This is a genomic window from Mesoterricola sp. JemC181, assembly GCF_055384585.1.
Genome location: NZ_AP045076.1, coordinates 823,978 through 935,903, shown reverse-complemented (window position 1 = coordinate 935,903; position 111,926 = coordinate 823,978). Strand labels below are relative to the sequence as shown.

At 68.7% G+C, this 111,926-nt stretch carries 102 protein-coding genes, 1 other RNA gene and 1 pseudogene (2 of these 104 only partly in view); 68 read left to right on the top strand and 36 right to left on the bottom strand.

All coding sequences use genetic code 11. The features are described from left to right. Positions 1–62 carry the 3' end of a DinB family protein gene (locus tag ACZ5MC_RS04230; RefSeq protein ID WP_464517097.1) on the top strand. 454 nt of this gene lie to the left of the window's left edge, so only the last 62 of its 516 coding nucleotides appear in the window; its start codon lies off the left edge, out of view; its stop codon occupies positions 60–62. Between the two features lie 79 nt (positions 63–141). Here the strand turns inward: ACZ5MC_RS04230 and ACZ5MC_RS04225 are convergent, their stop codons facing one another. From ACZ5MC_RS04225 to ACZ5MC_RS04210, 4 genes and pseudogenes are all read right to left on the bottom strand, one after another. Next, on the bottom strand, positions 142–1,962 hold the full coding sequence (locus ACZ5MC_RS04225; protein ID WP_464517096.1) for a hypothetical protein: 1,821 nt from the start codon (positions 1,960–1,962) through the stop codon (positions 142–144). A 270-nt stretch (positions 1,963–2,232) separates the two neighbouring features. Further along, a pseudogene (locus ACZ5MC_RS04220) lies at positions 2,233–2,906 on the bottom strand (MmyB family transcriptional regulator); the annotation flags it as partial. A gap of 207 nt (positions 2,907–3,113) precedes the next feature. Next, the gene (locus ACZ5MC_RS04215; protein WP_464517095.1) at positions 3,114–4,205 is read right to left on the bottom strand and encodes an L-serine ammonia-lyase, iron-sulfur-dependent, subunit alpha; all 1,092 of its coding nucleotides are present in this window, start codon (positions 4,203–4,205) and stop codon (positions 3,114–3,116) included. A 267-nt stretch (positions 4,206–4,472) separates the two neighbouring features. Further along, the gene (locus tag ACZ5MC_RS04210; protein ID WP_464517094.1) at positions 4,473–5,324 is read right to left on the bottom strand and encodes a TetR/AcrR family transcriptional regulator; all 852 of its coding nucleotides are present in this window, start codon (positions 5,322–5,324) and stop codon (positions 4,473–4,475) included. Between the two features lie 310 nt (positions 5,325–5,634). Here ACZ5MC_RS04210 and ACZ5MC_RS04205 point away from each other — a divergent pair, with 310 nt between their 5' ends. The 3 genes from ACZ5MC_RS04205 to ACZ5MC_RS04195 all read left to right on the top strand — a co-directional run bounded on the left by ACZ5MC_RS04205 (position 5,635) and on the right by ACZ5MC_RS04195 (position 9,286). Further along, positions 5,635–6,222, top strand: a complete 588-nt coding sequence (locus ACZ5MC_RS04205) for a hypothetical protein (protein WP_464517093.1) — start codon at positions 5,635–5,637, stop codon at positions 6,220–6,222. A 131-nt stretch (positions 6,223–6,353) separates the two neighbouring features. Beyond that, the gene (locus ACZ5MC_RS04200) at positions 6,354–7,367 is read left to right on the top strand and encodes an alpha/beta hydrolase family protein (RefSeq protein ID WP_464517092.1); all 1,014 of its coding nucleotides are present in this window, start codon (positions 6,354–6,356) and stop codon (positions 7,365–7,367) included. A 794-nt stretch (positions 7,368–8,161) separates the two neighbouring features. Next, positions 8,162–9,286, top strand: a complete 1,125-nt coding sequence (locus ACZ5MC_RS04195; protein ID WP_306599045.1) for a Fic family protein — start codon at positions 8,162–8,164, stop codon at positions 9,284–9,286. Positions 9,287–9,417: 131 nt separating this feature from the next. Here the strand turns inward: ACZ5MC_RS04195 and ssrA are convergent. Next, positions 9,418–9,803: a transfer-messenger RNA gene (gene ssrA / locus ACZ5MC_RS04190) on the bottom strand. Positions 9,804–9,896: 93 nt separating this feature from the next. Between ssrA and gmk the strand changes: the two genes are divergently transcribed. The 7 genes from gmk (at position 9,897) to ACZ5MC_RS04155 (ending at position 15,875) form a co-directional block, all read left to right on the top strand. After that, entirely contained in the window at positions 9,897–10,532 is a 636-nt protein-coding gene (gene gmk / locus ACZ5MC_RS04185; RefSeq protein WP_306599044.1) for a guanylate kinase, read from the top strand. A 12-nt stretch (positions 10,533–10,544) separates the two neighbouring features. Beyond that, complete coding sequence (locus tag ACZ5MC_RS04180; RefSeq protein ID WP_464517091.1) at positions 10,545–12,137, top strand: S41 family peptidase; 1,593 nt, start codon at positions 10,545–10,547, stop codon at positions 12,135–12,137. Then, on the top strand, positions 12,137–12,436 hold the full coding sequence (locus tag ACZ5MC_RS04175) for a hypothetical protein (protein WP_306599042.1): 300 nt from the start codon (positions 12,137–12,139) through the stop codon (positions 12,434–12,436). Before ACZ5MC_RS04180 ends, ACZ5MC_RS04175 begins: the two co-directional genes overlap by 1 nt. Continuing rightward, positions 12,433–13,668 carry an ABC transporter permease gene (locus tag ACZ5MC_RS04170; protein ID WP_464517090.1) on the top strand — a complete coding sequence of 412 codons (1,236 nt, stop codon included), beginning with the start codon at positions 12,433–12,435 and terminating at the stop codon, positions 13,666–13,668. Before ACZ5MC_RS04175 ends, ACZ5MC_RS04170 begins: the two co-directional genes overlap by 4 nt. 6 nt (positions 13,669–13,674) lie before the next feature. Continuing rightward, positions 13,675–14,241, top strand: a complete 567-nt coding sequence (locus ACZ5MC_RS04165) for a 3'-5' exonuclease (RefSeq protein WP_306599040.1) — start codon at positions 13,675–13,677, stop codon at positions 14,239–14,241. After that, complete coding sequence (locus ACZ5MC_RS04160; RefSeq protein WP_464517089.1) at positions 14,238–14,915, top strand: ABC transporter ATP-binding protein; 678 nt, start codon at positions 14,238–14,240, stop codon at positions 14,913–14,915. Before ACZ5MC_RS04165 ends, ACZ5MC_RS04160 begins: the two co-directional genes overlap by 4 nt. Before the next feature lie 78 nt (positions 14,916–14,993). Continuing rightward, positions 14,994–15,875, top strand: a complete 882-nt coding sequence (locus ACZ5MC_RS04155; protein ID WP_464517088.1) for a hypothetical protein — start codon at positions 14,994–14,996, stop codon at positions 15,873–15,875. Positions 15,876–15,951: 76 nt separating this feature from the next. Here ACZ5MC_RS04155 and ruvX read toward each other — a convergent pair whose 3' ends face one another. Further along, positions 15,952–16,392 carry a Holliday junction resolvase RuvX gene (gene ruvX / locus ACZ5MC_RS04150; protein ID WP_306599037.1) on the bottom strand — a complete coding sequence of 147 codons (441 nt, stop codon included), beginning with the start codon at positions 16,390–16,392 and terminating at the stop codon, positions 15,952–15,954. Between the two features lie 18 nt (positions 16,393–16,410). Here ruvX and ACZ5MC_RS04145 point away from each other — a divergent pair, with 18 nt between their 5' ends. The 6 genes from ACZ5MC_RS04145 to ACZ5MC_RS04120 all read left to right on the top strand — a co-directional run bounded on the left by ACZ5MC_RS04145 (position 16,411) and on the right by ACZ5MC_RS04120 (position 21,789). After that, positions 16,411–16,887, top strand: coding sequence for a methylated-DNA--[protein]-cysteine S-methyltransferase (locus ACZ5MC_RS04145; protein ID WP_306599036.1), 477 nt, complete (start codon positions 16,411–16,413; stop codon positions 16,885–16,887). A 3-nt stretch (positions 16,888–16,890) separates the two neighbouring features. Continuing rightward, positions 16,891–17,775 carry a UDP-N-acetylmuramate dehydrogenase gene (gene murB / locus ACZ5MC_RS04140; RefSeq protein WP_306599035.1) on the top strand — a complete coding sequence of 295 codons (885 nt, stop codon included), beginning with the start codon at positions 16,891–16,893 and terminating at the stop codon, positions 17,773–17,775. A gap of 5 nt (positions 17,776–17,780) precedes the next feature. Then, entirely contained in the window at positions 17,781–18,575 is a 795-nt protein-coding gene (locus ACZ5MC_RS04135) for a cell division protein FtsQ/DivIB (protein ID WP_306599034.1), read from the top strand. Between the two features lie 65 nt (positions 18,576–18,640). Continuing rightward, complete coding sequence (gene ftsA / locus ACZ5MC_RS04130; RefSeq protein ID WP_306599033.1) at positions 18,641–19,855, top strand: cell division protein FtsA; 1,215 nt, start codon at positions 18,641–18,643, stop codon at positions 19,853–19,855. Continuing rightward, on the top strand, positions 19,846–21,090 hold the full coding sequence (ftsZ, locus tag ACZ5MC_RS04125; protein WP_306599032.1) for a cell division protein FtsZ: 1,245 nt from the start codon (positions 19,846–19,848) through the stop codon (positions 21,088–21,090). Before ftsA ends, ftsZ begins: the two co-directional genes overlap by 10 nt. 156 nt (positions 21,091–21,246) lie before the next feature. Then, positions 21,247–21,789: an outer membrane beta-barrel protein gene (locus ACZ5MC_RS04120; protein WP_464517087.1), complete on the top strand. Its 543-nt coding sequence runs from the start codon at positions 21,247–21,249 to the stop codon at positions 21,787–21,789. Here the strand turns inward: ACZ5MC_RS04120 and ACZ5MC_RS04115 are convergent. From ACZ5MC_RS04115 to ACZ5MC_RS04090, 6 genes are all read right to left on the bottom strand, one after another. Then, entirely contained in the window at positions 21,786–22,547 is a 762-nt protein-coding gene (locus tag ACZ5MC_RS04115; RefSeq protein WP_464517086.1) for a diguanylate cyclase, read from the bottom strand. The two genes, ACZ5MC_RS04120 and ACZ5MC_RS04115, sit on opposite strands and share 4 nt — an antisense overlap. A 5-nt stretch (positions 22,548–22,552) precedes the next feature. Beyond that, positions 22,553–22,945 (bottom strand): biofilm regulation phosphoprotein SiaC, encoded by a 393-nt coding sequence (siaC, locus tag ACZ5MC_RS04110; RefSeq protein WP_306599029.1) that lies wholly within the window; start codon positions 22,943–22,945, stop codon positions 22,553–22,555. Further along, a complete protein-coding gene (locus tag ACZ5MC_RS04105) occupies positions 22,942–23,484 on the bottom strand; it encodes a SiaB family protein kinase (protein WP_464517085.1) in 543 nt (180 codons plus the stop codon). The genes siaC and ACZ5MC_RS04105 overlap by 4 nt, the downstream gene beginning before the upstream one ends. A 3-nt stretch (positions 23,485–23,487) precedes the next feature. Further along, positions 23,488–25,482 carry a SpoIIE family protein phosphatase gene (locus tag ACZ5MC_RS04100; RefSeq protein ID WP_464517084.1) on the bottom strand — a complete coding sequence of 665 codons (1,995 nt, stop codon included), beginning with the start codon at positions 25,480–25,482 and terminating at the stop codon, positions 23,488–23,490. A gap of 7 nt (positions 25,483–25,489) precedes the next feature. Then, positions 25,490–25,816: a PqqD family protein gene (locus tag ACZ5MC_RS04095; RefSeq protein ID WP_306599026.1), complete on the bottom strand. Its 327-nt coding sequence runs from the start codon at positions 25,814–25,816 to the stop codon at positions 25,490–25,492. A 72-nt stretch (positions 25,817–25,888) separates the two neighbouring features. Continuing rightward, positions 25,889–27,979: an OPT family oligopeptide transporter gene (locus ACZ5MC_RS04090; protein WP_464517083.1), complete on the bottom strand. Its 2,091-nt coding sequence runs from the start codon at positions 27,977–27,979 to the stop codon at positions 25,889–25,891. 157 nt (positions 27,980–28,136) lie between these two features. Between ACZ5MC_RS04090 and ACZ5MC_RS04085 the strand changes: the two genes are divergently transcribed. From ACZ5MC_RS04085 to ACZ5MC_RS04070, 4 genes are all read left to right on the top strand, one after another. Next, positions 28,137–28,907, top strand: coding sequence for a TrmH family RNA methyltransferase (locus ACZ5MC_RS04085; RefSeq protein WP_306599024.1), 771 nt, complete (start codon positions 28,137–28,139; stop codon positions 28,905–28,907). Further along, positions 28,904–30,391 (top strand): nitrilase-related carbon-nitrogen hydrolase, encoded by a 1,488-nt coding sequence (locus ACZ5MC_RS04080; protein WP_306599023.1) that lies wholly within the window; start codon positions 28,904–28,906, stop codon positions 30,389–30,391. The genes ACZ5MC_RS04085 and ACZ5MC_RS04080 overlap by 4 nt, the downstream gene beginning before the upstream one ends. A 22-nt stretch (positions 30,392–30,413) precedes the next feature. Next, positions 30,414–31,040: a Crp/Fnr family transcriptional regulator gene (locus tag ACZ5MC_RS04075; RefSeq protein WP_306599021.1), complete on the top strand. Its 627-nt coding sequence runs from the start codon at positions 30,414–30,416 to the stop codon at positions 31,038–31,040. Between the two features lie 72 nt (positions 31,041–31,112). Next, positions 31,113–31,550 carry an RrF2 family transcriptional regulator gene (locus tag ACZ5MC_RS04070; RefSeq protein WP_306599020.1) on the top strand — a complete coding sequence of 146 codons (438 nt, stop codon included), beginning with the start codon at positions 31,113–31,115 and terminating at the stop codon, positions 31,548–31,550. Positions 31,551–31,586: 36 nt separating this feature from the next. Here ACZ5MC_RS04070 and ACZ5MC_RS04065 read toward each other — a convergent pair whose 3' ends face one another. The 6 genes from ACZ5MC_RS04065 to ACZ5MC_RS04040 form a co-directional block, all read right to left on the bottom strand. Next, on the bottom strand, positions 31,587–31,952 hold the full coding sequence (locus ACZ5MC_RS04065; RefSeq protein WP_306599019.1) for a ComEA family DNA-binding protein: 366 nt from the start codon (positions 31,950–31,952) through the stop codon (positions 31,587–31,589). Positions 31,953–32,061: 109 nt separating this feature from the next. Next, the gene (locus ACZ5MC_RS04060; RefSeq protein WP_306599018.1) at positions 32,062–34,923 is read right to left on the bottom strand and encodes an OmcA/MtrC family decaheme c-type cytochrome; all 2,862 of its coding nucleotides are present in this window, start codon (positions 34,921–34,923) and stop codon (positions 32,062–32,064) included. A gap of 152 nt (positions 34,924–35,075) precedes the next feature. Then, entirely contained in the window at positions 35,076–35,723 is a 648-nt protein-coding gene (locus tag ACZ5MC_RS04055) for a hypothetical protein (protein ID WP_306599017.1), read from the bottom strand. 10 nt (positions 35,724–35,733) lie between these two features. Beyond that, complete coding sequence (locus ACZ5MC_RS04050; RefSeq protein WP_306599016.1) at positions 35,734–36,201, bottom strand: hypothetical protein; 468 nt, start codon at positions 36,199–36,201, stop codon at positions 35,734–35,736. Further along, the gene (locus ACZ5MC_RS04045; protein ID WP_306599015.1) at positions 36,201–37,583 is read right to left on the bottom strand and encodes a hypothetical protein; all 1,383 of its coding nucleotides are present in this window, start codon (positions 37,581–37,583) and stop codon (positions 36,201–36,203) included. The genes ACZ5MC_RS04050 and ACZ5MC_RS04045 overlap by 1 nt, the downstream gene beginning before the upstream one ends. 546 nt (positions 37,584–38,129) lie before the next feature. Further along, complete coding sequence (locus ACZ5MC_RS04040) at positions 38,130–38,654, bottom strand: 23S rRNA (pseudouridine(1915)-N(3))-methyltransferase RlmH (protein ID WP_306602312.1); 525 nt, start codon at positions 38,652–38,654, stop codon at positions 38,130–38,132. Between ACZ5MC_RS04040 and ACZ5MC_RS04035 the strand changes: the two genes are divergently transcribed. The 17 genes from ACZ5MC_RS04035 (at position 38,653) to serS (ending at position 59,383) form a co-directional block, all read left to right on the top strand. Then, the gene (locus ACZ5MC_RS04035; protein ID WP_306602325.1) at positions 38,653–39,396 is read left to right on the top strand and encodes a hypothetical protein; all 744 of its coding nucleotides are present in this window, start codon (positions 38,653–38,655) and stop codon (positions 39,394–39,396) included. The genes ACZ5MC_RS04040 and ACZ5MC_RS04035 overlap by 2 nt on opposite strands. A gap of 220 nt (positions 39,397–39,616) precedes the next feature. Further along, the gene (locus ACZ5MC_RS04030; RefSeq protein WP_306599014.1) at positions 39,617–40,903 is read left to right on the top strand and encodes a Glu/Leu/Phe/Val family dehydrogenase; all 1,287 of its coding nucleotides are present in this window, start codon (positions 39,617–39,619) and stop codon (positions 40,901–40,903) included. A 112-nt stretch (positions 40,904–41,015) separates the two neighbouring features. Beyond that, complete coding sequence (locus tag ACZ5MC_RS04025) at positions 41,016–43,757, top strand: PEP/pyruvate-binding domain-containing protein (protein WP_306599013.1); 2,742 nt, start codon at positions 41,016–41,018, stop codon at positions 43,755–43,757. 113 nt (positions 43,758–43,870) lie between these two features. Further along, the gene (guaD, locus tag ACZ5MC_RS04020; protein ID WP_306599012.1) at positions 43,871–45,241 is read left to right on the top strand and encodes a guanine deaminase; all 1,371 of its coding nucleotides are present in this window, start codon (positions 43,871–43,873) and stop codon (positions 45,239–45,241) included. Continuing rightward, complete coding sequence (locus ACZ5MC_RS04015) at positions 45,220–45,819, top strand: DNA-3-methyladenine glycosylase (protein WP_306599011.1); 600 nt, start codon at positions 45,220–45,222, stop codon at positions 45,817–45,819. Before guaD ends, ACZ5MC_RS04015 begins: the two co-directional genes overlap by 22 nt. A gap of 113 nt (positions 45,820–45,932) precedes the next feature. Continuing rightward, complete coding sequence (locus tag ACZ5MC_RS04010) at positions 45,933–47,021, top strand: efflux RND transporter periplasmic adaptor subunit (protein WP_306599009.1); 1,089 nt, start codon at positions 45,933–45,935, stop codon at positions 47,019–47,021. Position 47,022: 1 nt separating this feature from the next. Continuing rightward, positions 47,023–47,745 (top strand): ABC transporter ATP-binding protein, encoded by a 723-nt coding sequence (locus ACZ5MC_RS04005; RefSeq protein WP_306599008.1) that lies wholly within the window; start codon positions 47,023–47,025, stop codon positions 47,743–47,745. Next, positions 47,742–48,905, top strand: a complete 1,164-nt coding sequence (locus ACZ5MC_RS04000) for an ABC transporter permease (protein ID WP_306599007.1) — start codon at positions 47,742–47,744, stop codon at positions 48,903–48,905. The genes ACZ5MC_RS04005 and ACZ5MC_RS04000 overlap by 4 nt, the downstream gene beginning before the upstream one ends. Then, positions 48,902–50,128, top strand: coding sequence for an ABC transporter permease (locus ACZ5MC_RS03995; protein WP_464517082.1), 1,227 nt, complete (start codon positions 48,902–48,904; stop codon positions 50,126–50,128). The genes ACZ5MC_RS04000 and ACZ5MC_RS03995 overlap by 4 nt, the downstream gene beginning before the upstream one ends. An 89-nt stretch (positions 50,129–50,217) precedes the next feature. Next, positions 50,218–50,544, top strand: coding sequence for a PadR family transcriptional regulator (locus tag ACZ5MC_RS03990; RefSeq protein WP_306599005.1), 327 nt, complete (start codon positions 50,218–50,220; stop codon positions 50,542–50,544). Beyond that, the gene (locus ACZ5MC_RS03985; protein WP_306599004.1) at positions 50,541–51,287 is read left to right on the top strand and encodes a hypothetical protein; all 747 of its coding nucleotides are present in this window, start codon (positions 50,541–50,543) and stop codon (positions 51,285–51,287) included. Before ACZ5MC_RS03990 ends, ACZ5MC_RS03985 begins: the two co-directional genes overlap by 4 nt. A gap of 100 nt (positions 51,288–51,387) precedes the next feature. After that, the gene (gene rpmE / locus ACZ5MC_RS03980) at positions 51,388–51,651 is read left to right on the top strand and encodes a 50S ribosomal protein L31 (protein WP_373432532.1); all 264 of its coding nucleotides are present in this window, start codon (positions 51,388–51,390) and stop codon (positions 51,649–51,651) included. Positions 51,652–51,715: 64 nt separating this feature from the next. Continuing rightward, the gene (gene prfA / locus ACZ5MC_RS03975; RefSeq protein ID WP_306599003.1) at positions 51,716–52,789 is read left to right on the top strand and encodes a peptide chain release factor 1; all 1,074 of its coding nucleotides are present in this window, start codon (positions 51,716–51,718) and stop codon (positions 52,787–52,789) included. A 93-nt stretch (positions 52,790–52,882) separates the two neighbouring features. Continuing rightward, entirely contained in the window at positions 52,883–53,839 is a 957-nt protein-coding gene (locus ACZ5MC_RS03970; protein WP_464517081.1) for an AAA family ATPase, read from the top strand. Positions 53,840–54,114: 275 nt separating this feature from the next. Further along, on the top strand, positions 54,115–57,027 hold the full coding sequence (locus ACZ5MC_RS03965) for a TonB-dependent receptor (protein ID WP_306599000.1): 2,913 nt from the start codon (positions 54,115–54,117) through the stop codon (positions 57,025–57,027). A 71-nt stretch (positions 57,028–57,098) separates the two neighbouring features. Then, positions 57,099–58,085, top strand: a complete 987-nt coding sequence (locus ACZ5MC_RS03960; protein ID WP_306598999.1) for an asparaginase — start codon at positions 57,099–57,101, stop codon at positions 58,083–58,085. Between the two features lie 32 nt (positions 58,086–58,117). Further along, positions 58,118–59,383: a serine--tRNA ligase gene (gene serS, locus ACZ5MC_RS03955; protein WP_306598998.1), complete on the top strand. Its 1,266-nt coding sequence runs from the start codon at positions 58,118–58,120 to the stop codon at positions 59,381–59,383. 124 nt (positions 59,384–59,507) lie between these two features. Here serS and ACZ5MC_RS03950 read toward each other — a convergent pair whose 3' ends face one another. Continuing rightward, positions 59,508–60,374, bottom strand: a complete 867-nt coding sequence (locus ACZ5MC_RS03950; protein WP_306598997.1) for an SDR family oxidoreductase — start codon at positions 60,372–60,374, stop codon at positions 59,508–59,510. 52 nt (positions 60,375–60,426) lie between these two features. Next, on the bottom strand, positions 60,427–62,352 hold the full coding sequence (locus ACZ5MC_RS03945; protein ID WP_306598996.1) for a peptidylprolyl isomerase: 1,926 nt from the start codon (positions 62,350–62,352) through the stop codon (positions 60,427–60,429). Between the two features lie 87 nt (positions 62,353–62,439). Between ACZ5MC_RS03945 and def the strand changes: the two genes are divergently transcribed. After that, entirely contained in the window at positions 62,440–62,940 is a 501-nt protein-coding gene (def, locus tag ACZ5MC_RS03940; RefSeq protein ID WP_306598995.1) for a peptide deformylase, read from the top strand. Positions 62,941–62,943: 3 nt separating this feature from the next. Continuing rightward, a complete protein-coding gene (locus ACZ5MC_RS03935) occupies positions 62,944–63,876 on the top strand; it encodes a methionyl-tRNA formyltransferase (protein ID WP_306598994.1) in 933 nt (310 codons plus the stop codon). On the opposite strand, the gene ACZ5MC_RS03930 is transcribed toward ACZ5MC_RS03935, so the two are convergent. From ACZ5MC_RS03930 to ACZ5MC_RS03910, 5 genes are read right to left on the bottom strand one after another with little or no spacing between them, the layout of a single operon-like run. Further along, positions 63,857–64,102, bottom strand: coding sequence for a 4a-hydroxytetrahydrobiopterin dehydratase (locus tag ACZ5MC_RS03930; protein WP_306598993.1), 246 nt, complete (start codon positions 64,100–64,102; stop codon positions 63,857–63,859). The genes ACZ5MC_RS03935 and ACZ5MC_RS03930 overlap by 20 nt on opposite strands. Next, positions 64,099–65,649, bottom strand: coding sequence for an aromatic amino acid hydroxylase (locus ACZ5MC_RS03925; RefSeq protein WP_464517080.1), 1,551 nt, complete (start codon positions 65,647–65,649; stop codon positions 64,099–64,101). Before ACZ5MC_RS03925 ends, ACZ5MC_RS03930 begins: the two co-directional genes overlap by 4 nt. Before the next feature lie 56 nt (positions 65,650–65,705). Continuing rightward, the gene (locus tag ACZ5MC_RS03920; RefSeq protein WP_306598991.1) at positions 65,706–68,369 is read right to left on the bottom strand and encodes a tetratricopeptide repeat protein; all 2,664 of its coding nucleotides are present in this window, start codon (positions 68,367–68,369) and stop codon (positions 65,706–65,708) included. A gap of 53 nt (positions 68,370–68,422) precedes the next feature. Continuing rightward, a complete protein-coding gene (locus ACZ5MC_RS03915; RefSeq protein ID WP_306598990.1) occupies positions 68,423–68,869 on the bottom strand; it encodes a cytidine deaminase in 447 nt (148 codons plus the stop codon). 6 nt (positions 68,870–68,875) lie between these two features. Continuing rightward, positions 68,876–69,802: a DUF58 domain-containing protein gene (locus tag ACZ5MC_RS03910; protein ID WP_464517079.1), complete on the bottom strand. Its 927-nt coding sequence runs from the start codon at positions 69,800–69,802 to the stop codon at positions 68,876–68,878. Positions 69,803–69,887: 85 nt separating this feature from the next. Here ACZ5MC_RS03910 and ACZ5MC_RS03905 point away from each other — a divergent pair, with 85 nt between their 5' ends. From ACZ5MC_RS03905 to ACZ5MC_RS03890, 4 genes are read left to right on the top strand one after another with little or no spacing between them, the layout of a single operon-like run. Continuing rightward, complete coding sequence (locus ACZ5MC_RS03905) at positions 69,888–71,465, top strand: amino acid permease (protein WP_306598988.1); 1,578 nt, start codon at positions 69,888–69,890, stop codon at positions 71,463–71,465. A gap of 2 nt (positions 71,466–71,467) precedes the next feature. After that, positions 71,468–72,100, top strand: coding sequence for a riboflavin synthase (locus ACZ5MC_RS03900; RefSeq protein ID WP_306598987.1), 633 nt, complete (start codon positions 71,468–71,470; stop codon positions 72,098–72,100). 7 nt (positions 72,101–72,107) lie between these two features. Continuing rightward, positions 72,108–73,112, top strand: a complete 1,005-nt coding sequence (locus ACZ5MC_RS03895) for a potassium channel family protein (RefSeq protein ID WP_306598986.1) — start codon at positions 72,108–72,110, stop codon at positions 73,110–73,112. Between the two features lie 32 nt (positions 73,113–73,144). Then, the gene (locus tag ACZ5MC_RS03890) at positions 73,145–75,022 is read left to right on the top strand and encodes a cation:proton antiporter domain-containing protein (protein WP_464517078.1); all 1,878 of its coding nucleotides are present in this window, start codon (positions 73,145–73,147) and stop codon (positions 75,020–75,022) included. 45 nt (positions 75,023–75,067) lie between these two features. Here ACZ5MC_RS03890 and ACZ5MC_RS03885 read toward each other — a convergent pair whose 3' ends face one another. Genes ACZ5MC_RS03885 through ACZ5MC_RS03875 form a run of 3 tightly spaced genes read right to left on the bottom strand, consistent with a single transcriptional unit; the run spans position 75,068 to position 78,162 of the window. Beyond that, on the bottom strand, positions 75,068–75,997 hold the full coding sequence (locus ACZ5MC_RS03885; protein WP_464517077.1) for a cell division protein FtsX: 930 nt from the start codon (positions 75,995–75,997) through the stop codon (positions 75,068–75,070). A gap of 1 nt (position 75,998) precedes the next feature. Continuing rightward, positions 75,999–77,141: a hypothetical protein gene (locus ACZ5MC_RS03880; protein WP_306598982.1), complete on the bottom strand. Its 1,143-nt coding sequence runs from the start codon at positions 77,139–77,141 to the stop codon at positions 75,999–76,001. Between the two features lie 16 nt (positions 77,142–77,157). Beyond that, a complete protein-coding gene (locus tag ACZ5MC_RS03875) occupies positions 77,158–78,162 on the bottom strand; it encodes a DUF4388 domain-containing protein (protein ID WP_306598981.1) in 1,005 nt (334 codons plus the stop codon). 180 nt (positions 78,163–78,342) lie between these two features. Between ACZ5MC_RS03875 and ribB the strand changes: the two genes are divergently transcribed. From ribB to trxA, 3 genes are read left to right on the top strand one after another with little or no spacing between them, the layout of a single operon-like run. Then, positions 78,343–79,416 (top strand): 3,4-dihydroxy-2-butanone-4-phosphate synthase, encoded by a 1,074-nt coding sequence (gene ribB / locus ACZ5MC_RS03870; protein ID WP_306598979.1) that lies wholly within the window; start codon positions 78,343–78,345, stop codon positions 79,414–79,416. Between the two features lie 29 nt (positions 79,417–79,445). Then, positions 79,446–79,910 (top strand): Crp/Fnr family transcriptional regulator, encoded by a 465-nt coding sequence (locus ACZ5MC_RS03865; protein ID WP_306598978.1) that lies wholly within the window; start codon positions 79,446–79,448, stop codon positions 79,908–79,910. Between the two features lie 42 nt (positions 79,911–79,952). Continuing rightward, a complete protein-coding gene (gene trxA, locus ACZ5MC_RS03860) occupies positions 79,953–80,273 on the top strand; it encodes a thioredoxin (RefSeq protein WP_306598977.1) in 321 nt (106 codons plus the stop codon). A gap of 29 nt (positions 80,274–80,302) precedes the next feature. Here the strand turns inward: trxA and ACZ5MC_RS03855 are convergent, their stop codons facing one another. Continuing rightward, positions 80,303–81,220: an ATP-binding response regulator gene (locus tag ACZ5MC_RS03855; protein WP_306598976.1), complete on the bottom strand. Its 918-nt coding sequence runs from the start codon at positions 81,218–81,220 to the stop codon at positions 80,303–80,305. A gap of 30 nt (positions 81,221–81,250) precedes the next feature. Next, positions 81,251–82,507, bottom strand: a complete 1,257-nt coding sequence (locus tag ACZ5MC_RS03850) for a 3-deoxy-D-manno-octulosonic acid transferase (protein WP_464517076.1) — start codon at positions 82,505–82,507, stop codon at positions 81,251–81,253. Positions 82,508–82,552: 45 nt separating this feature from the next. Here ACZ5MC_RS03850 and ACZ5MC_RS03845 point away from each other — a divergent pair, with 45 nt between their 5' ends. The 5 genes from ACZ5MC_RS03845 (at position 82,553) to ACZ5MC_RS03825 (ending at position 88,797) form a co-directional block, all read left to right on the top strand. Then, entirely contained in the window at positions 82,553–83,536 is a 984-nt protein-coding gene (locus ACZ5MC_RS03845) for a CobW family GTP-binding protein (protein WP_306598974.1), read from the top strand. 119 nt (positions 83,537–83,655) lie between these two features. Next, positions 83,656–84,249, top strand: coding sequence for a rhodanese-like domain-containing protein (locus ACZ5MC_RS03840; protein ID WP_306598973.1), 594 nt, complete (start codon positions 83,656–83,658; stop codon positions 84,247–84,249). After that, the gene (locus ACZ5MC_RS03835) at positions 84,246–84,704 is read left to right on the top strand and encodes a MauE/DoxX family redox-associated membrane protein (RefSeq protein ID WP_306598972.1); all 459 of its coding nucleotides are present in this window, start codon (positions 84,246–84,248) and stop codon (positions 84,702–84,704) included. Before ACZ5MC_RS03840 ends, ACZ5MC_RS03835 begins: the two co-directional genes overlap by 4 nt. Before the next feature lie 42 nt (positions 84,705–84,746). Then, positions 84,747–86,357, top strand: coding sequence for an ABC-F family ATP-binding cassette domain-containing protein (locus ACZ5MC_RS03830; RefSeq protein WP_306598971.1), 1,611 nt, complete (start codon positions 84,747–84,749; stop codon positions 86,355–86,357). A 19-nt stretch (positions 86,358–86,376) separates the two neighbouring features. Then, on the top strand, positions 86,377–88,797 hold the full coding sequence (locus ACZ5MC_RS03825; protein WP_464517075.1) for an SIS domain-containing protein: 2,421 nt from the start codon (positions 86,377–86,379) through the stop codon (positions 88,795–88,797). Positions 88,798–88,970: 173 nt separating this feature from the next. Here the strand turns inward: ACZ5MC_RS03825 and ACZ5MC_RS03820 are convergent, their stop codons facing one another. Continuing rightward, positions 88,971–89,174 carry a hypothetical protein gene (locus ACZ5MC_RS03820; protein WP_306598969.1) on the bottom strand — a complete coding sequence of 68 codons (204 nt, stop codon included), beginning with the start codon at positions 89,172–89,174 and terminating at the stop codon, positions 88,971–88,973. Positions 89,175–89,384: 210 nt separating this feature from the next. On the opposite strand from ACZ5MC_RS03820, the gene gatE reads away from it, so the two are divergent. After that, positions 89,385–91,307 (top strand): Glu-tRNA(Gln) amidotransferase subunit GatE, encoded by a 1,923-nt coding sequence (gene gatE, locus ACZ5MC_RS03815; RefSeq protein WP_306598968.1) that lies wholly within the window; start codon positions 89,385–89,387, stop codon positions 91,305–91,307. Next, a complete protein-coding gene (gene gatD / locus ACZ5MC_RS03810) occupies positions 91,304–92,722 on the top strand; it encodes a Glu-tRNA(Gln) amidotransferase subunit GatD (RefSeq protein WP_306598967.1) in 1,419 nt (472 codons plus the stop codon). The genes gatE and gatD overlap by 4 nt, the downstream gene beginning before the upstream one ends. A gap of 3 nt (positions 92,723–92,725) precedes the next feature. Here gatD and ACZ5MC_RS03805 read toward each other — a convergent pair whose 3' ends face one another. Next, a complete protein-coding gene (locus ACZ5MC_RS03805; RefSeq protein WP_306598966.1) occupies positions 92,726–93,139 on the bottom strand; it encodes a hypothetical protein in 414 nt (137 codons plus the stop codon). A gap of 132 nt (positions 93,140–93,271) precedes the next feature. After that, a complete protein-coding gene (locus tag ACZ5MC_RS03800; RefSeq protein ID WP_464517074.1) occupies positions 93,272–93,874 on the bottom strand; it encodes a peptidylprolyl isomerase in 603 nt (200 codons plus the stop codon). A gap of 95 nt (positions 93,875–93,969) precedes the next feature. Between ACZ5MC_RS03800 and ACZ5MC_RS03795 the strand changes: the two genes are divergently transcribed. Genes ACZ5MC_RS03795 through ACZ5MC_RS03760 form a run of 8 tightly spaced genes read left to right on the top strand, consistent with a single transcriptional unit; the run spans position 93,970 to position 103,176 of the window. Further along, entirely contained in the window at positions 93,970–94,239 is a 270-nt protein-coding gene (locus ACZ5MC_RS03795) for a glutaredoxin family protein (RefSeq protein WP_464517073.1), read from the top strand. 38 nt (positions 94,240–94,277) lie between these two features. Continuing rightward, positions 94,278–95,321, top strand: a complete 1,044-nt coding sequence (gene mreB / locus ACZ5MC_RS03790) for a rod shape-determining protein (protein WP_306598963.1) — start codon at positions 94,278–94,280, stop codon at positions 95,319–95,321. 1 nt (position 95,322) lies between these two features. Further along, on the top strand, positions 95,323–96,210 hold the full coding sequence (gene mreC / locus ACZ5MC_RS03785; protein WP_464517072.1) for a rod shape-determining protein MreC: 888 nt from the start codon (positions 95,323–95,325) through the stop codon (positions 96,208–96,210). After that, complete coding sequence (locus ACZ5MC_RS03780; protein WP_464517071.1) at positions 96,207–96,686, top strand: hypothetical protein; 480 nt, start codon at positions 96,207–96,209, stop codon at positions 96,684–96,686. Before mreC ends, ACZ5MC_RS03780 begins: the two co-directional genes overlap by 4 nt. A gap of 3 nt (positions 96,687–96,689) precedes the next feature. Next, entirely contained in the window at positions 96,690–98,561 is a 1,872-nt protein-coding gene (gene mrdA / locus ACZ5MC_RS03775) for a penicillin-binding protein 2 (protein WP_306598960.1), read from the top strand. Continuing rightward, entirely contained in the window at positions 98,558–99,643 is a 1,086-nt protein-coding gene (gene rodA, locus ACZ5MC_RS03770; protein WP_464517070.1) for a rod shape-determining protein RodA, read from the top strand. Before mrdA ends, rodA begins: the two co-directional genes overlap by 4 nt. A 14-nt stretch (positions 99,644–99,657) precedes the next feature. Beyond that, positions 99,658–101,655 (top strand): NAD-dependent DNA ligase LigA, encoded by a 1,998-nt coding sequence (ligA, locus tag ACZ5MC_RS03765; protein ID WP_464517069.1) that lies wholly within the window; start codon positions 99,658–99,660, stop codon positions 101,653–101,655. Between the two features lie 9 nt (positions 101,656–101,664). Continuing rightward, positions 101,665–103,176 (top strand): serine/threonine-protein kinase, encoded by a 1,512-nt coding sequence (locus ACZ5MC_RS03760; RefSeq protein WP_464517068.1) that lies wholly within the window; start codon positions 101,665–101,667, stop codon positions 103,174–103,176. On the opposite strand, the gene ACZ5MC_RS03755 is transcribed toward ACZ5MC_RS03760, so the two are convergent. Both ACZ5MC_RS03755 and ACZ5MC_RS03750 read right to left on the bottom strand, forming a co-directional pair. Continuing rightward, the gene (locus ACZ5MC_RS03755) at positions 103,170–103,583 is read right to left on the bottom strand and encodes a hypothetical protein (protein ID WP_464517067.1); all 414 of its coding nucleotides are present in this window, start codon (positions 103,581–103,583) and stop codon (positions 103,170–103,172) included. The genes ACZ5MC_RS03760 and ACZ5MC_RS03755 overlap by 7 nt on opposite strands. Next, entirely contained in the window at positions 103,580–104,098 is a 519-nt protein-coding gene (locus tag ACZ5MC_RS03750) for a class IV adenylate cyclase (RefSeq protein ID WP_464517066.1), read from the bottom strand. Before ACZ5MC_RS03750 ends, ACZ5MC_RS03755 begins: the two co-directional genes overlap by 4 nt. 52 nt (positions 104,099–104,150) lie before the next feature. On the opposite strand from ACZ5MC_RS03750, the gene ACZ5MC_RS03745 reads away from it, so the two are divergent. The 3 genes from ACZ5MC_RS03745 (at position 104,151) to ACZ5MC_RS03735 (ending at position 107,670) form a co-directional block, all read left to right on the top strand. After that, complete coding sequence (locus ACZ5MC_RS03745; protein WP_464517065.1) at positions 104,151–105,461, top strand: DEAD/DEAH box helicase; 1,311 nt, start codon at positions 104,151–104,153, stop codon at positions 105,459–105,461. 72 nt (positions 105,462–105,533) lie between these two features. Then, positions 105,534–107,018, top strand: a complete 1,485-nt coding sequence (locus ACZ5MC_RS03740; RefSeq protein ID WP_464517064.1) for a response regulator — start codon at positions 105,534–105,536, stop codon at positions 107,016–107,018. A 4-nt stretch (positions 107,019–107,022) separates the two neighbouring features. Beyond that, positions 107,023–107,670, top strand: a complete 648-nt coding sequence (locus ACZ5MC_RS03735) for a hypothetical protein (protein ID WP_306598952.1) — start codon at positions 107,023–107,025, stop codon at positions 107,668–107,670. Between the two features lie 46 nt (positions 107,671–107,716). Here ACZ5MC_RS03735 and ACZ5MC_RS03730 read toward each other — a convergent pair whose 3' ends face one another. Next, positions 107,717–109,195, bottom strand: a complete 1,479-nt coding sequence (locus tag ACZ5MC_RS03730) for an aminoacyl-histidine dipeptidase (protein ID WP_464517063.1) — start codon at positions 109,193–109,195, stop codon at positions 107,717–107,719. 183 nt (positions 109,196–109,378) lie between these two features. Here ACZ5MC_RS03730 and pyrR point away from each other — a divergent pair, with 183 nt between their 5' ends. The 3 genes in view from pyrR to gpmI are tightly spaced (at most 12 nt apart) and all read left to right on the top strand, a layout consistent with a single transcriptional unit that may run on beyond the window. Next, complete coding sequence (pyrR, locus tag ACZ5MC_RS03725) at positions 109,379–109,924, top strand: bifunctional pyr operon transcriptional regulator/uracil phosphoribosyltransferase PyrR (protein ID WP_306598950.1); 546 nt, start codon at positions 109,379–109,381, stop codon at positions 109,922–109,924. A 2-nt stretch (positions 109,925–109,926) separates the two neighbouring features. Continuing rightward, positions 109,927–110,883 carry an aspartate carbamoyltransferase catalytic subunit gene (locus ACZ5MC_RS03720; RefSeq protein ID WP_306598949.1) on the top strand — a complete coding sequence of 319 codons (957 nt, stop codon included), beginning with the start codon at positions 109,927–109,929 and terminating at the stop codon, positions 110,881–110,883. Between the two features lie 12 nt (positions 110,884–110,895). Next, on the top strand, positions 110,896–111,926 hold the 5' portion of the coding sequence (gene gpmI, locus ACZ5MC_RS03715; protein WP_306598948.1) for a 2,3-bisphosphoglycerate-independent phosphoglycerate mutase. It continues 493 nt past the right edge of the window; the window shows 1,031 of its 1,524 coding nt (coding positions 1–1,031); its start codon is at positions 110,896–110,898; its stop codon lies off the right edge, out of view.

Here is a 111,926-nt window from a genome sequence, read left to right as displayed (position 1 = left end):
GAATCTACGGCCCGGCCAAGGAGGAATGGGAGGCCTACCACATGCCCGCTCCGGCCATCTGAGCAGGCTGGTCGGACCTCCGGAGCCTGGCTCCGGCCGCCGCGCCGCGGGATCCAGACCCGGGAAAGCAGACGCGCCTGATCAGGGCTCCGCGTAGAGGACGTAGGTCTGATCCTCGACGCTCCCATCGGACCCCGCCTTCCAAAGGACCCGGAGCCTACCCTGGGCCGTGAAGCGAAGGCTTCTGGGGCCAGTCCCGGCACGGACGGGTGCGAACGCGGCCGAAGTCCATGCCCCGGCGGCGTCCCGCATGAGCAGCGTGCCGTCCCAGAGCGCCGCGACTCGCGTCCCGTCTGTGGTCCCGGCAAGGCCCACCCAAGCATGTGAATTGCCGAGGTTGTCCAGGACGATGGAACCGGGGCTCCAGCCCCCGGCCGCTTCCCGCTCGAACCACCAGAAGGCGCCCTGGTAAGTGTCCCCCATGAACGAGGCCACCAGCATTCCGAACCGGCCCCCGCCAAGGGACGCCAGCCCGAGCCAATAGGGGCCTGTGGGCACCCACGGGGTCGCGGGCCTGACCGTCTCGCCGGTCCAGGATCCGGCAGGGTCGCGGACCGCCACGGTGATCGGCTGCCCGAAAGACAGGGCCGAGGTGCCGGCCATCGCGAACGTTCCGGCGGAGTCCCGGCAGGCTGCCAAGTTGTCGATGATCCCCACCCCTAGGCCGGGGTCCTCCAGTTTCCAGATGCCGCCGTTCTGGATCAGCAAGGCAGCGGAAGTGGCATAGGCAGGGCCGGAGACCACGATGCAGGAGGCATTGCCCTGTCCGTCCACCAGGGGGGCGCCGATTCTCAGGCCCGGGCCGGGCGCCGTGCCCGCGGATTCCGTGGCCCACTTTCCGCCCTGCAGGACCAGATGCTGGAGAAGGGGGTGGTCGGGCTCGGACCCATTGGGCAGCGCCAGGAACAGATGCGGCTGGCTGGAGGCGTCCAGACCCAGGGGAGCGTCGGCGATCTGGCCTCCTGGAAGCGCGAGAATCGTGGCATACCCGGTGGGCGTCGCCTGCACGTACGTGTTGTTCAACCCGGCCGAGGCTCCGCCGAACACCACGCCCGCATCGCTCACGACAGGTCCCGGGAACATATCGGGAAGGCGGTAGAACGTCGCCGTGAAGGGGATGCCCCCGAAGGCGGCCTGCGAAACATAGGATGCCGGCAGGGACTTCCCGTACGCCCCGTCCTTCCGGGCGCAGACCCGGTACGTCATGAAGGACGACGAATGGTCCAGGTCGCTCCAGGAAGAGGTGCTGGCGGGCACCGACGCCAGGAGGCTGTAGTCGAGGTCCCGCCCGGGTCCCAGGCCGTTCCAGGCCAGGATGTCGAAAGCATCGGGCTGGTGGCTCTGGCTGGTCCAGGTCAGGGTGCAGCCGCCCGGAATGGAGGCCACGGGGGCAACAACGGGCGACAGCACCGGGATGAGCGTCTGGTAGGGGTAAGGGAGGCTGCTTCGGCCGTTCTTGAGGTTGGTGAGCGTGTAGGTCACCCGTTCGCCGTCGGGCGCCGAGGGATCCCTCCAGGTGGTGGCGTCCCCGGGGAGCAGGGCGACCTGCCTTGTGGTCCCCGAAGCATCGGTCCGTTCGATCCGCACCTGGTCCAGCGTCCGGCATTCGGTGGCCCAATCCAGGCGGATGGAGCCCGTGAAAGTGCCGTCGGCGCTCTTGTCCGGAATCGTGGAGAACGAGGTCGGCATTCGGATCGGCACCCGGTAGGCGGCCTCGTTCCCGTAGGCGCTCCTGCGGTCCCCTTGGGTGGAGCAGACCCTGAAGGTCAGCAGCGTATCATCGGCATCGGACGTCGTGACGTACCAAAACCAGGAATCCATGGAGAGCGGGTCGTCGGGAACCACCATGATTTGTTCGTAGGAACCCTGCTCCACCCGCCGTTCGACACGGAAGGAATCCACCGCAGGCACCGGGTTGCGCCAGACGACCTGTACGTGGCGTTCAGTGGCATCCCCAAAGCCCAGCAGCCCTGGTGGCGGGACCGCGGGGCTGGACTTGCCTCCCCCTTGGCACCCGGCCAGGAGGACCAGGAGCGAGCCGAGGCCAACATGCAGGATGGGCCTCATTGAGGTCGCATGCAGCGAAAACGTGGGAAGCATGGGAAGAGTATAGATCTCTTCGCCTGGCTTTCCGCACCTTTGCCGGGCTTTCCCGTGAATTCCTGACCGCCTTTAGGGCCTGGAGGACTGGCCCAGCAGGGCCCCGATCCGCGCGGCGTCCTCCTTAGCCGGGTTGTAGACCACCAGGTTGAGGTCCGTGCGCCCATCGACCGCGAAGACCGAGTATTCGAAAGCGATCGGGCCAAGGACCGGGTGCCGGATGTGCTTGACGACCTCACCATGGGCACCACGAACCTCGTTGTCCCGCCAATTCGCACGGAACTCCGGGCTCAGGCGGCAGAGGTCCCCCACGAGCGACTCCACCTCCGCGGCAGCCCCGGCGCGCGCGGCGTCCACACGAGAGGCCCCCAGGACGAAGCGGGCCGCGCTCTCCCAGTCGTACTGCGCGGCCTGGGCGTGGGGATCCAGGAAGATCCGCCGCAGGATGTTGCGCTGCTCCGGCGGCAGGGCCGCGTAGTCCATGAGCACCCCGGTCGCCTCGCGGTTCCAGGCCACCACGTCCCAGGTGGCGGTCCGGATGACGGCCGGACTCGGGTCCAGGATGTCGAGGACGCGCTGGAGCCGGGGCGTAACGCCCTCCTTCTTGCGGTAGCGCACGTTGGGAGGGCGGCCAAGGCCAAGGAGGAACAGTTGCTCGCGCTCGACCTCGTGAGCATGAGGTCGCCGGCGACCCGGTCGAGCCCATCGGCCGAGGGGGCCCCCCCGCGCCCCTGCTTGAGCCTGGTCTGCTCGCCGATCTGGAACGGCTGGATCTTCGCGGAGTCGTTCCCTCGCCCGTCAACCACCGAGGTTCGGTGATTGCCTGGGCCACCGGCGTGTCGCCACAACCGATCCTGGTGGCCAGCTCCGAGCGTGAAACCGAAGTGGCAAAGCATTCCTGGGCCTCGCCGATCCGTGCCCTGGCCTTCCTTGAAGGGTTCGGGTCACCGGCATTACGGTCTCAATTTGTCCTGCATGATCCGCAGGATCTCCGTATCCACGCCGGCCATACCCACTTGGGCCAGCCGTCCCAGATTGGAGAGGGAAGCCCTTCCGTCTTTCCCGACAATGCCATCCGTAGGAGGAATGCCCATGCCCGCCATGGCCATGCTGGCCGCCCGGAAGGCGGCTTCCACCCCGGTCAGGGTCTTCATGTCGCAACCGATCTTGGCCCCACTGCAAATCATCCCCACCAGGTTGCCGACCATGGTGTTGACGGCAAGGCTCACCTGCTCGTGGCTGCCACCCTCCAGGAAGACGAAGGCTGACGCGATTCCTATGCCCGCGGCGTTCGCCGCCCCGTCGATGGCGGAGAGGGTCCCGAGGTGCCAGGTGGCCGCGGAGGTCATGAGGCAGCCGAAAGCCAGGGCTTCCTCGACCCGCTCTTCCGCATGGCCAGCCCGCCTGCCGCCTTCGAAAACCGGGATCGACAAGGTGATCCCCTTGTTGCCGGATCCGGCCAGGGTCATCACCGGGTTGGATTCCCCGGACATGCGCGCAAACACCCCGGCACTGACCAGGTGGGACAGGGCCACCGGAGCTTCCGGACGGCCGGGCCCAGCGAATCCGCCCGGAAGAATCCCCAATCCGTGCCTGGCGATCTCCATGTTCATGGCAAAGCCACGCTGAAGCTTTGCCCGGTCTTCCCGGGAGAGGGTCCTCGCCAGATCCATGAGACTCTCGATGGGTAGCTCGGCCAACAGCTGCCGGATGGGAACACCCTTCGCCCCTTCCGGCAGGGCGTCCTCCCCGCGCACCAGGACGCCATCCTTTTCCAGCCGCGCAAGATTGCCGTGGTCATGGAGGAGCAGCGCACGGCCGGTGCCCTGTTCCCGGACGACCGTCACCTCGATCATCAGGCCGGTCCGGGAGGAATCATTGTCCACACTGAGGCTTCCGCTCCCCAGGAGGACGCCGGAGGCCTCGATGGCCGCGTCGGTGATGCCTTCGAAACTGCTCACCCCGAGGCTGCCATCCGGCAGGTTGGCGCCGAGCGCCTCCGCCCACAGAATCCCGGTAGCCCGGTTTGAGTTGGGAATCCCCACCGCGTAGCAATTCTTGTAGGTTCGCGCATCACACCTGAGGCGGACACTGCGGATCGCTCAGGAACCCTGGGAGGCGGCCAGAGAAGCAGCCCAGGCAACGGCGAAGGGCTCAGTGCACCCCAAAGCCGGTTTCCATTCCGAATCCAGTTACCGAGTGATATTCATGGCGATCCCTTGACGGAATTTTGTACGCATTCAACCGTCAATTGTATGCAGCACAAGGCCTATGAAAGGGGAACAAGGCCATCCTGCCCTGGCTGGAATGGCTCAGGAGCCTGCGTTCAGGTTCAGGTAGCATTCGATTCCGTCCAGCACCCGTTCAAGGCCGAAGTCGAAGCCCTCCTCCATCGTGCGCGGCCTTCCCGCGCGCACCGGCAGCGGCGACGAATCCGTGATCCCTCCCGATTGCGAGGTGAGGATGGCGGACAGATTCGGGTAGCGCGGGTCGTTGATCGCCCGGCGGAGGTCCGCGCCCACGGCCTTCGCCCACGCTTCGGCTGGAATGCCGCGGGACAGGGCCCTGGCGAGCGAGATGGCCGTGTCCGAGGCTCCGCTCACATATCCATGGACCACGCTGAGCATGTCCATCCGGTCCTCGGGGCTCAGGGGCGTGTCGGCGATGGCCTGAAGGAACGCTTCGTGCCAGCTCAGCCAGTTGGGGCCATGGGGAGCCGCCACGAACGGCAATTCCGCCAGCCAGGGCCGCGAACACAGCATCGCCCGCTTCGCATGGGCCCAGTGCGTCACTTCCTGGCGCCAGCCCTCCCGCGGACCGCTCCGTTCCGGCGGCCTTCCCATGGCGGCGTCGACAGCCGCGTCCATCAACGCCTCCTTGTTCGGGAAGTAGCGGTAAAGCGCCATCGTCGTGAACCCGAGCCTTTCGGCGACCGCGTGCATCGTAAGCGCTGAAAGGCCATCTCCGTCGGCCAGGGCGATCGCGGCCTGCACGATGTCCTCGCGGCTCTTCGTGGGCTTGAAGCCCCGGCCTGGCCGGGGCTGCGCCTCCCAGAGCCGTTCGCTCCGCTTTTCAAGCTCCCGGCCCGCGCCCTCGGGATCACCGGAGGCCTTGGGGGTGTCCCCGGGGCTCGGCCGGTGCCCTTGGCCAGTCCTACCTGCCATGTCGCTCCCTTTCCATGGGCCATTGACTAAACCCCTACAGTGTATACCGTATACAGAACAGTGTATGCCGTATACACTTCCGATCGTCCCGGCGCCGAAGTCAGCCCAATTATTAATAGATGGTCTCAGTCTCATTTTCGGTCACAGTTGCCGCACGGCGGCATGGACACGGAGAACGCCCGCAAGACGCCCACCGGTGCGCCCACTGGCTCCATCCACCTGAAGGGAATCCCGAATGCCCGCCCGTCGTGCAAACCCCACCACTCACCCCCGAACAGCCCCTTCCCGCCCTCCAGGTTTCACGCGCACCGTGTTCGCGGCCCTTGGGGCGGCCGTTCTGGGCCTCGCCACCATGCGCCCGGCCGAAGCCCACACACCCCCCCGACAGGCGGACGCATGGGAACTCTACCTCACCGGCGGCTGGCTCATTCCCACCGGCGCCCAGCGGGCCGGCATCAAGGGCGCCGATCTGACGGCGTTGGTCGTGTCCTATGTCCCCCGCCCGTCGTTCGCCGTCACGGGCACCTTCCAATGGGCGCGGAGCCACGCCCTCGCCATCGCCGGCGAGCCCAAGCTCGACATCTTCACCTGGGATGTCGGGGCCGAAACGCGCGGCACCCCCAGGTCCCTGGGCGGCGCCTGGACAGTCGCGCCTTTCGCCGGCATCGGCGGCGGCGCCCGGACCTACAACATCCCCAAGCTCCCCGCCGATCCAACCTGGAACCTCGCCGCCTATGGCAGCGCGGGAGGCGAGTTCGCCATCCGCCGCGTTCACCTGCGCCTCGAGGTCCGGGACTATGTCTCCAGGTTCAAGCCGCTCACGGGAGGCGGCAAGGCTGCCACCCGCAACGATGTCGCCGTCATTCTTGGCCTGCGCTTCGTCAAGAAGACTGCCTGATGACCTCTTTAACCCAGACAAAGCAGACGAGGAGGCATACCATGGCCCGGCAAGACGACATGGCGGCACCCAGCCGCCGCGAAGGAACGATTTCGATCAACAGCAGCGTCATCCATTCCTGGAGGATTGCCATGAAAGCAGCTGCTCGGTTCTGCCTGGTCTCCCTTTCCTTCCTGATTTGCGCGGCCCTGCCCCTGGCCGCCCAGGTGGGCTGGTCCAACTACGAGGTTCCCGGCAAGGACGAAAGCGCTCCCGCCATCACGGTGGCGCTCTACTACCCCAGCCCGTCGCCAGGCCGGGACATCCCCATGGGTCCCTTCAGGATCCACGCCGCCATCAAGGGTGAGCCGGAACCCACGGTCAAGGGCCTGATCGTGGTGAGCCATGGACTGGCCGGGTCGGAACTCGCCCATGGCCGATTGGCCGAGGCCCTGGCCGCCCGTGGCTACCTGGTGGCCGCCCTCCGCCATCCGGGCGACAACTGGATGGACAGTTCCTTGCTGAACAAGACCCCGGAGCGGTACTTCTCCGAACGGCCGCGTCAGGTCGGCCGGGTCATCGATGCCTTGATGGCCGACCCCGCCTGGAAGGACCGCATCGCCCGCGACGCCAAGGGCCCGCGGATCGGCGCCCTGGGTCATTCGGCCGGGGGCTACACCGTCCTGGCCCTGGCCGGGGGTGTCGCCGACCCCACCCAGTCGGCCCGGCACTGCCGGGAGGAAGGCAAGGACGACCCTCTGTACTGCCGGACCGTCGGGTCCGGGCGGCCCGCCGCCCCACCCCAGGCCGGCCCGCCCCTCAAGGACGCCCGGGTCCGCGCCGTGGTGGCCCTGGCCCCCCTGGGCGTCCTGTTCACGGCCGAGTCCCTGGCCAAGGTCCAGGTCCCGGTGGCGATCCATGCCGGAGCGGAGGACCGCTGGCTGGTCCCGCGCTTCCACGCCATGTGGATCGCAAAGAACCTGCCCGGCGCGGAACTGCACCTGGTGCCCAACGCCTGGCACTTCGCCTTCATGGATACCCCCAGCATCCCCATCCAGACCCCGGACGGCGACATCGCCGCCGATCCACCCGGGTTCGACCGGGCCGCCTATCTGAAAAAGCTGGGCCCGGAACTTGCGGACTTCTTCGACAAGGCGCTCAAATAGCACAGAGGGCCCGCCTTTCGCCGGGCCCTCTGAAGTCTGAACACTTCATCGCGTTATTGGAGTCTGGGGCCCCATCCCTTTTCATCCCAAATAGTCGGGTAGGCCGGGGAGCTTGCGCCCCCGGCCCCCCTCAGATCCGGACGTGCGGGACTACCGCATCCGGCTCCTCGTATCACGGTCGCTGAGGGCGTAGTTTCGAGGCATAACTGATGACAGGTGCCAGCGGAAAACGAGCCAGCAGCTTGTTCATCCGCTCCCAGGTCATGCGCGCCCGTTGGGACCTACGATTGAGCCATCCGCGCCACCTTCGCCCAACTTCGTAGCGGAAGTGCGCCAGGGCCCTAGCTTGCCGGCGTCGCGGCGATCAGGATCTTTTCGAGCGTGCATTTTGCCGGCTAGGATGCCCAGTGAGCGCGGGGACTCATCCCTCCCCCAGGTGATTCTCCAACGCATTCCCAGGGAGGTTGCGCAGGATGTGAACGGCCTCATCCAACATGACACCTCCTGTCCGGGACAACGCCACGGTCATGGTTCTCACCTATCTTTCACAGGGCTGTTAAAAGCCAATCAAGAACTAGGGATCACAAGCCCTGTGCCGTGAAGGAAATGATGTCAGGGCTGGAGTATGGCCGTTCGTTGGATGCCAATCAGACGGCTGGAATGCCCTTCCCCGACCTCCACTAACCGGGAAGCCAACTTGACGGGCTGAATGTGCGGCGAACGCCGCCTGTATTCACCGCAATAATTGCATCGATAATCTTGTCAAAGCGGTGAAAGCACCCCATATTTACCGCATGAAGAGCGGAGATTATCCCTTCCTTTGGCAATCAAACGATTGGCCAGAATGGCGTTTCGACCTGGCGGCCCTAGCCGACCCAATGGCGAAAGCCAGCCATGCCCAGGGACTGCTGCTCGGGCGCCTCGCCGATGTGGGCCTGGACACACGAGCCCGGGCCAACCTCGCGGCCCTCACCGAGGATGCCCTCAAGACCAGCGAAATCGAGGGAGAGATCCTGGATGCGCATTCGGTCCGCTCATCCGTCGCCCGCCGCCTGGGCATCGACATCGGAACCCTTGCCCCTGTGGACCGACATGCCGACGGTGTCGTGGACATCACGATCGACGCCACCATCAACAGCCAGGCTCGAATGACCCGGGATCGGCTGTTCGGTTGGCATGCCGCCCTGTTTCCCACGGGGTACTCCGGCCTGTCCAGGCTACGGGTCGGCGCCTGGCGTGACGATGCCAAGGGTCCCATGCAGGTCGTGTCCGGCCCCACGGGCCGTGAACACGTGCACTTCGAGGCACCGCCCGCGGCCCGCCTGGAAGCCGAGATGGACCGGTTTCTCCGTTGGACCGACGATAAGCCCGTCGAACCGCCACTGATCAGGGCCGGGCTGGGCCACCTGTGGTTCGTCACCTTGCATCCCTTTGACGACGGCAATGGCCGCCTCGGACGCGCCATCGGCGACCTGCTCCTTGCGCGCGCGGACGGAAGTTCCCAGAGGTTCTACAGCCTGTCGGCCCAGATCCAGAGGGAAAGAAAGGCCTACTACGCGATCCTGGAGCAGACCCAAAGGGGGTCTCTGGATGTCACGCTTTGGCTCGCCTGGTTCCTGGATGTCCTGCACCGGGCGGTCCTTCGGGCCCAGATCGCGCTTGACGAAGTCCTGGCCAAGGGCCGTTTTTGGCAGCGCTGGGCTGGACTCGCGTTGAACGAACGCCAAGTCAAGCTGCTCATCAAGCTGCTGGACGGATTCAAAGGCAACCTGACCACCAGCAAATGGGCAGCCATCGCCAAATGTTCCCAGGACACGGCCTTGCGGGACATCAACGACCTGGTGATGCACGGCGTACTCAGGAAAAGAGACGCCGGAGGCCGCAGCACCAGCTACGAATTGAATCGAACCCAACCCTGATTTCGACAAAACGCCTGCTGGCCCGGAAATTCACCCCGACGCGTCGCTGCGAACCTTGAACCCCATCCTGTCGTTCTCGACAGGTTTGGGTTCCGCGACACAACAGCCCGGCTTTCGCCGGGCCCTTTGATTGGTGGAGGTGGCGGGAGTTGAACCCGCGTCCAAGAAGCGAGACATGGAGGGTCGTTACAGGCTTGGTCCGGATCGCGTGACCTCTGCGGGGAACCGGACAACCCCGATCGAGGACGTGCCCCCCAATCTCGGCTGCCGTCAGGGGGCGTCGCGGCAACCTATCCTGTCCTGTCGTCCGGCAGACCGAAGTCACCCTTTCAACAGTTTAACGAGCCCGCTACCAGGAGATTACGGGGACTCGCTCGTCCGCCGGTTAGGCGGCGAGGGCCAATTCAAAGTTGTCGTTGGCGTTTTTGTTTTTTATCGGCTTGATAAGGGGGCCAACCGATAAACCCCCGCCTGCGCCTCTCACACCTGCGGCAACCTGTCGAAACCAGTCACCCCCGGGTGGTGCGTCCCCTGTCGCCTCGCCCCGCGAGGTGCGGCTGACCGGGGTCCTGAGTATGAGACCTCCGCCGGGGGACCACAAGCGGCTAAGATGTTCCTTTGGAGCCACCCATTGATCGGTCATTCCGGGAACGTATTCGTCCTTTCCGCCCCGTCGGGCACCGGGAAATCCACCTTGGCCAAGCGGCTGGTAAAGGACCTTCCTGATCTTGATTTTTCCATATCCTTCACCACCCGGGCCCCCAGGGCCGGGGAGACGGACGGCAAGGACTACTTCTTCGTGTCCCCAGCCACCTTCGACGAGATGATCCGCACGGGCGGCCTCGTGGAATGGGTGGAGGTCTACGGGCATAAGTATGGCACTGGCAAGGAATGGATCACGACCCACCTGGCGGCCGGCAAGGACATCCTCCTGGACATCGAGACCCAGGGGGCCCGCAACGTCCACGAGGCCATTCCCGACGCGGTGATGATCTTCCTCATCCCCCCTTCGGCCGCGGAACTTTCCAACCGGCTGAGGAGCCGGGGGCGGGATCCCGAAGCGGAGATCCAGGTGCGCCTGGATTATGCCAAGCACGAACTGTGCGAGTACCCCGCATATGACTATCTTGTAGTGAACGACACGCTGGACCGGGCCTACCGGGACCTCGAATCCATCGTGCTCGCCACCCGCCTCCGGCGGGAGCGGATGGGTGACACGGCGCAACGGATACTCGAAGGATTCTGAAGGGGCGCGAACATGGCGCGTTGGTTCAAGAGCAGCTGGATCTGGATGGTCATCGCGATCACGGTGGCGGTCTACGCCCCGCTCGCGGGGCGCACCGGGGACGAGAAGGCCCGGCAGAGGTCCCTCGACACCCTCACGGAGATCATGGGCCTGGTGCAGAAGCAGGCCGTGGACCCCCCTGCCCCCAAGCAGGTCTCCCACGCCTCCATCTCGGGCATGCTCCACACCCTGGACCCCCACTCCTACTACATGGACGAGTCCGAGTTCCGCACCATGCGCGAGGACCAGCGCGGCTCCTTCTTCGGCATCGGCTCCATCATCCAGCAGCAGCCCGACGGCGTGGTGGTGGTGAGCACGGTGCGCGGCGGCCCCTCCGAGAAGGTGGGCATCCGCGCCGGGGACTTCATCCGCGAGGTGGACGGCAAGAGCACCGAGGGCTTCACCAGCACCGCCGTGGTCCAGAAGCTGCGAGGCGACAAGGGCACCGTGGTGGAGGTGGCCGTGCAGAGGGCGGGTTTCCCCGGCCTCATCCGCTTCTCCATCACCCGCAGCGAGATTCCCTCCAACAGCGTCCAGTACGCCTTCATGCTCACGCCCACCACGGGCCTCATCGCCATCAAGGACTTCGGGGAGACCACCTCCGAGGAGTTCGAGAAGGCCGTGCGGAACCTCAAGGCCCAGGGCATGACCGACCTCCTCCTGGACCTGCGCAACAACGGCGGCGGCATGCTGGACGCGGCCACGGGCATCTGCCGGCAGCTCCTGGGCGCGGGCGAGCTCATCGTCACCCAGAAGGGCCGCGACGGCCGGGACATGCAGGAGACCCGCACCCCCAAGGGCTCCGTGCTGGACAGCTTCCCCATGGTCATCCTCATCAACCGCGGCACCGCCTCCGCCTCGGAGATCGTCACCGGCGCCGTGCAGGACCACGACCGCGGCGTGGTGGTGGGCCAGACCAGCTGGGGCAAGGGGCTCGTGCAGGCCGTCATGGCCATCAACCGCACCCGGGGCCTGGCGCTGACCACGGCCCGCTACTACACCCCCTCGGGCCGGTGCATCCAGCGCGACTACCAGCACGGCATCGACGACTACCTGCTGCCCGAGGACACCAAGGAGCCCCTGGGCGACAAGGGCCCCGTATACAAGACCGACCTGGGACGCACGGTCTACGGCGGCGGGGGCATCACCCCCGACTACACCGTCGAACAGGCCAAGCTCACCACCTTCGTGGGCAACCTCCGGTTCCGCACCAGCGCCTTCTTCAAGTTCGCGGTGATCGAGAAGGAGAAGCACGGCATCAAGCCCCAGCAGGTGCCCGACGAGGCACTCATGAAGGCCTTCCACGCCTGGATGAAGGAGCAGAAGATCGAGTGCACCGACGCCGAGTGGAACGACCCCGCCAACCAGGCCGAGATGCGCGACCAGCTGGCCATGGAGATGCAGAACGTGGCCTACGGGATGGAAGCCGGGTTCAAGTACATCTCCGGCCGGGACCCCCAGGTCAAGAAGGCCCTGGAGGTCATGCCCGAGGCGGCGGCCATGCTCAAGAAGAAGGTGCTTTCCATGAAGGACGGCAAGGACTCCCCGCTGATCGCCCGCAACTGATGCCCAAGCCCCGGGCCTACTCCCCGCTGCTGGACTCCCTCGGCCGGAGCCTGCGCTTCTTCTACCTGCTCTGGGGCGGCATGCTCCTGGGGACCCTGGCGGCCTACAACCGGGTGCGCCTGCCGGCCTTCATCTGGGGGTGGCCGCGGGTGGCCAAGTTCTGGTTCACGCCCCTGGGCCGGGGGCTGATGCTGGGCATCGGCCTGGCCATGGCCATCGCCGCCCTCGTCGAGGTGTGGGAACTGGTGGACCGGATCCTGGTGCGCTTCCTGCACGACCATGAGAGGGAACGCCCGTGACCTCCTTCGAGGCCTTCGTCGCCAACCGCTACCTCCATACCCGCAAGAAGGGCGCCTTCGTGCGCGTCATGGTGCGGTTCGCGCGCTGGGGCATCGCCCTGGGGGTGTTCGCCATGGTGGTGGCCCTGGCCATCGCCAACGGGCTCCTGGAGGAGATCCAGGCCAACCTCTTCTCGGCCACCGGGCACTTCACCGTGGCCCACCTGGAGGGGGAGATCCCGGACACCCAGGCCGCCCTGGCCCGCATCCGCCGGACCCCCGGCGTCGTGGCGGCCAGCCCCATGCGCATGGACCACGGCCTCATCCGGCCCACCAACTCCACCGCCCCCCCTTCCCCGCTGCTGCTCAAGGGCGTGGACCCGGCCTCGGCCCACGGCACCTCGCGGATCTTCGACTCCCTGGAGCCCGCGCCAGTGGAGAGCCTCAAGGAAGGGGAGATCCTCCTGGGCGCCACCCTCGCCAAGGACCTGGGCATCCACGTGGGCGACCCGGTGGCTGTCGTCTTCATGCGGCTGGACCTGGGCCTCTCGGGCCTCCAGCCCAAGCTGGCCGCCTACAAGGTGGCGGGCATCTTCACCAGCCACATCGGCGAGTACGACAAGGCCTGGGGCTTCATCCACATCAACGACTCCATGCGCCTTGCCGGGAGCGAACAGGCCGAGTTCATCGAGGTGCGCGCCCCCAGCATCGACGCCATCGAGCGCACCAAGCCCGCGGTCATGGGGGCCCTCAACGGCGGCGGCAAGGGCCCCTGGCTCGCCCAGGACCTGCGCGACACCAACCGGGCCCTCTTCGCCGCGCTGAAGGTGGAGAAGTGGATGATGGCGGCGATCTTCTCGCTCATCGTGCTCATCGCCGTCTTCAACATCGTGGCCAGCCTGGTGCTGCTGGTGACGGAAAAGCGCCGGGACCTGGGCGTGCTGCTGGCCCTGGGGGCGACGCCCCGCCAGGTGCAGCGGCTCTTCGAGCTGCAGGGCATCCGCATCGGGGCCGTGGGCACCTTCTGGGGCCTGGCGGTGTCGGTGCCCCTGTGCCTGGTGGCGGACCGCTGGAAGCTGATCCCGCTGCCCACGGCGGTGTACGACTTCATCACCTACGTCCCCCTGCGCTTAAGCTTCCTGGACATCGCGGTGGTGGCGGTCTTCCCGCTGCTGGTGGCCTGGATCGCCTCGAGGTTCCCCGCGCGGCGGGCCTCGGGCGTGGACCCCGTGGACGCCCTGCGGGCCGAGTGAGGAACCATGAGCCAATCGCTGCTTTTCATCGACACCGAGACCGGCGGCCTGGATCCCCGGAAGCACAGCCTGCTGAGCGTGGCGCTGGTGGTGGGTGACGCCGGCGGGGTCGCCAACAGCCTGGAGATCCTCATCCGCCACGAACCCTACGTGGTCTCCGCGGGAGGGATGAAGGTCAACCGCATCGACCTGGTGCAGCACACCGCGGGGGCCCTGGAGCCGGACATCGCCCTGGGGGTGATGAACGTCTTCCTGGACCAGCACTTCCCCCACATCTGCAAGCCCATCATCCTGGCAGGGCACAACGTCGGCTTCGACCAGGCTTTCCTGGGCGCCTTCCTGGACAGCCTGGGGCACAGCCTGGAGCCCCGCTTCAGCCACCGCGTGGTGGACACCCACAGCCTGGCCGCGGCCCTGCGGGACGCCGGCAGGCTGCCCCTGGACAACCTCAGCTCCACGGCGCTCTTCGCCCACTTCGGCATCGAGGTTCCCGAGGAGAAGCGCCACACCGCCCTGGGCGACGCCCTGGCCACCTTCGAACTCTACTGGAAGCTCGTGGGGCTCATGCGATGACGGGAATGGCCCTCTCCATCCGGGACCTGCACAAGACCTACCTGGGCGCCGAGCACCCCGTGTTCGACGGCTTCTCCCTGGAGGTCGAACCCGGCGAGCTCTGCGCCGTGGTGGGCGTCTCGGGCGTGGGCAAGACCACCCTGCTCAACTGCGTGGCCGGACTCGACCACTGGGAGGGCGGCTCCATCGAGGCCGGCGGCCACCAGGTCCCCACGGGCCGGCCCGAGGCCTCGGCCCTCTTCCGGCGCGCCCACGTGGGCCTGGCCTTCCAGCAGCCCCACCTCCTGCCCGAGTTCACGGTGGAGGAGAACCTCCTCATGCCCATCCGCATCGCCGGCGACATCACCCCCGCCCACGAGGCCTGGGTGCGCGAACTCCTGGCCACCGTGGGCCTGGCGGACCTGGGCGGGCGCCTGCCCAGCACCCTCTCCGGGGGCCAGGCCGCCCGCGTGGGACTGGCGCGGGCCCTGGCGCGGCGCCCCGGCCTGTGGCTCCTGGACGAGCCCACCGGGAACCTGGATCCGGCCACGGCGCTGGAGGTGTTCGAATTCCTGCTTCAGCTCCACCAGGAGCTCAGGCCCACGACCCTGCTGGTCACCCACAACATGGCGCTGGCCGAAAGGTGCGGGCGGATCGTGCGGCTGGGGCCGAAGGTGGTGGAGGAAGTGCGGTAGCCTGAACGGCCGGAATGAGCCGTTCCGTGGTCCGTCGACGCGCGGGATCGCTACACTTCGCCCGGGAGGACCCGGACCATGCACATCGCCAACCCCATCTATGATGTCGTCTTCAAGTACATGCTCGATGACGAGAAAGTGGCCCGCCTGCTGCTTTCCGCCCTGCTGGGCAAGGAAGTGCTCGAGTTGCAGTTCCGCCCCACGGAAGTGCATTTCGAGGCGCCCAAGCCGGATGGCACCCAGCTCCTGGTCCTGCGGATGGATTTCGCCGCCAAGGTGCGACAGGAGGACGGCGGGCACAAGCTGGTCCTGATCGAGATCCAGAAGGCCCGCACTGCCGGGGACGTGCAGCGTTTCCGGCGTTACCTGGGCGCCAATTACATGAGCCCGGAGAACGTCTACCTGGACCCGGACGGGGAGCAGCAGGCGCTGCCGATCGTGACCATCTACTTCCTGGGAGAAGGCCTGGAGTCCGTCGATGTGCCGGTGCTCAAGGTCAACAGGCATTATCTGGACGTAGCCACCGGGGACGAGGTGCGGATCACCGACCCATTCGTGGAAGCGCTCACCCATGATGCCATCGTGGTTCAGATCAACCGCCTGAAGAATCGCAGGCGAACCGATCTGGAACGCCTGCTGGAAGTGTTCGACCAGGGTCTGGCATCCCGTTCGGATCCGCATTTGCTTGATATCCTGGAGGAGAACTTCCCGGAGCGGCACCGGGAGGTGCTGCGCCGGCTGATGCGGGCCGGGGCGGAACAGGATGTCCGCGGAAAAATGGACGTGGAGGACGACCTGCTTGCCACCTTCCAGAGCCATGCACGGGAGTCCTCGGACTATCGTCAAGTCATCAAGGACCAGGGCCAAGTCATCGAGCAGAAGGACCAGGTGATCGAGGAGAAGGACCGCCTGATCACCGACCTGCAGAAGCGTTTATCAGCACTTGAGCGGGAGCGGTAGGGATGTCGGCCCAGAGGTTCTGAACCGTGGCACGCAGATGCGAAGAAAAGAAGCCTGACCCGCGCTCCCAGTGAACTCAGATCTCAGGGCTCCCCACAGCCCGCCCCCTGGATCTCCTCGTCTCGATGAGATCCGCCAGCATCACCGCCGCCGCCGCCGCGTCGAGCCGGGCCTTGCGGTCCCTGGCCTTCACGCCCCGCGCCGCCAGGAGCCGGTCGGCCTCGACGCTGGTGAGGCGCTCGTCCCAGAACACCAGGGGCAGGCCGGTGCGATCCCGCAGGGCCTCCCCGAAGGACCGGGCCAGGGGGGCGGTGGCGCTCTCGGAGCCGTCCTTGTGCAGGGGCAGGCCCACAAGAAGGGCGTGGACGCCCTCCTCCTTCGCGAGCCTGGCGAGCCGCGCCAGGGAGGCTTCGCCCTGGTTGGGCCACACCTCGAAGGGCGAGGCGAGGATCTCCAGGTCGTCCGTGAAGGCGATCCCGATGTTCTTCGTTCCGTGGTCGAGGCCCATCCAGCGCATATGTGCCATCCTACATGCATGGAGCGGTTCCTGGACTTCCCGACGGCCCTGGGTGTCTGCCGGCTGCGGTGGACGGACCGGGGCGTGCGCTCCCTGACCTTCGGCGTGGAGCCGGAACCGGGGGATCCGCCTCCCGCCTGGGTGGCCGACGCGGTGCGGGCCCTCACGGCGCACCTGGCCGGGGAGGGGGGCTCCCTGGACGGGATCCGGCTCGACCTGGAGGGGCTGCCACCCTTCCGGCGCCGCGTGATGGAGGTGCTCCTGGCCACGCGGCCGGGGCAGACCCTCACGTACGGGGACGTGGCCCTCCTGGCGGGGTCGCCGGGGGCCTCCCGGGCCGTGGGGCAGGCCGTGGCGCGCAACCCGCTGCCCATCCTCGTGCCCTGCCACCGGGTGCTGGCCGCCGACGGCCCCGGCGGGTTCTCCCTCTTCGGGAGCCTGGAGGCCAAGGCTCGGCTTCTGGCGCTCGAAGGGGTGCGGCTCCGGCATAATTGACCCATGAAGCCCTGGCCCGACGACCTCCTGGCGATCCCCCACAAGCGGGACGTGCCCTTCTCCAAGCTGACGACCCTGGGCGTGGGAGGGATCTGCCGGTGGCTCTTCGAGCCGGTGGACGAGCCCCAGGCCCAGGCCTTCGTGCGGGCCTGCCGCCGGGAGGGCCTCCCCTGGCGGGTCCTGGGCGGCGGCAGCAACCTGGTCGTCCTGGGGGACATCGAGACCCCGGTGGTGCGCCTCCGGTTCCCCGGCGAGGTGCGCCGCGAAGGCCTGGAGGTGCACGCCCCGGCGTCCTACGGCCACATCCGCCTCAGCGGCGACACGGCGGCCATGGGGCTCACGGGGATGGAATACGCCTCGGGCATCCCGGGGTCCGTGGGGGGCGCCCTGCACATGAACGCCGGGGCCTACGGCCGGGAGACGGTGGACGTCCTGGCCCGGTTCCGGTTCCTCACGCCCGACGGCGACCTGGTGGAGAAGGCCCCGGAACCGGGGGAGTTCCGCTACCGGTGGAGCTTCCTGGAGGGGGGCCACCTGGCCCTGGGCCTGGTGGTGCGGCTCGCCGAGGGGGATCCCGCCGCCATCCGCGCCCGGGTGGAGGAATGCAGGGCCAGGCGCGGCACCAGCCAGCCCCTGCACAAGCGCAACGCGGGGTGCGTGTTCAAGAACCCCCCGGGCCAGAGCGCGGGACGGCTCATCGACCTGGCCGGGCTCAAGGGCTTCCGGGTGGGCGACGCGGAGGTGAGCCCGGAGCACGGGAACTTCCTGGTGAACCTGGGGGGGGCCACGGCGGCGGAATTCGGCGAGCTCATGGCGAGGGTCCGGGAGAAAGTCCTGGACGTCCACGGCATTGAACTCGAACCTGAGGTCGAGATCTGGTACACCTGACACCCATGCCCATGATTCCCCGCACCCGCCCGAAGCGACCCTGGATGCCCTGGGCCCGGGTGGGCCTCGTGGGGCTGCTGGTGGCGGGGGCGGGCTACGCGGCCCTGGAACTGGGGCACAAGTATCTGGGCCTGCAGAAGCTCACCATCGAGCAGATCACCATTTCCGGCTGCCGGGGGGAGCGCCTGGAGCAGGCCCAGGCCATCGCCGACAAGGTCTGCCTGGGCAAGCCGCTGTTCTGGTTCGACGCGGAAAAACTGCGGGAATCCCTGGAATCCAAGCGCTGGGTGAAGGGGCTCCTCATCCGCCGGGACCCGCCGGACCGGCTCAGCCTGGTGCTGGAGGAGCGCAAGCCGATCCTCTGGCTCGTCCGCCCGGAAGGCGTCTTCCTGGTGTCCGACGACGGCATTGTGCTGGATCGGCTCAATCAAGTTGATTTATCACCCATTCCCGTGGTGGCGGATCCCAAAAGCCAGCAGGACGGGCCGATGGTCCAGCTGATCCGCACCGCCACGAGCCTCCGCAACAAACAGAAGGAGTTTTACGACCGCCTCACGGAGCTTCGGTGGAGCGACCGGGGCCCGGTGGCCTTCCTGGAGGGCCTGGACGCCCCCATCTATCTTTCGCGCCTGGAACCCACGAAAAACATCCCCAATTTCCAGATGCTGTTCCTGAACGAGCTGTCCAAGAGGGCGGATGCGGGCTCCCTGCGGTACATCGATCTGAGGTGGGACGACGAGATCGCGGTGGGCGAACCTGCCGATTCCGCACCGCCCAAGGCCGTGGCCCAGCCCCGCTGAATTTTCAACCCTGTAAATCCAGTTCCCGTGCGGTTATGCTTGGGGTCAAGGAAACAGGAATACTCATGGTGCAACCTGCCGTTCTGCTAGGACTGGATCTCGGAGCCAGCAAAGTTGTCGCAGTTGTTGCAGTTCAGGAGGAGAACGGGCTCCTGAACGTCACCGGCGCGAGCCAGGCGAACCCCGAGGGGGGCATCCGCCAGGGCGAGATCACCGACATCAACCTCACGGTCACGGCCATCACCCGCGCCGTGGAGGAGGCCATGCGCACCTCGGGCCAGACGCGGCTCGACGGCATCCGCGTCACCGTGGACGGCATCCAGTTCAAGGGCGAGAACCTGCGGGACTCCATCACCATCGCGTCCGCGGACCGGGTCATCACGCCCAGCGACAAGGACCGCGTCATGGAGCAGGCCACCAACGGCTGCAAGCTCGCCAAGGAGGAGACGGTCCTGCACCGCATCCCCCAGATGTTCCACATCAAGGGCCAGCGCGACATCAAGAACCCCGTGAACATGATCGGCGACACCCTGGAAGCCGAGGTGCGCATCATCGTGGCGCCGGGCTCCGTGCTGGAGAACATCAACCGCGCCCTGCACCTCTCGGGCCTCCAGGACGCCGCCCTGATGTACTCCCCCCTGGCCTCGGCCGAGGCCGTGCTGAGCCGCGAGGACGCGGAGAACGGCGCGGTGGTCGTGGACGTCGGCGAGCAGCTCACGCACATGGGCGTCTTCCTGCGCGGCACGCTCTTCCATTCCGCGGTGATCCCCATCGGGGGCATGCACTTCACCAAGGACCTGGAGATCACCAAGCACCTGGGCGGCATCGGCATGGCCGAGCGCATCAAGCGCATCTACGGCACCGCCCTGCCCAGCACGGTCCCCGCCGAGGAGCACATCGAGCTCGAGGAGGAGGGACGCCAGGTGTCGCGCCGCGAGCTGGCCGACGTGCTCCACGCCCGGGCCATCGAGCTCCTGAACATGGTGCTGGCGGAGATCGGGCGCTCGGGGCTCATCCATGAGATCCACGGCGGCGTGCACCTGGTGGGCGGCGGTTCGCTCCTGCCGGGCATGCCCATCCTCGCGCAGAACATCCTGGGCCGCCCGCGGGTCGTCCTGGGCCGCGTGATCGGCGTCCAGGGACTCTCCCACGCCATCGCCAACCCGCTCTACACCAACGCCCTGGGGGCCGTGAAGGCCCTTCACCGCAGCATGAACGAATCCACCGGACGCCCCCGCGGGGGCAGCGGTCTGTTCGAGAGGATCAAGCGATGGATTTGACCGGCGACCCCATGAGCGGCATCCCCTTCCTCCCCAACCCCGTCCACCTGCCCGGCGCCAACATCAAGGTGGTGGGCGTGGGAGGCGCGGGCTGCAACGCCATCGACCGCATGATCCAGAGCGGCGTCGGCGGCGTGCAGTTCATCGCCATGAACACCGACCAGCAGAGCCTCGCCCAGAGCAAGGCCCACGTGAAGATCCCCCTGGGCCCGCAGAGCATGCGCGGGCTCGGCGCCGGCGGCAACGCCGAGCGCGGCGCCGTGGCCGCCGAGGAGAGCCGCGAGGAGATCCTCGCCCAGCTCCAGGGCGCGGACATGGTCTTCATCACGGGCGGCATGGGCGGCGGCACGGGCACCGGCGCGGCGCCCATCGTGGCCAGCTGCGCCCGGGAGTTCGGCGCGCTCACCGTGGCCGTGGTGCTCACGCCCTTCCGCTGGGAAGGCGTGAACAAGTCCGACAAGGCCAGCCAGGGCCTGGAGAACCTGCGCAACACCGCCGACACGGTCATCGTGGTGTCCAACGAGAAGCTGCTGACGCTGTGCGAGAAGGGCGTGAAGATCAAGGAGGCCTACCGGGTCGCCGACGGCGTGCTCATCCAGGGCGTTCGCGGCATCACCGACCTCATCCTGCGCCCTGGCACCCTCAACGGCGACTTCGCCGACGTGGAGGCCGTGCTGCGCAACGGCCGCGAGGCCCTCATCGGCACCGGCATCGGCCGCGGCGAGGAGGCCCTGCTGGACGCCCTGCAGCGCGCCCTGGACTGCCCCCTGCTGGAGCGCGACACCCGGGGCTCGGCCTCCCAGGTCATCGTCTCCGTCATGGCCGACTGGGACCGCGTGGAACTCTCCGCGGTGGAGACGGCCATGGGCTTCCTGAGCCGCCACTACCACGGCCTGGCCGACATCAAGCTCTGCCAGGTGGAGGCCCCCGAGCTGGAGGACCGCGCCCTGGTCACCGTGCTGGCCTCGGGCTTCGTGGAGTCGAGCCAGGACCTGGACCAGGAGGCCGCCCCCCAGGAACTGCGCACCTTCGCCGAGGCTCCGCGCACCGCCAACGGCGACTCCGGCCGCGTCTACGGCGAGGTGCCCCAGAGCCCCCTGGATCCGCCGGTGCTGACCCCCACGCGGCTGCTGCCCCAGGCGCCCACGCCCAGCGGCGAGATGGCCAACCTCACCGAGGACCTGCACGTGCCGGCCATCATCCGCATGACCCAGGGTCGCCTCGGAATCGAATAAATTTTACATCAGCCCTTGGATCGCGATTCGGCGGCCCAGGGGCCGAACTTTGCGTGTAACCAAGCTGAAATTTGCGTCACATGAGCGGAAGGGTCCCACGGGGATCCTGGATGAATAAAGAAATCATCCATTTCCCACCCACCTTCCGGAGTGACCATGACCACCTCGACTTCCCGCCTGGCGCGCCTGGGCCTGCTCTGCGCGGCCGCCACCGTCCTCGGCGCCGAGGCGCCCCGCCTGGGCCTCACGGCCGGCGCCGCCTGGCCCACCGGCGGCACCCGGGACCACATCACCGAGAGCGCGGGCTGCACCGTGGGCGCCTTCGCCGACTGGGAGCAGCGTCCCGGCCACGCCATCCGCCTCGCCCTGGACGGGAACTTCCACCCCCGGTCCTCCAGCCGCCTCGCGCCGGGTTACGGCGGCCGGGGCCAGGCCCAGAGCCAGTCGCTCACCCTCAATTACGTATTCAAGCCCCGGGCCGACTTCCAGGGCTTCTTCATCGTGCTGGGCGCCGGCGGCATGAACGTCCAGCGCCGCCAGGGGAACTTCCTCTACGAGACCGGCGTGAAGCTGTCCTGGAACGCGGGCTTCGGCGTCGACATGAACGAGAGGTGGGGCCTGCTGGCCCGGTACCACTCCATCTCGACCGAGGGCCGGAACCTGGGTACCGTCACCGCGGGCCTGGCCTATCGGTTCTAGCCCTCCACCCGGTTCCCGCCCAGGCGCTTGGCGAGGTACATCGCGCCGTCCGCCCTCCGGATGAGGGAATCCATGGACTCCCCCTGCTCCAGCACCGCCAGGCCGACGCTGAGGCCCACGGAGACGAGGGCTTCGGCGGTGGAGACCGACAGCGCGGCGGCGGCCCTGCGCAGCTTCTCGCCCACCTCCAGGGCGCCTTCGCGGCCGGTGGCGGGCAGGAGCACCAGGAACTCCTCGCCGCCCCACCGGGCGCAGACGTCGTAGGCCCGCAGGGCGTCGCGCAGCGCGTGGGCCAGGGCGACCAGCACCCGGTCGCCGGTCTCGTGCCCGTGGGTGTCGTTCACGCTCTTGAACCGGTCCACGTCGGCCATGAGCACGGCCATGGTGCCGCCTTCGCGCACGGTGCGCGCCAGTTCGGAGCGGAGGTCCTCCATCATGGCCCGGCGGTTGGGGATGCCCGTGAGGGAATCGGTGCGGGAGGCCTGCTGGAGCACCTCGTTCAGGGCCTTGAGCTGGCTCTGGAAGCCGTCGGAGATGCGGGTGATCTTCCCCAGGCGCCGCAGCAGGCGGAGGTGGGCGTCGCCCAGCCTCTCCAGTTCCGCCAGGAGCGGGTGGTCCCGGTTGGCCGGGTCCGACCGCAGGGCCTCCAGGCGGCTGCGCACGTCGGCGGCGGCGGGGTCCCGGTACAGGAGGGATCTAACCGCGGCGTCCCCGGCCCGGGTGAAGCGGAATCTGGGGTTCCCTTCCGTGGTGGCCATGGCGATCATCCTTCCGAAGGCGAGGGGACGATGTGGAACGGCAGGCCCAGATCCTCCCGGAATTCCTCGGCGAGGTCCAGGGCCCTGTCGTTCTCGGGATCGTAGAACCAGGTGAGGGAGACGGCCCGGCCGGAAAGGTGGGCCTCCTCCATGGCGTCCAGCAGGTCCATCATGCACTTGATGCTGCTGGTGTTGAGGTAGGTGAGGCGGAGTTCCACGTGCAGGGGGCGGTCGTCCCGGGCCAGGAAGTCCGCGACCCATCCGAGGATCGGCTGGAAGAACTCGAAGGAGTTCTCGGGGTAGGATTCCCCGGTGAGCTCGAGGAGCCCGGCCTCGGCGTCGCTCCGCACCCGGGGGCTGGAGGCGGTGGCGGCGAACGACAGGTTCTCGAGGGTCATAGCGTCACCGTGAGGGAGAAGAAGTCCAGGCCGGCATCCGCGGCCACCACCGAGTAGGACAGGGGCGCCGAGGCGGTGCGGGCCATGCGGATGAGGCCCAGGCCCGCGCCCGCGGCGCCGGGCGGGAGCTCGGCGCGCAGGCGCGCCTTGTAGAGGGCCTTGAGGTCCGCCGGGGCCAGGCTTCCCAGGGCGTCCAGCCTCGCAAGGAGCGCAGGCGCGTCCTGGCGCCGGATGAAGTTGCCGCACCGCACCAGGTACCGGTCGCCGGTGCGGCCGATCACCAGCACCCCGGCCTCGGCCTGGGCCCGTTCCGGGCCGGTCCAGGGACCCTGGGAGGCATAGCCGGCCACGTTCTGGGCGGCCTCGATGAAGACGGTGAAGACGTCGGCCATGGCAGCCTTCCGCACGGCCTCGGCCTCCAGGTGCCTGCGCACCGCCCTGCCCAGCTCCTCGATGATGCTGTGCCGGAAGGGGCCGTTGAAGCACATGAGGATGCCCTCGGAGGCCAGGAAATGCCGTATCTGGTCCAGGTCGCCCATGGTCTACTCCTCGGCGGGGCCGCTGCGGAACCCCAGGATGGTGATGTCGTCCCGCTGGGGGTTGCCCCCCTGGTAGTCGGCCAAGGCCTGGGCCAGGGCCTCGCCCTGGGCGGCCATGGGAAGCCCGCGCAGGTCCTGGAGGAGCCTGCCCAGCCGGCGCCGGCCGAAGCCGAAGCTGAACTTGCCCCCGTGCTGGTCGAGGATGCCGTCCGTGAAGAGGTAGAGCACCGTGCCCGGCGCCAGGGGCAGCTCCTGGTTCCGGAAGGGGAAGTCCTCCCGGGAGCGGCGGTACCCGAGGCTGTGCGAGTCCCCGGCGTGCACGGTCAGCTCCTCCTCCCCGGGCCCCAGCGTCCACAGCGGCAGGCGGGCCCCGGCGAACACCACCCGGTCCGGCAGCACCTTCAGGAGCGCCAGGTCCAGGCCGTTGTCCATGATCCCGCCGCGGGGCGCGGCTTCACCGTTGCCCTGGTGCAGCAGGCGCTTGAGGGCCCCGTTCATCTCCCTGAGGATGAGGGCGGGGTCCGCCGAGCCGAGCTTGGCCACAAGCTGGCTGAGGATGGCGCCCGCGCTCATGCTCATGAAGGCCCCGGGCACCCCGTGGCCCGTGCAGTCCCCCACGGCCAGCAGGAAGCCGCGCTCGTCGGGGAGGCACGCGTAGAAGTCCCCGCCCACGATGTCCCGGGGGCGGAACAGCACGAAGTGGTCCGGGATGTGGCGGGAGAGGTCCGCGGGCTTGGGCAGCATGCTCTCCTGGATCAGGTGGGCGTAGGCCAGGCTGTCCAGGATCTTCCTGTTGGACTGGGTCAGGGCCAGGGTGCGCTCCTCCACGAGGCCTTCCAGGTTGGAGGTGTAGTCCTGGATCGTGGCGGCCATGTGGTTGAAGGTCCGGGTGAGCCGGCCGATCTCGTCGTCCCGGTCCACGGGCAGGGTGATCCCGTAGTTGCCCGCGGCGATCTCCCGGCTGGACCGGGTCAGGCGCGCCAGGGGCTCGAGCACCATGCGGTTCAGGAGCCAGGACACCAGGGCGATGGTCACCAGGAGGCTCAGGGCCAGGAGGGCCAGGATGGGGAGGAAGCTGCGCAGGCCCATCACCTGGGAGGGGTCCACGAGGGTGATCGTCACCCAGTCGATCTCCCTGATGAACAGGGCCGCGGCCAGGTAGCGACGGCCCTCGACGCTGATCTGGAAGGACTCCAGGGCGGAGTCCCCCTTCACCAGGCGATCCAGGCGCTCCCGCAGCAGGCTCCTGCCGGCCTCGGAATCCACCAGCTGGTAGAGCGTCATGCGGCGCGACTCGTCCTTCATGCGGGCGTTGAAGTCCATGTACCGGATGCTCGGGTGGGCCTGGAGGACGCCTTTCGGGTCGACCATGATCGTCTGGGCGCTGCGGTCCGAGCCCTGGACCAGGGCCTTGAGGAAGGCCGAGAGGTCCACGCCCGTGCCGGCCAGGCCCACCTTCCGGCCGCCGTCCTTCACCGCGACGTTGACCCAGACCTTGAGCACGCCCAGGGGCACGCTGGAATCCACGTGGAGGGCGAAATCGTCCACCTTGTCCAGGGCCTCGAAGTACCACCGGTCGTTCACCGCCCCCGCCTCGAGCGTGTACCGGGGGGCCCTGGCCGGAGCGGCGGGATCGCCGAAGTAGTAGTGCCGGCTCCGGGCCACCACGAAGAAGCAGCTCTGGTCGGCGAAGGCCCGGCGGAAGCTCTCCAGCTCCGCCAGCCCCGCGGCCCGGGCCCCGGGATCCCCCTCGGCCCGGCAGAAGCCGCGCAGGGCCGCCGAGTCCGCCAGCTTGCGGGCCAGGGCCACCTCCCGGCGCACCGGGCCCATGAGGCGCTCCTTCTCCAGCTGCGCGTTCTTCTCCGCGAACCGCTGGCCGAAGGCCCCGGAAATTCCCTGGGCGGCCCAAAGGAAGGCGAGAACGGTGACGACCCCTACCGCCAGGTAGATCGAGAGGATCGTCAGGATGGAGCGGACCTTGAGGCTGCCGAGGTTCATGAAGACACTATAGCAACCTGATGAACCCCCCCGAGGCCATCTGGAAGACCAGGGCCACCGTCCGCTCCTCCACCGGCTCGGCCCCGGCTCCAAAGCGCTCCCGCACCGCCTCGCACACGTCCCGCACCGTGCGGGTGCCATCCAGGGTCTCCCAGATGAAGGACCCCGTGGCGTCCAGCTTCACCCGGAAGACGGGCCGGGGCAGGAGCTTCTGGAACCAGCCCAGGCGGGGGCTGAGGAACTTGGGACGGAGGAGGACCACGCGGCCCTCCTCGTTCGTTTCATGCTCCACGGCCCGTTCCGGAACCCTGGTCATCATCTCGGCGGTGCTCATGCCTCCCAATGGAGACCTCCTCAACGGCCGCGGGTCCCGGAAACCGGGACCCGCGGGGGAAGAACGGAACGGCTAGAAGTTCGCGCTGGGGGGCGCGGGCTCGTCCGCGGCGCCGGCGTTGTTCATGGGCAGCTTCACCAGGTAGACGGCGATGCCGGCCAGGATGGCCAGGCTCACCAGGAAGGTGATCGCCGGGGGATTGGCGAAGATGATGTACTTCACCTCGAAGAACGTCATGCCCGCGAAGAGCAGGCCCACCAGGGCCTCGCCGGCGATGAGGCCCGCGGCGACCAGCACGCCGGAGTTCTCCACGCGCACCTTCTGGGCCGCGTTGAGGCCCTTGCGCTCGGCCACCATGTCCACGACGCCCTTCACGCACCCGCCCAGGAAGATGGCGAAGGTGGTGCCCAGGGGCAGATACATGCCGACGCTGACCAGCATGGGGCTGCGCACCTGCATGAGGATGAAGGCGAAGCCCATGAGCATGCCCACGATGATCAGCGGCCACGCCATCTTGCCCTCCACGATGCCCCGGCTGAGCATGGCCATCAGGCCGGCCTGGGGGGCCGGGATGTTGGGGCTGCCGAAGCCGGCGTCGAGCTGCATGACGACCTTCTTCTGGTCGGCGGGGAGCTGGCGGAGCTCATTGATGCTGTAGGTCTTGTCCAGGTAGGTCACGGAGGAGACGTGGTTGGCCTCCAGCTGGACGATCTGGGTCTCGGCGGCCTTCTTGATGTCGCCTTCGTGCAGGATCATCAGGGGGAGGAAGAGGACGGCGGCGGCCAGGCCCACGCCCAGGATGTCGCCCATCTGCATGCGCCAGGGAGTCCCGCCCAGGATGTAGCCGACCTTGAGGTCCTGCAGCATCTCGCCGGCCACGGCCGTGGCCACGCAGGCGATGGCGGCCACGCCGAGCACCGCGGCGACGCCGGCGTTGCCCTTGACGCCCAGGGCCACCATCACCAGCGCGGTCACCACCAGGGCCGACAGCGTCAGCCCGGAGATGGGGTTGTTGCTCGAACCCATGATGCCCACCAGGTAGCCGCTGATGGCCGAGAAGAAGAAGCCCACGATGATCATCACCAGGGCGGCGACGATCGAGACCATGAAGCCGACGTGGAAGATCTGCCAGGTGATCAGGAAGGTGGCCACGGCGGCGAAGAGGATGCCCATCATGACCCAGAAGAAGGGCAAGTCCTGGTTGACGCGGTCGACGGTATGGCCACCCGCGGCGGCCTTCTTGACGTCCGAGACCGAGCGCGCCAGGCCGGTGGTGAGGCTCTTGCGCATCTTGAAGAGGGTGAAGCTGGCGCCCATGAGCATGCCGCCGATGGCGATGGGCCGCACGATGAACTTCCAGACGGCCGCCGACAGCGCGAACCAGTCCGCCATGGTCGCGTCGGCGGGCATGGAGTAGGGGGCGATGAAATAGATGATCAGGGGGACCATGAGGCCCCAGGCCATCACGCCGCCCGCGAAGTTCAGGGCGCCCAGCTTGGGCCCGATGATGTAGCCCACGCCCATGTAGGCCGGGCTGATGCCGGGGGCCGTGAGGTAGAGGCCGCCCTGGGCCAGCGCCGCCTTGCCCTTGGCGATCAGCGCGAAGCTGTTCTGCTTGAAGTACACGAACCACTGCCAGGTGCTGGCGAACAGCTGCACCTGGACCAGGGCCTGGATGACCGCGCCCACGCCCATGGCGGTGAACAGGATCTTCGTGCCGCCCCCGCCCTGCGCGCCGGCCTTGTGGATCTCGGCGGCGGCCACGCTCTCGGGGTAGGGCAGCTCGGCGTCCTCGACCATGACCCGCCGGAGCAGGGCCACGAACATGATGCCCAGCGTGCCGCCCACGAACATGATGGCGCTGGAGGTGAAGTAGTTGGTCAGCGAGAAGAACTTCGGCCAGATGCCGGAGATCACGAAGGCCGGGATGGTGAAGATGGCGCCCGCGGCCACGGATTCCCCGATGCTGCCCACGGTCCGGCCCATGTTCTCTTCGAGGATGGTGCCCTTCATGAGCTTGATCAGGGCCATGGAGATGACCGCGGCCGGATAGGTGGCCGCGATGGTCATGCCGGCCTTCAGGCCCAGGTACGCGTTGGCCGCGCCCAGGACGACGGCCAGGACCAGGCCGATGAGCACCGCCCGGAGGGAGAATTCCCTCAAGTTCTGCTCGGATGAGACATAGGGTTGCATTAGTTCCCCCTCCACTTAGGCTTGCGACAGGCCGCTGGTACTCGGCGCGACAAATTGGACGATGGGTAAGATTCTGCCTTGTTCCTTTGAAGTGTCCTATGGAATCCTTCCGGCTAGGCTTGAAGGCATGGAAAAAGAGAACCTGATCACAAGCCGGGCCAACCCCAGGTTCAAGACGCTCCGGACCCTCCCCGCGGCGGGAGGGGCGAAGCGCACCCACACCCTCCTGCTGGGCGCCAAGCTCATCGAGGCCTGGGCCGCGGGGCCCGAATCCGGCCGGCTCCGGCCGGTCACCTGGCTCCGCCTGGAGGGCGCCCGGCCGCACCCCCTGGAGCGGGCCCTGAAGGTGGAGGTCTGCGTCCTGGGCGAGCAGCTCATGCGGGACCTGGCCGACGCCGGCAGCCCCCCCGAGCACGCCCTCCTGGCCGCCCTGGAACCCGCCCCGGAAGGCCCCCTGCCCGCCCGGGTCATCGTGCCCTGGGGCATCCAGGATCCCGGCAACCTGGGCGCCATCCTCCGCAGCGCCGCGGCCTTCGGCTTCCAGGAGGCCATCCTCGGCCCCGGCTGCGCCGATCCCTTCGCCCCCCGGGCCCTGCGGGGCGGCATGGGCGCCGCCTTCCTGATGCCCCTGCGCCGGCGCGAGACCCTGGACCTGGACGAGGGCGCCTGGCTCGCCCTGGACGGCGCCCCCGGGGCCCTGCCCCTGGACCGGGCCCCCCTGGCGGGGCGGGTGCGCATCCTCGTGGGCAACGAGGGCCACGGGTTCACCGGAGCGGAGCTGCCCGACGGCATCACCCGCGTGGCCATCCCCATCCTCGGGGTGGAAAGCCTGAACGCCGCCGTGGCCGCCGGCATCGCCTGCTTTGAAACCGCCCGCCGGGCGGGCCTGGGCCGATGAAGGACGCCCTCCTCATCGCCCTGGCCTACCTGGCCGCCAACCGCTTCCCCATGGCCTCCGGCCGGGGCTACCTGGAGGCCTGCGCCGCCTTCCTCCTGCCCGCGCTCGTATTTGCCGCCGTGGGCCGCGGGCGGCGCCTGGGCTGGGTGTACCTGGGCCTCCTGGCCGGCACCATCGGCGGCTTCCACTGGGTGCCCGAGGTCATGCACTCCAAGGCCCCCATGCCCATGGCCGCGGCCCTGGGCGTGGCGGGCCTCTTCTATGCCTACGAAGCCGCGGGCCTCCTGGCCGTGGCCGCCCTGGCCCGCTGGGCCCGGCGGCGCAGCCCCCTGGCGGGGGCCCTGGCCGCGGGCCTGGGCATCGCCGTGTGGCAGACCTACGCCTTCCACATCTATGACCTGAGCTTCGCCTCCCCCCTGGGCGCCGTGCCCTGGATGGCCCGCAGCGCCGCCTTCCTGGGCGCCCAGGGCCTGGTGGCCCTCCTGTGGGGACTGGGGGCCTGGACGGGGTTCCAGTCCGCCAAGGGCGCCGGTCCCCGCAGGGTCCTTGCGGCCCCCGCCGCCCTGCTGCTCCTCCTGGGCGCCTTGAACGCCGCCTGGCACTACCTGCCCCGGGGCCCCCAGCTGGCCCTGGACGTGGTGATGATCCAGCCCAACTACCCCCCCGGCGAACGCATGCCGGGCATGGAAGCGGACATGTGGCGGCGCACCGACGCCGAGCTGCGCCGGGCCGGCCTGCCCCGCCCCGCCTTCGCCACCCTGGTCCTCTGGCCCGAGAGTTCCGTCCTGGGCCGCGACGACCGGGCCCCCGGAGGCCGCCTCCCCCAGGAGGCCCGGAGCCGCGGCGTGGCCTGGCTCTACGGCACCGAGGGCGGGCGCTTCAACCTGGTGCGCGGCGAGGCCGCGGGCCAGCCCAGCTTCATCCAGGCCAAGGTGCTGCCCATGCCCTTCGGGGAGCGCATGCCCGGGCCCCCCGCGGTGCGGGACTTCCTGGACCGCCAGCTGGGCTTCTACTCCGCCGAGGCCGGCACCCTGGGACCCGACTCCAGCTTCCGCTTCCCCACCCCCCAGGGCCCCCTGGCGGTCCATCCCCTCATCTGCAGCGAGGCCCTGCTGGAGCAGCGCGTGGCCAAGGGCGTCGCGCTGGCCGGGGGCCAGCTGCTCACCAACCACACCAACGACGGCTGGTTCGACCGCAGCGTCGCCACCGACCTCCACGCCGTGCAGATCCGGCTGCGGGCCGTGGAGGCGGGCCTGCCGCTCCTGCGCGCCACCCTCACGGGCAAGTCCGGCCTCTTCCGGGCGGACGGCTCCTGGGAGCTCTGGGGCCAGCCCATGACCGAGGCCTCCCGGAGCCTCCACCTCGCCTGGCGGCCCATCGCCACCCCCGCCCGCAGCCCCTGGCTGGCCCCCGGCATCCTCGGCGTGCTGACCGTGGCCTTCGCCCTGGCCGCCCGGAATAAAAGAGAAACGAGACTGAATTGATCCCACTGACTATCCTGGTCCCATGATCCCGCCCTGGTCCGCCGCCCCCCTCTTCCGCACTCTGCAACCCGCCCAGCGCGAACGGGTAGGACGCCTCGCCACCTCCCGCATCCTGGACCCCGAGACCATGCTCTTCCTGGAGAACGAACCCTGCACGGGCTTCTACGTCCTGGTGGAGGGCGCCATCCAGCTCACCCGCAGCGGCGACACCCCCGGCTCCCACCCCACCCTGGCGGTGGTGACCCCGGTGAACAGCTTCGCCGAGGCCGCGATGTTCGGAGGCGAGGTCTTCCCCGCCACCGCCACGGCCGTCAAGCCCTCCCGGGTCTACCACTTTCCCAAGGCTCCGTTCATGGCGGCCATGCGCGAGGACCCGGACCTGGCCCTGGCCATCATCCACGCCCAGTCCGTCTGGCTGCGCAAGCTCACCCGCAAGGTGGAGCAGCTCACGGGCTCGGACAGCTCGGACCGCCTGCGCACGTGGATCCGGGAGCACGTGCCCGCCGGCGGCTCCATGGTGCTTCCGGTCACAAAAAAGACCCTGGCGGCTCAATTGGGCATGACCCCGGAAACCCTGTCCAGGAGCCTCAGAACCTTGCAGGACCAGGGTGTTCTCCAGGTGAAGGGAACGACCCTGTCCAGGAAATAAGATGTGTAACGTTCATTAATTCATTTGTTTTTTAAGAAGACAAGCCTATCCTTAATTAAACAGGGATTCGCCATGCTCTTCTCGACGGCAACCGGCTACGCACTCAGGGCTCTGGCAGCGATGCCCGAGGATGGAACGTATAGCTTGGCCAAGGACCTGGCCTCGCTCCTGGACCTTCCCGGCCCCTACCTGGCCAAGATCCTCCAGTCCCTGGCCCAGGAGGGCATCCTGCACTCCGTGCGGGGTCCCCGCGGCGGGTTCCGGCTGGCCCGTCCCGCCCACCACATCACCGTGGGCGAGGTGGTGGCTGCCCTGGAGGGCATCGAGACCATGTCGGGCTGCGTCATGGGCTTCGCCCACTGCGACAACGTGGACAACCCCTGCCCCCTCCACAAGGCGTGGAACGAGGTCAAGGCCCACATGGACGCGTCGATGACCAACGTGACCATCCGCGACCTGCAGATCCTCGACATGCAGCAGCACCGGGAACTCACGGCCGCGAAGAAGTAGAGGGCCCCGCGCCTCGCGGTGCGGAGCCCTATCCTGCTACTTGCCCTTGGGCGCAACCTTCATGTTCTGCTTCACAAAGACCCGGTCCTTGATGGCGAGGTAGACCCCCATGGGCACGGCATTCTTCTCGACCAGATGGGACTTCGTGACGTAGGGCCTTCCGGCGATGATCCTGGAGGCCAGGTCGGGCGTGATGCCGGGGACCTTCTGCAGTTCGTCCTTGCTGGCGCTGTTGATGTCCACCTGCTTGCCGATGGGCTTCGCGGGCTTCTTCCTGGGATGGGGTTTGGCGGCCCGGGGTTTGGGCGCCCGCGGCTGGTCATCGTCCTGGGCCAGCACGGCGGTGCCGGACCCGAGGATCAGAAGGGCGGCGAGGGCGGTCTTCAGGGTGCTGCGGTTCATTCGGTTCCTCCGGATGAGCAAGATGACCCGGGAGCCTTGGGGCGCCCGGGCCATCTTAGCATTCAGATCGAAGCACCGGGGAAGGGTGGGCCCTGCCCCGGCATGGACGTTACTTGAAGTTCATGTGGACGGCCCTGACGTCGGCGGTCTTGCCGGCGGCGTGGCAGAGCGTGCACTGCTCGGACTTCAGCATGGCCGTCGCGCGGGGTTCGTTGATCGAACCACCGTTGGCGAGCATGTGAGCCGTGGCGGTCTTGCTGTCGTGGCAGGACCAGCAGGCGGCAGTGACGGGCGAGTGGACCAGGTTCCGAGTATCCGCGGGGGTGGAGTAGGTATTCGCGGTAACGTCGGCGGCCTTGAAGCTCGTCTGGAACACGAGGCCGTAGCTGGTGTTGGGGGCGATGCCGGGGGCCCAGTAGTTGTTCTGCCAGGACAGGGGCTCGGCGACGCCGTCACCCACAACGATGGTGGGGGTGGCGGCAGGCGTGGTGGGCGCGGTGGTGGTGCCCGCCATGGCCGTGGAGTAGAGCAGGTTGGGAATGGCGGCGGCGTTGGCCGTGCCACCGAAGTCGTACGAGCCGGGCACGTGGCAGGCTTCGCAGTTGTTCAGGATCGCGGGGTACGTCACGTTCCAGTAGTAGTCACCGGAGGCGACTTCCCAGCTGAACTTGTTGACCCGCTTGTCGGCGGCGTGGATGGCGTGGACGGCGTCCTTGATGTTCACGGCCCAACCATAGGCATTGGCCTTGTTCGGGTTGTGGCAGAAGTTGCAGGTCGGGGCGTCGTTGCGCTGGCCGGCGTGGTACACCTTCTCGGTGAAGATGCCGAGGGCGGCGTGACAGGCGTTGCACTTGGCATTGGTGACGATCGCGCGCCGGGGCTGAACCTGGGCGTAGAGCGCGGTGCTGCCGTTGGCCGGAGTCACGGCCTTGCCGGAGGCATCAAAGCCGTTGGCTACCATCTTCCAGACGTTGGGAGCGGGAACGGACAGGCCGCCCTGCTTGGTGGCGGGGTCGTAGGCGTAGCCGGTGACGCCGGTCTGGGTCAGGGGCTGGGTGTCCTTGGTGACGTCCGTGTTCACGCCGTAGGTGTAGCCGATGCCGCCGGTGAGCATGGTGGCGGTGGAAGGCACCTTCACGGCGGTGAGGGCGAGGGTGTAGTAGCCGTTGGCGTCGGGGGTGGCGGAGAGGGTGCCCACGGCGTTGCCGGTGGCGGTGCCGTTCCAGACGCGCTTCAGGTAGGTGCTGATCGTGGCGTTGTAGTCCGCGGGGGCGGCGATGCCGTCCTGGGGAATCGCGAAGGCCAGGTAGATGCTGGGGCTGCCGACATAGCCGGCGAACATCTCCGTGACAGTGCCCGCCGCATAGGTCTGCATGGTCTGGGCCTTGGGACCCTGGCCGTCCTGCTTGTCAACCATGAAGCGGAAGGTGAACACGGGCTGGCTGGAGGCGTTCAGAATGACCGACTTGAGTTCCCAGGTGGGGATCCAGGCACCGGCGGGCAGGTTGCCCGTGTAGCCGGCCACGTAGGAGGCGTTGGTGTTGTTGTTGCGGGGCTGGGAGCCGGCAGGAGGCGCGGCCAGATAGCCGTTGTTGGCGTTGGGAGCCACGACCGGGGTGTGGTTGATCTTGATGCCGCCGGGGGTGTGGCACTGGGTGCACTGGGAATCGTCGGCGAGCGCGGCGTGGTTGACGCCGTTGGCGAAGTCGACTGCGTCATGGCAGGCACCGCAGGCGGTGCGGCTGGGGACGGTGTTCCAGTTGTCGCCCTGGGCCGCGCCGGTGGACGCGCTGTGGCACTGCACACAGTTCCGCTGGTCCATGGGGTAGGCGACTTCGTTGAACAGGACGTTGGCGTAGTTGTAGCCCTCGTTGACAAGGCCCTCGCCCATGTGGAGGCGGTGGATGAACGCGGGGAAGTCGGCCACGGCCAGGCCGCGGACCTTCATCGTGCTGCCCGTGAACTTGAGGTGGGCGGGCACGGTCGCGGTGGCGCCCACGACGGTGGAGGAGGCCTCACCGTAGGTGTACTTGCGCTGGTCCGTGTGGCAGATCACGCAGTAGTTGGGGTCGAAGCGGTTGCCGCCGTGCACCGTGAGGCGCGTGTGGCAGGCGTTGCAGGCGCCGAGGGAGGTCACGACCCGCTGCTGGTCCGTGGCCGCAACGGCCTTGCCGGTGGCGGGAACGAAATCGTAGACCATGTTCGCGGCCACCTGGATGGGGGCTGCGGGAACGCCGCTGTCGGCGCCGGTGGCAGTGTTGGTGCTGGTGCCGCGGGCGTTGCCGCCGATCTGGATGGCGACGCGGTGGGTCAGGGTGGGAACGTAGGTCACGTCGCCCAGGTCGGCGCGGCTGTTGTTGCCGGTGTAGGTGAAGGCGTCCAAGGCAGCCTGCACCTTGGTGATGTCGCGGTAGAAGGTGTAGACGTAGCTGCCGTCGCCGTTGTCAACGAGGGTGCCGGTGCTGTCGGTGGAAGGCTTGCCGGGGACCGAAGCCGTGGTGGTGGTGGGCATCGTGGTGACGACGTAGTTCACCCAGGTGCTGGGGGAACCGGCGGTGCCGGGCACCAGCTTGGCGATGGTGAAGCCGAAGTTGGGATAGCTGGCGGCGAGGGCGTTGGAGGCCTTCGAGGTGAAGCCGAGGCCGACCACGGGGGTACCGTTGTTGTCGGTCACCTTGAAGTTGATGACGGGCTTGCCGTTGGTGACGGTCGCGCTGGTGATGGTGCCCTGGAGGGCCAGGTCGCTCCATTCAGTGGGCGTCAGGTTGGCGGCGAGCACCTGGGGGCCGGTGCCGTTGGTGCCGTTGGTGCCGTTGGAGCCGTTGGTGCCGTTGGTGCCATTGGTACCATTGGTGCCGTTGACGCCATTGGCGCCGGCGGCGCCTGTCGCACCGCGACAGCCGATGAGGGCGAGGGCGATGGCCGCAGTGGCGACCAGGGTGCCCAACCTCTTGAGAGGTTTCATTTCCATGCTACTTCCTCCTTTTATTAGCATTTGCGCAAAATTGCCTTGCTTGGAGCTGGCAGTGATTGGGTTGACGTCGCGTATGTGTCAAGTCGTGCACCTCCCGTGGTGGTCTGACAGATCAGTTGCTTCAAAACGACGCGGTGGCCGTCTGGAAATTAAAACTTGGTGGTGTGGCAGAGCGTTCCGTTGAAGCAGCCGGGTGTCGTTCCCGCGGGTGCGGGGGGCTGGGGCGTGATATCGGAATTGGCGCCGAGGGCATGGCATTTCACGCACTCGGAAGCGTTCGCGTAATCGGTCTTGTCGTGGTTGGGGTTCAACGGGGAAAGGCCGCTCTGCCAGGGTTTGCTGGGGTGCGGCGCCTTGGTGTGGCAGGCCTTGCAGGAAGGAGCGATGCCGACAGGGTTGGTGTAGTCCGAGCCGTGGCAAGGCGTGCAGGAGGCGAAACCCTTGCCTTGGAGGAACGTGGCGCCGTTGGGGGCGCCCTGGGCGCCCAGCCGCCCATGCTGGGAGGGGTTCGCCCAACCGGCGGGGTGGTGGGGGCCGTTGGGGTGGTGGCAGCCGAAGCAGCTGACGCCGGAGGTGCCGCCCGCCGCCGCGGTGTCCGTGGTGGAGCCATGGCAGGGCTTGCAGCCGTCGGGATTCTTCAGGTACTCGGACCAGTGGGTGGCCTGCCAGGTGGCCGGATGGGCGCCCGTGGCCGGGTTCAGCGTCGCCGCCTTGTCGGCCGCGGTGCTGGAGCAACCGATGATGGCCAACGCCGCCATTGCCGCGAAGAAGGTCTTTGCAATCAAGGTTTTGTTCATGATCAGACCCCTACTTGTGGCAAGCGGTGCACTTTTCGTTGTTGGCGCGGCCATGGCACTTGAAGCAGCCCGTGGGATCAACCTTCCCGTCGATGCGGTGCATGGTCAGGTAGCCGGTCCGGTGCGGCGACAGGCGGTCGGGCCGGTTGCCCAGCTTGGCCGAAGGCAGCATGGCGGTCTTGCCGCCGTGGCAGTCGGAGCAGAAGGACTGGGCGTGGCAGGAGGCGCAGGTGGCGCCGTCCTGGGTGGCCTGGACCTTGTGGTCCTTCACGAACGTGGTGGTGTGGTCCAGCGAGGCGAAGGTCTTCTGGGTGCTCTTGACCCGCTCGGTGCCGTGGCACTCGGTGCAGCTGGGGCGGCCGGCGCTCAGCTCCTGGGGGTGGGTGCGCGCGAAGCTGGCTTCAGGCGAGACCAGGGCGCAGGCGGTGAGGAGGCCGAGACCCAGGCCCGCCGCGATGAGGGCGAATTTCTTGAACATCACTTGCCTCCTTTACCGGCGAAGCCGAAGCGGAAGTCGGCCCGGAGGAGCCCCATCACCTGCTTCTTGTAGAGGGGGGTGTCCGCGAAGCTCATGTCGCCGGAGATCTTGAAGTTCTTCGTGGCCTGGTAGCCCAGGGAGCCCACGATCTCGGATTCGATGGCCTTGTGGTTGAGGTTCGGGTTCACCTCGGCGCCGCTGTAGTGGAGGCGGATGGCGTCCAGGCTGGCCGAGAAGTTGCCCTTCTCATACATCGCCCAGCCGCGCATCTCGCTGTGGGAGACGCTGTAGGCGGGGGTCAGGGAATCCACGAGCTTGACCTTGAAGGCGTTCACCTTGTGGTAGCCGCCGCCCAGGACGAGGTGCTGGGCCGCGAAGGTGAGGCGCCCATCCAGACCGGCCCGGGTGGTGTTGCCGTAGGTCTCGCGCTTGGTGGTGCGCAGGTCGGCGACCAGGTTCAGGAAGGCCAGGGGGCTCCAGCTGGCCGAGATGCCGTTGGAGCTGAACTTGCCCTTCTCGTTCTGGTTGAAGAGGCTGGGCAGGTTGGTGCCGGCGTAGTAGGCGTAGAAGTTGCGCTGGACGAAGTTGCCGGTGACGGAGAGGTTGTCCAGGATCTTGCCGGTGGCCTTGTAGTCGTGCTCGGCGATAGAGGAGCGGTCCTGGCCTGGCAGCGCGTCGGGGTGCTTGGCCACGTCGAAGACCGTGCGGCCGCTGAAGTCCAGGAAGGCCGCGGGGGCCAGGGTGATGTCGGCGCCCACCTGGCGGCGGGTGTAGTCGATGGGGTTGGGGACCGGGAGATCCTTGGCCGCGGTGGTGCCGTCCTGCAGGTAGGAGACGCCGATCTCGCCGAGCTTGGCCATGCGCCAGCCCAGGCGGGTCCCGACGATGAAATCGCGCTGGAAGGACTGGTCCAGTTGGGGCAGCCCGCTGTGGTTCTTGAAGATGACCGGCTGGCCGCCAAAGGCGGAGAAGGTGAACCCGTTGCGCAGGTCGGTGCGCATCGAGACGCCGTCGACCATCTCGTTGCCGATCCCCTGGTTCACCACGATCCGGCCCGCCTTGATCTCGGCGTTGGCGCGGTCGAAGCTGTACTGGAGGTAGCCGTAGGTGAGGTCGCCGGCGTTCTTGCCGCCGATGGCCGACTGGTCCTTCAGGTCCGTCCGGCCCCAGCCGTAGAGGTGCAGGGACAGGGCGTCCGTGCCGAGGTGGTTGGCGTCGATGCCCAGGAATTCCGTGACCGGCATGAGGGTGGTCTTGTCGAAGCCGGGAGTGTCCTGCTTCCAGCTCTGGGCCATGGTTGTGCTGTAGACGTTGATGTCCTGCGCGAAGGCCGTGGCCGTCATCAGGGTGGCGAGCAGGGCCATGTGGGTGCGGTGTCTCATGACCGACCTCCATCCACAATCCCGCGCAACGGTGCGGTCGCTTTGACCATGGATCGCGTGCGCATTGAGGACCTCCTCCACTGAAGATGGAATGACATGTTTCGAAGCATCTGATTGGGAATCGGAAAACCAGATGGCTGGGTCCGAAGATCTGTTTTGAGAAATGCTACGGAGTCCCCAGGGGGCCCGCAAGGAAAGAAAAACCTGACAAAGTCACTCTGTTATTTGAAATAGAGGCGATTTTTCCTCGATATTATTGGGGTTCAATTCCCCATGTTCCCTGATTTGAAAACAGATTTTATGGTCTTTAATAGTAAAAAACAGGCGTCGATCTGGTCGGATTTGGCCGGGAACCTAGATCTGGAAAAGTTCCCTTGCTCACAAAATTTTTTTTTCCGATTGTTTGGCTTGCATTTTGATTTGCAAGCTAGATGCAGTGGTGGCCTGCATATGACGGCTTATAGCGGTCTATTTATTAAAGGGTCGTGGAATCCTAATTCCAATAAATACTACATGCATCAACAGGCATACCGTCCGGTCCGTGACCTACTTGTGGTAGCTGGTGCCCTTGAGGATGGAGAAGGCGCGATACACCTGTTCCAGGAACAGCACCCGGCTCAGGTCGTGGGGGAACGTCATGGGGCTCAGGCTCAGGTGCTCCCTGATCTCGGCCTTGAGGGCCGGGTCGAACCCGTGGCTGGAGCCGATGGCGAAGGCCAGGCTCTCGCCCCGGTCCATGCGGGCCCCCAGCCACCGGGCGAAGTCCTCCGAGGTGCGGGGGGGGCCCTCGGCGCTCAGGAGGACCGGGCACCGGACCGTCGCGAGCTGGGCCCGCAGGCGCTCCCCCTCATCCTTCAGCTGGCGCGCGGGGTCTCCGCGGCCCTCCGCCAGTTCCTCTACATCCAGGCGGGCATAGGCTTTCAGCAGGGTGCGGTAGTGCTGCTCCAAGTCCCTGAGGGGCCCACCCTTGGGCCGCCCAATTGCTATAAGTCGGATCGGATACAAAGGAATCCCGCTGGAAAAGAAGATCGATACCTCCCATAATCTACCAGTTCCATTTGGAGGTTTCATGTTTCTGAAAAACGTCTGGATTCCCGCAATCGCAGGCATGGCGCTCATCGTGGGATGCGACTCCAAGCCCGCCGACACCATCCCCAAGACCGCTCCCATGGCCGCGAAAGAGCCCCACGAGCTGCTGGCCCACTTCAAGTACATCGCGGTCCGGAAGGACTTCGCCGACATCCCCGTGATCGCCCCCCAGGATCTCGCCGGCCTCTACGGCAACGCCTGGTGGTTCCACAATCATGCCGGCCAGATGGACCTGACCCTCACCGACGAGGAGATCAAGGGCCTGGGCGCCGAGGAGGCCAAGAACCTGGGCTACCTCGCCCCCGGCGTCAGCATGGCCGGGATGCAGGCGGCCATGGACAAGCTCTCCGCCAAGGCCATCCCCGCCCTGCCCGCCGAAATGCAGGGCGTCGACCTGCTCAAGGTGGACAAGCTTCCCGGCGAAAAGGAGAACCCCAAGGCCTTCGCGGCCATGAACGGCCCCCTGCTCCGCCCCATGTACAACGCCGGCATCTACCGCCTCCTCAAGGGCGTGCCCGCCGAGCTGTGGAGCGAGGTGGCCCTCATGAAGGCCACGCCCAATCCCAAGAACAACCTCGAGACCGCGCTGGTCCTCGGCTTCCAGGGCAAGCCCATCATCGAGATGACCGCCCGCCAGAAGGCCGACAAGACTTACGGCATCATCTACATCCACTACCTCGTGCAGCCCAGGGCCCTGGCCAAGGCCGTTCCGCCCGCCAAGTAGTCCGTCTCCGGGGGCCCGTTTGTCACAGGACCGTGACGGTCCTGGAACAGCGGGCCCTCCGTGTGTACGCCGTTCCAGTGCCGAAAGTCACGTACTTCCCCCCACCCTCTATCAACCCGGAATAAGGGAGCTATAGTCACTGCGTTAGGCTGTCACGCCTAGGAACCATGGGCCTGCGGGGCAGGCACGGAAACCCACACACTCTCCGAGGAGTCGTCTTATGGCTGAGAAAGCCTTCAACCCGTTCGAAATGGCCCAGAAGCAGTTCGATGCCGTGGCCGAGAAGCTTGGTCTGGACCAGGGCACCCGCGACTTCCTGCGCAGCCCCGCCCGCGAGTTCCACTTCAACATCCCCGTCCGCATGGACGACGGCGCCGTCAAGGTGTTCAAGGGCTTCCGCGTGCAGCACAGCGACGCCCGCGGTCCCGCGAAGGGCGGCATCCGCTTCCACCCCCACGAGACCATCGACACCGTGCGCGCGCTGGCCACCTGGATGACCTGGAAGACCGCCGTGGTGGACATCCCCCTGGGCGGCGGCAAGGGCGGCGTGATCTGCGATCCCCGCGAGCTGAGCGACCGTGAGCAGGAACTCATCTGCCGCGGCTGGGTCCGCCAGGTGTCCCGCAACGTCGGCCCCCTGCAGGACGTCCCCGCTCCCGACGTCATGACCCACGGCCAGCACATGCTGTGGATGATGGACGAGTACGAAGTGCTCAACGGCGGCCGGTTCCCCGGCATGATCACCGGCAAGCCCGTGGGCATGGGCGGCTCCCTGGGCCGCACCGAGGCCACCGGCTACGGCGTGATCTACACCGTCCGCGAAGCCATGAAGGAGATGGGCCTGGACATCAAGGGCGCCACCGCCTCCATCCAGGGCGCCGGCAACGTGGCCCAGTACTCCCTCGACCTCTTCACCAAGTACGGCGGCAAGGTCATCGCCATCTCCTGCTGGGACAACACCGACAAGGTGCCCTACACCTACCGCTGCAAGGACGGCATCGCCTTCGACAAGCTCATGGCCTCCATCGACAAGTTCGGCACCATCGACCCCGCCAAGGCCAAGGCCAACGGCTGGGAGCAGCTGGCCGCCGACGCCTGGATCGAGCAGGACGTCACCGTCCTCATCCCCGCGGCCCAGGAGAACATGATCAACGCCGAGAACGTGGCCAAGATCCGTCCCTCCGTCAAGATCATCGCCGAGGGCGCCAACGGCCCCACCACCCCCGAAGCCGACGTCGTCATCCAGCAGAAGGGCATCTTCATGATCCCCGACTTCCTCTGCAACGCCGGCGGCGTGACCTGCTCCTACTTCGAGCAGGTGCAGTGCAACATGAACTACTTCTGGGAGAAGGAAGAAGTCCTCAGCAAGCTCGACCAGAAGATGACCAACGGCTTCAAGGCCGTCTCCGCCCTGGCCCGCGAGAAGAAGGTCTACATGCGCGACGCCGCCTACATGATCAGCATCAAGCGCGTGGCCGAAGCCAGCCACCTGCGCGGCTGGGTGTAGTCCCGGTCAAGACGTTCCGGCAGACCGGCCCGCTTTCGGCGGGCCGGTTTTTTTCTGTGCGGGCGGGCATCCCGGAGATAATGGCCGGATCACGCCCATCCGTAGGGGAACCATGAACGAAAAGAACTTCGGCCAGTCCCGGGAACTCCAGGCCATCTTCGCCATCGCGGCGCTCCTGACCCGCGAGGACCTCTCCCTCACGCAGATCCTCCAGGTGGTGGCCGAGGCCCTGCCCAAGGGGTTCAAGCACGAGGAGGTCTGCCAGGCGCGCATCCACTTCTGGGGCGAGTGCTTCGAGACCAAGGGGTTCACGCCGAGCCCCTGGACCCTCCGGGCGCCCATCGTGGTGCGGGGGGAGACCCTGGGCGAGGTGGAGGTGGTCTACCTGGAGAACCGCTCGTCCCGGGCGCCGGGAAACCCCTTCCACCTGGACCAGAAGAAGCTGGTGGACCTTACGGCCCAGAAGCTGGGGCAGCTTGCGGAGGTGCGCATCGCCCAGCACGGCGGCGAGCACGTGCCGCCGCCGGCTCCGCCCGCGCCCGCCCAGAAACCCGAGTGGCGCTACATCCTGGACCTGCTCACGGAGATCGACCCGGCCCTGCACCACAGGCTGATCCGTAGGCTCATGAACCACGCCACCAAGGTGGGCGTGCCCGGCGTGCAGAAGATGATCGCGCTGTTCGACCCGGCCATCTACGCCCAGGGGGAGGCCTCCTCCCACGGCTCCAACGCCCCGCTGCCCAAGCGGGACATGGCCACCATGGTCAAGACGTTCAGGGAGATCGAGGACATCGCCTCCATCGTGTTCCAGGACGCGGACCTCACGGCCCTGCTCAAGCAGTGGATGCGCCAGGACAAGCTGGGCTTCCTCGCCATCGCCACGGAGAAGCGGGACATCCCGCTGGTGGAGATCACCGAGATCGTGGACCGCTTCTGCCGCGAGACCGACGAGGCGGTCCCGGCCCTGGCCAGCCAGGACGACCAGAACGTGCGGGTGGCCCTCATCCGCCGCTTCCTCACGGAGAACCTGAAGTTCATCGGCATCGCCAAGCGCCACCTCTCCGTCTACGACTTCGGCAAGATCCTCAACCACGTGGTGGGCCCCGCCCAGGGCAACGGCAAGCTGGGCGGCAAGGCCGCGGGCCTCATCCTGGGCGCGCGCATCCTCAAGCGCCTGGGCAGCGGCAACGCCATGGTCGAGAACGTGAAGACGCCGAAGACCTGGTACATAACCTCCGACGGCATCTACAACTTCCTGCGCCACAACAGCCTCGAGGACCTGTGGAGCCTCAAGTTCAGCCCCGTGGAGGAGGTGCGCCAGACCTTCCCCTACCTGGAGCAGGCCTTCAAGAACTCCTTCTTCTCGCCCGAGATGTACCAGCAGATCCAGTTCGCCATGGACGACCTGGGCGAGGGGCCCGTGATCGTGCGCTCCTCGAGCCTCCTGGAGGACAGCGAGGGCATGGCCTTCTCCGGGAAGTACCGCAGCCTCTTCCTGGCCAACGTGGGCAGCCGCGAGGACCGCCTGGAGGCGCTCATGGACGCGGTGTGCGAGGTGTACGCCTCGGTCTTCGGGCCCGACCCCATCCAGTACCGCGCCGAGCGCGGCCTCCTGGACTTCGTGGAGGAGATGGGCATCATCATCCAGAAGGTGGTGGGGCGCCAGGTGGGCACGTACTTCTTCCCGGCCTTTGCCGGCGTGGCCTTCAGCCACAACGAGTACCGCTGGTCCCCGCGCCTGAAGCGCGAGGACGGCATCGTGCGCATGGTCGCGGGCCTGGGCACGCGCGCCGTGGACCGCCTGGGCAACGACTTCCCCTTCATGCTGAGCCCCGGCCAGCCCAAGATCCGCGTGAACGTCACCCCCGAGCAGGTCACCCACTACGCCCAGAGCCACATGGACGTCATCAACCTCGAGACGGGCCGCTTCGAGACCCATGCGGTGGAGGACCTGCTGAAGGAGGCCGGGGACGACTACCCGCTCCTGGAGCAGATCGTCTCCGTGCTGGAGGACGGATTCCTGAAGAAACCCATGAAGGGCATGGTCAGCGCCGCCAAGGACGACCTGGTCGTGACCTTCGCGGGCCTGGTGGAGCGCACGGACTTCGTGCCCCAGATCCGGGCCATCCTCGCCATCCTCCAGGAGGCCCTGGGCACGGCCGTGGACATGGAGTTCGCCCACGACGGCGCCAACCTCTACCTCCTGCAGTGCCGCCCCCAGAGCCGCATGGAGGAGGAGGGCCTCATGCAGATGCCCACCAAGGTGCCCTTCGACCACAAGATCTTCTCCGCGTCCAAGTTCATCACCAACGGCTACGTGCCCGACATCCGCTACATCGTCTACGTGGACCCCGAGGAGTACCGCAAGATCCCCGACCTGGCCGACCTCCTCTCCATCGCCGACGCCGTGAACCGCCTCAACGGGATCCTGCCCCGCCGGAAGTTCATCCTCATGGGCCCCGGCCGCTGGGGCAGCCGGGGCGACGTCACCCTGGGCGTGGGCATCACCTACTCCGGCATCAACAACACGTCGCTCCTGGTGGAGATCGCCCGCAAGAAGGGCAACTACGTCCCCGACCTCTCCTTCGGCACCCACTTCTTCCAGGACCTGGTGGAGGCGAAGATCCACTACCTGGCCCTCTACCCCGACGACGAGGGCAACCTCTTCAACGAGGACTTCCTGGCCAACAGCCCCAGTGTCCTGACCCAGTTCCTGCCGGAGCACGTGCGGCTGGAGAAGGCCGTGCGCGTCATCGACGTGGAGCAGGCCTTCCCGGGCTGCCGCCTGGAGGTGGTGATGGACGGCAACACCGACCGGGCGCTCGGCTACATCCGGAGCGCAAGCGAACACTAACCCTCGGCGAACCTCGGCTCCTCGGCAGGATTTGATCAACCCCGATGATCCGTGATATCTTCCTGCTGTTTTGCGTCGACCCGACCGTCGGCCATTCTTCCGGAGATACCCACGTGCTGTACCGCGCTCACCTGCTGAGCCCCGACGCCCCTGCGCGCCTGAAGGAGTTTGTCGACGGCGGGCTGCTCGTGGACGAGGCGGGGCGCATCGTCGACCTGGGGGCCTTCGAGGCCCTGGAGGCGGCCCATCCGGGCGCCGAGGTGATGGACCTGCGGCCCCACTGGATCCTGCCGGGACTCATCGACCTGCATTCCCACCTGCCCCAGTTCGAGTGCGTGGCCCTGGACGGGCTGGAGCTGCTGCCCTGGCTGGAGACCCACATCTTCCCGGCCGAGTCCCGGTTCCGGGACCCGGAGGTGGCGGGCCGGGCCGCGCGGGACTACTTCCGCAGCCAGCTGGCCCTGGGCACCACCACCTCGGTGGTCTACCTCACGGTGCACCAGGAGGCCGCCGACCGCGCCTTCCGGGAGGCCGAGCGCTGCGGCATCCGCGGCGTGCTGGGCAAGGTGATGATGGACCGGCACACGCCCGAGTCGCTGCTGGAGGACACGGAGACCTCCCTGCGCCAGAGCGAGGAGCTGTGCCAGACCTGGCACGGCCGGGACGGCGGGCGCCTGGGCTACGCCTTCACGCCCCGCTTCGCGCCGGTGTGCTCCCGGGAGCTCATGACGGGCCTGGCGAAGGCCGCGGACCGCCACGGCGCCTACATCCAGACCCACATCAGCGAGAGCGTCGGGGAGATCGAGCGGGTGCGGGAGCTGTTCCCGGAGGCGGCGGACTACACCGGCGTCTACGCGGCCGCGGGCATGCTGGGGCCCCGGACCCTCCTGGGCCACGGCATCCACCTCTCCCGCTCCGAGCGGGACGCGATCCGGGAGGCCGGCGCCACCGTCGTGCACTGCCCCCGCTCCAACGAGTTCATCAAGAGCGGCATCATGCCCCTGCGCCGCTGGCTCTCCGAGGGCCTCTCCGTGGGCCTGGCCACGGACGTGGGCGGCGGCCCCAGGCTCGACATGTGGGGCGAGATGGCGGCGGCCTGCAACGCCTCCAAGACCCGGTGGGCCGTGGCGCGGCTCCAGGGCCTGCGCCTGGACGCGGTGGAGGGGCTCGACCCCGCCCTGCGAGCGCGCCTCGCCGAGGCCCTGGACCTGGAGCCCGACGAACCGGTCACGCCCGTGGAGGCCTTCCACCTGGCCACCCTCCACGGCGCCAGGGCCCTGGGCCTGGAGGCCCGGACCGGCAGCCTGGACCCCGGCAAGGACGCGGACTTCATCGTGGTGGACCCCCGGCGGGTCGACCCGGCCCCGGTCCGCGCCTCGGAACCCGCCGCCGAGGTGCTCTCCCGGCTCCTGTACCGCTCCGACCCCACCATGATCCGCGCCACCTACGTGCGGGGCCGCCGATGCCACGCCCTGGGAGCCTGATCCCCGCCTCCTTCTATCTGCGCGCCGTGGACGTCGTGGCCCGGGACCTCCTGGGCCGGCACCTGCGCCTGGGCCCGGTGACCCTGCGCGTCACCGAGGTGGAGGCCTACGGCGGGCCGGGGGACTCGGCCAGCCACGCCCGCTCCGGCCGGACCCCCCGCAACGCCCCCATGTGGGAGGCCGGGGGGCGGGCGTATGTCTACTTCTGCTATGGCATGCACCACATGCTCAACGTCGTCACCGGCCCCCCGGACCGGGCCGAGGCCGTGCTCATCCGCAGCTGCGAGCCGGTGGAGGGGCTGGAGACGGTCCTGGAGCGGAGGCGGCACCTGAAGGGCCCCGCCCTCCTCACGGGCCCCGGCAAGGTGGCCCAGGCCCTGGGCGTGGATCTGGCCTTCACGGGCCGGCTCTTCTACGAGCCGGGGGGCCTGGAGCTGCTGGCGGGGACGCCGCCCGCGGCCATCCTCGCAGGCCCCCGGGTGGGGGTGGACTTCGCCGCCCCGGAGGACCGGGACCGGCCCTGGCGGTTCGCGGCCGCGGGCACCCCTTGGGTGAGCCGGCGGAGGAGCCTCGGGTGACCGTCGCCCGGATCCACGCGTTGGGAGGCCATTCGGGGTCCCTGGTCCGATAGTCGCTTGTCCGGTTCCTGAATTCGTTGTTACCTGGATCATTCGATCTCTCGGAGTGGCCCATGTCCAAACCGGTGTTCAAGAAACGCTTCCCCTGGGGCTGGCTGCTCCTGGGCGGCCTGGCGGCGGTGGTGGTGTTCGGCATCATCTCCGCCCGGAACGCCCCGCTGAAGCTGGCGGTGACGGCACCCACGGTGTACCAGGCCGGCGAACGAAATCCGGTGCTCACGGCAAGCGGCTACCTGGTGGCCCGGCACCGGGCCACCCTCTCGGCCAAGGTTCCCGGGCGCATCGAATGGCTGGGGGTGGAAGAGGGCAGCCGGGTGAGCAAGGGACAGGTCATCGCCCGGCTGGAGGCGCCGGACCTGCAGGCCTCCCGCGACCAGATCGACGCCCAGCTCAAGCAGGCCGTCCTGGACCGGGACCGGGGCGAGGCCCTGGCCAGGGACGGGGTGCTGGACCGGGCCTCGCTGGACAAGCTGCGCACCGCCTGCCTCACCCTCAAGGCCCAGCTGGCCTACCAGGACGCCCTGCTGGAGAACATGGTGCTGCGCGCCCCCTTCACGGGCACCGTCACCCAGAAGCTCTCCGAAGTGGGCGAGACCGTGAGCCCGGGCAGCGCGGGCGGCGCCAACGCCATCAACGCCGTGGCCGTCCTGGCCGACTTCGACAGCCTGGAGCTGGAGGTGGAGGTGAACGAGACCGGCCTGCCCAGGCTCCGCAAGGGCATGCCCGCCGAGATCCGCGTGGACGCCCTGGACGCCGAGCCCGGGGCGAAGCCCCTGCGGGGCACCCTGCGGGAGATCTACCCCTCCTCCAACCGCCAGAAGGCCACCGTCCTGGTGCGCGTGGCCCTGGTGGACCGGCACCCCATCCTGGTGCCCGACATGGGCGCCAAGATCACCTTCATGGGCGATCCCTTCCCCGCCCAGACCCTCTTCCTGGGCCGGGAGCAGATCGTGCGCCGGCAGGGGAGGACGTTCGTGTGGACCGTGGACGGAGGCCGCGCCGCGCTCCGCCCCGTGGAACTGGGGGCGGAGAATCCCGTGGGCTTCGTGGCCAGGGGCATCCCCGCCGACCTCCCGCTCCTGGTGGTGCCCCAGGAGGTCAAGCTGGAGGAGGGCAAGCGCGTCATCCCCCGGGAGCGCTGAGATGGACGACGTCAGCGTCAGGCTGCGCAACCTGGCCAAGAGCTACTGGCGGGGGACCCTCGAGATCCCCGTTCTCACGGGCATCGACCTGGACATCCCCAAGGGGGGCTACTACGCCCTCATGGGCCCCAGCGGCTCGGGCAAGACCACGCTCCTCAACCTCATCGCCGGCATCGACCGGCCCTCGGGCGGGGAGCTGGAGGTGTGCGGCCACGCCCTCAACGGGCTGAACGACGACGAACTGGCCGGGTGGCGCAGCCGGAACGTGGGCTTCATCTTCCAGAACTACAACCTGGTGCCGGTGCTCAACGCCTACGAGAACGTCGAGCTGCCCCTGCTCCTGCAGGACCTGGGCCGGGCCGAGCGGCGCGAGCGGGTGCTCCACGCCCTGTCCCTGGTCAACCTCACGGACCGCATGCACAACTACCCCCGCCAGCTCTCCGGCGGCCAGGAGCAGCGGGTGGCCATCGCCCGCGCCATCGTGCACGACCCCGAGCTGATCGTCGCCGACGAGCCCACCGGGGCCCTGGACGCGAAGAACGCCGAGGAGGCCCTCATCCTCCTGGAGCACCTGAACCAGGAACTGGGCAAGACCATCGTGCTGGTCACCCACGACCCCAAGGCCGCCAGCCACGCGCGCTTCCAGATCCACCTGGAGAAGGGCGTCCTGGACCGCACGGTGGAGGTGCACGACCGCCCCGCCCTTCCCCGCCTCCTGACATGAAGTTCCTCACCCTGGTGCTGCGCTCCCTGTTCCGCTCCAAGCGGAGGACCTTCCTGACGGTGCTGAGCCTGTCGGTGTCGGTGTTTCTCATCGCGCTGCTGCAGAGCCTGCTGGGCACCATGGACTCCCTCTCCACGTCCACCGCCAGCGGCACGCGCTTCGTGGTGCAGGACAAGGCCTCCTTCACCAACGTGATCCCCCAGGCCTACGCCAACTTCCTGCGCCAGCAGCCCGAGGTGGAGCGGTTCACCTCCTTCCAGTGGTTCGGAGGCGAGTACAAGGACCCCAAGAACTTCTTCGCCAACTTCGGCGTGGACCCCGAGCCCTACCTCCAGGTGTACCGCGAGGAGGCCAACCTCCCCAGCATCCCCCTGGACCAGGTGCGGGACTTCCTGCGGGACGGCAACGGGTGCATCGTGGGCAGGACCCTGGCCGACAAGTTCGGCTGGAAGCTGGGCGACGTGGTGCCCCTGAAGAGCCCCATCTTCAACCTCACCCTGCGCCTGAACATCCGCATCATCTTCACGGGGCTGCGCAAGTCCGACGAGATGTTCCTGGCCTTCAACATCAAGCAGCTGCAGGAGGCGGTGCCGTGGATGAAGGGCCGGGTGGGCGCCTTCACCGTGCGCGCCAAGAACCCCGCCGACATCCCGAAGCTCTGCGAGCGCATCGACCGCCACTTCGCCAACAGCGCCCAGGAGACCCTCTCCATCACCGAGAACGCGTTCAACCTGAACATGATGAAGATGCTCGGGGACTACTCCACCATGGTCCACTCCATCTCCGCGGCGGTGCTGGTGGCCATCCTCATCGTCACCGCCAACACCATGGCCATGGCCATCCGGGAGCGCACCACCCAGATCTCGACCATGCGGGCCCTGGGCTTCCGGTCCGGGCAGATCCTTTCGCTGCTCATGGCCGAAGGCCTCCTCCTCTCCCTCCTGGGCAGCGCCCTGGGCATCGCCATGGCCATGGGGGTGGCTTCGGCCGCGGCGAAGGTGGCGGGCCAGATACTCCCGTGGATGGCCGACTTCATCATCACGCCCGAGACGCTTCTCCTTTGCGTGCTGATCACGCTCGCCCTGGGGCTGCTCTCCACCTTCATCCCCGCCTACCGCGCCAGCCGCAGGCCCATCACCGAAGGGCTGAGGGCCCTGTGATCTGGTACCTCTTCGTCCCCCTCGCCCCGTACCTGCTGTGGCTGCTGTGGGCCGCGGCCTTCCACCCGCTGCCCTTGACCTACAACTGGCGCTCCATCTGGCAGCGGTGGGCGGGCACGCTCTCCACGGTCGGGGCCATCGCCATCGTCGTGATGGTCTTCGTGGTGGTGCTGTCCATGGCCCAGGGCGTCTCGAAGGCCTACGTGCGCAGCGGCCGCGAGGACCAGGTGATCATCATGCGCCAGAACGCGCGGGTGGAGATGATGAGCTCGGTGAGCCTGGCCCAGGCCCGGCTCATCCTCACCCACCCCCTCATCGCCCATGACGAGGTGGGGCCCCTGGCCACCGAGGACATCATCGTCAGCAAGCAGGTGGCCCTGGCCGACGGGTCCGGGGCCATGAGCGTGACGGTGCGGGGCACCACCCCGGCCGGGATCCGCATGCGCAGCCAGGTGCGGATGCTCAGGGGCCGCTGGTTCAACCCCGGCCTTTCCGAGGCCGTGGTCCCCCAGAAGATGCTGAACCGGTACACCGGGGTGGAATGGGGCCGGAGCTTCGACATGGCCGGGAGGAGCTGGAAGGTCGTGGGGGTCTTCGACGGGGACGGCAGCGTCTTCGACTCGGAGATCTGGACCGAGGTGGGCGACCTGCGCCAGGCCTTCCGCCGCTACGGCAATGACTCATCCATGGCCGTGCGCCTGCGCAGCGCGGCGGACGTGCCCGCCTTCGTCCGGGACATGGAGCAGGACGTGCGCCTCAAGCTGGAGGCCAAGCCCGAGCCCGCCTATTTCGCGGACCTGGGCGACGCGGGCCGGCCCATGCAGGTGCTCGGCCAGATCATCACCCTGATCCTCACCGTGGGCGCGGTGTTCGCGGCCATGAACACGATGTACGCCACCGTGGCCGGACGCACGCCCGAGATCGGCACCCTCCGGGCCCTGGGCTTCCGCCGCCGGGAGATCCTGGCCAGCTTCCAGTGGGAGGCGATCCTCCTCACGGCCCTGGGGGGCCTGCTGGGCGCCGGGCTCTCCCTGCTCTTCAACGGCATCCGCACCGGCACCGTGAACATGAACACCTGGTCCGACGTGAGCTACGCCTTCGCCGTGACCCCGGACCTCATGGCCCAGGGCGTGGGCTTCAGCATCCTGATGGGGGTGGCGGGAGGCTTCCTGCCGGCCTGGCGGGCCAGCCGCATCCCCGTGACCGAGGCCATGAGGGCTTGAACGATTAATAAATTTCTTTTACACTCCTTTCTACCGCGCATTGACGGCATCAGCTTGCGAGGTAAACTGGTCACTAAACGGGAGGCACTATGGACCGTGAACTGCTAAAGGGGAGCACTCCGCTTCTTCTGCTGTCTCTGCTCACGGACGGCCCTATGTACGGGTACCAGATCATCGAGACGGTCAAACAAAGGACCGACGGCAGCTACACCCTCAAGGAGGGCGCGCTCTACCCTGCCCTGCACAAGCTCGAGGCGGCCGAGTTCATCACGTCCTACTGGCAGACCCAGCCCAACGGCCGGGACCGCCGCTACTACGCCATCCAGCCTGCCGGCGCGTCCTTCCTGGCCGCCAAGAAGCAGGAATGGGGGCAGTTCGTGGCCATGGTGGACGGCTTCGTGGGACCCCGGCCGTGAGCCAGGCGCTCGCCGCCTACCTCTCCGAAGTGGAGCGGGGACTCGGGGGGCTTTCCTCAAGCAGGCGGCGGCTGATCATCCGGGAACTCGCGGCCCATCTCCAGGATGAGGCGGAGGCCCGGGGCATCCAGACGGAGGCCCAGATGGCGGACCTCCTGGCGGAAAAGGAGCGCCCCCGGGAGCTGGCACAGGAGCTCTCCAGCGGCGAAGGCACCGACGCCACCCACCGCAGCGAGACCTCGCTGCTGGCCGGCAGCCTCCTGGGCCTGGCCACCGGCGGCTACCTCTACCTCCAGGGCGGCTGGCCCTGGCACCTGAGCCTGGCCTTCTGCATGGCCCACGGCCTGGCGGTGGGCGCGGGCATCTTCCTGGTGCGCCGCCGCTGGCAGCGCCTGGGGAGGCAGGGCCGGATCCTCACCTCCCTGGTATTTGGCACCCTCATGGCCATCCCCCTGGGGTTCACCAGCCTGCGGGGCTTCAATTCCAGCCGGCTCCTTTACGGAGCCTTCACGGGCTACATGCTGGAGCGCCACTCGGAACCCCGGCCGGCCTGGCAGGCGGTCCTGGAGACGGTGGGCTTCACCGTGCTGGACTACCTGGCCTACACCTTCATCTTCACCCACCGGCGCCCGTACAGCTGGCTCCTGGAGCTCAGCTTCAACTTCACCCTGGCCCTGGCGGTCCTGGTGGCCCTCCACCTCAAGCGGCTCCTGTCGGGACGGTGGCTGCTGGCCCCCCAGTGATTTCGGGTTGAGTTCCAAGGCGATCCGGGCTACACTTTCTCCCTTGTGCGTGAACAAGCCGCGTGCCGTCATGGCATCCGGTCGGTTCCAGGAGGCCCCAATGAAGGACAAGATCCATCCCCAGCTTTTCGACGTGAACGTCCACTGCGCGTGCGGCAGCGAGTTCGTCACCCGTTCCACCAAGAAGGAGCTCCGGGTCGAAGTCTGCTCGGCCTGCCACCCCTTCTTCACCGGCAAGCAGAAGCTCATGGACACCGCCGGCCGGGTGGAAAAGTTCAACCGCAAGTATGCCAAGAAGGAAGTGGCGGCCCCCGTGGCCGAGGCCGCTCCCGAGGCGGAAGCTCCGGCCGAAGCCAACCAGTAGCTACAGCATTCCCAGGAACGGGCCGATCCTCGGCCCGTTCTTTTTTTGTATGTGTGGGTGACCCATGCTCGACCAGCTTGAATCCCTCGATGCCAAGTACCAGGAGATCGAAGCCCAGCTCCAGGACCCCGCCGTCGTCAGCGACATGAAGCGGCTGCGGGAGCTCACCAAGCTGCGCTCGGAACTGGAGCCCGTGGTGGAGGCCTGGCACCTCCAGCGCACCCGGCTTCGCCAGCTGGAGGAGGCCGAGCAGATACTCGCCGACAGGACCCAGGACGCGGACCTGCGCGAAATGGCGGGCATGGAGATCCCCGAGCTCAAGGAGGCCATCCAGGCCGGGGAGGCCGCCCTGCGGAGCCTGCTGGTGCCCAAGGACCCCAAGGACGAGCGCAACGTCATCCTGGAGGTGCGGGCCGGCACCGGGGGGGAGGAGGCCGCCCTGTTCGCCGCGGAGATCTTCCGGATGTACGTGCGCTTCGCGGAGCGCCGGGGGTACCGGGTGTCGGTGCTCAGCGAGAGCGAGGCCGACCAGGGCGGGCTGCGGGAGGTCGTCGCCGAGGTCGAAGGGGCCGGGGCCTACTCCCTGTTCCGGTTCGAGAGCGGCGTCCACCGGGTGCAGCGGGTGCCCAAGACCGAGACCCAGGGCCGCATCCACACCTCAGCCTGCACCGTGGCGGTCATGCCCGAGGCCGACGAGGTCGACATCGACGTCAGGAAGGAGGACCTGCGCATCGACACCTTCTGCTCGGGCGGCAAGGGCGGCCAGAGCGTGAACACCACCTACTCCGCCGTGCGCCTCACCCACCTGCCCACCAACACCGTGGTGCAGTGCCAGGACGAGCGCAGCCAGCTCAAGAACATGGCCAAGGCCATGACCGTGCTGCGAAGCCGCCTCCTGGAGAAGGCCCAGGCCGAGGTGGACCAGGCCGAGGCCAGCCTGCGCAAGACCCAGGTGGGTTCCGGGGACCGGAGCGAAAAGATCCGCACCTACAACTTCCCCCAGGGCCGGGTCACCGACCACCGGGTGAACGTCACCATCCACCAGCTGGACGCGTTCATGCAGGGCATGATCGAGCCCATCCTCGAACCCCTGCGCGCGGCCCACGAGGCGGAACGGCTCCAGCAACTGGAGGCCTGAGGAAAATATCATCCATATATATGGATGCGGGTCCCCCCGGTTGCAGTTTTCCCCGGCACGCTCCACGATAGCTGGAACCCCCCGGACGATCCCATGGCCCCCGCACACCCCTCCCGCCCCCTGGATACCCTCCTGCACGAGTGCCGGAAGGTCATCGTCGGCCAGCCCCAGCTGCTGAACCGGCTCCTGGTGGCCCTGCTGGTGCCCGGGCACGTGCTGCTGGAGGGGCTTCCCGGGCTGGCCAAGACCCGCACCGTCAAGACCCTGGCGGCGGCGAGCCGCATGCACTTCCGGCGCATCCAGTTCACCCCGGACCTGCTGCCCTCGGACGTGGTGGGCACCCTGGTCTTCGACCCGAGGAACCTCACCTTCACCCCCAAGAAGGGCCCCATCTTCGCCAACCTGCTCCTGGCCGACGAGATCAACCGGGCCCCCAGCAAGGTGCAGTCGGCCCTCCTGGAGGCCATGGAGGAGCGCCAGGTCACCCTCGGGGAGGAGAGCTTCCCCCTGCCGGACCCCTTCCTGGTCCTGGCCACCCAGAACCCCCTGGAGCAGGAGGGCACCTTCCCGCTGCCCGAGGCCCAGATGGACCGGTTCCTCTTCAAGCTCCGCATCGACTACCCCAGCCTCCAGGAGGAGGGGGAGGTGCTCCGCCGCGCCGATGGGCGCGAGGAGCCCGTGCTGCCCATGATGAGCGGCGAGGAGATCCTTGACGGGGGGGTCCAGGCCCGCAGGGTCCGGCTGGACGAGGCCATCCGGAACTACATCGTGCGTCTGGTCCAGGCCACCCGCCCCGGCCACGGCAAGGCATGGAAGGGCCGGGAGCTGCTCCGCTGCGGCGCCTCCCCCCGGGCTTCCCTGGCCCTCCAGGCCTCCTCCAAGGCCCTGGCCTACCTTTCCGGGCGGGACCACGTGCTCCCCGAGGACGTGGCGGCCCTCGCCCCGGACGTCCTGAGGCACCGGCTCCTGCTCACCTACGAGAGCGAGGCCGACGGGGTGACCACGGACGATGTCATCAAGGCCCTGTTGACGGCCACTCCGAGACCCTGAAAAAAGGCTGTGACCTTCTTCACATACAAGTTGACAAATGCTTTATTGCCCTGTTTTCAATCCTTAACAAAAATTAACATGACCCCAAAAAAAGAAAACACGATTGGGGAACTTTCTCCACCGTGCTAGCATGGGTCACCCTACTTAGGTCACCTGATATTTTCCAATAATGGGCCGGGGAAAGGCCTTGATGTCTTTGAACCCCCGGAATTAACCCCTAAGCGAAGTGATATAACCAATTATCGCTAACGCTAACCCCAAACAGGAGGATGCACATGCATCGTAGACTCGAAAACTTCGGCCGGATCGCCGCGCTGATCGTCGTGGGTTCCGTGACCCTCGCCGCCCAGGGCACGCAGACGTCCAGCATCAGCGGCAGCCTCGTCGACCAGAACGGCGCTGCGGTCGCCGGCGCCACCGTCAACCTGGTTTCCACCAGCCTCCAGGGCCCCCGCGTCCTGCAGACGGACGACAAGGGCCGGTTCATCACCCGCCTGCTGCCTCCCGGCAACTACACCATCACCATCTCGAAGACCGGCTTCCAGACCATCAAGACCACTGAGAAGATCGGCATCGACCAGACCTACCAGCCCCGTTTCACCATGGCCAAGACCGCCTACGCGGTCGTGGAAGTGGTCGGAACCGCCGCCGCCGTCGACCGCACCGACGTCAAGACCGCCTCCAACTACTCCCTGGACGCCGTCGACGCCCTGCCCAACGCCCGCACGATGGAAGGCGTCGCCCTGCTGACCCCCGGCGTCACCACCGGCGTCGGCAACCGCGTCCAGATCCGCGGCGCCATGACCTCCGGCAACCTCTACCTGCTGGACGGCCAGAACATCTCCGACAACGCCTACAACAACCGCGGCGTCCGCCTGATCGACGACTCGATCGAAGAGATCCAGGTCATCACCGGTGCCATCTCCGCCGAATACGGCGACGTGGACGGCGGCGTGCTGAACGCCATCACCCGTTCCGGCGGCAACGAGTTCGCCGGCCAGCTGCGCTGGGAGCTGAAGGACGCCGCCTGGAACGCCTACAATCCGAAGGACACCCGCGGCTCCTTCCCCAACACGATGAACGAGGAGAAGACGATCTCCCTCTCCGGCTTCATCATCAAGGACAAGCTCTGGTTCTCTGGCAGCTTCTTCTCCACCAACCAGACCGGCGCCGGCACCATCACCTTTGACCTCGGCAACCGCGTCGGCTCCAACCCGGTCATCTCCAACAACGACCAGACGGGCCTCGTGGGCTTCAACGCCCCCTATATCACCCAGACCAAGGAAATCCGCCGCCAGATCAAGTTGACCTGGGCCGTCAACCAGAACCACACCCTGGTCACCTCCTTCAACAACGCCCGCATCGACGACGTCAACCGCAACTACAGCGCGGCCATGACCACGGCGCTGGTTCCGCAGGTGAGCACCTCCGAGTTCCTGAACCTCCAGTGGCGCGCCATCTGGTCCAACACCATCACGTCGGAGATGAAGGTCGGCCGCAAGAAGCAGAAGCTCTCCGCCGGCGCCAACGTGGCCGGTGGCAGCCCGATGTACAACTACAGCTCCGCCACGGGCGGCTATCTGAACAACGGCATCTTCAACCAGAACGACGGCGGCGACAACCGCAACAACCAGACCTTCAACGCGAAGGTCAGCATGTTCTGGGACGGCGCCGGCAGCCACACCACCGACGTCGGCGTCGACTACTACAAGGGCATCTCCAAGGCCCGCAACGAGCAGTCCCCCACCGGCTTCACCTTCGGCGTCACCCGGCCCTCCCTCAACGGCCAGGTCGCCGGAATCTGGGAAGCCCGCCCCCGCGACGTCTGGGAATGGATCAGCGGCGACGGCGAGGCCCACAACTTCTCCGAGGCCCTCTATGTCAACGACAAGTGGACCGTCAACAAGCACCTGAGCTTCAACATCGGCCTGCGCTTCGACAAATTCAAGGCCGAGAACGAGACCGGCAAGTCCACGGCTTCCGCCAGCGGCTTCTCCCCCCGTTTCGGCACGAAGTACGACATCCTCGGCGACGGCAACTGGCTCGTCAGCGCCGCCTGGGCCCGCTACAACTCCAAGGTCCTCGAGGGCATCACCAACTCCGTGACCAAGCAGGGCAACCCCACCGAGATCGACCACCCCTACGTTGGCCCCGGCGGCCTCACCACCTACCAGACCTTCGCCTACATCACCAACCTGGCGACGGTCCGCACCAACTATGACTTCACCAAGTTCGCCTACTACAACGACCCCACCCTGAACGTCTCCCTTTCCACGGACCTGAAGAACCCCACCGTGGATGAGACCCAGGTCGCCGGCCAGTACTTCTTCAACACGCCCGCCATTGGCGCCGGTTCCGTGAAGGTCACCTTCGTCAACAAGAAGTGGAAGAACCTGTTCGACTACAAGATCGGCAACCAGGGTCACGTGCTCGCTCCCGACGGCAGCGATCTCTACATGCGCGTCTGGGAAAACAGCGACGCCGCCCGCCGCGAGTACAAGGGCATGGAACTGGAGACCACCCTGCAGCGCGATGAGTGGCAGCTCGTCGGCACCGCCACCTGGAGCAGCCTGAAGGGCAACTACGAGGGCGAGGCCACCAACAGCCCCGCCGCCGGCGGCGGCCTCAAGAACTTCACGGTTCAGGACGGGGTGCAGATGTATGACCCCTCCATCACCACCCCCTACGGCTACCTCCAGGGCCACGTGCCCCTCCGCATCCGCGCCACCGCGTCCCGCGCCATGGCCAACAAGTACGGCAAGACCACCATCGGTCTCGTCTACCGCCAGGATTCGGGCCTGCACTACAGCAAGAGCCGCACCATCGACAACATCGCGGCCCTGAACCCCAACCTCAGCGACCAGTTCGGCAGCAGCTTCACCCAGTACGAGGGCGGCCGCCGCATGGAAGGCGTCTTCCCCACCGCCGTCTACCTCGATCTGGCCCTGACCCACGAGTTCACCATCTTCAAGGTGGCCTCCAAGGCCGTCACCGGCTTCTTCAAGGCCAACATCGGCAACGTCCTGAACCACCAGCAGATCATCAGCTGGGACACCAACTACAACACCGCCTCTTCCATGACGGACGCCTGGGTCAAGGCCAATCCCTCGACCTTCGGCAAGCCCCGTCAGTCCGCCGACTACGGCACCGGCCGCACCCTGGCCGTTTCCACCGGCTTCCGCTTCTAGTTCAGACGGAACCGCGTAGTACCTGAAGGGCGCCCGGGAAACCGGGCGCCCTTTTCAATTAGACTGATGGCATGACGATGCGCACCGTTACCCTCATCCACACGGGCGGCACCCTGGGCATGGGGCCCGGGGAGGACGCCAGCCTCGCCCCGGGCCCCTCCCTGGACCGCATCCTGGACCAGGTGCCCGAATTGCGCGAATTGGCGGATCTGCGCATGGTCGTGGCCTTCAACCAGGACTCGGCCACCACGGAGCCCGGGGACATCCTCGTCCTGGCCCGGCTCATCGTCGAGGCGGCTGCGCAAAGCGACGGCATCGTCCTCATCCACGGCACCGACACCATGGCCTACACGGCCTCGGTGCTGGGCTTCCTCCTGGCCGGCCTGGACAAGCCGGTGGTGATCACCGGCAGCCAGCGGCCCCTGGCCTACGTGCGCAGCGACGCCCGGGGCAACCTGGTGGACGCCGTGACCCTCGCGGCGAGGGGCGTCCCGGAAGTGGGCATCTGCTTCGGGGACCACTGGCTGCGCGGGGTCGCCGCGGACAAGGTGAGCGTGCACCGCTACGAGGCCTTCGAGTCCCCCAACCTGCCTCCCCTGGCGGAGCTGGGCCTCCACGTCCAGATCCACCCCCATGCGGGCGCCTTCCCCCGCCAGGTGCCGCCCCGCATCGGCCTGGCGCTGGAGCCTGCCATCGAGGTGTACGCCCCCTTCCCGGGCATGCCCTGGCGCCTTCCGGACCCGGGCTGCCGCGGCGTGCTCATCCGGGCCTACGGGGCCGGCAACCTCCCCATGGACCGCGGCGACCTGCGGGCGCTCCTGCAGCACTGCCGGGCGCAGGACCTGCCGGTGGTCATCATCAGCCAGTGCATCTCGGGGGGCGTGGACCTCGCCACCTACGACCTGGGCCGCCAGGCCCGGGCCCAGGGGGCCATCTCCGGGGGCCGGCACACGCCCTGGGCCGCGCTGGCCAAGCTCTCGCTGGCGCTGGGCGCGGGTTTCGGGACGGACGAGATCCGGCGCGCCTTCGAGGTCTCCTGGGCCGGAGAGCCCGTCTGATACACTGGTCCTCTACCCATTGAGGAACCGCCATGCTCGACGCCGCCCTTCTCCGCAACGACCTGGATCAAGTGGTGCAGGGCCTGGCCAAGCGCAGCGTGGTCTTCGACCAGGAGACCTACCAGGAGCTGGACGCGGCGCGCCGCCGGATCATCCAGGAGGCCGAGGCCCTCAAGGCCGAGCGCAACAAGGTGTCCGAGGAGGTGGCCCGCCTGAAGCGCGCCAAGGAGGACGCCAGCCACCTCATCGCCGCCCAGGGGGAGGTGGGCAACCGCCTCAAGGCCCTGGAGGCCGCCGAGAAGGAGGCCGAGGCCGCGTTCAGGGCCTTCATGGCCACGCTGCCCAACCTGCCCCACGAGAGCGTCCCCGTGGGCAGGGACGAGCACGCCAACGTCGAGATCAAGCGCTGGGGCACCCCCGCCGTCATCGAGAAGCCCCTGGACCACGTGGACCTGGGCACGAAGCTCGGCATCCTGGACCTGGACCGGGCCGCCAAGCTCAGCGGGGCGCGCTTCTCCATCCTCAAGGGCCTGGGCGCCAAGCTGGACCGCGCCCTCATCACCTTCATGGCCGACCAGCACGGTGATCGCGGCTGGACCGAGGTGCTCCCGCCCTACCTGGTGCTGCCGGAGTGCATGTACGGCACCGGCCAGCTGCCCAAGTTCGAGCAGGACCTCTTCAAGACGTTCCGGGGCGAGGATCCGCTGTACCTCATCCCCACCGCCGAGGTGCCCGTCACCAACATGTACCGGGAGGAGATCCTCCCCGCCGAGCAGCTCCCCCTGCGCCACTTCGCCTTCACCCCCTGCTTCCGCAGCGAGGCCGGCAGCTACGGCAAGGACACCAAGGGCATCATCCGCCAGCACCAGTTCCACAAGGTGGAGCTGGTGGCCTTCGCGACGCCGGAGCAGGCCCTGGAGGAGCTGGAGAACCTCACCTCGCAGGCCGAGCGCATCCTGGAGGCGCTGGAGCTCCCCTACCGCCGCGTACTGCTCTGCAGCGGCGACATGGGCTTCTCCAGCCGCAAGACCTTCGATCTGGAGGTGTGGCTGCCCAGCCAGAACACCTACCGGGAGATCAGCTCCTGCAGCTGGTTCGGGGACTTCCAGGCAAGGCGCGCCAACATCCGCTACCGCGGGGCCAACGGCAAGCCGCAGCCCCTGCACACGCTCAACGGCAGCGGCCTGGCCGTGGGCCGCACCTGGGTCGCCATCCTGGAGAACTACCAGCAGCCCGACGGCAGCGTGAAGATCCCCAAGGTGCTGCAGGCCTTCATGGGCTGCGACGTCATCAGGTAGTCCTTCCTCGGCGCTGGATTGTTCAAGGTTGTTTCGGCGCTTCTATCAAATGCGCCGGCCCATCCCAGAAAAAAACCAACGCCGAGGCGCCGAGGAGGCCGAGGATCGCCGAGAGAAGATGGCCTCAGCCTATGACGATGAGCGCCGTGTCTGTGGCTTCCCTGACTGCATCCGGAAGGAAGAAGTCCGCCACCAGCGGCGCTCCGGGCACTACGGCGTACTCGGAGAAGTCGGTCTTCCCTTCCGCCCTCAGGACCTCCTCATCGATGAAGAAGTTTCCCGTGCAGGCGCGCGAGGGGCGCTGGAAGATCACGGCCGCGGCGTCCCCCATGATCTCGGGTTTGCGGCTCGCGTTGGCCAGGCTCTCCCCGCCCAGGAGGTTGCGGACGGCGGCGGTATCGATGGTGGTGAGCGGCCACAGGGAGTTCACGGCGATGCCGTCCTTGGCCAGTTCCCCGGCCATGCCCAGGGTGCACAGGCTCATGCCGTACTTGGCCATGGTGTAGGCCACGTGCGGGGCGAACCACTTGGCCCGCATGTCCAGCGGCGGCGAGAGGTTCAGGATGTGGGGGTTTCCGGCCTTCTCCAGGTGGGGCAGGCAGGCCTTGGAGCACAGGAAGGTGCCCCGGGCGTTCACCTGGTGCATGAGGTCCCAGCGCTTCATCTCCGTGGCCGCCGTGCCCGTCAGGGAGATGGCGCTGGCGTTGTTCACCAGGATGTCGAGCGTCCCGAAGGCCTCCACGGTGCGGGCCACGGCGGCCAGCACCTGCTCCTCGCTGCGCACGTCGCCCACCAGGGGCAGCGCCTCGCCGCCGGCGGCCCGCACCGCGTCGGCGGCGGAATACACCGTGCCGGGGAGCCTGGGATGGGCCTCGGCGGTCTTGCCGAAGATCGCCACCCGGGCGCCCTCCCGGGCCGCCCGCAGGGCGATGGCGAGGCCGATGCCCCGGGTGGCGCCGGTGATGAAGAGGGTCTTTCCGGACAGGCTCATGGGGGGCTCCGGTGGGTGGAGCCCCGAGTATGCCCCGCGCGGGCCGGAATTTCTATTCGAAGTCGGGGGCGTCCGGAACGTCGCTGCCCATGCGCTTGAGGGCTTCCTCGTTCCTCCAGATGCCGCCGAAGCGGCCGTAGAGGGAGCTGAAGCCGGGGCGCTTGCGGCCCTGCTCGGCCAGGGTCACCAGCTCGGCGGTGAGCAGCTTCTCGGCCACGCCGGTCTGGAGGGCCTCCACCAGGGTGCGGCGGGTCTCGAAGGTGAGGGATGCCGCGGGGGTGCGCTCCTTGATGCGGGCGACCCAGAGCTTGCCGTCGGGGGTCCAGCAGGCGGGCGTGGCCTTGCCGGCGGGGGTCTCCAGGAGGGCCTTGCGGATGGCGGGGTGCTGGCCCAGTTCGGCCAGGCTCTGGATGGTGACGCCGTCCTTGCTTTCGGGGGTGCCCAGGGCCTTCAGGTCGCCAGCGGCCTGGGCGGCCTTGGCCTTGAGGGCGGTGCGGGCCTCCTCGAGCTTCCAGGCCTCCAGGACCTTGGCCTTGATGTCGGCGAGGGGGGGAACGGCGACGGGGAGCTCCTCCTGCACGCGGAAGACCACGTAGGAGCCGCCGGCCATGCGCACCTTGGAGACCTGGCCCACCTCGAGGCGGAAGGCCTCCCCGGCCAGGCCCTGGCTGCCGGGCAGCCCTTCCAGGCCCGCGGCGTCGTTGGCGGTGAGGGGCTTGCTGGTGGCGATCTTGAGGCCCAGGTTCCGGGCGGGGGCGGCGAGGTCGCCGCGTTCGCCGGCGCGCTTACGGAGCTGCTCCAGCTTGTCCTTGGCCTTGGCGGCGAAGGTGTCGCGGGTGATCTGGGCGCGCAGCTCCTCCTTGACGGACTCGAAGGGCTTCTCGCGCCGGCCTTCCAGGCGGATGAGGTGGACGCCGAACTGGGTCTTCACGGGCTGGCTGATCTCGCCGGTCTTCAGGGCCGCCGCGGCGTCGGTGAAGGGCTTGACCATCTGGCCGGGGGCGAACCACCCCAGGTCGCCGCCCTTGCCCTTGGCGCTGGGATCCTCGCTGAAGGCCTCGGCGGCCTTGGCGAAGTCCTGGCCGGCCAGGAGCTTGACGCGCAGCTCGGCGGCCTTCTTGAAGGCCTCACCGACCTGGGATTCATTCTCGGCCTTGAAGAGGATGTGGCTGGCCTTGAGCTCGGTGTACTGCGCCTTGCGGCCGTCGTACAGGGCCTTGACCTTGGCGTCGTCCACGGGCGCGAGGCCCAGGGAGGCCTGGTCCACGGCCACGTAGGCGAGGATCCTGCGGGGGCCCTCCTGGAAGCGGGCGCCGGAGTCCTTGAGGAAGGCCTGCAGCTTGGCCTCCCCGGGATCCGCGATCCCGGAGGGATCGGGAGCGGCGGTGACGAACTCGTAGCTGATCTTCTCGTTGCGGACGCGGTTCTCGAGGTCCACCCACGCCTGGTCGACGGGCACGCGGGAGGCGGCCTGGCCCACCAGCTTGCGCAGGCTGAGCTCACTCGACAGTTCGATCTCCCACTGCTTGAGGGAGGTGCCGTTCTCGCGCAGGACGGAGTTGATGTCCGCGGAGTCCTTGAGCTGGCCGTTGTCGTTCAGGAAGAGGGGGATGCTGCGGAGCCGGGCCTCCAGGGCCGCGCGCACCTCGGCGTCGGTGACGACGATGTCGTGGCGCTCGGCCAGCTCCAGCCGGAGCTGGTTGCTGATGAGGCTGTCCAGGGCCTGGTTCTGCAGCATGGGCATGAGGGTCTCGATGTTGGCCTGCTTGCCCATGCGCTTGAGGTACTGCCCGATCATGGAGTCCACGTCCCGCTTCAGCACGTCCCGTCCATAGACCCGCGCCAGGACGTTGTCCGGAGCGGCCGAGCTGGCCCCGCTCGGCGCGAGGTAGGCCACAAGGCCTAGCAGCACCACCATCATGACCACGGCCATGGGGGTCTGGTTGCCTTTGAACACTTGGCGGAAATTGCGAAGCATGGGTTCTCCACGGGCAGGCCATTGGCCAGGATCTTCTAGGTTATCAAAGGAATGCCGTTTGTCCTAAACTGATTGACCGAGGGTGTCATGGCCGTACGACCAGTGCTCACCTGGGGCGATCCCAGGTTGAAGATAAATTCAAGTGATGTGGGGGATTGGACGCCCGAGCTGGATCAGCTGGTGGCCGATCTCTTCGAGACGACGTACGCCGAGGAGGGGCTGGGCATCGCCGCTCCCCAGGTCGGCGTGAATCTCAATATCGCCGTCATCGACACGTCCTGCGGCGCGGACCCCTCCGCCCGGATCGTCCTGATCAATCCGGAAGTGGTGAAGGAGGAGGGCTCCCAGGTCGGGCCCGAGGGCTGCCTGTCCATCCCCGGCATCCACGAGGTCCTGGAACGGCCCATGAAGGTGTGGGTGAAGACCCGCACCGCCCAGGGCGACTGGGTGGAGCTGCAGGGCGAGGAGCTGCTGGCCCGGGCCTTCTGCCACGAGATCGACCACCTGCGGGGCCGGCTCTTCGTGGAGTACTTCGGACCCGTCAAGCGCCAGATCATCCAGCGGAAGTACGCGAAGTCGAGGGCCTGACCCGTGCGCGCGGCCTTCCTGGGAACCCCGGCGGCGGCCGTCCCGGTCCTGCGGGCCCTGGCGGGCGCCAGGGACGTGGCGGCGGTCTTCTGCAACCCGGACAGGCCCCAGGGGCGCGGCCGCCACCTGGAGGCCCCGCCCGTCAAGCGCGCGGCGCTGGAGCTGGGCCTTCCGGTCCACCAGCCCCTCTCCTGGAAGGATCCCGCCACCCGGGAGGCCTGGGAGGCGCTGGGCGTCGACCTGGCGGTGGTGGTGGCCTACGGGCACATCCTGCCCCGGTGGATGCTGGACGGCTGCCGGCTGGGGGCGTGGAACCTCCACTTCTCCCTCCTGCCCCGCTGGCGGGGGGCCGCCCCGGTGAACCACGCCATCCTCGCCGGCGATCCGGAGACGGGCGTGGGCCTCATGCGCATCACCCCCGGCCTGGACGAGGGTCCCGTGCTGGCCCAGACCCGGCGCCCCATCGGCCTGGGCGACACCGCCGACACCCTCCTGGAGGCCCTGGCCGCGGACGCGGCGGACCTCCTCCTGGAGCACCTCCCCGCCCTGGAGGCGGGCACCGCCGCCCCCGTCCCCCAGGACGGCGCCGGCGCCACGGTGGCCTCCAAGCTGAACAAGGCCATGGCCCTCCTGGATCCGCGGCTGCCCGCCCTGACCCTGCACCGGCAGGTGCGCGGCCTCCATCCCTGGCCCGGGGCGGAACTGCCCTTCCGGGACACGACCCTCAAGGTCTGCGCCGTGGGGGGCCTGCGGCCGGACGGGGCCCCGGCGGGCACCCTGGCCTGGAACCGGGAGGGCGCCTGGCTCACGGCCGGGGACGGCACCGCCCTGGAGCTGACCCTCCTGCAGCGCCCCGGCAAGCCGGTGCAGCCCGCGGCCCAGGCCCTGCAGCCCTGGGGCGCCTCGGGATCGGGCTCTACACTCCGAACGGCTTGACCGCCTCGTCGAAGCGGGCCGCCAGGGTGCGGTCCTTGTCCGTCACGTGCCCGGCGTCGTGGGTGGTGAGGGTGATGCGCACGTAGCCCCACCCAAAGGCGACGTCCGGATGGTGGTTCATGGCCTCGGCGGGCGCCACCAGACGGCTCACGATGTTGAACGACGTCATGAAATCGGGTGTGCGGATCTCCCGCACGAGCCTGTTGTCCTTCTCGGTCCAGGTCATGGATCCTCCGGGTCGTCGAGTTCATGTGAGGCGGCGGGGGTGAGAAGTTCCTCGATCTCCTGGGCCAGGAGCCAGTCCCCGGGGAAGGCCGCCAGCGCGGCCCGGATCTCCCGCAGGCGCTCCGGGGCGGCCTCCCCGCGCCTGCGCAGGGTTGCCACCTCCTCGTAGAGGGCCGCCAGGTCCGGCGGCAGGGACCCGGCCTTGCGCTGGCGCGCCAGACGCTCGGCGTCGCCCGGGGGTCCGCCCCCGAAGTGGCGGTCCCAGGCCTCGGCATCGGCCGGACCGCCTGCCACGCTGGGCAGCTTTCCCGCCAGGAAGAGCAGCGCCCGGGAGGGCAGGTCCAGGGGCCCGGTCCCGGTGGCGCCCTTGAGGTCGATGACCTCGCCCCCGCCCAGCCGGAACCCGGACACCCGCACCCCGCCGGGCAGCTCCAGGGCGAAGGCCCCCGTCTCCGGCAGAGCGCCCGAGCCGAAGGCCACCAGGGCCTGCCCCAGCCACGGCGGACCCAGGGCCCGCCCGCCCCTCGATACCTGGACCGGCCCGTCCAGGGCCACGATGCCCGCCACCCGGCGCGCCACCCGTCCCGTGACCTCCAGGCCCGTGTCCAGCACGAGGTGGTTGACGGTACCCGAGCGCAGGGCCTCCCGGAGCCCGTGGAGGCCGCCCCGCTTCCAGCTGAGGGTGGCCTCGAACGCGTCCAGCACCTCGAAGAGATGCCCGAAGTCCCGGGCGACGTAGAGCCGGGGCTGCATGGTGGTGATGTCGAAGTCCCGGTCCACGCAGTCCAGGGAGAGGGGGACCCTCTCCACCTCCGGCGTGAGGCAGTGCGCGGCCTCGCCCAGGGAGCTGAGGATGCCGGCGCCGTAGATGCGCGGGTCGTCCAGGCTCCCCACGAGGCCGTACTCCGCGGTCCACCAGTAGAGGCGGCTGGCCCGGGTGCTCTCGCTCACGTAGGTCCGGCTGGCCTGGGCCGCCGCGAGCCGCGCCTGGGCCAGGACCGCGTCCTCCGTGGAGCTGGCGGGGTCCTCCTTCACGACGCTCAGGTGACGCACCGCCTCGTACACCGCCTGGTCCTCCCGGCTGGCGATGGCCTTGAAGCCCGCGACCCCGCAGCGTTTCACGTATTGGGCGTAGTGCGGGTCCGCGAGGATGGGCGCGTGGCCCGCGCTCTCGTGGACGATGTCGGGCGCCGGCGTGTAGCCGATGTGGTCGGCGGAGCGGATGTCGGCGGCGATGGCCAGCACGCCCAGGCTCTGCATCTCCGTGAAGACCGCCGGGGGGATGAAGCCCCGCACCCCCACCGCCCGCCAGCCGATCTTCGCCAGGCGCGCATCCATCTCCTCCAGGCTGGGGATCGCCTCCACCCCGATGCCCGCGGCCGCCAGGCCCTCCAGGTAGCTGGGATGGGCGCGGTCCTTCAGGTGGGCCGTGAGCCGGGTGAGGATGTGCCGCCACACGGCCTGATCCCGGGGGGTGTAGTCCCCGTAGTCCTGGGGCACGACGTAGCGCGCCAGGTGGGGGGGCAGGATGGTTTCGGGGGTGGGCATGGCAGCCTCGGACCCACTAAAGATAGAGTCTCAGGCTCAGAAACGCGCCGGATTTTTTACTGCATCATCCTCGCCACATCCCGGTAGTCGGGATCCTGTCCGGCCACGATGCGGAACTCTTCCAGCGCCTCGTCCCGGCGCCCCTGCTCCAGCAGGATCAGGCCCAGGTCGTAGTGGAGCCCCATGGCGTCCTCGGGCGGGAAGCCCGGGGCCTCGATGCCCTGGCGCAGCCAGGCCACGGCGGCTTCGGGGTTGTTCTGGGCCTGCTCGCAGATCGAGAGCATCGAGCAGCACTCCAGGGTGCGCTCGGGGTCGCGCATGGCCTTCTTGAACTCCTCGATGGCGGGGTCCAGGAGGAGCATCTCCTTGTAGGCGATGCCCAGGTTGTAGTGGGTGTCGTAGTCGTCGCCCTTGACCTGCTGCTCCACGCCTTCCCGGAAGGCGTTGAACAGTTCGTCCACGCTCTGGATCTTCTCCACCACGTTGGTGGCGTCGTGCATCTCCTCGCCTTCGCCGGATTCCAGGAGGGCGTCGCCCAGCACGTCGGAGAGGTCGAAGAAGGAGTGCTCGAAATCGGCCTCGGACAGCTTTCCCGCGCCGGGCTTCTTGCCCAGGCGCTGCAGGGCGGTCTCGGCCTGGTCCAGGCGGGACAGCAGTTCGGGGTGCCTGGGGTAGATCTGGAGGGCGCACTCGACCTCGATCTTGGCTTCCTCCGGGCTGCCGTAGTCCAGCTGGAAGTCGATGTCGGAGAGGGTCGAGGCCAGGTCCGCGCTCACCTCCACGGGACCCGCGGCGGGCTGGTCCGTGGGGAACGGCAGGGGTTCCAGCTCCAGCGGCGGAAGCTCCTCGGCGCCGGCGGCGGTGATCTCGGACCACTCGTACTCGGGCTGGCTGGGGTAGGCCCCGGTGGTGGCGGCGACAGCCTGGGGCGGCGGTTCCAGGACCTCCCAGGCGGGAATGTCGAAGCCCTCCATGAAAGGCTCGGGGGCTGGCGGCAGTTCCAGGGCCTCGATGGACTGCAGGGGCTCGGGGACCATGGGCACGCCGGGGCGGCTCCGGTCCAGGTCCAGGGAGATGGCGGGGAGCTCCTGGATCGGCTCCAGCTCCATCGGCAGCACCGGCAGCTCCTCCACGGGGGCCGGCAGGGCGATGGGCGGGGGCGCCGCGGCCTGGCGGGGCTGGGCCTCCATGAGGCCGAGGTTGCGCCTGTAGAGCCGCGTGGAGCCGGGGAAGATGGCCTCGGCCAGGTCCAGCAGCTCCACGGCCAGGGCCTTGTGGCCCAGCTCCGCGAGCTTCTCGGCCTGCTTGACGTAGTGCATCTGGACCTTGCTCAGGACGCCGGTGCCCCGGTGGATCTCGGCGATGCGCACGATGGCGTTGTAGTTGGCGGGGTCCAGATCGAGGATCCGGTTGTAGGTCTCCTGGGCCCGGTCCATGAAGCGGTTCTTCAGGGCGTGCTCGGCATCCCGCTCCAGCTGCTGGATCTGCATGCGCCGGGCCACGTCCACATCCGAGTGCTCCGCGGGCGCTTCGGAGCCGGGGCCGTAGGTGGCCGAGGGCGGGGCGGTGGAGGCCATCACCGCCGGCGTCTCGTCCAGGTCCTTGATGCCCATTCCGTTGAGCTGGGCGCGGAGCTGGCCCGCCACCTCCTCGTCCTCCTTGGACAGGGCGAAGGCGTAGGCCCGGCGCAGGTGCTCCACCTGCTCGACGCGGTTCCCGGACTGGTGGGCGATGTCGGCGAGCTGGATCCAGGCCTCGGCGTTGAAGGCGCCGTGCAGGCCCCCCCGCAGCGCCTTGGCGGCGGCCTCGCCCAGGCCGCGGCGGCCGAATTCGCGCCCGATGGGCTTGAAGAGCTTCAGGGCCTCGACCACGTTCCCGCCGCGCACCATCTCCCGGAGGGCGCGCTCGGCCAGGGCCAGGGACTTCTCGGGCAGCTGGGGCACCTCGCACAGGGCCTCCAGGGCCCGGTCCGGGGCCTTGGACTGCAGCTCCACCTCGGCCAGCGCATCCAGGAGTTCCGCGGAACGGGGGTTGGCGGCGAGGCCCTCCCGCAGGTGGGCGGCGGCGGCGGGCAGGTCCTTCTGGATGACGGCGAGGCGGGACTGGGTGAGGAACACCTGGGGGGTGGAGACCATGGTCTTGGCCCGCTCCAGGATCTGGCTGGCCTCCACGTGCATCTGCTCCAGGGCCAGGGCCTCGGCCACCTCCAGGTAGATGGCCGCGGCCTTCTCCCGCATGCCCTCCTTGTTGTAGAGATCGGCCAGCTTGACCTTGTTCTTCAGGTTCTTGGGATCCAGGTCCACGACCTTGGCGAATTCCTCCAGGGCGCGCTTGAGCAGGCCCTTCTTGGTGAAGGACTCCGCCACCTCGATGTGGATCTGGATGGCGTCCTTGATCATGTTGGTCTGGCGGTAGAGCTCGGCCAGGCGCTCGCAGATGTCCAGGTCGTCGGGCTGCGTGCGGTGGGCTTTCTTGAACACGGCGCTGGCCTTGGCGTTGAAGCCGCCCCGCTCGAAGCCCATGCCGGCCCGCTTGAACATCTCGATGGCTTCGGGGAGCTTGCCGGCCTGCAGGTAGGCGTCCCCCACCCGGTTCATGAGGTTGAAGTCGTCGGGCTTGTCATCAATGAGCTTGAGGAACTCATCAATGGCGCGATCGAGCCGGCCCTGGCCCATGAAGGTCTCGGCCTGCTTCTGGATCTTGGCTCGGTCAATGGCCATTGCGCGCCTCTGGATTTCGAACCGGAAGGGACTCCCGGTGGCTCAAGGATGGATCAAGCGTTGAGGTTCCGCACCGTGAAAGCGTGGGGAAGGAGGTCGGCCAGGCTGTGGAGGGTCCGGTGATGCCGGTTCACCAGCAGGATGGGCAGGTCGTCCGCGAACTCGGCCAGCACCTGGCGGCAGGCGCCGCAGGGCGGCGTGAGGGTGGAGGCCTCGGTGACCACCACCAGGGCCGACATCTCCCCGGGCTTCATCCCCTGGGAGACCGCGGCGCAGATGGCGGTGCGCTCGGCGCAGAGCGAGGACGGGTAGGCCGCGTTCTCCACGTTGCAGCCGGCGACGATGCCGCCCCCGGCACGGAGGAGCGCGGCGCCCACGTGGAAGCTGGAATAGGGGGCGTGGGCATGTTCCCAGGCCTTCCATGCCGCCTCCACCAGGGCGTCCCACGCGTGGGACTGGGGGTCGTTGAAGTACATGTCCACCTCGAAGCGAATAGTCAATTCATCCTAGTCAGATTCCGGCCCCCTGCACAGGCCTCCGGCCTGGGCCCGGGCCAGGGCCCGCCAGCAGCGGGTGTAGCCCTCCAGCTCCACCCGCCCGTCCAGGCCCGAGAGGTCCAGCAGGACCTGGCGCCGCTGCAGGCGGGCCTGGAGGATGCTGCCCGAGAGCACTTCCAGCTCCCTTTCGAAGGCGCCGCCGGGCTCCCAGGCCCCCAGGTCCAGCCGGAGCCGCACCCCGGCGGACTCCTCGTCCTCGAAGGTGCGCACCCAGGGCGACCCGCGCTGGGCGGTTCGCTTCCAGTGCACCCGGCTCAGGGGATCCCGGTCCCGGAAGGGCCTGGCCCCGTCGGGGCTCGCCGAGCCCGGCCGGGTCCGGGGCCGCGACCGGTCCCCTTCCGCGTCCTGGCGCGGGGGCAGGGAGCGGGGGTGGGGGAGGATGAGGATCCGCTGCTCCAGGGGGAAGCGCCAGGCCTTCTCCAGGAACCCGAAGGGAAAGCCCGTGCGGAACTCCACGGAGCGCAGCCCGGCCCAGCCCCGGCGGGCGGGCTTGATGTGGAGGGTGGCCACGGCATCCCCCTGCCCTTCGCCCCCGGCCAGGAACCCCGGTTCCACCCGGGCGTCCTCCATGTCCAGGTGGATCTCGACGCCCCGCATGCGGGCGGGCGCGTCGTTCCGGAACCGCACCCGGATCCCGCCCCGCACGCGGGCGAAGATGTTGCCCTCCTCCACGGACCGCAGGTGGAGCCCCTGGATGGCGCGGCGGCTCACCCAGCCCGAGGCCAGGAACAGTCCCAGCATCAGCGAGAAGACCAGGTACAGGAGGTTGTTGCCGGTGTTCACCGCCGCCGCGCCCATGGCCAGCATGGCGACGAGGTACTGGATGCCCAGCCGGGTCACGGTGAGCCGCAGACGCCTGTCCCGCCAGAGGTCCATTCAGGTATGTCCCCAAGTGCAGCGCTTTCCCATTACCATGAACACAGCCCACCCCAATCCAAGAATGACGTCAGGATATCCCCCCATGCTGAAAAAACTTTTCCGCTCGAAGTCCCTCGAATCCCTCCGGGCCCAGGCGGATGAACCGGAACACCAGCTCAAGAAGAACCTCGGCACCTTCGACCTGACCATGTTCGGCATCGGCGCCATCATCGGCGCCGGCATCTTCTCCAGCATCGGCACCGCCGCCGCCGGGAACCTGGCCGACGGGCGCTGGCCCGCGGGCCCCGCCCTGGTCATCAGCATCCTCCTGGTGGCCGTGGGCTGCGGTTTCACGGCCCTGGCCTACGCGGAGCTGGCGTCCATGATCCCGGTGTCGGGCTCGGCCTACACCTACGCCTTCGCCACCATGGGCGAGCTCATGGCCTGGATCATCGGCTGGGACCTCCTGCTCGAATACGCCGTCAGCAACGTGGCCGTGGCCATCTCCTGGGGCGACTACGCGCGCAGCTTCCTGGCCAACGTCCTGCACATCCGCATCCCGGGCTGGCTCGCCATGGACCCCCGGAGCGCCCTGGCGCTGGTCCAGGGGACGCCGCCGGCTTCGCTGTCCCGGAAACTCGAGGTCCTGGCCCAGGCCCGGGCGGGGCACCTGGACGGGGCCTCCTTCTTCGCCAACTGGGACGTCCTCCGGGAGGCGCCCCTGGTCCACGGCTTCCCCTTCACCATGAACCTGCTGGCGGTGGTCATCACGGTGCTCGTCACCTACCTGGTCTACCTGGGCATCAAGGAGAGCGCCCGCGCCAACGCCGTCATGGTGGTGGTGAAGGTGGCCATCCTCATGGCGGTGGTGGCCATCGGCTTCCGCTTCGTGCACCCGGAGAACTGGCACCCCTTCGCCCCCCACGGATTCAAGGGGATCCAGGCGGGAGCCGCGATCATCTTCTTCGCCTTCATCGGCTTCGACGCCGTGAGCACCACGGCGGAGGAATGCAGGGATCCCGGCCGCAACCTGCCCCGGGGCATCCTTTTCTCCCTGGGCATCTGCACGGTCATCTACGCCCTGGTGGCCCTGGTGGTCACGGGCATGCTGAAGTACACCCAGCTGGCCGGCAAGGCCGACCCGCTGGCCTACATCTTCACCCAGAACCACATGGCCGGCGTGGCCGGGGTGATCTCCTTCGGGGCGGTCATCGCCACCACCGCGGCGCTCCTGGTGTACCAGGTGGGCCAGCCCCGCATCTTCATGGCCATGAGCCGGGACGGGCTCCTGGGCCCCTGGTTCGGCAAGCTCAGCCCCAGGCACCGCACCCCCTCCAACGCCACCTTCCTCACCGGGGTCCTGGTGGCCGTTCCCGCGGCCCTGCTCAACATCGACGAGGTGGTCGAGCTCACCAACATCGGCACGCTGTTCGCGTTCTCCATCGTGTGCGGGGCGGTCATGATCCTGCGACTGCGCCGGCCCGAGGCCCCGCGGCGCTTCCGCATGCCCTGGATCTTCGTTCTGGCCCCGGCGGGCATCCTGGCCTGCGTGTGGGTCGCCTGGGGCCTGCCCTGGGTGACCTGGGTCCGGTTCGTGGTCTGGCTCGCCATCGGCCTCGTGATCTATTTTGCCTATGGCCAGCGCAACAGCGTGCTGCACACTGGAGCCGAGGAAGCCTAGTCATGTTCACCGGTCTCGTACGCCATCTCGGAACCCTTCAAGCCCGCCAGCCCCGCGCCGGGGGGGCCCGCCTCGTCATCGCCGCGCCCCCCGAGCTCCTGGAGAGGGCCGAGGAGGGCGCCAGCATCTGCACCAACGGCGCCTGCCTCACGGCCGTGAGCCGGGACCTGCGCACCTGGCAGGCCGACCTCTCCGACGAGACCCTCCTCAAGACCACCCTGGGGCGCCTGGCGCCGGGGGACCTGCTGCACCTGGAGCCCAGCCTGCGCGTGGGGGACCCCCTGGACGGGCACCTGGTCGCGGGCCACGTGGACGGCGTGGGGCGGCTCCTGGAGCGCACCCGGGGGGAGGGGCTGTGGCGCTTCTCCATGCCCGCGGACCTGGCCCCCATGACCGCCCCCAAGGGCTCGATCGCCGTGGACGGGCTGTCGCTGACCGTGGTGGACTGCGGCTCGGACTGGTTCACCGTGGCCCTGATTCCCGAGACCGTGCGCCGCACGCGCCTGGAGGGGATGGCCGCGGGCGCCGAGGTCAACCTCGAGGCCGACCCCGTGGGCCGGTTCGTGGCGAGGGCCCTGGCCGTGCGGGACGCCGACGGGAAGCTCCAGCGCTTCGCCCAGGGCGGATGGGGCTAGGGCTCCGATGAAGGAGCTCCCGCCCATCCGGCGCCTGGCGCAGTCCCTGTGGCTCCTCACCATCGTGGCCGTGGCCGGGGCCGTGGGCTTCCGGGTCCTGGACCATGCGAGGTGGCTGGACGGGTTCTACTACGCCGTCACCACCCTGGTGGGCTTCCGGGACTCGCACCCGGCCAGCCCGGGCCTCAAGATCTTCACGATGGCCTACATCATCACCGGCATCGTGGTGGTGGGCATGGCCTTTTCCAATCTCCTGGCCCTCCTGCTGGAGGGGGACCTCAAGGGCTACTTCCTGGAGCGACGCATGCAGAAACGCCTCAACGCCCTCAAGGACCACATCATCGTGTGCGGGTTCGGCAAGACGGGGTTCCAGGCCGCCTGGGAGCTCAAGCAGGTGGGCGTGCCCTTCGTCCTCATCGAGAAGGACGAGAGCAAGAGCCACAACGCCCGGTTCGAGGGCGAGCTGTTCCTGGTGGGCAACGCCATGGACGAGGCGATGCTGGAGCGGGCCGGCATCGCCCGGGCCAAGGGCCTGATCACCACCCTCCAGACCGACGCCGACAACGTGCTGGTGACCCTCACGGCCCGGCAGATGAATCCGGCGCTCTCCATCGTGGCCCGCTCCACCAAGCTGGGCACCGAGAACAAGCTCAAGGCCGCCGGCGCCGACCACATCGTCAGCCCCTACGAGATCGGCGGCCGGCGCATGGCCTCGCTCCTGCTGACGCCGGACCTCCTGAACTACGTGGACGTCATCCTCGACAAGAAGCAGATGGAGATGGCCATCGAGCACATCCTCGTGCGGCCCGAGTCCTTCCTGGTGGGAAAGAGCATGCGCGAAGTCCGGCTGCGGGACCGCACCGGGGCCCTGATCGTGGGCATCAACCGGCCCATGGAGGGCCTGCGCTTCAACCCCACCGGCGCCGAGGTGTTCGAGGCCGGGGACGTGCTGCTGGCCATGGGCAGCCATGAGGCCCTGGACGCCCTGGTGAAGGTTTCCCGGGGGGCCTGAAACGTACCCGGCCCTGGACGCATCTCAAGGCCATGGAGTCCAATTCGCACCTGCTGATCGTTGATCTCGCCACCGTCCTGGGCGTGGCGGCGCTGACCACCCTGCTGTTCCGCCGGCTGCGCCAGCCCGCGGTGCTGGGCTACCTCCTCGCGGGCCTCATCGTGGGGCCCCACGTGCCGGTGCCCCTGGTGGCCCATCTCCAGAACGTCCAGACCCTGGCTGAGCTGGGCGTGATCCTGCTGATGTTCTCCGTGGGGCTGGAATTCGATTTCCGCAAGCTGGCCCGGGAGGGGGTCCCCGCGGTGTTCCTGGGGGTGGTCCAGGTGGGCCTCACCACCTGGCTGGGCTACCTGGCCGGGCGCGGACTGGGCTGGGGCCCGCGGGAGAGCACCCTCATGGCCGCGGCCCTGGCGGTGTCGAGCACCATGATCATCGCCAAGCTCTTCGAGGAGCACGGCGCCAAGGGCCCCTTCCGGGACCTGGTGTTCTCGGTGCTGGTGGTGCAGGACCTGTTCGCCATCCTCCTCCTGGCCGGACTGGACACCTCGTCGGCCGCGGCCGGCGGCGTGGGCTGGGCCCTGGCCCGGGTGGGACTCTTCCTGGCAGGCCTCCTGGGGCTGGGCGGGCTGCTCCTGCCCCGCCTGCTGCGCTGGGCCGCCGACCACGGCCGGGACGAGACCCTGCTGGTGGCCTCAGTGGGGGCCTGCTTCACCTGCGCCGTGCTGGCCGCCAAGTTCGGGTGTTCCCCCGCCTTGGGGGCCTTCGCCGCCGGGATGCTGGCCGCCGGGAGCCGGCGAGTGCGCCCCATCGAGCGCCTGGTGCTCCCCGTGCGGGACCTTTTCGGCGCCATCTTCTTCGTGGCCGTGGGCATGCTCATGGACCCGCGGGTCCTGGCGGGCCAGGCCGGCCCCATCCTGCTCCTCTCGGCCGTGGTGCTCCTGGGCAGCGCCGCCGGCGGCGCCCTCGGGGCGGCCGCGGCGGGCATCCCGGCGCCCTCCGGCCTGCGGGTGGGGCTGACCCTGGCCCAACCCGGCGAACTCTCCTTCGTCCTGGTGGGCGTGGGCGCCGCCGCGGGCATGCGGTTTCCCCAGGCCCTGCCCGTGGTGGTGGGGGTCGCCCTCGTGACGGCCGTGGCGGGGCCCTTCTTGTTCCGCCGGGGGGAAGCCATCGCCCGCTTCTTCGACCGTGCCATTCCGGCCCCGGTCCACCGCTCACTCGCCCGTATCCACGGCTGGACCACCGGCCTGCGCGGGAGGGGTTCCGGCGGGGCCGCCGGCACCCCCATCGGCTACCTCTTCGTGGACGCCCTTCTCTTCAACCTCCTCGCCATCGGCGCCATCCAGACCCGGCACCACCCCCTGGCAATCGCCCATCCGCTCGCCGCAGGGGTGCTGGTGGCGGCGGGCCTGGTCTTCCTGGGCTGGGCGCTGTACCGCAGGACGGGCCAGCTCGCCGGCACCCCCGGGCTGCAGGCCGCCCTGCTCCTGGCCCTGGCCGCCCCGAGCCTCGCGGTGGTCCAGCCCCTGCTGCCCCGGGGACCCGCCCTGGCGCTGGCGGCGGGCATCCTGGTGTGCGTGGGGATCCTCAGGCGGATCCCCCGGCGCAGCTCCAGCCTCGGCTCCCAGTGGCTGCTGGAGAGCGTGCGGCGTCCCTGGCGGGAGGGCGCCCCCGAAGCGGAACACGTCCTGGCCGCGCTGCCCCTCGCCCCGGAGTCCCCCTTCGCGGGCCGTCCCCTGGGCGACCTGGAGCTGGCCCTGGAGGGCGCCCAAAGCCCCGCGATCGTGGCCGTCGAGCGCGCCGGGCAGTGGCTCCCGGCCTCTCCGGGGCTGCGGCTCCAGGCGGGGGACAGGGTCGCCCTGAACGGCACGCCCTCGGCCCTGGGCGCCGCGGAAGGTCTCTTGCGGGGCTAGCTTGACTGGGTGGGCCGACCCTGCGGATGAGCCCACCCAGTCAAACTAAGCGCCGCGCTGCTCCATCAGGGCTTCGGACTTCCGCAGCGCCCTCTGGGTGCTCCAGAAGCCCCACAGGGCGCCCAGGGCGCCGGTGGCGGTGCCGATGAAGGCGATCAGGGCGAGGTTGCCCGAGGAGAAGAAGCCGAGCCTGGCCAGCTCCACCAGGAGCGGCGACAGGCGGCCCATGCCGTGGGCCACGGGCCACCAGAGGCCCAGAAGGCCCAGGACGGCCACCATGCTGGCCAGGAGGCCCAGCACGCCGCCCTCCACCAGGAGGGGGGTGCGGATGAAACCCTCGGTGGCCCCCACCAGCCGCATGATGGTGATCTCCTCCTCGCGGGTCATGACGCACATGCGGATGACGTTGCCGGTGGCGAAGCCCGCGGCCACCAGCAGCAGGACGCCGAAGGAGCTCAGGGCCGAACGCATGAGGCGGGCCGTCTTCTGGAGGCCCTCCAGGCGCTCCTGGTCCACCACCACGTCGCCCACGCCGGGCAGGGAACGCAGGCTCTCGCCCACCTCGATGGCCTTGCGCGCGGCCAGCAGGTCGGGGCGCAGGCTCAGCTCCAGGGTCTCGGGGATGGGCTCGCCCAGGCTCTTGAGCATGAGGCCGGCGTCGCGGGTCGTCTCCATGAATCGCCGAGTCGTCTCCTGGGAGGAGATGCGCCGCACGGCCGCGAAGCGCGGGTCCCGGCGAAGCTGGCCCTCGGCCTGGTCCAGCCCGCCGCCCTCGTTGGCGAAGACCGTGATGCGGGCCAGGCCCTCCATGCGCGAGACCCACCGGTCCAGTCCCTGCACCACCAGCAGGCCCCCGCCGGCCAGGAGCAGGCCCGAGGCAAGGGTGAGCACGGCCAGGAAGTGCTGGCCCCGGTGCCGGAACAGATCGTTGACCACATCGCGGACCAGCAGCCCGAGGAGCCGGAAGAAGACCATGCTACTTGCTCCCGTCCAGGGCCAGGCCCCGGATCTCCACGCCGGCGGCCAGATAGTAGCGCACGGAGGCCGCCTTCGACGAGGGGCCCTTCCAGACGCGCAGGAGGTTGGCGCCGGTGCCCGTGGTGGTGGCGGAGGAGGTGAAGTCGGCCCCCACCATCCAGTCCTTGACCCTGGCATGCGCGATGAGGCGCAGGCCGGCCAGGGCGGCGGCGGTGTCCGGCATCACGGCGAAGGGGGCCTGGTTCATGTTGCCGACGGAGAACTGGCCCTGGTTGACGGCCAGCACCGCGCTGCCGGAGGCGATGGGGCGGGCCACGTAGAGCCGGTTGAAGGTCGTGTCGTAGGCCAGGGAGGCGTAGGCCGGCGTGGTGGAACCGTCCCACAGGAGGGTGCTGCCGCCCACGAGCACCTGGGTGTTGTACTGGAACGAGGACCCCGAGGAGAGCCGGAGACGCGGCCCGGAGTTGAGCACGCCCAGGGTGTCGGGCACCGTCGCCCCGCTGCGGAAGAACCCGATCAGGTTGCCCGAGCCCGCCGCGGCGATGGCCGCGCCCCCGGTGTCCTGGGAGACGGTGCTGTCCAGGTAGCTGCCCGCGCCGGCCACGCCGCCCGAGCCGATGGCGCCGGGGCTGTTGACGATCCAGATGCGCCAGGCGTTGCTCGAGCCGGTCTCCAGCACGTAGAGGGTGCCGGTGGAGGTGTCGACGGCGGCCTGGGAGAACACGCTCGACGAGAGCCGGTCGGAGCTGGTGTTGCCCAGGGTGAAGGTGACGATGTCCGTGGTGGAGCTGAGGGTGCCGTTCTGGGTGCTGGCGTTGTTGACCCGCACGACGCTGCCGGTCTCGGAGACGAGGTACAGGCTGTTGGTGCTGGGGTTCAGGACCATCCCGCCCCAGGCCAGGGTGCCCAGGTTGGTGATGACGTCGGCCTTGATGACCCGGGCCGCGGCGGGGGCGGTGCTGTCCGCCGCCAGGTTGGCGATGGTGTTGACGTCGTCCCACGCCAGCACCTGGTGGCTGGCGTTGTCGTAGACGTAGAGAGGCGTGGTTCCGGTGTCGCCGGGCTTGGGATCCACGCACGCCAGGGTGCCCAGGAGCGCGAGGATGGCGAGGAGGGCTGAGGTCAGGCGGGATCGTGTCATGCGGGCTTCCGGGGCGCTACTTGGCGAACAGGGCCTTCAGGTGGGCGTTGAGGTTCTTGACGGTATCACCGTCGCACCCGGCGTCCACGGCTCCCCGCGAAACGGCCAGGGCCAGGTTCTTGACCGCCTCCGGGCCTTCGCCGGCGACGAGCTGCTGGTTGGCCTTGGCCTGGAGGCGGTGCACCATCTCGTGGTGCTCCGGCGGCAGGGCGCCCTTGGCGGTCTGGACGATGCGCTGGGTGAAGTTGGTGAGCTTGGCCAGCCGGACCGGATCCTGGGCGGGGACCATGGGCTTGGGCGCGGCCGGGGGCGGCCGCAGCTCGACCCGCACGGGCATCTCGGGCTCCGCCGGCAGCTGCGGGGGCTCCGGGGCGAGGCCCATGGGCTCGGTGACCGGGTGGACCTCCGGCTCCGGGGGGGGCGGCGGGGGCGGGAGGGGGGCCGGGAGGGGCTTTTCCGCCACGGGCGCGGGCTTGCCGGGCACCTCGGGGCGCTTGCCGCTGCGCACGCCCCTGAGCACCACGTGGCCGCCCATGACGAGCCCGTAGAGGTCCTTGGCGATGTTGAGGACGGGCTTCTCCAGCACCTCGGCCAGCTCGGCGACGGTGTAGTAGCCCGTGGCCAGGGTCAGGAGCCGGGCCTCCCGGGGGTTCACGCCCGAGGGCGTCTCGCCGGGGAGCAGCGTGGTGTGGGGGTGCAGGTCCAGGGAGGGGATCTTCTGGCTGATGACCCGCCATTCGTCCATGCGGCGGTGCATCTCCATGAGGATGGAAGGGTTCGGCTTGGTGATGGTCACCTCGACGCCGCCGTCGTTCTCCTCGAAGTGGTAGTGCCCGTCCAGCCAGAGCGCCACCTCGTAGATGGCGTCCAGACCCTCGCAGTCGTTGGAGACGGCGTGGACGATGCGACCGTCCTTCAGGTAGATGCGCGCCTTGTGGAACTCCTCGGAGACATGGAAGCAGCCGGTCTTCCCACCCTGGCTCACCAGCTGGATGATATCCGGCAGGGGCGCCTCGCGCATTGAACCTTGGATAAGACCCTGGGACATGGAGATCCCCTCTCTCATAAGTGTATGCTTGGACAAAATCCTAGCATGATCCCCCGCTGGGTGCTCCCGGTGCTTGGATGCCGCGAGCCTTCCGCAGGTTCCCCGGGGGCGGGGGGACACTTCTGAAATACAATCATCTTTTCGGGATCTGCCGTGACCACACCTTTTTCATCGATCGAAACGGCCATCGAGGCCATACGCCAGGGCCGGATGGTGGTTGTCGTGGACGACGAGGACCGGGAGAACGAGGGCGACCTCACCCTCGCGGCCGAGCACGTCACCCCCGAGATCATCGCGTTCATGGCCACCCACGGCAGGGGGCTCATCTGCGCCACCCTGGAGGGCCCGCTCCTGGACCACCTCCACATCCCCCAGATGGTCCAGGACAACACCAGCCCCTTCGAGACCGCCTTCTGCGTGAGCGTGGAGGCCCGGGAGGGCACCTCCACCGGGATCTCCGCCCACGACCGCTCGCGCACCATCAAGGCGCTGGTCGCCCCGGGCGCCAAGCCCTCGGACTTCGTCAAGCCCGGCCACGTGTTCCCCCTCCGGGCCAAGCCGGGGGGCGTCCTCGCCCGCACCGGCCAGACCGAGGCCTCCGTGGACCTGGCGCGCCTGGCGGGCCTGCACCCCTCCGGCGTCATCTGCGAGATCATGAAGGACGACGGCACCATGGCCCGGGTGCCCGACCTGGTGCCCTTCTGCGAGAAGTTCAACCTGCCCCTGGTGACCGTGGCCGCCCTGGTGGCCCACCGGCTGCGCGTGGACCCCATCATCCGGCGCGTGGGCACCACGGTGCGCGAGACCGCCTGGGGCACCCTGAAGGTGCACCGGTTCGAGAGCCTCCTGGACGGCAGCCAGCACTTCGCCTACGTGCTGGGCGAGGTCGAGGGCGGTCCGGCGCCCCTGGTGCGGGTGCACCAGGAGACCCTCCCGGACGACCTGGACGGCTTCGGCAAGCTTACGCCCACGCCTTTCCACGAGGCCATGGACGCCATCCGCTCCGAAGGCCGGGGCGTGCTGGTCTACCTCCGCCGCCCCGGCACCGACCCCGAGATCCCGCCCCAGGCCCCCCTGAGCGACCGGGATGTGGGAGTAGGCGCTCATATCCTTGTATCCCTTGGAGTTAAAGAAATGCGGCTCCTGAGCAGGGCGGAAAAGAAGTATATTGGTCTCCGGGGCTTCGGCCTCGACATCGTCGGACACGTTCATCTGGACGCCCATTGATTAGTACACAATTCCTCCGAGACTCTCCGTTGTTCAGGGATCTGGACGAGACGGAGCGCGCCCAGGTGCTCATCATCGGCCAGGTGCGAAGCTACCGGGCGGAGGAGGTCATCTTCCGGGAAGGCGACGCGGGGGACGGACTGTACATCGTGATCGACGGCACCGTGCGCATCTCCAAGCACACGGCCACCGGCGAGGAGGCCCTGGCCATCCTCGAGCCCAACGCCTTCTTCGGCGAGATGGCCCTGGTGGACTTCTCCACCCGCGCCGCCGACGCCGTGGCCAACGTCCCCAGCGAGGCCTTCTTCATCCCGCTCCGGGAGTTGCGCACCCTCATCGAAGCCAACCACGGCATCGCCCTGAAGGTGCTCTACGCCCTCTGCGAGGTGCTCACCCAGCGCCTGCGCGACACCAACGAGCGGTACATGACCGTGTTCACGCTTGCCCAATGGGGGGGAGGCATGACCCAGGACAACCTGTTCCCCATTCCCTGAGCCGGACCCAGCCGGCCGCTTCACGAACCATGAAGGAGATCCATGTCAGATCTAGTCAAGCACATCACCGACGCCGACTTCCAGCAGACCGTCGCCACGGGCGTCACCCTCGTGGACTTCTGGGCCCCCTGGTGCGGCCCCTGCCGCATGATCGCTCCCATCCTGGATGAGCTGGCGGGCGAACTCCAGTCCCAGGCCCAGATCGTCAAGATCAACGTCGACGAGAACCCCGTCGTCGCCGGCCAGTTCGGGGTCATGTCCATCCCCACCCTCCTGCTCTTCAAGGACGGCAAGAAGGTCGACCAGAAGGTCGGCGGCCAGGCCAAGCCCGCCCTGAAGGCCTTCATCCAGCAGGCCCTGTAGGACGCCTCCGCGCTGGCGGGGAAACCCCGTCAGCGCGGGTCCTTCTTGTTCAGGACGAGCCTGATCTCGTTGCCCCTGGCGTTGTGCACCACCTGGTCCATGACCAGGAGGATCAGCGGAAGGCCCCGGCCGCACTGCTTGTTCAGGTCCACGTCGGAGAGGGTGGAGACGGTCGTCGTGTCGAAGCCCGGGCCGCCGTCGCGCACGGTCACCGTGAAGCTCTCGGGGGAGAGGACGCTCTCCACCTCGATGAGGCGGTGGGCGTAGCGGGGGTCGGCGAGGCGCTGCTGGAGCTGGGTCGCGTAGGCGTCGGTCTCCGCGAAGATGTCGCCCTTCAGGCTGGAGTCCAGCTCGAGGCAGCCGTGCTCCAGGGCGTTCACCAGCGCCTCATGGAAGGCCATGGCGATGACGTCCACGTTGGAGGCCTTGGCGAAGCCCATGGGCACGAGGCGGTCCGTGAGGTGGGAGACGAGGCTGGGAATGTCCAGTTCCCCGGCCAGGGTCTGGAAGGAGCGGCGCTCCTCGGTCATGCCCCGGAGGCCCGTCTCGGCCAGGCGGATCTCCCGGTGGAGGTCCACCAGATGGAAGACGCTGTTGACCAGCTCGCGGATCGTCAGGGGCTTCTGGAACAGGTTGGAGGCGCCCATGCGCATGGCCCGGATGGCGTAGTCCAGGCTGGCCTGGCCCGTCATGAGCACCACCGGCAGGCCGGGCCGGGTGGCCTTCACGCGGTTGATGACGTCGAAGCCGTCCATCCCCTCCATGTTGATGTCGGAGATGACCAGGTCGAACAGGGGCGAGGCCGGGTCCTCCAGCAGGTGCAGCGCGCGGTCCCCCTCGGAGAAGGCGTGGACCTTCATCCCGAAGTGCGTCAGGGCGTCGCCCACCATCCCCAGAACGGCCACATCGTCGTCGATCAGGAGCACATTGGGGGGAAGCGTGGTCATGGGCGGGACTCCGGGATGGCCGACGATACCTTATCGGGGAGGGGGTAGGCAGTTCTTGAGAATCGTTACGGTTTTTTCTAAAGAACCGGCGAGACCCTCCGGATAGGGTACCGGCTTCCCGGCCTGGGCGGGACGCAAAGAAGCGCCATCCAACAGTTCGGTTGTCCGTTCGCTCAGCCGCTCAAGCGGGACGACCTCCACGAGCCCGGCCTCCAGCAGGGGGACCACCAGGTCCTCGAAGTTGGTGAAGCCCGGCCCCACCAGCGTCGGCAGGCCCCACCGGACCGGTTCCAGGGGATTGTGGCCGCCGTGCCAGGCCCAGCCCCCGGCCACCAGGGCCAGCGTGCCTTCCCGGTAGGCCGAGGCCAGGTCGCCCAGGGTGTCCAGCAGGAGGATGTCGCAGGCCTCCCAGGCCTCGGCCTTCTGGGGCCAGACCTCGGAAGCCCGGCGGAAGGCCCGGCCCGCCAGCAGGGCCGCGGCCTCCGGGAAGCGCCTGGGCTGGCGCGGGGCCAGGATGAGGCGCAGGTCCGGATGCCGCGCCCTCGCGGCCTCCCAGGCACCCAGGACCACCTCCTCCTCGCCTTCCACGGTGTTGCCGGCCACCAGGACGGGGCTGGCCGCCCAGGCCCGGCGCAGGTGCGCCCAGCCCGCGTGCAGGGAGCGCGGCGGCGGAAGGTCGGCCTTGAGGTTGCCGCCCAGTTCCACCCGCGGCGCCCCCAGTTCACGGAACAGCGCGGCGCTCGCCGCATCCCGGGCTGCCACCAGGGTCAGGCGCGAGGCGGCCCGGGCCATCCAGGGCCCGCCCCGGCCGAGGCTGCGCCGGGTCAGCCTGCCGTTGACCACGCACCGCGGCACGCCCAGCGCCTCCAGCTCCCGCAGCAGGTTGGGCCAGATCTCGGTCTCCAGGCTCACGAAGGCCCCGGGCGGCACCTTCAGGAAGGACGCCAGCCCTTCCGGGTCGTCCAGGGGGAAGGCGCCCCCGGTGACCCGGCCCGTGCCCCCGTCCCACCCCGGCAGCCGCCGGGCCAGGAGTGCCATGCCGTTGGCGGTGCCGGTGGTCACGTGCACGTGATGCCCGCGGTCCCGCAGCACCGCGAGGATCCCCTCGGCCAGCACCAGCTCGCCCACGCTCACGGCGTGGAGCCACAGCCAGCCTTCCGGAAGGCCCGCCGGGGCCGCGGCCTCCAGGCGCAGGCGCCAGTCCGGGGGCAGCCCCCGGGAGAGGGCCCGGGCCACGGCGCCCGCGAGGGCGACGGCCCCCAGATAGCTGCTGTCCACCAGGTCCATGGCTCCAGTCTGCCATGATTGAGGTCGCCAACGAAAAGGTCGCAGATGCTCGAAGTCCTACTGGTCACAGGCCCCCTCGGTTCGGGAAAGACCACCGTCGTGAACCGGCTCCTCAAGGCCGAGCTCGCGCGCGGCGGCAGGGTCGCGGTGCTCATCAACGAATTCGGCTCGGTGAGCGTGGACGGCATCCTGGTGGATGCGGAGCGCCCCGAGCTGGCCGGCATCGCCAACCTGGTGGACGGCTGCGCCTGCTGCAGCCTGAAGGCCGACGTGGTCAAGGTGCTGGCGGACTGGGCGGCCCTGCCCGACGGGCGCCGCCCCGGGCGGGTGGTGCTGGAGACCACGGGCCTGGCCGACCCCACGGACCTGGTGGACCTGGAGGAGGACCCGGCCCTGGGGGACATCCGCCTCGCGGGCTGCCTCACGGTCGTCTCGGCCCTGGCCCCGCTCGGGCATCTGGAGCAGAAGGCCCTCCTCCGCCGCCAGGCGGCGCTGGCGAGCCTGGTGTACGTGAGCAAGGCCGACGCGGACCCCAGCATGGCCCTGGCCTGGGAGAGCCAGCTGCGCGCCGCCTTCCCCCGCCACGCCATCTGGCGGACCCGCATGGGCGCGGCCCCGGAGGGCTGCCCCGATCCCTGGGAGGGCGTGATCCCGCCGGCCCCGGCCCCGGCGGGCGCCCCGAGCTTCGCCCAGGCCCGGGCCCTCACCCTGCGGTGGGACCACCCGGTGGACCCCGAAGGCCTGGAGGCCCTCCTCCTGCGCCGTCCGGACCGGGGGGAGGTGCTGCGGGCGAAGGGGGTGTGCGCCTTCCAGGGGTGGCCGGCGCGCAACGACGGCAGCGACCGCTGGGCCTTTCAGCTGGCGGACGGCCGGCTCGAGATCACGCCCCTGCCCGCCCTGGCCGGCGGCGCCCTGGCCCCCATGGCCGCCGTGGTGATCGGCCTGGAGCTGGACCGTTCGGCTTGGAACCGGCAATTGCGGGTCCTGGAACGCCCGCCGGCGGGGGCACGGAGGAAGGTCGCCCTGTGATGCGTAGTAGACTGGCCCCGCCGCCCGGAGCGTGCCAGGGCGGAGAAATCCAACCCGGCCATCGAGGAGAAGATGTCCTTGATTCGGAAAACCAGGCTCCCCGAGAATTGACGCTGCCCATGTCCCGCCTCGCCCACCACCTCGCCCGCGCCCTGGCCTTCCTGGCCGCGGCGGTGCTCCTCGGGGTGGCCGCCAACCACTTCGCCGCCCCCAGCCGGAAGCTGGCCTGGCTGGGCCGGACGCCCACCGAGCCCGCGGCTCCGCCCGCGGACCCGCCCGCGGACCCGCCCGCCCCTGAACCGGCCCCCGGGCCCGTGCGGACCGCACCCCGGGCCGCGGATCCCTTCCATCCCTCCTCCACCCAGGCGGTGCGCGAAATCAGCTCCGAGGTCGCATGGTCCGCCTTCGGCCGCCGCATTCCCTTCCTGGACGCGCGGCGCACCTCCGATTTCGAAGAGGGCCACGTGGCCGGGGCCTGGAGCGCCCCGGTATGGGAGTCCGACTGCGACCGGCGCATCACCGAATTCGAAGCCCGGGCCAACCCCGGCATGAAGGACCCCGTCGTGATCTACTGCACCGGCGGCTGCGAGGACTCCAAGCTCCTGGCGGCCAAGCTCCAGGGCCTGGGCTACCGGAACCTGCTGGTGTACACCGACGGCTTCCCGGACTGGACCGCCAAGGCCCGCCCCGTGGCGAAGGGGCCCCGCCCATGATGCGAAGGCTCACGCACCCCTGGATCACGGTGAGGGCCCAGATCGCCCTGGGGGCGGTCTTCATCGTGGCGGCCCTGCCAAAGATCGCCGACGCGCCCGGCTTCGCCAAGGCCATCTGGAACTACCAGCTCTTCCCCGCCTGGAGCGTGCACCCCACGGCCCTGGTGCTTCCCTGGCTGGAGCTCCTGTGCGGCCTGGCCCTGTGCCTGGGGCTGTGGACCCGGGCCGCGGCGGCCTGGCTCGGGGCCCTGCTCCTGGCCTTCCTGGTGGCCCTGTCCATCAACCTGGCCCGGCGCCACCCGGTGGACTGCGGGTGCTTCTCCACCCAGGCCACGGCCCGGTCCGTGGACGAGCGCGTGGCCGACATGCGGTGGGCGATCCTGCGGGACCTCGGACTCCTGCTGCTGGCCGCGCAGGTGCTGGTCGCGGCGGGCCGCCGCAACCAAAGCTCGTGAATATGGGAAAACCCTGATAGAATATAGGGTTCTGGGGGAAACATGCTCGGTGCCCAAAACGTGACCATGCGCTTCGGCGCGAGGATCCTGTTCGAAGACGTGACCACGACGTTCCAGCCGGGGCGCCGCTACGGCCTCACGGGACCCAACGGAAGCGGCAAGTCCACCTTCATCAAGCTGTTCACCGGGGAGATGGAGCCTACCACCGGCACCATCCACCGCCCCCGCAAGATGGGCGTGCTGGCCCAGGACCAGTTCGCCTTCGATGCCTTCCGCGTCGTCGACACCGTCATCATGGGCAACAAGCCCCTTTGGGACGCCCTGCAGGAGCGCGACCGCATCTACGAGAAGGCCGAGATGACCGACGCCGACGGCATGCGCCTGGGCGAACTCGAGGGAATCGTGGCCGACGAGGACGGCTACACCGCCGAGGCCGACGCCGCCATCCTCCTGGACGGCCTGGGCGTCCCCGAGGAATTCCACGAACGCACCATGGGCGAGATCCAGGGCGGCCAGAAGGTGCGGGTGCTGCTGGCCCAGAGCCTGTTCGGGAACCCCGAGGCCCTGCTCCTGGACGAGCCCACCAACCACCTGGACCTGGACTCCATCCACTGGCTGGAGAACTTCCTGGCGCGCTACAAGGGATCGCTCGTGGTCATCTCCCACGACCGCCACTTCCTCAACGCCATCTGCACCCACATCGCCGACATCGACTACCAGACCATCATCCAGTACACCGGCGGCTACGACGACATGGTCATGCAGAAGATGCAGATCCGCTCCCGCCTGGAGTCCGAGAACAGCGTGCGGGAGAAGAAGATCGCCCAGCTGCAGGACTTCATCCAGCGCTTCGCCGCGGGCACCCGCAGCAGCCAGGTGAACTCCCGGCGCAAGGAGGTGGAGCGGCTCACCCCCAACGACCTGGCCCGCAGCAACATCCAGCGCCCCTACATCATGTTCGGCCAGAACAAGCCCGGCGGGAGGCACGCCCTGGAATTCGAGGACGTGTGCAAGGGCTACGACCAGGAGGATGGACGGCAGGAGGTGATCCGCAACTTCACCGCCAACGTCGCCCGGGGCGAGAAGATCGCCCTGGTGGGCCGCAACGGCGCCGGCAAATCCACGCTCCTCAAGGCGCTCCTCGCCAACGCCCCCCAGGTCACCGAACTGGACCGCGCCATCGACTCGGGCACCGTGAAGTGGGGCCACGAGGTGAACGTGGGCTACTTCGCCCAGGACTTCCGCGAGTCCATCCCCGGGGGCTACGCCCTGGTGGACTGGCTCCGGCAGTTCGACCCCGATGCCCTCGTGGAGCAGATCCGGGGCGTCCTGGGCCAGATGCTCTTCCGGGGCGAGGAGGGGATGAAGCGCACCGAGGTCCTCTCCGGCGGCGAAGGCTGCCGCCTCATGTTCTGCAAGCTCATGCTCCAGAAGCCCAACTTCCTGGTGCTGGACGAGCCCACCAACCACCTGGACCTGGAAGCCGTCATCGCCCTGAACACCGCCCTGCAGCGCTACGAGGGCACCGTCATCCTGGTCACGCACGACGAGGACCTCATCGACGAGGTGGCCACCCGCATCTGGAACGTCACCGACGACGGCATCGAGGACTTCCAGGGCACCTACGCAGAGTTCCAGGCCAAGCACAGCTGAAGACTTAGGGAGACCCGCCATGTGTGGAATCGTTTCCATCTGTTATGGCGCGGAGAGCCCGTGCCTGGGCTTCGAGGGCGGAGAGCTCCTCAAGCGCCTGGAATACCGCGGCTACGACTCCACCGGAGGCGCCTTCGTGGGCGCGGACGGCCACATCCGCCTCCTCAAGAAGGTCGGCGCCCCCAGCCGGGTCGTGGTGGACCTGGCCATGGACCAGGAGAAGGGGCAGCGTTTCATCGGCCAGGTGCGCTGGGCCACCTACGGCGCGGTCACCGACGTCAACAGCCAGCCCCACCACGTGCGGTGCAAGGTGGAGATGGTGGGCGCCCACAACGGGAACATCTCCAATACGGACGCCCTGAAGACCTGGCTCGCCGAGCGCGGCCACCGGGTGGTCTCGGACAACGACGGCGAGATGATCACCCACGTGGTGGAGGAGTTCTACGCGGCCGGCCTGGCCGGGCCCGCGCAGGCGCCCGAAGGTCCCCGCGGCGGCGGAGTCCCGGACGCCGCGGTCCTCTTCATCGACGCCGTGCGCAAGGCCGACGCCACGTGCGAGGGTTCCTACGCCGCGGCCTTCTGCGATCCCCGGGTTCCCGGCGTGGTCGCCGTGAAGTCCGGGTCGTCCCTCTACGCGGGCCTGGGCACGGACGCCTTCGGGGAATTCGTGGTGGTCTCCAGCGACCTCACCTCCGTCCTCAGCAAGACCCGCATGCTCATTCCCCTTTCCGAAGGGGAGGGCCTCTGGTTCACGGAGCGGGAGTACGCGGTCTTCCCCCTGGCGGGGGCGCTGGCCTTCTCCACCCCGCGGCCCAAGCGGTCCAAGCTCAACGTGCGGGACACGGGCCTGCGCGCCCCCTTCCGCTACTTCATGGACCAGGAGATCGCCTCTTCCCCGGAGAACCTGGAGGGGATCCTCCGGTACTACTTCACCGACCCCGCCACCGAGGGCCTCTTCCACGCCTTCGAGGAGCGCCTGGACCTGGGCAAGGCCCTGCTGGCCAAGGTGGCCGCCCTGCACGAGGCCGCGGACGAGCCCGCCCTCGTGGAGGCATTCCGGCGCCTGCGCGCCGACCCCGTGCACCTGGAGCTCGCGGCCTGGGTCCGGCCCCACATGGCCACCCTCGCCCCGGCCGACCCGGTTTCCGACGAGCGCGCCCTTCTGGCGGACCTCCTGCGCCTGGAGCCCGGAGCGGGCATGGACCTGACCCTCTACGACCACCTCGTGGTGTGGAAGAAGCAGCGCCGGGTGACCCGCCACCTGCAGGACCTGGTCCACGCCATCCGCACCGCCCCCGGCCGCGTCTTCCTGGTGGCTTCGGGCACCTCCCACCACGCCTCGCTGGTGGCGGCCTACTTCTTCAACAACCTCTCCGGCATCGGCGTGTTCCCCGTGAACCCCGGCACCTTCCGGTCGATGTACCTGAACACCCTGGCCCCCGGGGACCTGCTCATCGGCATCACCCAGTCCGGCGAGACCAAGGACCTGGTGGACATCTTCCAGGACGTGCAGGCCCGCATCCCCTCCCTGCGCCGCATCGCCCTGGTGAACAACGAGAACAGCCGGATCCCCCAGGAGCTGGTGGAGTTCTACCTGCCCATCCTCTGCGGCCCCGAGATCGCCGTGGCCGCCACCAAGAGCTTCCTCAACCAGATCGCCGTCCTCTACGTGATCGCCGCCTCCTTCTCCCTCACGGACCGCAAGATCGCCGCCAAGCTCAAGGCCGCGGCCGACCTGGTGACCCGCACCCTGGAGACCTGCGGCCCCGACGTGGAGGAGGCCGCCCGGCGCCTGCACCTGGAGCCCTCCCTGCACATCCTGGGCACCGGCCTCATCGGGCTGGCCCGGGAGGGCGCCCTCAAGATCCGCGAAGTGGTCCTCAACCACGCCGAGGGCTACGACGCCGCCGAGTTCAAGCACGGCCCCAACACGATCCTGGGCAAGAACACCCTCTTCTCCATCGGCGACCTGGCTGGCCTCCTGGAAGGCTACGAGGCCAAGCGGGACGGCCGCCCCTTCGCCGGCGGCATGGCGGCCCTGCGCACCTGGCCCGAACTGGTGGAGGCCCACTTCTCCAACTACCCCCTGCTGTTCGTGTGTCCCTCGGACGAGCGGGACGTTCGCATCACCATCAGCCAGATCCACACCCACAAGATCCGGGGCGCCGACATCCTGCTGATCGCCGAGAAGAACCCTGAACTTGCCATGGCCGTGGCCGGCAAGCCCTCGGGACAGGACCGCTACTGGTCCAAGTACCTGGAAGTGCCCGCGTCCTCGGACTCGAACCTCTTCGTGTTCGCCGCGTCGATCATCCTGCAGCGGCTCGCTTTCCGCATGTCGGTGCTGAAGATGGAATACCTGGACGAACTGAAGGTGGTCGACCACGGCGTCCATCCCGACAGCCCGAAGAACGTATCCAAATCAATTACTGTTGATTGATCTATTCTCAGCGGTCCTCTGCGAGTCCTCAGCGCGTTTGGTCCCTTTCTTAACGACATAACGAACGTTTGGTCAATGGGCCAGCCTCGAGAACCCGTCGAGGGAAAAACCAAACGCGGAGGCGCTGAGGACTCGCAGAGGGTCGCTGAGAAACGAATTTGGGAATCAGGTTCTCAATGCTCGTCCCGCTCCGCCTTCGGCTTGTCGCAGCAGGTCCTGCAGCCGGCCTTTTCGCAGGCCTTGTCGCAGTGGCGGTCGCAGGCCTTGTCGGCCTTGCAGCAGGTGGCCGGACAACAGGCCTTCTTCGGGGTGTCGGAAACGCCGGCGGCCGCCAGGGTTAAGGAACCCAGAACCAGGGATATGAGTAGTTTTGTCATCGTTGCTCCTAAGGGCCTTCAGGCCATGCGAGTTAGATGGGCACGGCCCCGTTTTATTCCCGCTTTCCAAGGGATGAATGCGCGGCACTTCGCATTCATCGGGATGTGACGGGGATCATCAATCCCGCGCTCCACGCGGTCCCAGCCTTGACGGAGCGCTCGCCCAAGGGCGACCATCCCTCAAGAAGCCCTTACCCTTATAGGTGCGGAATGATCGAGAAGCTGGACTATCAATCGGCAGGATTGATTTCGGGCCTGGAGGTGCATCAGCAGCTCCTGACGGCCCACAAGCTGTTCTGCCGCTGCCCCGCCGGCCTCTACACCGACTCCCACGACGGCGAGGTGCTGCGGCACATGCGCCCCACCCTGAGCGAGCTGGGCGAGTACGACGGCACGGCCCTCATGGAGTTCAAGACGAAGAAGGAGATCATCTACCTCCTGAACCACCTCAACGTCTGCACCTACGAGATGGACGACACGCCGCCTTTCCTGGTGAACCAGGAGGCCATCGACGTGGCCATCGAGCTCTGCCTGGCCATGGGCATGGACATCATCGACGAGGTGCACATCGCGCGTAAGCAGTACCTGGACGGCTCCATCCCCACGGGCTTCCAGCGCACGGCCATCGTGGGCATGAACGGCGGGCTCCCCTTCAAGGGCCGGAACCTCACGGTGACCCACCTCTCCATCGAGGAGGACTCCTGCCGCGAAGTGAGCGACAAGGGGCACCGCATCGTGTGGCGGACGGACCGGCTGGGCATGCCGCTCACCGAGACCGTCACGGGCCCGGACCTGCGCACGCCCGAGGAGGTGCGCGACGCCATCACCCTCTGCGGCCTGGTGGCGCGCAGCACGGGCCGGGTGCGCACGGGGCTGGGCGCGAGCCGGCAGGACGTGAACGTCAGCGTCAGGGGCGGCAGCCGGGTGGAGATCAAGGGCGTGCCCAAGGCGGGCTACGCCGTCAAGCTCGTGCACAACGAGGGGGTCCGCCAGGTGAACCTCCTGCGCTTCAGGGAGGAGCTGAACCGCCGCGGCATGCGCGAGCCCTCGGACATCCGCACCACCGCCTTCGACGTCACCGACATCTTCCAGGGCGTGGACCTGGGGTTCATGCAGCGCGCCATCCGGGGCGGAGGCAGGATCTTCGCCGTCAAGCTCGAGGGCGGCATGGGCCTGGCCCAGTTCCCCACCCAGCCCGACACCACCTTCCTGGACGAACTGAGCGGGCGCATCCGGGTCATCGCCTGCCTGGACGAGGCTCCCGTGGTCCTCAGCGGCCAGCACCTGCCCGAGTTCCCGGCCAAGCACCGGGTCCTGGACCGCCTCCGCCGCAAGCTGCGGGTGGCGGAGAACGACGACTACTACATCGTCTGCGGCCCGGAGGCCGACTGCCGCACCGCCGCCGAGGAGATCCGGCTGCGCTACGTCGACGCCCTCAAGGGGGTCCCCCAGGAGACCCGCCAGGCCATGGTGGGCGGCTTCACCACCTTCGAGCGGATCCTGCCCGGACCCGACCGCATGTATCCCGACACGGACTCCCCGCCCACCCGCATCACCGCCGAACGCGTCGAGGCCGCCCGCGCCCGCATGAAGCCCACCCCCTGGGAGCGCTTCCACCAGTTCGGCGCCTGGGGCGTGCCCCCGGAGACCACCGAGTTCCTCATCCGCAGGGGCGGCGTGGCCATCGTCGACGCCGTGGTGCAGCTCACCGGCGTGGACGGCCTGGTGGCCGCCGTGGAGATCGGGCAGCGGGCCAAGGCCCTCAAGCGCCGCGGCATCCCCATGGAGCGCCTGGGCGTGAACGAGTGGGTGCAGATCTTCGACCTCCTCACCGGGGGCCAGATCGCGCGGGAGGCCATCCCGGCCCTGGCCACCCACATGGCCGAGCACCCCGGCACGGGCGCCGAGACCGCCATGTCCGCCCTGGGCTTCGGCATCCAGCCCCGGGACGTGTGGAGCCGGCAGCTCTCCTTCCTGTCCATGGAGGACTACCGGATCGATCTGGGCGACTCGGACGCCAAGCGCCTGCGATTCCTTGCCGGGCGAGCCATGAAGGACCTGCTGGGCAAGGCCCCGGCCCGGGACGTGGCCGACTACCTGAGGACCCGACTCACCCAGGAGGCCTCCCGATGAGCGAAATCGAACGGGACGACCGCTACCAGGGCTACCGCGGCACCGCCCGCGCCGCCCTCGAACAGTACGGCATCGGCGTGTGGAGCGAAGTGGAGGTCGTCAACGACCGGGGCTCGGTGTTCAAGGGCGTGATCCTGCCCCGCAGCGAGACCTTCGACGATCTCCACATCGTCATCAAGCTGGTCAACGGCTACAACGTGGGCGTGGTGGCCTCCCGCATCGCCTCCGCCCGGGAGCTGGGGTACAAGAAGGCCGTCTACAGGATCCCCGAGAAGGCCTTCCCGGTGGATTCCCGCAAGAAGAACGTCACGCTCCTGGGCACCGGCGGCACCATCGCCTCCCGCCTGGACTACCGCACCGGCGCCGTGATCCCCGCCTTCACCCCCGGCGAGCTGTACGGCGCCGTGCCCGAGCTGGCCGACATCGCCAACATGGACACCAAGAAGCTCTTCGGGGTCTTCAGCGAGAACATGGGTCCCGAGCAGTACATCGCCCTGGCCAAGGCCATCGGCGAGGAGATCGCGCGCGGGGTCGACGGCATCGTCATCGGCCACGGCACCGACACCATGAGCCACACCGGCGCCATCCTGAGCTTCATGGTCCAGAACTCCCCCGTTCCCATCGTCCTGGTGGGAAGCCAGCGCAGCTCGGACCGGCCCTCGTCGGACGCCGCGCTCAACCTCATGAACGCCGTGCGCACCGCCGCCGAGTGCGACATCGCGGAAGTGATGCTCTGCATGTTCGGCCCCACCTCGGACAACTACGACCTCCTGCACCGCGGCACCCGCTGCCGCAAGATGCACTCCAGCTACCGCAGCACCTTCCGCACCATCGGCGCCACCCCCCTGGCCACCGTGGCCCGGGAGCGCGGCGGGAACGGGCAGTACTTCACCTACCTCACCGACGACTTCCTCAAGCGCGACAAGAAGCGGGTCCCCGTCATCAACCCGAGCTTCGAGGAGAAGGTCACCATCCAGTACTACTACCCCAACTTCAACCCCGACATCATCGACGGCCTGTCCAGCATGGGCTACCGCGGCATGGTCATCGCCGGCACCGGCCTGGGCCACATCAACAAGCCCCTCTACCCCGCCGTCAGGCGCGCCATCGAGAAGGGCATGACCGTGGTCATGACCGTGCAGACCATCTGGGGCTACGCCCAGATGTACGTCTACGACACCGGCCGGGACCTCCTGAACCTGGGCATCATCCCCATGGACAACATGCTTCCGGAGACCGCCTACATGAAGCTGGCCTGGGTGCTGGGCCAGACCGACGACCCCGCGGAGATCCGGCGCATGCTGCTGGCCCCCGTGAACCACGAGATCACGCCGCGGGAGCCCCACAACGGCTACCTGGTCCTCCAGGGCGGCCTCCCCGAGGTGGAGGCCTTCATCGGCCAGCACTGGAAGTAGGGATCAGAGCCGCTTGGCGATCTTCAGCACGGCGTCGGAAAGGGTGACTCCGGTGTTGGAGAGGTTGAGCATGGAAAGATAGATCGAGGGCTTCCCCGATTCGTCCACGATGGCGGCGGAGCCTCCGGCCATGAGTAGTTCAAGCTTCCCGCAGATGATGAGGCGGCCGGCGGCCTTCAGGGTGCGCACCTCGTTCTCGTTGGCCGCCCAGGCCACCTTCGCGGCAGGGTCGTGGGTGAAGCCCATCTTCGTGAGCTGCGCCATCACGGCGGGATCATGGCAGGCGATCCGGCTGGGGGAGCCCGCGCTGATGGCCAGGATCTTGATGAACTTGGCCTGGGCCTCCACCGGGAGTTCGCCGCCGGCGAGGGGCAGGACCGAGAGAAGGCACGGGAGGGCGAATCGGGTGAAACGCATGGGGACCACTCCTGGAAAGGGCTCAAGTTAAGACCGAACGTCCGGTATGTTATTGGATGCCCCAGGATAGCCTGAAAAACAAAGGCCCGCATAGGCGGGCCTTCGGAAAAATCTATTTTTTAGCTGGTCGGACTACTGCGGGCCTTCGGCGGCGCGCCAGGCGGGGTCGATGGTGGTGGGGACCTGGGCCTTGGCGTCCTTCAGGAGGTTCTGGCTGGCGTCCTTGAGCTGCTCCCGCTTCCAGGCGTTGGGCAGCTGGGGCTTGGCCTGCTCGAAGGTGGGGAAGCCCTTGTCCTGGCCGGCGGCCTTGGCGCTGGCGGCCACCTTGTCGTAGAAGGCCTTGAGCTGGGCCTCGGTGGGCTCGATCTTGGAGATGGCCTTCTCCATGAGGATCTGACCGTAGGCGTTGGACCTGGCGGCCTCCACGAGGAGCTTGGCCTTGGCATCCTTGTCCAGGCCCTGCTTGTCGCCGAACTTGACCATGACCTTCTGGTCCACGAACTCGGCCAGGAAGCGGTTCCGCTGTTCCTTCAGCGCGGGGCTCGTGAGGAGCTCGTTGGCCTTGGCCTCGTCGCCCACGAGGGTGCGCACGGCCTCGGAAAAGGCCTTCTCGGTGACCTTCTCGCCGCCGACGTTGGCCAGGACCTTGGAGGTATCCTTGGAGACCTTGGAGCAGCCCAGGGCCACGACCACCAGGCCGCACATTCCGATCAATCGCGCGCAGCGCATATCCATGCTTTTCTCCTAAACATTTCAGTCCCAGAATGACATCGAAGGCATACCCTGCCTAGCGAGGATGCTCCATGTCTCCGAAGGAATTACTCAAAGATTTGAATCTCGAGGTATATACCGCCACATGGTGTCCGGACTGCCGCCGCCTGGACCGGTGGCTGGAGGAGGCCGGGGTGGCCCACACCACCGTGGACATCGAAACCGTGCCCGGGGCCGCCGAACTGCTTGAGCGGGAAACCGGCAAGCGGGCCATCCCCTACATCCGGGTGGGGGGCACGGCCTGGGTCCGCGGCTACCACCGGGAACTTCCCCAGCGCCTGGACCCCGATCTTCTGGTCCGGGAGCTATTGGGGGCGGCGGAAGGCTGAAAATCATGGCAATCTAGGGGATTATGTTGGAGCGATCAGTGCCTACCCCCTTCTCGAGTCAATTCTGGTCCAATTTGTTCACGTCGGATCTGGCCATCGACCTGGGCACCGCCTCCGTGCTCATCTACACCCGCCAGGCCGGCCGGATCGTCGTTTACGAGCCATCCATCGTGGCCCTCAACACCCAGACCCACGAGGTCGAGGCCGTGGGTGACGAGGCCAAGCAGCTCCTGGGCCGCACCCCCCAGGGCGTGCAGACCATCCGTCCCATGAAGGATGGAATGATCTACGAGGTGGACGCCGCCGAGAAGATGCTGGCGGCCTTCATCAAGAAGGCCCGGCCCAACCGGGGCATCGCCCGCACCCGCATCGTCGTGAGCGTCCCCCCCCGGGCGCACCAGGTGGCCCGCAGGGCCGTCAAACAGGTGTGCTACGACGCCAAGGCCGGCGAGGTCTTCCTCGTGGACCAGACCATGGTGGCCGCCATCGGGGCCGGCCTGGCCATCAACGAGAAGCGGGGCTGCATGATCGTCGATATCGGCGGCGGCACCACCGACGTGGCGGTCATCTCCTACAACGGCAAGGTCTTCTCCGACTCCATCCTGGTCGCTGGCGACGAGATGGATGAAGCAATCATCAAATACATCCGCGAGAAGTACAACGTCCTCATCTCCGAGGCCGCCGCCGAGGAAGTGAAGTGGAGCCTGGGCTCCGCCTACACCTCCGACAAGACCCGCACCATGAGCATCTCCGGCCGGGACCAGTTCGAGGGCCTGCCCAAGACCCTCACCCTCAACGACACCGAGATCCGGGAAGCCCTCGCCGAGCCCATCAGCGCCATCATCGACCTGGTGCGCAAGGCCCTGAACGAGACCCCGCCCCAGCTGGCCGCGGACCTCATCGACCGGGGAATCTGCCTCACCGGGGGCGGTTCCAAGATCCAGGGCCTCGACGTGCGCCTGAGCAAGGAGACCCACCTGCCCTGCTACCGCGCCGAGAACCCCGAGACCGCCGTGGTGCGCGGGACCGCCATGCTCCTGGAGGACATCCCCTTCCTGAGGCGGATCCAGATCCTCGACTAGCATGCGTCGCAGCGCCTGGGGCTGGAACCCGACCGGACGCAGGCGCTGGGCCATCGTGGTCCTCCTGCTGGGGCACCTCCTCTGGATCCTCCTGGGCCGGGGGACCTCCAACCGCTGGCGCCATCTGCTCGATCTTCTGTCCACCCCCTCCCGGGCGGTGTCCGCGCGACTGGAAATCTGGAAGGACAACCGCCGGCAGAAGGTGTCCACGTACCGCGAGGCCGTGGCCGAGGTGGAGCGCCTGCGGGCCCAGGTGGCCGCCTTCCAGGCCGCGCGGGACGCCGCCGCCCCGCGCCTGGCCGAAGCGGAGGAGGCGACCCGCCTGCTGGGCCTCAAGAAGCTGCTGCCCCTGACCTTCCGGACCGCCCGCATCATCTCCAACGTCCGCCGGGCCCCCTTCGGGGGCATGATCCTGGACCTGGGGGAGGACGGCGGGCTCCAGCCCGACCAGGGCGTGATCTGCCCGGAAGGGGTGGTGGGCCGCGTATGGGACGTGGGCCCCACCCAGGCCAGCCTCCTGCCCCTGGACGCCTACAACGCCTCCACGGGGGTCATGCTGGCCCGCAGCCGAGCCACCGGCGTCCTGCAGGGCCTGGGGCCCGGCAAGGCGGCCCTGCGCTACATTGGTAGCCAGGAGGTCGTCCAGGTGGGTGAGCCCGTGTACACGTCGGGTCTCGACCGCAATTTCCCCCGGGGGCTCCTGGTGGGCTACGTGACCTCCGTGCGGCCCCGGGACACGGAACTGCAGGTGGAAGTGGCCCTTTCGGCCCCCCTGGACCGGGTCTCGCTCGTGCTGGTCCTGCCCCAGCGCCCGCAGCTGGAGCTCCAGGCGCCCGCGCCCCAGCCCCAGGCTGCCAAGCCCGGCCGGAAGGCGAAGGGGGCGAAATGACCGGCCAGGCCGCCCCCATGCTGCGCAGGCACGCCATCGCCCTGGCCGCCCTGGCCGGAATCCACTTCACCGCGCCCTGGCCCGGCATCCAGACGGTCTTCCACGTGTTCCTCGTGCTGGGCCTGGCGCCCGGGTTCACCACCCCCATCCAGGGCCTCCTCTGGGCCCTCGCGGGCGGGTGGGTCCTCGAGGGAACGCAGCGCCTCTACCCGCACCTGGGCGGCACCCCCCTGGCCAACATGCTGATGTGCCTCCTGGCCTACTGGCTCGTCCTGCAGTGGCCGCCGCATTCGCGCAACCCCTTCTGGGGCCGCTGCGCGGCCCTGGCCGTGCTCCACTGGTTCCTGGCGAACCTCCTCGTGCGCTTCGCCGCGGGCCCCCACGCGTGGGGCTACGGGTGGATCTGGGCCGTCGTGGCCATCCCCCTTTGGGCGACCCTGGCCCTGAGGCTCCATCCCCCGATCCACCGGAGGTGACCGGTGGAGATCCTGAACCGCAGCCTCATCCACCGCCGCATCTCCGTGATGCGCACCGTCACCCTCTCCATGATCCTGGGCCTGGTGCTGGCCTACGGCTGGGTGCAGCTGGGCATGCGCCGGGAGATGCAGCGCCTGGCCTTCTCCCAGGCCGTGAAGACCCGCACCACCCCGGCCCCCCGCGGCATCATCTTCGACCGCAACGGCAACAAGATCGTGGACAACCGCCGGGCCCTGCACCTGGTCATCCAGAACGAGGACCTGCCCTCGGACCCCGCCCAGATCGACGCCCTGGCCCAGAGCCTCCAGCTGGAGCCCGAGCAGCTGCGGCGCCGGATCCAGGCCATCCGGCAGGCCGCGGGCAACCGCATGCTCACGCTCCTGGACAACCTGGACGATTCGGCGCTGGCCCGGGCCGAGGTGCTGCGCGCGCGGTTCCCCTTCCTCAGCATCGAAGTCGCCCCCCGGCGCGTGTACCTGGGCCAGGACCTGGCCGGCCACGCCCTGGGCTACGTGGGGGAGGTCACCCCCGCGGAGCTGGAGAAGAACCCGGACCGCTACCAGCTGGGCGAGATCATCGGCCGCACCGGGTTCGAGAGCTCGCGCAACGACCGCCTGCGGGGCGTGGACGGCCAGCGGAAGATCCTGGTGGACTACCTGGGCCGGGAAGTGGCCGTGTTCGGCCAGAACGAGGCCAAGCCCGGCCGCAGCGTCTTCCTCACCATCGACGCGGGCCTCCAGCAGACCCTCAAGGAGGCCCTGGGCACGGAGAACGGCGCGGGCGTGGTGCTGGACCTGCGTGACGGCGGCATCCTGGCGATGTACTCCAGCCCCTCGTACGACCCCAACATCTTCCTCAACCGGCTCACCCAGGAGCAGGTCGACAAGTACTGGAACAACCCCGAGCGCCCCATGCTGGACCGGGTCACCCAGGGGCGCTACGCCCCCGGCTCAACCTTCAAGCTCCTGGTGGCCCTGGCCGCCCTGGAGAAGGGCATCATCACCCCCGAGACGGCCTTCCACTGCGCCGGGCACAAGGTCTTCTACAACCGCGACTTCCGCTGCGACGCCACCCACGGGACCGTGAACCTCATCGCCGCCATCGCCCGCAGCTGCGACATCTACTTCTACGAGCTGGGCATGCGCCTGGACATCGACGACATCTACAACACCGCGGCCAAGTACGGCCTCACCGTGCCCACCGGCGTGGACCTGCCCCACGAGGCCACCTCGCGCGTGCCCAGCCGGGAGTGGAAGAAGCGGGTGAAGAAGGAGAAGTGGTGGCCCGGCGAGACCGTCAGCGTGGCCATCGGCCAGGGCGCGAACAGCCTCACCCCCATCGGCCTGGCGCGGTTCTACGCCATGCTGGCCACCCGGGGCAAGCTGCTGACGCCCCACCTCCTCTACGGCATCCGCCCCGAGGACAACCGGCCCATGGAGCTCTTCACTCCGCCCCCGCCCAAGGACACCGGCCTGGACCCGAAGATCCAGGCCGTGCTGGAGGAGGGGCTCTACGAAGTGGTCCACTCGGGCACCGCCGCGGCCTCAGCCCTGCAGGGCGTCACGATGGTGGGCAAGACCGGCACCAGCCAGGTCACCACCTTCGTGGACAAGAGCCACTACGCCAAGCTCGCCAAGAAGCTCAAGGACAACGCGCTCTTCGCGGGCTACGCGCCCCGGGAGAACCCCCAGATCGCCTTCGTGGTGGTGGCCGAGAACGCGGGCTTCGGCGCCTCCAGCGCGGCCCCCGTGGCCAAGAAGCTCGTGCAGTACTGGTTCATCGACCGCCTCAAGAAGCCCCTGCCGCCCCCCAGCGCGAAGATCCCGGACGAGTTCGCCCCGCCCCCGGCCCAGGAAGGCGGCGAGGAGCCGTGAAGGAGCGTCTGCGCGCCCTGGACACGGCCCTCCTGTGGCCCATGGTCCTGCTCGTGGTCATGGGCACGCTCACGGTCTATTCCGCGGGCCGCGGCACGGGCCAGGCCGGCCTCTGGGCCAAGCAGAGCCTCTGGAACCTCATGGGCTTCGGGGTCATGGCCTTCCTGGCCGGCGCCAATCCCAAGCGCATCTTCCGCAGCGGGTTCGCGCTCTACGTCCTGGGCATCCTGTCCCTGGCCCTGGTGCTCGTCGCCGGCCACCGCATCGGCGGCTCCCAGCGGTGGATCGTGCTGGCCGGCCTCACCTTCCAGCCCAGCGAGCTCATGAAGTGGCTGACCCTGCTCTTCGTGGCGCACCGCCTCGGCACCCGCCAGCCCCAGGACCTCACCGCCTGGGACCTGGCCGGGACCTCGGCCCTGGTGTTCTTCCCCATGCTCCTGGTGCTCAAGCAGCCCGACCTGGGCATGGCCGTGAGCTTCCTGCCCATCCTGGTGCTGGTCCCGGTCCTCAAGGGGGTCAGGGCCAAGTGGGTCCTCCTGACGGTGCTGCTGGTCTCCCTGGGCGGCGTCGGGGCCTGGCAGAAGGTGCTCAAGCCCTACCAGAAGCAGCGGGTCCTGACCTTCCTGGACCCGGGGGCCGACCTCAAGGGCAAGGGCTACCAGATCAACCAGAGCCGCATCGCCATCGGCGCCGGCGGCCTCACCGGGCAGGGCTTCACCTCCGGCAGCCAGACCCAGCTCAACTTCCTGCCGGTGAAGACCACCGATTTCGTCTTCTCGGTGTGGGCCGAGGAGCGCGGCTTCCTGGGGGTCCTGCTGGCCCTGGGCCTGTTCGGCGTCGTCCTGAGCCGCATCCTCGACACCGCCGTGGCGGCGAAGAGCGCCTCCGAGACCTACTTCTGCGTGGGCGCCGCGGGCATCATCGCCCTGCACCTCCTGGTGAACGTGGGCATGGTCATCGGGGTGCTGCCCAACAAGGGCATCGTGCTGCCGTTCTTCAGCGCCGGGGGGAGCAGCACGCTCAGCTATTTCCTGGGGCTGGGCGTGGTGATGGCGGTCCGGCACCGGGCCCAGGTGAAATAGCCTAGAATTCCCCCATGACCACCGATCCCCAGACCCGCATGAAGGAACTCGCCGCCCAGGTGCTGGAGCACCGGCGCCGCTACTTCGTCCTCGACCAGCCCGTCCTCTCCGACGCGGAGTACGACGCCCTGGAACGGGAGCTGCGCGACCTGGAGGCGCGGCATCCCCATTTCGCCGACCCCAACAGCCCCACCCAGCGCGTGGGCGCCGCCCCCCTGGAATCCTTCCGCAAGGCCCGGCACCGCACCCCCATGCTCAGCCTGGACAACACCTATTCCGAGGACGAGCTCGAGGAATGGGAGACCCGCGTGCTCAAGGGGCTCCCCGGCGCGGAGCCGCGCTATTCGGCCGAGCTGAAGGTGGACGGGCTCTCGCTCTCGCTCCTCTACGAGGACCGCGCCCTGGTCCGCGCCGTCACCCGTGGCAACGGGGACGAGGGCGAGGACGTCACGGAGAACGCCCGCACCATCGCCGACATCCCGCTCACGCTGCCGCCCGGGGCGCCCGGCACCCTCGAGGTGCGGGGCGAGGTGTTCCTGTCCCGCCGCCGGTGGGAGGAGCTGAACCGGGAGCGGGACGCGCGGGGCGAGGCGCGCTTCGCCAACCCCCGCAACGCGGCCGCCGGCACCATGAAGCAGCTCGACAGCCGCATCACGGCCGAGAGGCGGCTCTCCTTCCTCCCCTGGCAGCTGCCGGGCTCGGCCCGCCACAGCCAGGGCATGGACCAGCTCGCGGACTGGGGCTTCAACCGCATGCCCGCGCACGCCGAAGGGAGCTTCGCGGAGATGCTGGAATTCATCAGGGACCAGGCCCAGGCGCGGCTCCTGCTGCCCTTCGACACCGACGGCGTGGTCCTGAAGGTGGACGCGCTGGAGCTGCAGGAGCGCCTGGGCTCCACGGACCGCGTGCCCCGGTGGGCCATCGCGTTCAAGTATCCGGGGCTCCAGGCCACCACCACGCTCCTGGGCATCACCTGGCAGGTGAGCCGGGCCGGCAAGCTCACCCCGGTGGCGGAGCTGGAGGCCGTGGAGGTGGCGGGCTCCACGGTCCGCCGGGCCACCCTCCACAACGCCGACGAGCTGGCGCGGCTGGGTGTGCGGGTGGGCTGCAAGGTCTTCGTGGAGAAGGGCGGCGAAGTCATCCCCAAGGTGGTGGCCGTGGTGCCCGGTTCCCTTCCCGAAGGCGCCGTGGAGCCCCAGGTGCCCGCGGCCTGCCCCGTCTGCGGGGGCGCTGTGGGCAAGGACTCCGACGAGGAGGTGGCCTGGCGCTGCCAGAACCCCGAGTGCCCCGCCAAGATCACCGCCCGGCTCCAGCACCTGGGCAGCCGCGCGGCCCTGGACATCGAGGGCCTGGGCGACGCGCTGGTGGAGCAGATGGCCTCGCGCTTCGCGCAGCCCTGGGACGTTTTCACGCTGCTGGAGGACCCCAAGCAGGGGCTGGCGTACCTGGCCGGGCTGGACCGCATGGGCGAGAAGAGCGCCCGCAACGTCATGGAGGCCCTGGAAGCCGCCCGCACCAAGCCCCTCTCCCGCTGGATCCACGCCCTGGGCATCCCCATGGTGGGGGCCCGCACCGCCGAACTGCTGGCGGAGGCCTTCCCCACCCTCGGGGACCTGTGGGACGCCGAGGAGCAGCGGCTCCTGGCCGTCGAGGAGGTGGGGCCCAAGGTCGCCGCGGGGCTCAAGGCCTTCGCCGCCCTCCACCCCGCCCTGCCCGCGCAGCTGGCGGCGCTCGGCATCACCCCCGCGCCAAGCGCCCCCCGGGACCTCTCCGGCCTGCCCCTGGCCGGCGAGGTGGCCGTGGTCACCGGGACCCTTCCCACCCTGAGCCGGGAGGAGGCCGAAGCCCTGCTCAAGCGCCTGGGAGCCAAGGTCACCGGCGCCGTCTCCGCCAAGACCACCCTCCTCGTCGCCGGGGAGAAGGCCGGCTCCAAGCTCGCCAAGGCCGAGGCGCTGGGCATCCCCGTGCGGGACGAGGCCTGGCTCCTGAGTCATGGCACTATGGAACCCTGAGGCAGCGCCATGACGAACACCCCCCGCCGGATCGGCAAATTCGAAATCCTGGAACGCCTGGGCGAGGGGGCCATGGGCGAGGTCTTCCTGGCCCGGGACAGCCTCCTCGGGCGGGAAGTGGCCATCAAGACCATCCGCGCCGCCCTCACCTCGCCCGACGCGCGGGACCGGTTCTTCCGGGAGGCCCAGGCCGCAGGCCGGCTCAACCACCCCAACCTCGTCACCATCCACGAGTTCGGCGAGGAGCAGGGCACGCTCTTCATGGTCATGGAGTACGTCCCCGGCGACGACCTGGGCAAGCTGCTGGCCTCGCGCGAACTGCCCCACCGGGAGATGCTCGAGCTCCTGGCCCAGGTGTGCGACGGCCTGGCCTTCGCCCACCAGCGGGGCGTGCTGCACCGGGACATCAAGCCCACCAACATCCGGGTGACCCGGGTCTCCGGGCGCCTCGCCGCCAAGATCCTGGATTTCGGCATCGCGCGCCTGGCGGGGAGCGACCTCACCGCCACCGGCGCCCTGCTGGGCACGTTCGGCTACATGGCCCCCGAGTACATCCAGTCCGGCAAGCCCGACGCCAGGGCGGACCTCTTCGCCGTGGGCGTGATCCTCTACGAGGCCCTGGCGGGCTTCCCCCCCTTCGGCGGCGAGTCCACGGCCACCGTGCTCCACCGCATCGTCAACGAGGACCCGGCCCCCCTGGACCTGGCCCAGCTCACCGGCATCAGCCCCGCCATCCAGGGCGTGGCGGCCCGGGCCCTGGCCAAGGACCCCGCCGCGCGCTTCCCCAGCGCCGAGGCCCTGGCCGAGGCCCTGCGCGCCGCCCGGGACCCCTGGTGGGACCCCGCGTCCGACAAGGCCGCCACCGTGAGCAGCTCCCGCCTCTTCGAAATGCCCGAACGGGGCCGGAAGCCCGCCCCGCACGCCGACGCCCCCGCCTCCCGCGCCTGGCTCTACCTCGGCACGGCCGTGGTCACGGCGGCCCTCGCCGCCGGGGGAGGCTGGCTCTGGCTCCGCCGCCACCGCCACCGCCCCGCCCCCGCGGCGGTCCAGCCCGTGGTGCAGCAGCCCCTGGTGCAGCAGCCCGTGGCGCCCCCGCCCGTGGTCCAGGCCCCGCCCCCGGCCGAGGAACCCAAGCTTGAACCCCCCAGGACCGAACCCGCGAAGCCGGCGCCCCCGCCCGTGAAGGCCGAGACCCGGCCCGAACCCGCGCCCCCCGCCAAGGCCGGCGCCTACGCCACCCTCGACCAGGCCGCCCGGGCCCTGGACACCGACCCCAGGGGCGCGCTGGCCTTCCTGGACAACCTGGTCAAGCAGGAGCCGGAAAACGAGCGCGCCATCGCCCTTCGCATCGCGGCGCTCTATGAGGCCGCCGACTACCGGGGCTGCGCCATCGCCATCCGGGATTCCCGGCAGGCCGGGCACCTCCTGTGGCCCATGGCGCTGAAGTATCCCCGCCTGCGCAAGGTGCTCGAGCAGGAGAAGGCGGACCCGCGCCTACCCCGGCGCAAGGCCGTTCAGTAGTCCCACTGGGCTTCCCGGATCAGCCACGCCCCGTCCCTGAGCTCCCAGCGCAGGGTGAGGCTCTTGCGGGCGCGGTCCCCGGGCAGCAGCTCCCCCCCCGCCCGGCCCGTGAGGACCAGTTCCAGGGTCTGCACGGCGCGAACGCCGTCCACGTCCACCTTCTGGGACAGGACGGTCACCCCGACCTTCTCCCGGCCCAGCACGCTGCCCAGGAGGAGCCGCGCCCCGGCGCGGTCCAGGCCCTCGGGCCCCGTGAACTTCGGCGAGAGGACCGCGGCCGCGCCGGCGGCGTCCCCGGCCTCCACGGCTCCCCGGGCGCCCTCGAAAGCCTTGCGGATCCTCCCCTCGGGCCCCTCCCGGGAACAGCCCGCGAGGACCGCGAGGAGGACGGCGGCCAGGGCCTTCACGCCAGCTCCTGGAAGAGCGTCACGTAGCTGCGGGGCTCCACCTGGGCCTCGTCCAGGCCCAGCTGGCCCATGGCCTCGCGGATCTCCTCCGGCGTCCCCTCCAGCTCCAGGTAGCACCCGAAGGGCGCCTCGTCGAGGCAGGCCTCCAGCGGCCCCCGGCGCCACACCGAGCGGCTCTTGCGCATCTCGAAGGCCGGGCTGAACCCCAGCTGCCCGAGGATCCCCTCCACCGCCAGGGGGTCGCCCACCGACGTCTCCAGCTCGGGCCGGATCTTCAGGAGCGGGTCCGGCACCCGGGTCCCCTTCCAGGTGAGCGTGGCCTGCCCGTCGTAGCGCCGCAGGCGCAGCGCGCAACCCTGCGAGCGCAGCTCCCCGTCCCGGTCCCACAGGACGCTCACTTCCCCGCACGGGCCGTGGGCCAGGGCGAAGCCGCAGGCCTCCAGCCGGAGCCGCGCGGGCCCGAGGGCGGGGATGCGGAACTTCATCTCGATTTCAACGTGGTCGGCATGTTTCATGGCGGGCCATCCTCAAATGATTGCATCATGTGCAAGGAGGTTTGACCTAGCTTTGATCCCGAAACGGTACCTTTTCGCCAGCATGTTCATCGCTGCGATGCTCATGCTGCTGGCCATCGTGCAGGCTCCGCGCTCGACGCGCGAGGGCGGCGCCGTGGTGGCGACCGGGGCGGTGGAGCAGACCCTGGACACCTTCGAGACGCTGGCCGAGTGCCGCCTCCGGGACGGCTGGACGCCGCGCTTCCAGGGTGCCCAGGACCCCGACCAGGAGCAGCCCTGGCCCTACGGCGGCGGGTTCGGGACGCCCTGGGAGCCCGCCTCGGCCTACCTGGCCGACCAGGGCCTCGCCCTCAACGGGCCCGGCGGCCACAGCGAGGTGATGCTGTGGCGAGGCCTGGAATGGCGCCACTACCGGTTCGACGCCCCCATCGCCAGCGCGCGCCTGGATCCCGCCAAGGGGACCCGGCTCCTGGTGACCCTCACCCTGGGCCAGGGCCGCTTCGAAACGCGGCTGATGGAGATCCCCGAGGGGCGGGTGCTCTGGGCCACCGACAGCGGCCCCTGGAGCCGGTTCAGCTGGGACGGCCGCGCCGTGCTCCTGGGCCTGCGCCCTCCCCAGCCCGAGGCCGCGCTGCTTCTGACCGCCCTGCCCGTGGAGGCCGAGCGCCCCGTGGGCACCCTGGCGCCCTGGGACGAGAAGGCCCTGCCTGCGCCGCCCCGGGGGTGGGCCACCCGCCAGGAGCAGCTCTGGGACGACGGCCAGGATCTGCCCGGGGCGCGGCTCCTCATCCCCTGGCAGCCCGGCTCCCGCATGTGGTTCCCCGCCTGGGACCGGCTCTGGATCTCCAGCGGCGGCCAATGGACCTTCTGGACCCTGGCGGAAGGAACCTGGCGACGGGAGGCCACCGGCGCGGGACAGCTCCAGGCCCAGCCCCCCCTGCGCATGGCCCTGGAAGTCCCCGGGCGCAAAGGCGAGCCCGCCACCCGGTCGACGTCCCGCCTCGACCGGGCCGAGTGGATCGAGGTGCCCGCGGCCGCGGAGGCCTGGCCGGCCTACGACCCCGCCTGGGCCTGGTGGCGGGAGGACCTGGCCGCCACCACCTGGGACCAGCGCTGGGGAAAGGGTGCTCCGACCCTGCCCCCGGAGCGCCAGAGGCAGGCCCTCCTGCGCACCTTCCGCCCCGAGTGGAGGACGGCCCGGGGCCTACGCGCCTCGGTGAAGGGCTGGATCCCCGACGGCCCGGAGATCGCCCTGCGCGAGGCCACCGAATCCGCCTGGGTCTGGGTCGGCGAACGGGCCATCCTCGTGCGGCTGCAGCCCACGTTGAGGCTGAAGTCCGTGAAGACGGCATTGAAACGTTAGATACCATGTTCCATGGTCTCTGTTAGTGTTAGCGCAGCCACTTCCCCGTAATCCGGCATCCCGAGGTTCCCTATGCCCCGTCTTCTCCTCGTGGACGACAATCAGCGAATCCACCAGATCGTCGAGACGCTCCTGACCGCCACGGACATCGAGCTGACCTGCGCCTCCTCAGGCGCCGAGGCCCTGGACCTGGTGGCCACCGGCGGACCCTTCGACGTGGCCCTCCTGGACACCACCATGCAGGGCATGGACGGCTGGGAGCTCCTGGACCGCATGCGCAGGAACGGCGCCACCGCCATGATGCCCATCGCCATGATGGCCGGGGTCCTGGACGTCGTGGACCCCGAGACCGTCCGCAAGGCCCCCATCCAGGGCTTCCTCAAGAAGCCCGTGGAGCTCCGCGACCTGGCCGACCGGGTCCGGACCCTCCTGGCCACCCCCGTCGAGCCCCCCGCGCCCGAGCCCGAGCCGGCCCCCTCGGCGGCCACCGGGAACTTCGAGACCCTTCCCTACCTCAAGCTCTCGGACCACCCCCTGCCCGACGCCGACCTGCTCCTCCTGGAACCCTCCGACCTCTTCGTGGAGGAGGCCCCTGCCCCCGACGCCCCCCTGGAGTCCCTGGAACTGGAGGAGCTGGACCTTGAGAGCCTCAAGGGCCTGAGCGCCCCTCCGGCCGTCCAGGAGACCGCGGAAGCCGCCTCCGCGGACGCCGCCGAGGTCCCCGAACTCGCCCCGGAGGACGCCTACCAGAGCGGCATCCTCGAGCTGGGCGTGATCACCGACGAGCTGCCCGACCTGGGCCCTTCGCAGGAACTCGAAGAACCCGCCCCCCTGCCGGACCATCTCCTGTCGCCCACCCCGTCCCTGCCCGTGGACTGGTCCGACGAGAGCGAGACCCTCCTGGAGTTCACACGCCAGCCGGCCCGCCCCGACGAGACCACCACCGCCATCCACTCCATGGCCGCCGCGGCCATGGAGGAGCACAGCGATTTCGATCCCGACAGCTTCCTGGAGCAGGACGCCGGCCCCGCGCCGACCCCCGCCTTCCTCCCCGAGGCCCCCGAAAACGTCACCCCCGTGCGCCTCACCCAGGTCTCCGAGGCCGACGTGCTGGGCGACATCGGCGACATCCCCGAACTGGAGGACCTCTCCGCCCTGGACGACACCGTCCAGTCCGCGGGCAGGGCCACCGTGCCCCCCTGGGCCTCCACCGTCAGCCTCCTGGACCGGGTTCAGGCGACCCCAGCGTCCCTGCCCGAACCCATCCCCGAGCCCGAACCCATCTCCGAGCCCGCGCCCATCCCCGAGCCCGAGCCCATCTCCGAGCCCTTGCCTGAGCCCGCGCCCGAACCCATCCCTCCCGCGGTGATGGCGGCCCCCGAGCCGGTGGCCGCGGGCGTGCCCGGAGCCGCCGATCCCCTCGCGGCCCTCCTCGCCGACCCCGTGCTGATGGACCGCCTCGCCAAGGCCGTCGTCGCCAGGCTGGGCGACCAGGCCCTCCGGGAGATCGCCTGGGAGGTCATGCCCGAACTGGCCGACCGGCTCCACCGGAACTGACCCGATGATCACCGGCTACAACACCGACGTCCGCCACGGCAACCGGATCTTCCACGTGCAGACCGAGGACAAGGGCCTGGCCAACCCCAAGATCGAGACCCTCATCTACGTGGGCGGCGAGATCCTGGACAGCTACCGGGGCACCTACGAGGACCTGCTGGCCGAGTTCCCCCTGCAGGAGAGCAGCATCCAGGCCCGCATGGACGACCAGCACAAGTCCGTGATCCGGGACATCAAGAACGGCAAGTACGACGCCACGCCCAACGACCCCCTCCTCGCCGAGCGCAGCGTCTTCAACGACAAGCCCCTGGACCAGGCCATCCTGGAGTACCTCCAGCAGGAGGGCGACACCGATACCCTCGAGATGGTGCTGGACGAGCCCATGCTCCCGAAGTTCGGGGAGCTGTTCCAGATCCGCATCCGGGCCCGTCTCTGCGTGAGCCAGAACCCCGTGCCCGGCGCCGACGTGACGATCCGCCTCATCTCCAGCCTCAAGAAGGCCACCACCCTCACCACCGGCCGCACCGACTCCGAAGGCCAGTTCCTCACCAAGGTGGAGCTCCCCCCGAGCCAGCCCGGCCACTGCGCCGTGCTGATCGCGTGCACGTCGGAGTTCGGCAACGACGAGATCCGGGCGCTGATCACCGCCTAGGAAAAGGGCCGCCCGGAGGCGGCCCTTTCTCCAGGTCCGGACGGTCCTAGACGTTTTCCAGCACGGCCACGAGCAGGGTCCAGAAGTTGCCCACGGAGGCGATGCTCACGTTCTCGTCGGGGGTGTGCACGTCCCACATGCTGGGGCCGAAGGAGACCATCTGCATGCCGGGGTACTTCTCGCCGATGAGGCCGCACTCCAGGCCCGCGTGGATGGCCTTGATGGCCATGGGCCTGCCGAAGGTCTTCTCGTGCACGGCGTTGACCACCTTGACCAGGGAGGCCTTGGGATCGGGCTTCCAGCCCGGGTAGCCGTCGCCGCGCTTGGCGGTGAAGCCCGCGAGCTCGCAGGAGGCCGAGATGCGGTTGGCCATGTCGATCTTGGCGCTGGCGATCGAGCTGCGCTGGCTGGTGGAGATCTCGATGGTGTCGCCCGTGGTGGAGATGATGGCGAGGTTCGTGGAGGTCTGCACCAGGCCCTCGATGTCGGGGCTGTTGGACTCGACGCCGTGGGCGACGGTGTACAGGAAGTTCACGACGGCGCGGGCGTCGCGGTCCTCCATGACCTGGGCCGGGGCGTCGGCCCTGGGCTCCACCGCCATGGCGAGGCCCGGATCGAAGGCGCCCAGGGCCGAGCGGTAGTCCTGCTCCAGCCCCTTGACGGCCACCTGGAACTCCTCGAGGCGGGCCGGGTCCAGGAAGAAGACGGCGGAAGCCTCGCGGGGGATGGCGTTGCGCTTGTTGCCGCCGGCCAGCGACGCCAGCTCCAGGCCGAAGCGGGGCGCCAGGCTCCACAGGACGCCGGCCAGGATGCGCAGCGCGTTGCCGCGGCCCTGGTGGATCTCCACGCCGGAGTGGCCGCCCTTGAGGCCGAGGACCTTCAGGCGGAAGGGGGCCTTGCCCGCGGTGGCGGGGCGCAGCGCGACCTTCTTCGTGGCCATGGTGTCGATGCCGCCGGCGCAGCCGATGGTGAGGTCCCCCTCCTCCTCGCTGTCGAGGTTCAGGAGGTACTGGGCCTTGAGGATCCCCTCCGCGAGGCCGCCGGCGCCGGTGAGGCCGGTCTCCTCGTCGATGGTCACGAGCACTTCCAGGGGGCCGTGCTTGATGGTGGTCGATTCCAGCACCGCCAGGGCGGCGGCCACGCCGATGCCGTTGTCCGCGCCCAGGGTGGTGCCCGTGGCCAGGAGGCGGTCGCCGTCCCGCCGCAGGGCGATGGGGTCCTTGAGGAAGTCGTGCTTCGTGGCCTCGTTCTTCTCGCAGACCATGTCCACGTGGGCCTGGAGGGCCGTCATGGGCGCGCCCTCGCGTCCGGGGGCGGCCTTCTTGCTGATGATGACGTTGCCCACGGCGTCGCGGACCACGGTGCAGCCCAGGGCCTGGGCCTGGTCGGCCACCCACTGGGCGGCGGCGGCCTCGTTCTTGGAGCCGCGGGGGATCTTCGACAGGGCCAGGAAGTACTTCCAGAGGCCGGCGGGTTCGAGGGTGCCAAGGTCCGTCTGGGCCTTGGATTCCATGACATTTTCCATGACTTGCCTCCGTGGGTTGCGTCCGTTGGGGACCTTCGGTCCGCCGCTGATTCGATTTCCCCCAAAGGGTAGCAAACAAAGGCGGTGACCAAGCTCATTTCGTCGCCTTTTCGCCTCCCCGGGACCGGAGCCCCCCCGCAGTTCCGATACACTGGAACCCGAGCTACCACCCAGGAGCCCCCGATGCCCCAAGCGAACGCCCCATGCCTGCTGGACGCCAAGCAGATGGAGGTCCATCTCCAGCGCCTGTGCCGCGAGATCTCAGCCGTGTTCGGCAGCGACGCCTCCATCGCCCTCCTGGGCATCCGCACCCGGGGCCTGTACCTGGCCGAGCGCCTCAAGACCATGCTGGAGTCCAACCTCCAGAAGGAGATCCCCCTGGGGGTCCTGGACATCGCCCTGTACCGGGACGACCTCTCGGAGCTGGCGGGAAGCCCCATCGTCCGCCCCACCGAGATCCCCTTCAGCCTCAAGGACCGCTCCGTGATCCTGGTGGACGACGTGCTCTTCACCGGGCGCACCATCCGGGCCGCGCTGGACGCCCTGCTGGACCACGGCCGCCCCAAGCGGGTGTGGCTGGCGGTGCTGGTGGACCGCGGCGGCCGCGAACTGCCCATCCAGGCCGAGTTCGTGGGCATCAAGATGGACGTGGCCATGACCAACCGGGTATCGGTCCACATGAAGGACGTGGACGGCGAGGACGCCGTCCTCCTCGAGAGCCGGAACTAGCCATGCCCCAGACCTACCGCTTCCCCCACCGCCACCTGCTGGGCATCGAGCCCCTGAGCCCCCAGGACATCTCGGCCATCCTCGACCAGGCCCGCGCCTTCGAGGAGGTCTGCGAGCGCCCCGAGATCAAGATCGTCCCCGCCCTGCGCAAGCGCCTGATCGTGAACCTCTTCTTCGAGAACTCGACGCGCACCCGCAACAGCTTCGAGATCGCCGAGAAGCGCCTGTCCGCGGAGATCATCAACTTCGACGCCGACACCAGCTCCCTCAGCAAGGGCGAGACCCTGGTGGACACCGCGCTCAACCTGCAGGCCATGCACCCCGACCTCATCGTCATGCGCCACTCCGCCCCCGGGGCCCACGCCCTGCTGGCGCGGCACATGAAGGCCAGCATCGTGAACGCCGGCGACGGCGCCCACGAGCACCCCACCCAGGCCCTGCTGGACGCCTACACCCTGCGCAAGCGCTTCGGCCGGCTCGACGGCCTGCGGGTGGCCATCGTGGGCGACATCCGCAACAGCCGCGTGGTTCGCTCCAACCTCTGGCTCCTCACCAAGATGGGCGCCCACGTGACCCTGGTGGGCCCCCCCACCCTGGTGCCCGCCGAGCTGAAGGAGACCTGGCCCGGCATCGACATCGTCCACGAACTGGAACCGGCCCTGCCCAGCCAGGACGCCGTCATGATGCTGCGCTGCCAGTTCGAGCGCGGCACCGGCGCCTTCATCCCCGGCCAGGGCGAGTACATCCGCTTCTACCAGCTCAACGCCCAGCGCCTCAAGCTCTGCCGGCCCGACGTGGCCGTGCTGCACCCCGGGCCCATCAACCGCGGGGTGGAGATCACCTCCGAGGTCGCCGACGGCCCCAACAACCTCATCCTCGACCAGGTCACCAACGGCGTGCCGGTGCGCATGGCCGTCCTGTTCCTCCTCTGCAACCCCCACGGGGAGCAGGTTCCTTAGCAAGGACGCCGAATGATCCAAGGTCCCGTCACGCTCCTAATCCTCGACGGGTTCGGGGATGGTCCCCGCAACGCCTTCGATGCCACCTTCGTGGCCGGCATGGCCCACATGTCCGACCTGCGCCGCCGCTTCGCCTCCACCCAGCTCAACGCCGGCGGCGAGGCCGTGGGCCTTCCCGAGGGCCAGTTCGGGAACTCCGAGGTGGGCCACATGAACCTGGGCGCCGGCCGCGTGGTGTGGCAGGAGCTCACCCGCATCGACGCCGCCATCCGCAAGGGGACCTTCCGCGAGAACCCCGCCATGGGCAACCTCCTGAAGGCCCTCAAGGCCTCCGGCAGGCGGCTCCACCTCCTGGGCCTGGTGTCCGACGGCGGCGTGCACAGCCACCAGAACCACCTGGTGGCCCTGGCCCAGTGGGCCCAGGCCGAGGGCGTCCCCACCGTCATCCACGCGTTCCTGGACGGCCGCGACACGGAGCAGAAGAGCGCCGACGGCTACCTCCAGTGGCTGGCCTTCCAGCTGCGCAACTGCCCCCTGGTCCAGCTCGGCTCCATCATGGGCCGCTACGTCGTCATGGACCGCGACAGGCGCTGGGAGCGCGTCGTGCGCGCATGGAGGCTCCTGGCCGAGGGCGTGGGCGAGTTCACGTGCGGGGATGCCCAGGAGGCCATCAGGGCCGCCTACGACCGCGGCGAGACCGACGAGTTCGTCAGCCCCACGCGCCTGGCCGGCTTCCACCCCCTGCAGGACGGCGACGGCGCCATCTTCTTCAACTTCCGCGCCGACCGCGCCCGGGAGCTCAGCCACGCCCTCGTGGACCCCGCCTTCGACGGCTTCCCCCGCCCCACCTGGCCGAAGATCAGCCTCGTCACCTTCACCGCCTACGAGACCGACCTCGAGCCCCATGTCGCCGTCGCCTACCCCCCCCAGAACCTCACCCGCATCCTCGGGGAACTGGTCTCCGAGCGCGGCTGGAAGCAGCTGCGCACCGCCGAGACCGAGAAGTACGCCCACGTGACCTACTTCTTCAACGGCGGCCGCGA

What these genes read in the sequence shown, in the direction of transcription:
- ACZ5MC_RS04115 (WP_464517086.1), bottom strand. Translation starts at nt 22,547, where the DNA reads ATGGCCACCACGGAAGGGAACCCCAGATTCCGCTTCACCCGGGCCGGG.
- ACZ5MC_RS03855 (WP_306598976.1), bottom strand. Translation starts at nt 81,220, where the DNA reads ATGACCACGCTTCCCCCCAATGTGCTCCTGATCGACGACGATGTGGCC.
- ACZ5MC_RS04165 (WP_306599040.1), top strand. Translation starts at nt 13,675, where the DNA reads ATGAGCCAATCGCTGCTTTTCATCGACACCGAGACCGGCGGCCTGGAT.
- ACZ5MC_RS04135 (WP_306599034.1), top strand. Translation starts at nt 17,781, where the DNA reads ATGCCCATGATTCCCCGCACCCGCCCGAAGCGACCCTGGATGCCCTGG.
- ftsA (WP_306599033.1), top strand. Translation starts at nt 18,641, where the DNA reads ATGGTGCAACCTGCCGTTCTGCTAGGACTGGATCTCGGAGCCAGCAAA.
- ACZ5MC_RS03805 (WP_306598966.1), bottom strand. Translation starts at nt 93,139, where the DNA reads ATGCGTTTCACCCGATTCGCCCTCCCGTGCCTTCTCTCGGTCCTGCCC.
- trxA (WP_306598977.1), top strand. Translation starts at nt 79,953, where the DNA reads ATGTCAGATCTAGTCAAGCACATCACCGACGCCGACTTCCAGCAGACC.
- gmk (WP_306599044.1), top strand. Translation starts at nt 9,897, where the DNA reads ATGTTCCTTTGGAGCCACCCATTGATCGGTCATTCCGGGAACGTATTC.
- ACZ5MC_RS04155 (WP_464517088.1), top strand. Translation starts at nt 14,994, where the DNA reads ATGCACATCGCCAACCCCATCTATGATGTCGTCTTCAAGTACATGCTC.
- ACZ5MC_RS03950 (WP_306598997.1), bottom strand. Translation starts at nt 60,374, where the DNA reads ATGAGCCTGTCCGGAAAGACCCTCTTCATCACCGGCGCCACCCGGGGC.
- ACZ5MC_RS04210 (WP_464517094.1), bottom strand. Translation starts at nt 5,324, where the DNA reads ATGGCAGGTAGGACTGGCCAAGGGCACCGGCCGAGCCCCGGGGACACC.
- ACZ5MC_RS04070 (WP_306599020.1), top strand. Translation starts at nt 31,113, where the DNA reads ATGCTCTTCTCGACGGCAACCGGCTACGCACTCAGGGCTCTGGCAGCG.
- ACZ5MC_RS04065 (WP_306599019.1), bottom strand. Translation starts at nt 31,952, where the DNA reads ATGAACCGCAGCACCCTGAAGACCGCCCTCGCCGCCCTTCTGATCCTC.
- ACZ5MC_RS04200 (WP_464517092.1), top strand. Translation starts at nt 6,354, where the DNA reads ATGAAAGCAGCTGCTCGGTTCTGCCTGGTCTCCCTTTCCTTCCTGATT.
- ACZ5MC_RS04075 (WP_306599021.1), top strand. Translation starts at nt 30,414, where the DNA reads ATGATCCCGCCCTGGTCCGCCGCCCCCCTCTTCCGCACTCTGCAACCC.
- ACZ5MC_RS04095 (WP_306599026.1), bottom strand. Translation starts at nt 25,816, where the DNA reads ATGAGCACCGCCGAGATGATGACCAGGGTTCCGGAACGGGCCGTGGAG.
- ACZ5MC_RS04195 (WP_306599045.1), top strand. Translation starts at nt 8,162, where the DNA reads ATGAAGAGCGGAGATTATCCCTTCCTTTGGCAATCAAACGATTGGCCA.
- ACZ5MC_RS03990 (WP_306599005.1), top strand. Translation starts at nt 50,218, where the DNA reads ATGGACCGTGAACTGCTAAAGGGGAGCACTCCGCTTCTTCTGCTGTCT.
- ACZ5MC_RS03825 (WP_464517075.1), top strand. Translation starts at nt 86,377, where the DNA reads ATGTGTGGAATCGTTTCCATCTGTTATGGCGCGGAGAGCCCGTGCCTG.
- ACZ5MC_RS03895 (WP_306598986.1), top strand. Translation starts at nt 72,108, where the DNA reads ATGAAGGAGCTCCCGCCCATCCGGCGCCTGGCGCAGTCCCTGTGGCTC.
- ACZ5MC_RS04120 (WP_464517087.1), top strand. Translation starts at nt 21,247, where the DNA reads ATGACCACCTCGACTTCCCGCCTGGCGCGCCTGGGCCTGCTCTGCGCG.
- ACZ5MC_RS04080 (WP_306599023.1), top strand. Translation starts at nt 28,904, where the DNA reads ATGAAGGACGCCCTCCTCATCGCCCTGGCCTACCTGGCCGCCAACCGC.
- ruvX (WP_306599037.1), bottom strand. Translation starts at nt 16,392, where the DNA reads ATGCGCTGGATGGGCCTCGACCACGGAACGAAGAACATCGGGATCGCC.
- prfA (WP_306599003.1), top strand. Translation starts at nt 51,716, where the DNA reads ATGCTCGACCAGCTTGAATCCCTCGATGCCAAGTACCAGGAGATCGAA.
- ACZ5MC_RS03820 (WP_306598969.1), bottom strand. Translation starts at nt 89,174, where the DNA reads ATGACAAAACTACTCATATCCCTGGTTCTGGGTTCCTTAACCCTGGCG.
- ACZ5MC_RS03840 (WP_306598973.1), top strand. Translation starts at nt 83,656, where the DNA reads ATGTCCCGCCTCGCCCACCACCTCGCCCGCGCCCTGGCCTTCCTGGCC.
- ACZ5MC_RS03750 (WP_464517066.1), bottom strand. Translation starts at nt 104,098, where the DNA reads ATGAAACATGCCGACCACGTTGAAATCGAGATGAAGTTCCGCATCCCC.
- ACZ5MC_RS03965 (WP_306599000.1), top strand. Translation starts at nt 54,115, where the DNA reads ATGCATCGTAGACTCGAAAACTTCGGCCGGATCGCCGCGCTGATCGTC.
- ACZ5MC_RS03905 (WP_306598988.1), top strand. Translation starts at nt 69,888, where the DNA reads ATGCTGAAAAAACTTTTCCGCTCGAAGTCCCTCGAATCCCTCCGGGCC.
- gatD (WP_306598967.1), top strand. Translation starts at nt 91,304, where the DNA reads ATGAGCGAAATCGAACGGGACGACCGCTACCAGGGCTACCGCGGCACC.
- ACZ5MC_RS04010 (WP_306599009.1), top strand. Translation starts at nt 45,933, where the DNA reads ATGTCCAAACCGGTGTTCAAGAAACGCTTCCCCTGGGGCTGGCTGCTC.
- ACZ5MC_RS04145 (WP_306599036.1), top strand. Translation starts at nt 16,411, where the DNA reads ATGGAGCGGTTCCTGGACTTCCCGACGGCCCTGGGTGTCTGCCGGCTG.
- ACZ5MC_RS03920 (WP_306598991.1), bottom strand. Translation starts at nt 68,369, where the DNA reads ATGGCCATTGACCGAGCCAAGATCCAGAAGCAGGCCGAGACCTTCATG.
- ACZ5MC_RS04055 (WP_306599017.1), bottom strand. Translation starts at nt 35,723, where the DNA reads ATGAACAAAACCTTGATTGCAAAGACCTTCTTCGCGGCAATGGCGGCG.
- ACZ5MC_RS04100 (WP_464517084.1), bottom strand. Translation starts at nt 25,482, where the DNA reads ATGAACCTCGGCAGCCTCAAGGTCCGCTCCATCCTGACGATCCTCTCG.
- ftsZ (WP_306599032.1), top strand. Translation starts at nt 19,846, where the DNA reads ATGGATTTGACCGGCGACCCCATGAGCGGCATCCCCTTCCTCCCCAAC.
- ACZ5MC_RS04085 (WP_306599024.1), top strand. Translation starts at nt 28,137, where the DNA reads ATGGAAAAAGAGAACCTGATCACAAGCCGGGCCAACCCCAGGTTCAAG.
- ACZ5MC_RS04035 (WP_306602325.1), top strand. Translation starts at nt 38,653, where the DNA reads ATGTTTCTGAAAAACGTCTGGATTCCCGCAATCGCAGGCATGGCGCTC.
- ACZ5MC_RS04105 (WP_464517085.1), bottom strand. Translation starts at nt 23,484, where the DNA reads ATGGGCGACCTGGACCAGATACGGCATTTCCTGGCCTCCGAGGGCATC.
- pyrR (WP_306598950.1), top strand. Translation starts at nt 109,379, where the DNA reads ATGCCCCAAGCGAACGCCCCATGCCTGCTGGACGCCAAGCAGATGGAG.
- ACZ5MC_RS03890 (WP_464517078.1), top strand. Translation starts at nt 73,145, where the DNA reads ATGGAGTCCAATTCGCACCTGCTGATCGTTGATCTCGCCACCGTCCTG.
- ACZ5MC_RS03885 (WP_464517077.1), bottom strand. Translation starts at nt 75,997, where the DNA reads ATGGTCTTCTTCCGGCTCCTCGGGCTGCTGGTCCGCGATGTGGTCAAC.
- ACZ5MC_RS04005 (WP_306599008.1), top strand. Translation starts at nt 47,023, where the DNA reads ATGGACGACGTCAGCGTCAGGCTGCGCAACCTGGCCAAGAGCTACTGG.
- ligA (WP_464517069.1), top strand. Translation starts at nt 99,658, where the DNA reads ATGACCACCGATCCCCAGACCCGCATGAAGGAACTCGCCGCCCAGGTG.
- ACZ5MC_RS04175 (WP_306599042.1), top strand. Translation starts at nt 12,137, where the DNA reads ATGCCCAAGCCCCGGGCCTACTCCCCGCTGCTGGACTCCCTCGGCCGG.
- ACZ5MC_RS04045 (WP_306599015.1), bottom strand. Translation starts at nt 37,583, where the DNA reads ATGAGACACCGCACCCACATGGCCCTGCTCGCCACCCTGATGACGGCC.
- ACZ5MC_RS03760 (WP_464517068.1), top strand. Translation starts at nt 101,665, where the DNA reads ATGACGAACACCCCCCGCCGGATCGGCAAATTCGAAATCCTGGAACGC.
- ACZ5MC_RS04160 (WP_464517089.1), top strand. Translation starts at nt 14,238, where the DNA reads ATGACGGGAATGGCCCTCTCCATCCGGGACCTGCACAAGACCTACCTG.
- siaC (WP_306599029.1), bottom strand. Translation starts at nt 22,945, where the DNA reads ATGACCCTCGAGAACCTGTCGTTCGCCGCCACCGCCTCCAGCCCCCGG.
- ACZ5MC_RS04050 (WP_306599016.1), bottom strand. Translation starts at nt 36,201, where the DNA reads ATGTTCAAGAAATTCGCCCTCATCGCGGCGGGCCTGGGTCTCGGCCTC.
- ACZ5MC_RS03835 (WP_306598972.1), top strand. Translation starts at nt 84,246, where the DNA reads ATGATGCGAAGGCTCACGCACCCCTGGATCACGGTGAGGGCCCAGATC.
- rpmE (WP_373432532.1), top strand. Translation starts at nt 51,388, where the DNA reads ATGAAGGACAAGATCCATCCCCAGCTTTTCGACGTGAACGTCCACTGC.
- ACZ5MC_RS03740 (WP_464517064.1), top strand. Translation starts at nt 105,534, where the DNA reads ATGCCCCGTCTTCTCCTCGTGGACGACAATCAGCGAATCCACCAGATC.
- ACZ5MC_RS03845 (WP_306598974.1), top strand. Translation starts at nt 82,553, where the DNA reads ATGCTCGAAGTCCTACTGGTCACAGGCCCCCTCGGTTCGGGAAAGACC.
- ACZ5MC_RS03800 (WP_464517074.1), bottom strand. Translation starts at nt 93,874, where the DNA reads ATGGATATGCGCTGCGCGCGATTGATCGGAATGTGCGGCCTGGTGGTC.
- ACZ5MC_RS04025 (WP_306599013.1), top strand. Translation starts at nt 41,016, where the DNA reads ATGAACGAAAAGAACTTCGGCCAGTCCCGGGAACTCCAGGCCATCTTC.
- ACZ5MC_RS03830 (WP_306598971.1), top strand. Translation starts at nt 84,747, where the DNA reads ATGCTCGGTGCCCAAAACGTGACCATGCGCTTCGGCGCGAGGATCCTG.
- murB (WP_306599035.1), top strand. Translation starts at nt 16,891, where the DNA reads ATGAAGCCCTGGCCCGACGACCTCCTGGCGATCCCCCACAAGCGGGAC.
- def (WP_306598995.1), top strand. Translation starts at nt 62,440, where the DNA reads ATGGCCGTACGACCAGTGCTCACCTGGGGCGATCCCAGGTTGAAGATA.
- ACZ5MC_RS03930 (WP_306598993.1), bottom strand. Translation starts at nt 64,102, where the DNA reads ATGACCTGGACCGAGAAGGACAACAGGCTCGTGCGGGAGATCCGCACA.
- ACZ5MC_RS03730 (WP_464517063.1), bottom strand. Translation starts at nt 109,195, where the DNA reads ATGGAAAATGTCATGGAATCCAAGGCCCAGACGGACCTTGGCACCCTC.
- ACZ5MC_RS03880 (WP_306598982.1), bottom strand. Translation starts at nt 77,141, where the DNA reads ATGACACGATCCCGCCTGACCTCAGCCCTCCTCGCCATCCTCGCGCTC.
- ACZ5MC_RS03900 (WP_306598987.1), top strand. Translation starts at nt 71,468, where the DNA reads ATGTTCACCGGTCTCGTACGCCATCTCGGAACCCTTCAAGCCCGCCAG.
- ACZ5MC_RS03735 (WP_306598952.1), top strand. Translation starts at nt 107,023, where the DNA reads ATGATCACCGGCTACAACACCGACGTCCGCCACGGCAACCGGATCTTC.
- ACZ5MC_RS04040 (WP_306602312.1), bottom strand. Translation starts at nt 38,654, where the DNA reads ATGAAACCTCCAAATGGAACTGGTAGATTATGGGAGGTATCGATCTTC.
- ACZ5MC_RS03960 (WP_306598999.1), top strand. Translation starts at nt 57,099, where the DNA reads ATGACGATGCGCACCGTTACCCTCATCCACACGGGCGGCACCCTGGGC.
- ACZ5MC_RS04030 (WP_306599014.1), top strand. Translation starts at nt 39,617, where the DNA reads ATGGCTGAGAAAGCCTTCAACCCGTTCGAAATGGCCCAGAAGCAGTTC.
- ACZ5MC_RS03875 (WP_306598981.1), bottom strand. Translation starts at nt 78,162, where the DNA reads ATGCGCGAGGCGCCCCTGCCGGATATCATCCAGCTGGTGAGCCAGGGT.
- serS (WP_306598998.1), top strand. Translation starts at nt 58,118, where the DNA reads ATGCTCGACGCCGCCCTTCTCCGCAACGACCTGGATCAAGTGGTGCAG.
- ACZ5MC_RS03945 (WP_306598996.1), bottom strand. Translation starts at nt 62,352, where the DNA reads ATGCTTCGCAATTTCCGCCAAGTGTTCAAAGGCAACCAGACCCCCATG.
- ACZ5MC_RS03850 (WP_464517076.1), bottom strand. Translation starts at nt 82,507, where the DNA reads ATGGACCTGGTGGACAGCAGCTATCTGGGGGCCGTCGCCCTCGCGGGC.
- gatE (WP_306598968.1), top strand. Translation starts at nt 89,385, where the DNA reads ATGATCGAGAAGCTGGACTATCAATCGGCAGGATTGATTTCGGGCCTG.
- ACZ5MC_RS03720 (WP_306598949.1), top strand. Translation starts at nt 109,927, where the DNA reads ATGCCCCAGACCTACCGCTTCCCCCACCGCCACCTGCTGGGCATCGAG.
- ACZ5MC_RS03925 (WP_464517080.1), bottom strand. Translation starts at nt 65,649, where the DNA reads ATGCCCACCCCCGAAACCATCCTGCCCCCCCACCTGGCGCGCTACGTC.
- mreC (WP_464517072.1), top strand. Translation starts at nt 95,323, where the DNA reads ATGCGTCGCAGCGCCTGGGGCTGGAACCCGACCGGACGCAGGCGCTGG.
- ACZ5MC_RS04000 (WP_306599007.1), top strand. Translation starts at nt 47,742, where the DNA reads ATGAAGTTCCTCACCCTGGTGCTGCGCTCCCTGTTCCGCTCCAAGCGG.
- ACZ5MC_RS04060 (WP_306599018.1), bottom strand. Translation starts at nt 34,923, where the DNA reads ATGGAAATGAAACCTCTCAAGAGGTTGGGCACCCTGGTCGCCACTGCG.
- ACZ5MC_RS03780 (WP_464517071.1), top strand. Translation starts at nt 96,207, where the DNA reads ATGACCGGCCAGGCCGCCCCCATGCTGCGCAGGCACGCCATCGCCCTG.
- ACZ5MC_RS03910 (WP_464517079.1), bottom strand. Translation starts at nt 69,802, where the DNA reads ATGGACCTCTGGCGGGACAGGCGTCTGCGGCTCACCGTGACCCGGCTG.
- ACZ5MC_RS04180 (WP_464517091.1), top strand. Translation starts at nt 10,545, where the DNA reads ATGGCGCGTTGGTTCAAGAGCAGCTGGATCTGGATGGTCATCGCGATC.
- ACZ5MC_RS03970 (WP_464517081.1), top strand. Translation starts at nt 52,883, where the DNA reads ATGGCCCCCGCACACCCCTCCCGCCCCCTGGATACCCTCCTGCACGAG.
- ACZ5MC_RS04015 (WP_306599011.1), top strand. Translation starts at nt 45,220, where the DNA reads ATGCCACGCCCTGGGAGCCTGATCCCCGCCTCCTTCTATCTGCGCGCC.